The 115343-nt window shown below is 71.2% G+C and carries 77 protein-coding genes (1 of these 77 running past the window's edge); 39 read left to right on the plus strand and 38 right to left on the minus strand.

All coding sequences use genetic code 11. The annotated features are described in order from the left end of the window. A protein-coding gene (locus WME97_RS28205; RefSeq protein WP_437541845.1) for a hypothetical protein crosses the window boundary here: on the plus strand, positions 1–380 show its 3' portion. It extends 295 nt beyond the left edge of the window; the window shows 380 of its 675 coding nt (coding positions 296–675); its start codon lies off the left edge, out of view; the stop codon is at positions 378–380. A 390-nt stretch (positions 381–770) separates the two neighbouring features. Here WME97_RS28205 and WME97_RS28210 read toward each other — a convergent pair whose 3' ends face one another. The 11 genes from WME97_RS28210 to WME97_RS28260 form a co-directional block, all read right to left on the minus strand. Then, positions 771–2273: a pyruvate kinase gene (locus tag WME97_RS28210; RefSeq protein ID WP_437541847.1), complete on the minus strand. Its 1503-nt coding sequence runs from the start codon at positions 2271–2273 to the stop codon at positions 771–773. Positions 2274–2334: 61 nt separating this feature from the next. Then, the gene (locus tag WME97_RS28215) at positions 2335–4803 is read right to left on the minus strand and encodes a SpoIIE family protein phosphatase (protein ID WP_437541849.1); all 2469 of its coding nucleotides are present in this window, start codon (positions 4801–4803) and stop codon (positions 2335–2337) included. Positions 4804–4823: 20 nt separating this feature from the next. After that, positions 4824–5201 (minus strand): hypothetical protein, encoded by a 378-nt coding sequence (locus tag WME97_RS28220; protein WP_437541851.1) that lies wholly within the window; start codon positions 5199–5201, stop codon positions 4824–4826. Continuing rightward, on the minus strand, positions 5182–5637 hold the full coding sequence (locus tag WME97_RS28225; RefSeq protein WP_012237831.1) for a hypothetical protein: 456 nt from the start codon (positions 5635–5637) through the stop codon (positions 5182–5184). Before WME97_RS28225 ends, WME97_RS28220 begins: the two co-directional genes overlap by 20 nt. Before the next feature lie 241 nt (positions 5638–5878). Next, positions 5879–8368, minus strand: a complete 2490-nt coding sequence (locus tag WME97_RS28230) for a SpoIIE family protein phosphatase (protein WP_437541854.1) — start codon at positions 8366–8368, stop codon at positions 5879–5881. A gap of 17 nt (positions 8369–8385) precedes the next feature. Beyond that, positions 8386–8763, minus strand: a complete 378-nt coding sequence (locus WME97_RS28235) for a hypothetical protein (RefSeq protein ID WP_437541856.1) — start codon at positions 8761–8763, stop codon at positions 8386–8388. Next, on the minus strand, positions 8744–9199 hold the full coding sequence (locus tag WME97_RS28240) for a hypothetical protein (protein ID WP_437293108.1): 456 nt from the start codon (positions 9197–9199) through the stop codon (positions 8744–8746). Before WME97_RS28240 ends, WME97_RS28235 begins: the two co-directional genes overlap by 20 nt. Positions 9200–9376: 177 nt before the next feature. Beyond that, complete coding sequence (locus WME97_RS28245; RefSeq protein ID WP_437541859.1) at positions 9377–11860, minus strand: SpoIIE family protein phosphatase; 2484 nt, start codon at positions 11858–11860, stop codon at positions 9377–9379. A 20-nt stretch (positions 11861–11880) separates the two neighbouring features. Next, positions 11881–12258 carry a hypothetical protein gene (locus tag WME97_RS28250; protein WP_437541861.1) on the minus strand — a complete coding sequence of 126 codons (378 nt, stop codon included), beginning with the start codon at positions 12256–12258 and terminating at the stop codon, positions 11881–11883. Then, positions 12239–12772, minus strand: coding sequence for a hypothetical protein (locus WME97_RS28255; protein WP_437541863.1), 534 nt, complete (start codon positions 12770–12772; stop codon positions 12239–12241). The genes WME97_RS28250 and WME97_RS28255 overlap by 20 nt, the downstream gene beginning before the upstream one ends. 153 nt (positions 12773–12925) lie before the next feature. Further along, a complete protein-coding gene (locus tag WME97_RS28260) occupies positions 12926–17506 on the minus strand; it encodes an nSTAND1 domain-containing NTPase (RefSeq protein ID WP_437541865.1) in 4581 nt (1526 codons plus the stop codon). 455 nt (positions 17507–17961) lie between these two features. Here WME97_RS28260 and WME97_RS28265 point away from each other — a divergent pair, with 455 nt between their 5' ends. Then, a complete protein-coding gene (locus WME97_RS28265; protein WP_437541868.1) occupies positions 17962–23097 on the plus strand; it encodes an AAA family ATPase in 5136 nt (1711 codons plus the stop codon). A gap of 100 nt (positions 23098–23197) precedes the next feature. Here WME97_RS28265 and WME97_RS28270 read toward each other — a convergent pair whose 3' ends face one another. Together WME97_RS28270 and WME97_RS28275 are read right to left on the minus strand one after the other, a co-directional pair. Then, a complete protein-coding gene (locus WME97_RS28270) occupies positions 23198–24811 on the minus strand; it encodes a DUF1552 domain-containing protein (RefSeq protein WP_437541869.1) in 1614 nt (537 codons plus the stop codon). Further along, complete coding sequence (locus WME97_RS28275) at positions 24808–26577, minus strand: DUF1592 domain-containing protein (protein ID WP_437541871.1); 1770 nt, start codon at positions 26575–26577, stop codon at positions 24808–24810. The genes WME97_RS28270 and WME97_RS28275 overlap by 4 nt, the downstream gene beginning before the upstream one ends. A gap of 396 nt (positions 26578–26973) precedes the next feature. Here WME97_RS28275 and WME97_RS28280 point away from each other — a divergent pair, with 396 nt between their 5' ends. Next, positions 26974–28326: a glucuronyl esterase domain-containing protein gene (locus WME97_RS28280; protein WP_437541873.1), complete on the plus strand. Its 1353-nt coding sequence runs from the start codon at positions 26974–26976 to the stop codon at positions 28324–28326. Between the two features lie 689 nt (positions 28327–29015). On the opposite strand, the gene WME97_RS28285 is transcribed toward WME97_RS28280, so the two are convergent. Next, positions 29016–31373, minus strand: a complete 2358-nt coding sequence (locus WME97_RS28285) for a hypothetical protein (protein ID WP_437541875.1) — start codon at positions 31371–31373, stop codon at positions 29016–29018. A 340-nt stretch (positions 31374–31713) separates the two neighbouring features. Between WME97_RS28285 and WME97_RS28290 the strand changes: the two genes are divergently transcribed. Next, positions 31714–33072, plus strand: coding sequence for an SGNH/GDSL hydrolase family protein (locus WME97_RS28290; RefSeq protein ID WP_437541877.1), 1359 nt, complete (start codon positions 31714–31716; stop codon positions 33070–33072). 66 nt (positions 33073–33138) lie between these two features. Here WME97_RS28290 and WME97_RS28295 read toward each other — a convergent pair whose 3' ends face one another. Next, complete coding sequence (locus WME97_RS28295) at positions 33139–33594, minus strand: GFA family protein (RefSeq protein WP_437541880.1); 456 nt, start codon at positions 33592–33594, stop codon at positions 33139–33141. A 113-nt stretch (positions 33595–33707) separates the two neighbouring features. Then, complete coding sequence (locus WME97_RS28300) at positions 33708–34163, minus strand: GFA family protein (RefSeq protein WP_437541882.1); 456 nt, start codon at positions 34161–34163, stop codon at positions 33708–33710. Positions 34164–34300: 137 nt separating this feature from the next. On the opposite strand from WME97_RS28300, the gene WME97_RS28305 reads away from it, so the two are divergent. Beyond that, positions 34301–35359, plus strand: coding sequence for a helix-turn-helix transcriptional regulator (locus WME97_RS28305; protein WP_437541884.1), 1059 nt, complete (start codon positions 34301–34303; stop codon positions 35357–35359). Between the two features lie 40 nt (positions 35360–35399). Here the strand turns inward: WME97_RS28305 and WME97_RS28310 are convergent, their stop codons facing one another. Beyond that, complete coding sequence (locus WME97_RS28310) at positions 35400–36035, minus strand: hypothetical protein (RefSeq protein WP_437541887.1); 636 nt, start codon at positions 36033–36035, stop codon at positions 35400–35402. Between the two features lie 128 nt (positions 36036–36163). Then, on the minus strand, positions 36164–39613 hold the full coding sequence (locus WME97_RS28315; protein WP_437541888.1) for a protein kinase domain-containing protein: 3450 nt from the start codon (positions 39611–39613) through the stop codon (positions 36164–36166). Between the two features lie 519 nt (positions 39614–40132). Here WME97_RS28315 and WME97_RS28320 point away from each other — a divergent pair. The 6 genes from WME97_RS28320 to WME97_RS28345 all read left to right on the plus strand — a co-directional run bounded on the left by WME97_RS28320 (position 40133) and on the right by WME97_RS28345 (position 47128). Beyond that, complete coding sequence (locus WME97_RS28320; RefSeq protein WP_437541890.1) at positions 40133–41854, plus strand: multicopper oxidase family protein; 1722 nt, start codon at positions 40133–40135, stop codon at positions 41852–41854. A gap of 19 nt (positions 41855–41873) precedes the next feature. Then, the gene (locus WME97_RS28325) at positions 41874–42581 is read left to right on the plus strand and encodes an SCO family protein (protein WP_437541892.1); all 708 of its coding nucleotides are present in this window, start codon (positions 41874–41876) and stop codon (positions 42579–42581) included. Further along, positions 42578–42961: a hypothetical protein gene (locus tag WME97_RS28330; protein ID WP_437541894.1), complete on the plus strand. Its 384-nt coding sequence runs from the start codon at positions 42578–42580 to the stop codon at positions 42959–42961. The genes WME97_RS28325 and WME97_RS28330 overlap by 4 nt, the downstream gene beginning before the upstream one ends. Before the next feature lie 176 nt (positions 42962–43137). Next, on the plus strand, positions 43138–43452 hold the full coding sequence (locus tag WME97_RS28335; protein ID WP_437541897.1) for a hypothetical protein: 315 nt from the start codon (positions 43138–43140) through the stop codon (positions 43450–43452). 17 nt (positions 43453–43469) lie between these two features. Beyond that, positions 43470–44855: a hypothetical protein gene (locus WME97_RS28340; RefSeq protein WP_437541899.1), complete on the plus strand. Its 1386-nt coding sequence runs from the start codon at positions 43470–43472 to the stop codon at positions 44853–44855. Continuing rightward, positions 44852–47128 (plus strand): hypothetical protein, encoded by a 2277-nt coding sequence (locus WME97_RS28345; RefSeq protein ID WP_437541901.1) that lies wholly within the window; start codon positions 44852–44854, stop codon positions 47126–47128. The genes WME97_RS28340 and WME97_RS28345 overlap by 4 nt, the downstream gene beginning before the upstream one ends. Before the next feature lie 40 nt (positions 47129–47168). On the opposite strand, the gene WME97_RS28350 is transcribed toward WME97_RS28345, so the two are convergent. Further along, the gene (locus WME97_RS28350; protein WP_437541902.1) at positions 47169–48491 is read right to left on the minus strand and encodes a sigma-70 family RNA polymerase sigma factor; all 1323 of its coding nucleotides are present in this window, start codon (positions 48489–48491) and stop codon (positions 47169–47171) included. 423 nt (positions 48492–48914) lie between these two features. On the opposite strand from WME97_RS28350, the gene WME97_RS28355 reads away from it, so the two are divergent. Both WME97_RS28355 and WME97_RS28360 read left to right on the plus strand, forming a co-directional pair. Further along, a complete protein-coding gene (locus WME97_RS28355) occupies positions 48915–49427 on the plus strand; it encodes a hotdog fold domain-containing protein (protein WP_437541905.1) in 513 nt (170 codons plus the stop codon). A gap of 344 nt (positions 49428–49771) precedes the next feature. Next, positions 49772–51271 carry a hypothetical protein gene (locus WME97_RS28360; RefSeq protein ID WP_437541907.1) on the plus strand — a complete coding sequence of 500 codons (1500 nt, stop codon included), beginning with the start codon at positions 49772–49774 and terminating at the stop codon, positions 51269–51271. Positions 51272–51357: 86 nt separating this feature from the next. Here WME97_RS28360 and WME97_RS28365 read toward each other — a convergent pair whose 3' ends face one another. Further along, complete coding sequence (locus WME97_RS28365; protein WP_437541909.1) at positions 51358–52677, minus strand: DUF5690 family protein; 1320 nt, start codon at positions 52675–52677, stop codon at positions 51358–51360. 322 nt (positions 52678–52999) lie between these two features. Beyond that, complete coding sequence (locus WME97_RS28370) at positions 53000–54718, minus strand: hypothetical protein (RefSeq protein WP_437555685.1); 1719 nt, start codon at positions 54716–54718, stop codon at positions 53000–53002. Positions 54719–54889: 171 nt separating this feature from the next. Between WME97_RS28370 and WME97_RS28375 the strand changes: the two genes are divergently transcribed. Next, positions 54890–55243: a BON domain-containing protein gene (locus WME97_RS28375; protein WP_437555519.1), complete on the plus strand. Its 354-nt coding sequence runs from the start codon at positions 54890–54892 to the stop codon at positions 55241–55243. Positions 55244–55488: 245 nt separating this feature from the next. Here the strand turns inward: WME97_RS28375 and WME97_RS28380 are convergent, their stop codons facing one another. Further along, positions 55489–56055, minus strand: a complete 567-nt coding sequence (locus WME97_RS28380) for a hypothetical protein (RefSeq protein WP_437541912.1) — start codon at positions 56053–56055, stop codon at positions 55489–55491. Positions 56056–56353: 298 nt separating this feature from the next. On the opposite strand from WME97_RS28380, the gene WME97_RS28385 reads away from it, so the two are divergent. The 4 genes from WME97_RS28385 (at position 56354) to WME97_RS28400 (ending at position 65953) form a co-directional block, all read left to right on the plus strand. Beyond that, positions 56354–60001, plus strand: coding sequence for a Kelch repeat-containing protein (locus tag WME97_RS28385; RefSeq protein ID WP_437541914.1), 3648 nt, complete (start codon positions 56354–56356; stop codon positions 59999–60001). A 48-nt stretch (positions 60002–60049) separates the two neighbouring features. Continuing rightward, a complete protein-coding gene (locus WME97_RS28390; protein ID WP_437541917.1) occupies positions 60050–63532 on the plus strand; it encodes a Kelch repeat-containing protein in 3483 nt (1160 codons plus the stop codon). A gap of 178 nt (positions 63533–63710) precedes the next feature. Beyond that, positions 63711–64991, plus strand: a complete 1281-nt coding sequence (locus WME97_RS28395) for a radical SAM protein (protein WP_437541919.1) — start codon at positions 63711–63713, stop codon at positions 64989–64991. Next, entirely contained in the window at positions 64988–65953 is a 966-nt protein-coding gene (locus WME97_RS28400; RefSeq protein WP_437541920.1) for a hypothetical protein, read from the plus strand. The genes WME97_RS28395 and WME97_RS28400 overlap by 4 nt, the downstream gene beginning before the upstream one ends. A 47-nt stretch (positions 65954–66000) precedes the next feature. On the opposite strand, the gene WME97_RS28405 is transcribed toward WME97_RS28400, so the two are convergent. Continuing rightward, a complete protein-coding gene (locus tag WME97_RS28405; protein WP_437541922.1) occupies positions 66001–66183 on the minus strand; it encodes a hypothetical protein in 183 nt (60 codons plus the stop codon). Positions 66184–66596: 413 nt separating this feature from the next. Between WME97_RS28405 and WME97_RS28410 the strand changes: the two genes are divergently transcribed. Together WME97_RS28410 and WME97_RS28415 are read left to right on the plus strand one after the other, a co-directional pair. Beyond that, the gene (locus WME97_RS28410) at positions 66597–66848 is read left to right on the plus strand and encodes a hypothetical protein (protein ID WP_437541924.1); all 252 of its coding nucleotides are present in this window, start codon (positions 66597–66599) and stop codon (positions 66846–66848) included. A gap of 94 nt (positions 66849–66942) precedes the next feature. After that, positions 66943–68160 (plus strand): radical SAM protein, encoded by a 1218-nt coding sequence (locus WME97_RS28415; protein ID WP_437541927.1) that lies wholly within the window; start codon positions 66943–66945, stop codon positions 68158–68160. 111 nt (positions 68161–68271) lie between these two features. Here WME97_RS28415 and WME97_RS28420 read toward each other — a convergent pair whose 3' ends face one another. Genes WME97_RS28420 through WME97_RS28430 form a run of 3 tightly spaced genes read right to left on the minus strand, consistent with a single transcriptional unit; the run spans position 68272 to position 70725 of the window. Further along, entirely contained in the window at positions 68272–69729 is a 1458-nt protein-coding gene (locus WME97_RS28420) for a transposase (protein WP_437541929.1), read from the minus strand. Next, positions 69726–70214, minus strand: a complete 489-nt coding sequence (locus tag WME97_RS28425) for a helix-turn-helix domain-containing protein (RefSeq protein ID WP_437541932.1) — start codon at positions 70212–70214, stop codon at positions 69726–69728. The genes WME97_RS28420 and WME97_RS28425 overlap by 4 nt, the downstream gene beginning before the upstream one ends. Positions 70215–70248: 34 nt before the next feature. Next, on the minus strand, positions 70249–70725 hold the full coding sequence (locus tag WME97_RS28430; RefSeq protein WP_437541934.1) for a hypothetical protein: 477 nt from the start codon (positions 70723–70725) through the stop codon (positions 70249–70251). 597 nt (positions 70726–71322) lie between these two features. Between WME97_RS28430 and WME97_RS28435 the strand changes: the two genes are divergently transcribed. Together WME97_RS28435 and WME97_RS28440 are read left to right on the plus strand one after the other, a co-directional pair. Then, complete coding sequence (locus WME97_RS28435) at positions 71323–72216, plus strand: glycine zipper family protein (protein ID WP_437541936.1); 894 nt, start codon at positions 71323–71325, stop codon at positions 72214–72216. A 183-nt stretch (positions 72217–72399) separates the two neighbouring features. Then, on the plus strand, positions 72400–74613 hold the full coding sequence (locus WME97_RS28440) for a hypothetical protein (RefSeq protein ID WP_437541939.1): 2214 nt from the start codon (positions 72400–72402) through the stop codon (positions 74611–74613). A gap of 76 nt (positions 74614–74689) precedes the next feature. On the opposite strand, the gene WME97_RS28445 is transcribed toward WME97_RS28440, so the two are convergent. Then, positions 74690–76081, minus strand: a complete 1392-nt coding sequence (locus WME97_RS28445) for a hypothetical protein (protein ID WP_437541941.1) — start codon at positions 76079–76081, stop codon at positions 74690–74692. Between the two features lie 111 nt (positions 76082–76192). After that, positions 76193–79120 (minus strand): DUF4215 domain-containing protein, encoded by a 2928-nt coding sequence (locus WME97_RS28450; protein ID WP_437541943.1) that lies wholly within the window; start codon positions 79118–79120, stop codon positions 76193–76195. A 461-nt stretch (positions 79121–79581) separates the two neighbouring features. On the opposite strand from WME97_RS28450, the gene WME97_RS28455 reads away from it, so the two are divergent. From WME97_RS28455 to WME97_RS28465, 3 genes are all read left to right on the plus strand, one after another. After that, positions 79582–85188: a DNA repair ATPase gene (locus tag WME97_RS28455; RefSeq protein ID WP_437541946.1), complete on the plus strand. Its 5607-nt coding sequence runs from the start codon at positions 79582–79584 to the stop codon at positions 85186–85188. 316 nt (positions 85189–85504) lie between these two features. Then, positions 85505–86707 (plus strand): FIST signal transduction protein, encoded by a 1203-nt coding sequence (locus WME97_RS28460; protein WP_437541949.1) that lies wholly within the window; start codon positions 85505–85507, stop codon positions 86705–86707. A 401-nt stretch (positions 86708–87108) separates the two neighbouring features. Next, the gene (locus tag WME97_RS28465) at positions 87109–88635 is read left to right on the plus strand and encodes a hypothetical protein (RefSeq protein ID WP_437541951.1); all 1527 of its coding nucleotides are present in this window, start codon (positions 87109–87111) and stop codon (positions 88633–88635) included. A 74-nt stretch (positions 88636–88709) separates the two neighbouring features. Here WME97_RS28465 and WME97_RS28470 read toward each other — a convergent pair whose 3' ends face one another. Together WME97_RS28470 and WME97_RS28475 are read right to left on the minus strand one after the other, a co-directional pair. Next, entirely contained in the window at positions 88710–89672 is a 963-nt protein-coding gene (locus WME97_RS28470) for an L-lactate dehydrogenase (RefSeq protein WP_437541953.1), read from the minus strand. A 110-nt stretch (positions 89673–89782) separates the two neighbouring features. Beyond that, the gene (locus WME97_RS28475) at positions 89783–90973 is read right to left on the minus strand and encodes a mechanosensitive ion channel family protein (RefSeq protein ID WP_437541955.1); all 1191 of its coding nucleotides are present in this window, start codon (positions 90971–90973) and stop codon (positions 89783–89785) included. Positions 90974–91056: 83 nt separating this feature from the next. Here WME97_RS28475 and WME97_RS28480 point away from each other — a divergent pair, with 83 nt between their 5' ends. Further along, entirely contained in the window at positions 91057–91503 is a 447-nt protein-coding gene (locus WME97_RS28480; RefSeq protein WP_437541957.1) for a CoA-binding protein, read from the plus strand. Between the two features lie 31 nt (positions 91504–91534). Here WME97_RS28480 and WME97_RS28485 read toward each other — a convergent pair whose 3' ends face one another. After that, positions 91535–91957 carry a cupin domain-containing protein gene (locus tag WME97_RS28485; RefSeq protein WP_437541959.1) on the minus strand — a complete coding sequence of 141 codons (423 nt, stop codon included), beginning with the start codon at positions 91955–91957 and terminating at the stop codon, positions 91535–91537. A 219-nt stretch (positions 91958–92176) separates the two neighbouring features. Here WME97_RS28485 and WME97_RS28490 point away from each other — a divergent pair, with 219 nt between their 5' ends. After that, on the plus strand, positions 92177–93214 hold the full coding sequence (locus WME97_RS28490) for a PA0069 family radical SAM protein (RefSeq protein WP_437293181.1): 1038 nt from the start codon (positions 92177–92179) through the stop codon (positions 93212–93214). A 79-nt stretch (positions 93215–93293) separates the two neighbouring features. Here WME97_RS28490 and WME97_RS28495 read toward each other — a convergent pair whose 3' ends face one another. Next, complete coding sequence (locus WME97_RS28495; RefSeq protein ID WP_437541960.1) at positions 93294–93668, minus strand: molecular chaperone DnaJ; 375 nt, start codon at positions 93666–93668, stop codon at positions 93294–93296. Between the two features lie 475 nt (positions 93669–94143). On the opposite strand from WME97_RS28495, the gene WME97_RS28500 reads away from it, so the two are divergent. The 3 genes from WME97_RS28500 to WME97_RS28510 all read left to right on the plus strand — a co-directional run bounded on the left by WME97_RS28500 (position 94144) and on the right by WME97_RS28510 (position 97575). Continuing rightward, on the plus strand, positions 94144–95454 hold the full coding sequence (locus WME97_RS28500; protein WP_437541962.1) for a cytochrome P450: 1311 nt from the start codon (positions 94144–94146) through the stop codon (positions 95452–95454). Between the two features lie 220 nt (positions 95455–95674). After that, the gene (locus WME97_RS28505) at positions 95675–96178 is read left to right on the plus strand and encodes a DUF1801 domain-containing protein (protein WP_437541964.1); all 504 of its coding nucleotides are present in this window, start codon (positions 95675–95677) and stop codon (positions 96176–96178) included. An 830-nt stretch (positions 96179–97008) separates the two neighbouring features. Next, positions 97009–97575, plus strand: a complete 567-nt coding sequence (locus WME97_RS28510) for a translation initiation factor IF-2 (protein ID WP_437541966.1) — start codon at positions 97009–97011, stop codon at positions 97573–97575. 37 nt (positions 97576–97612) lie between these two features. On the opposite strand, the gene WME97_RS28515 is transcribed toward WME97_RS28510, so the two are convergent. Beyond that, entirely contained in the window at positions 97613–98062 is a 450-nt protein-coding gene (locus WME97_RS28515) for a hypothetical protein (RefSeq protein WP_437541968.1), read from the minus strand. Positions 98063–98509: 447 nt separating this feature from the next. On the opposite strand from WME97_RS28515, the gene WME97_RS28520 reads away from it, so the two are divergent. The 7 genes from WME97_RS28520 (at position 98510) to WME97_RS28550 (ending at position 107743) form a co-directional block, all read left to right on the plus strand. After that, positions 98510–99766: a lamin tail domain-containing protein gene (locus WME97_RS28520; protein ID WP_437541970.1), complete on the plus strand. Its 1257-nt coding sequence runs from the start codon at positions 98510–98512 to the stop codon at positions 99764–99766. A gap of 529 nt (positions 99767–100295) precedes the next feature. Then, the gene (locus WME97_RS28525) at positions 100296–101228 is read left to right on the plus strand and encodes a LamG domain-containing protein (RefSeq protein ID WP_437541972.1); all 933 of its coding nucleotides are present in this window, start codon (positions 100296–100298) and stop codon (positions 101226–101228) included. A 99-nt stretch (positions 101229–101327) separates the two neighbouring features. Next, the gene (locus WME97_RS28530) at positions 101328–102227 is read left to right on the plus strand and encodes a LamG domain-containing protein (RefSeq protein WP_437541974.1); all 900 of its coding nucleotides are present in this window, start codon (positions 101328–101330) and stop codon (positions 102225–102227) included. 61 nt (positions 102228–102288) lie between these two features. Continuing rightward, positions 102289–103167, plus strand: a complete 879-nt coding sequence (locus WME97_RS28535) for a LamG-like jellyroll fold domain-containing protein (RefSeq protein WP_437541976.1) — start codon at positions 102289–102291, stop codon at positions 103165–103167. A gap of 268 nt (positions 103168–103435) precedes the next feature. Next, positions 103436–105772 (plus strand): glycosyltransferase, encoded by a 2337-nt coding sequence (locus WME97_RS28540; protein WP_437541978.1) that lies wholly within the window; start codon positions 103436–103438, stop codon positions 105770–105772. A gap of 707 nt (positions 105773–106479) precedes the next feature. Then, complete coding sequence (locus WME97_RS28545; protein ID WP_437541980.1) at positions 106480–107259, plus strand: sensor histidine kinase; 780 nt, start codon at positions 106480–106482, stop codon at positions 107257–107259. 25 nt (positions 107260–107284) lie between these two features. Further along, positions 107285–107743 carry a tellurite resistance TerB family protein gene (locus WME97_RS28550; RefSeq protein WP_437541982.1) on the plus strand — a complete coding sequence of 153 codons (459 nt, stop codon included), beginning with the start codon at positions 107285–107287 and terminating at the stop codon, positions 107741–107743. Between the two features lie 85 nt (positions 107744–107828). Here WME97_RS28550 and WME97_RS28555 read toward each other — a convergent pair whose 3' ends face one another. From WME97_RS28555 to WME97_RS28565, 3 genes are all read right to left on the minus strand, one after another. Next, positions 107829–108923, minus strand: coding sequence for an NFACT RNA binding domain-containing protein (locus WME97_RS28555; RefSeq protein WP_437541984.1), 1095 nt, complete (start codon positions 108921–108923; stop codon positions 107829–107831). Between the two features lie 669 nt (positions 108924–109592). After that, positions 109593–110414 (minus strand): hypothetical protein, encoded by an 822-nt coding sequence (locus tag WME97_RS28560; RefSeq protein WP_437541986.1) that lies wholly within the window; start codon positions 110412–110414, stop codon positions 109593–109595. Positions 110415–110582: 168 nt separating this feature from the next. Then, complete coding sequence (locus tag WME97_RS28565) at positions 110583–111365, minus strand: hypothetical protein (protein WP_437541987.1); 783 nt, start codon at positions 111363–111365, stop codon at positions 110583–110585. Between the two features lie 127 nt (positions 111366–111492). Here WME97_RS28565 and WME97_RS28570 point away from each other — a divergent pair, with 127 nt between their 5' ends. After that, entirely contained in the window at positions 111493–112236 is a 744-nt protein-coding gene (locus WME97_RS28570) for a formylglycine-generating enzyme family protein (protein WP_437541989.1), read from the plus strand. A gap of 165 nt (positions 112237–112401) precedes the next feature. On the opposite strand, the gene WME97_RS28575 is transcribed toward WME97_RS28570, so the two are convergent. Beyond that, positions 112402–113073 (minus strand): hypothetical protein, encoded by a 672-nt coding sequence (locus tag WME97_RS28575; protein WP_437541991.1) that lies wholly within the window; start codon positions 113071–113073, stop codon positions 112402–112404. Between the two features lie 256 nt (positions 113074–113329). Between WME97_RS28575 and WME97_RS28580 the strand changes: the two genes are divergently transcribed. Further along, positions 113330–114625 (plus strand): hypothetical protein, encoded by a 1296-nt coding sequence (locus tag WME97_RS28580; RefSeq protein ID WP_437541993.1) that lies wholly within the window; start codon positions 113330–113332, stop codon positions 114623–114625. Between the two features lie 94 nt (positions 114626–114719). Here the strand turns inward: WME97_RS28580 and WME97_RS28585 are convergent, their stop codons facing one another. Continuing rightward, positions 114720–115268 (minus strand): ester cyclase, encoded by a 549-nt coding sequence (locus WME97_RS28585; protein ID WP_437541995.1) that lies wholly within the window; start codon positions 115266–115268, stop codon positions 114720–114722. Positions 115269–115343 lie beyond the last annotated feature (75 nt).

Consider the following 115343-nt stretch of genomic DNA (forward strand, 5'->3'; position numbering starts at 1 on the left):
CGCTCCCGCCGGAGCCGGCGCCCGCCCCCACCCCTGCCCCCCGCTCGCGCGTCGAGATCGGCGCGCCCATGGTGCAGGCCAACATGTCGAGCCCGGCGATCGAGAAGGCGGCGCGGGCGCAGCTCTACTGGGACCTCGTGCAGCGCTGCCGCGGCCCGGGCGGGAGCCTGCTGCCGCCTGACGCCATCCGGGTGGAGTTCAACGTCGACGCCGAGGGCTATATCGTGGTGCCGACGATCATCGGGAGTGCGTCCGACCCCCGCTACGACGAGGCGGCCACCTGCATGCGGCGGGAGCTGTCGGGCGCAGCGTTCCGCGCGCCGGCAGGCGCGCGCGGGCTCCCAACCCGGGTCGACGCCACCGTGCCTTCGGTCGACTGAGCCGGAGCGGATCCGGCGGGCGTGCTGGCTGCCAACTCCGGGCCGCCGGCCCGCAGACAACCCGGGCTCGGGCAACCCACCCGGGTTGGGTCATCCGGGGCCGCCCACCCAGGTTGGGTCGGCCGGGCTGGGTCATCCGGGCCGCCCACCCAGGTTGAGTCATCCGGGCTGCCCACCCAGGTTGGGTCGGCCGACCGCCGGGCTGCCCACCCAGGTTAGGTCGGCCGCCGGCCGCCGCCGGCCGCCGACCGCTGACAGCGGAAAGTGAACCCGGGTCGGAGCGCCCCGCCCAACCTGGCCGCCCAACCCGGGTCGGGTTGGGGTCGGGTCGACCGACCGGGGTTGGGTCAACCGGGGTTGGGTCGACGAGGCCTGGGACGGGTCGACGCCTCAGTCGAGGCGTGAGACCCCGAGCGATCGCATGAGCGCCCGCTTCTTGTCCTGGTGCTCGTGCATCCGGCGGAGGACGTCGACCACGAACGCGACCGTCGCGACGATGTTCTCGCCCTGGTTGAGCATCACGCACTCCGCGCGCGAGCTCATCGCCGCGTCCGTCACCTCCCCGCGGGTCGGCACGCCGGTCTTGTTCAGGCTCTCGAGCACCTGCGTCGCCCAGATCGCGGGGACCAGCCCCGCCTCGCAGAGCCACAGGAGCTCCTCCTGGACCTCCGCCAGCCGCATGAACCCCATCTCGACGGCCATATCGCCGCGCGCGAGCATCACCCCCACCTGCTCGCTGCGCATCGCCGTGAGCAGGAGCCTCGGGAACCGCGCGAACGCAGGCGTCGTCTCGATCTTGAGGACGATCCCGAGCTGAGCCGCCCCGCGCGCGGCGAGCTCCGCCTGGAGGCGCTCCACATCGGAAGGAGACCGAACGAACGAGAGTCCCACCATGTCCGCGTGGCGCGCGATGAAGTCGAGATCCTCGAGGTCCTTCGGCGTGAGCGACGGGATCCCGAGCTCGGTGTCCGGAAAGTTCAGGCCCTTTCCTGGCTTCAGCTTCACGGAGCCCTGGCGCGCGAAATCCACCTCCACGAGCGCGGCGCCTCCGGTCACGAGCTTGACCGTGCCGCCGAGCCGCCCGTCGTCGTAGAACACCCGGTGCCCGGGCCGGAGGTCGTCGACGATCTCCGGGATGGTGCACCCGAGCGCGAGCACCTCCCCCGCGCCGGTGCTGCCCGCCGAGGGGCGCGCCCGCTTCACGTCCTTGCAGAGCCAGAGCCAGGGCCGCTCACCCCGCTCGGGCAGCGTGACGCGCGCCGGATCCCCGTCGATCTTGCTCACGCGCGGGTTGGGCCCCGCGATGTCGCAGAGGACCTTGCACCGCACCCCGGTCTCCCGTCCCGCCTCCCGGAGCCGCTCGATGAGCCCGGCCCACGCGCCCGCGTCCTCCTTCGCGCAGTTGATCCGCGCGACGTCCATCCCTCCCTCGAGCAGCCGCTTCAGCTCCCCCTTCCGCGCGTCCCCGGGCAGCGTCACCATCACCCGCGTCGCTCGCCCCTGGCGCCCCTCCCCGAGCAGCGCCCGCGCGTGCTCCTCGAGCAGCGCGCCCCCCGACGCGAACGTGGTGGGCGACTCGCCGGGCGGCCGCACCTCAGGGCGCCGCGCGAGCGCGTCGAGCGCCCCGCGCACGGCGTCGAGGGAGGCCAGCGCGCAGCGCTCCAGGCGCCCCAGCGAGCTCAGCCCGAGCGAGGCGAGCTGCCGTTGCAGGTCGCGGATGTCCTGCTGCCGGACAGCGAGGTAATGCAGCAGGTTCGTCGCTCCCGCCCGGTGCTTCGGGTGCACCGCATCGACCAGGTGCCGGTTTCGCAGCTCGTGCTCGATGGCGCTCGCCCGCAGCGCCTCGACGGCGGCGAGGGTGCGCTCGACAACCTGCAGGTCGGGATAAACCATGGCGCGATCTCCTCCGCGCCGCCATGCCGAGGCGGCGCGACGGCAAGGGCAGCCTCGAGCGCTACGCCGGCGCGCGGTACCGCGCCACGACGACCGTGATGTCGTCGTCCGGGCTCGGGCACCACCCCTCGACCTCCCTCAGGATCCTGTCGCGGATCGCCTCGACCGGCGCGGTCTGCACGGCCTCGATGGCGGTGCAGAGCCGCTCCAGCCCGAACTGCTCGCGGTGCGCGTTGCGCGACTCCGTCACCCCGTCGCTGTAGAGCACGAGCACGTCCCCGTCCTCCAGGACGAACTGGGCGTCCCGCGTCACCTCGTCGATGACGGGCAACACGCCGATCCAGACGCCCGAGCTCGGGATGCACACGCACCGCCGCGTGCGCGCCGAGCACACGATGATGTCGTCGTGCGCCCCGGCGAACGTCACCCGCCCGCCCCGCTCGTACCGGAGCAGGAGCAGCGTCGCGTGCTCGTCCCGCTTGAGGCGGCTGCGCACGTTCTTGTAGAGCGCCTTGTTGAGCGCCGCGAGCAGCTCGCTCGGGCTCGCGCCCGGGTCCCTGCTCGTCAGCGCCGACACCATGCTCTGGATCATCAGCATCACGAGCCCCGCAGCGAGCCCGTGCCCCGCCACGTCGCCGATCCCGAGCCACCCCCCACCGGGCGTCGCGATGACGTCGTAGTAGTCGCCGCCCACCTCGGCCGCCGGCGTCATGGCCGCGGAGAGCTCCAGCCCCTCGATGTGCAGCTGCTCCGGCACCAGCGTCGTCTGGAGGCGCGCCGCGAGCGCCGTCTCCTGCCGCTCGCTCTCCTGCTCCAGCCGCTCGCGCAGCTCCACCTGACGCACCATCTCCCGGTGCAGCGCCACCGTCTTCACCGCGGAGCCGATCTGGAGCCGCAGCGCGTCGTAGACCATCTCGTTCATGCCGCTGTTCAGCGCCATCACCCCGAAATACTCCGTGTCACCGAACGTGAGCGGCATCACGACGACGCTCGTGCGCTCGCTCGAGCTCAGGAACCCGGGAGGAGCCAGGGAGCGCGACGGGAAGCTCTCGGTCGGCGGCGTCACCGCGTGGCCGTCCTCCATCAGGAACAGCGTCTTCAGGGTGGCTCGCTGGGCGTCGTCGTAGAGCGAGACGGCGGCGCGCGTGAAGTGCAGCCTGGGCATCTCCGAGGCCAGCATGCGCTGGAAGAGGGGCAAGCTCAGGCACGTCGAGAACCACCGCCCACTCCAGCTCAGGTCGATCGATGCGACCTCCACGTCGAGGCGCTGCCGCCCCTCCACGCGCACGGACGCGCTCCCGATGAGGACGCGGCACGCATGCCACAGCCGCTCCAGGGCCTCGTTCACGGCGGCGTCGCCCCCCTCCTCGACCGGCCGCCGGAGCCGCGCGCGCAGGAGCGTCACCACGCCCTGGAACAGATCGAGGAACACCCCCTCGCGCCCGGCCGTGTCGAGGACGCGCTCCAGCACGTGCAGGAAGCACCCCTCGTGGCCCTCGAGCTCCTCTTCCAGCGCCGACAGGAGCCCGCCGGCCCAGCCGTCGAGCGACGCGGCCGGGATCCCCACGGCCTGCTCGAGCGCGCGCTCCAGCTCGTCGCGCCGGCCGCCGAGCGACATCACCCCGAGGCGCGGCGGGCTCGTGAGCGGCCGCATCGCGACCGCCTGGTACGCGCAGCCGCAGGACTCGCGCCGCGTGAGCTCGATCTGCTGCATGTTCCGATCGGGGACGGCCTCGCCGTCGAGCATGCGCACGACCGTCTCGAGCGCGATCTCCCCGAGCCGCTTGATCGGCTGGCGAACCGTCGTCAAGGACGGCTTCGCGTAGCGCGCCACGCCCACGTCGTCGAAGCCGCACACAAGGATGTCCCTCGGCACGTGGAGGCCCCGCGCCTTCAAGAGCTCGATCGCGCCGAGGGCCATGTTGTCGTTCGCCGCGACCACGGCGTCGATCTCGACCCCGCGGTCCAGGATCTCGGCCATCGCGGCGCGGCCCGTGTCGATCGTGAACTGGCCGCTCGCGACGAGGCGCTCGTCGTACGGGATCGCGCGCTGGGCGAGCGCCTTGCGGAACGCGTCGGCGCGGAGCCTCGCCTCTCCGTTGTTGACCGGCCCGCCGATGTACGCGACGCGCCGGCACGCGTGATCGTCGAGCAGGTGGCCGGCCGCCATCTCGATCCCGAGGCCGTTATCCACGAGGATGCTCGGGATGCCCTCCAGCGGGATCCCGATGCTGCACAGGGGCATCGGCGCGTAGTCCTGACAGAAGCGCTGCACCCCCTCGGCGCCGACGAAATTGCACAGCGTCGCCGACGCGACCACGATGCCGTCGACCGCCTCCGCGCTGACGAGGCGGTAGATGCTGTTCTGGGCGGCCTCGGAGGGACCGTGGGCGGAGAGCGTCTCCCCGACGGCGATCACGAGGTTGACGTCGTGCGCCTCGGCGGCGCGCTCGGCCCCGATCCGCAGCGCGGATTGGTACTCGCCGCGCACATAGTCCATCACGAGGGCGATCGTCCGGCGCTTCTTCATCTTGTCCTGCGGCTCTCCGGTCAGGTGTCCTCGATCGAGACCAGCTCCGGAGACATGCGCTCGAGCGCCACCAGGCTCCGTCTCTGCCATCCTAGCCGCGCGTCCGTGCGGAACTGCACCTTGCACTTCAGCCCCTGGCCCGCGAGCCCGCAGATGAAGCTGATGAACGCTTTCAGGCAGCTCGAGTTGAGAAAGTAAAGAGCCCTTATATCGAACTGCACCGCGCTGATGGAGAGGCGCATGACCTCTCCCTGGAGGGCCTTGAGGCAAAGGCCGAGCGGCGCCGCCGCCGCCATGTCGCCCGTGCCGGTGAGCTTGACGCCGAGGGTGTCGTCCCTCAGGGTCGGCTCGATCCCGAAGCTGTCCGTGACGACAGGCTCAACCCGTAAACCGCTCATCTCCCCTCCATCCCGCAACCGGCGCCTGCGCGATGATCGTCAGCCTGCTCCCCTCGATCGTGTAGTCCACGTCGAGCCCGCCCTCCGCGCGCACCCGCGCGAGGCCGAGCCCGGATACCCCTTCTACCATCGCCGTCTCACAGATGAGTTCGTCATAGTGCTTCACAGGATCGCTCGCCGACCTCAGCGCGGAGAGCCGCCGCTCCACCTCGCGCAGCCGCTCCGGCGACGCCTCGTTTCGCGCGCGGATCACGAGGACCCGCGCGCCCTCGCCCCCCTCCAGCGCCAGCTCGATGCTGACCTCCGGGCCGGACGAGTACTTGATGAGGTTCTCGACGAGCTCGTGCGCGGCCATGTAGAACCGCGAGCTCTCACTCTCATCGTCCAGCACCATCCCACAGAAGCTGGACACCAGCCGTAACACCGCGCTAGCCATCCGTTCACTAGGGAAAAACGTGATGCACAAGAACGGTGAAGCGTCCTGGCTCAGTCCGGAAGCTAACACGGTTCACGCAGCCTACGTAATTCTTGCACCGGATCCAATCCCCCTTGGTCGGCCGTGTGCCCATGTAGGCGAGCGAACGATCGCGAGCGCTCCAGCGCGCTGTTCACGGTGTCCCGCTCGACCGCGCGCTCACCGCTTCGACGGGCGCGCCGGCCGCGCCTCGACCGATGCGTCAGGGCTGCCGGGGGGCGCGGTACCTCGCCACGACGATCGTGATGTCGTCGTCGGGGCTCGGGCACCACCCCTCGACCTCGTTCAGGATCCTGTCACGAATGACCACGACGGATTCGGTCTGAACGGCCTCGATGGTGGTGCAGAGCCGATCGAGGCCGAACTGCTCATGGTGGGCGTCGCGCGCCTCGGTCACTCCATCGCTGTAGAGCACGAGGACGTCGCCGTCCTCCAGGACGAACTCGGCGTCTCGCGTCATGTCGTCGATGGATGGCAGCGCGCCGATCCAGACCCCCGAGCTCGGGATGCACACGCAGCGGCGCGTCCTCGCGCGGCACACGAGGATGTCGTCGTGCGCCCCGGCGAACGTCACCCGCCCGCTCCGCTCGTACCGGAGCAGGAGCAGCGTCGCGTGCTCGTCCCGCTTCAGGCGGCCGCGCACGTTCTCGTACAGCGCCGCGTTGATGGCCGAGATCACCCTGGCGGGGCTCGCCCTCGGGTCCCTGCGCGTCAGCGCCGAGACCATGCTCTGGATCATCAGCATCACGAGCCCCGCCGCGAGCCCGTGCCCCGCGACGTCGCCGATCCCGAGCCAGCCGCCGTCGGCGGTCGCGAGCACGTCGTAGTAGTCGCCGCCCACCTCGGCGGCCGGCTTCATGAGGGCGCAGAGCGAGAGCCCCGCGACCGACAGCCGCTCCGGGACCAGCGTCGTCTGGATGCGCGCCGCGACGACGCTCTCCTGGCGGACCCTCTCCTGCTCCAGCCGCTCGCGCGCCTCCACCTGACGGACCATCTCCCGGTGCAGCGCCGCGGCCTTGGTCGCGGAGCCGATCTGGAGGCGGAGCGCGTCGTAGATCAGCTCGTGCGCGCCGCTGCTGAACACCGCGACACCGAACTTCTCCTCGTCGCCGAACGCGACGGGGAGCGCGATCATGGTCGTGCGCTCCCGGCCTCCCAGGAACCCGTCGGGCGCGAGGCGCCGCGCCGGGAAGCTCGCCGCCGGCGGGTCCACCTCGCGGCCGTCCTCCATCAGGAAGAGCGACCTCATGACACCTCGTTGCGCCTCGGGAGCGTCGTCATACAGCGACACCACGGCCCGCGATATCCCGAGGGCCGGCAGCTCCGACGCGAGCACGCGCTTCAGGCTGGGCAGGCTCAGGCACGTCGAGAAGCTCCGCGCGCTCCAGCTGAGGTACGTCGCCGCGAGCTCCACGGTCAGCCGCCGCTCCCCCTCGAGCCGCATCGACGCGCTCGAAATGACCATGCGCGACACGTGCCATAGCCGCTCGAGGGCATCGTAGAGAGCGACCCCCCCGCCGCCCGACGGCGGCCGGCCGAGCCGCTCCCGGAGCACATCGATCATGGCCTGGAAGTGATCGAGGATCGCGCCCGCGCGCCCCGCCGCGTCGAGGAGCGCCTCGAGCGCGTGCCGGAAGCGGCCCTCCCGCCCCGCGAGCTCGTCCTCCAGCGCCGACAGGAGCTCGCCTGGCCAGCCATCGAGAGAGCCAGTCGGGATGGCCACGCTCCGCCTGAGCGCGGTCTCCAGCGACTCCCGCCGCGCCGCGACCAGGGACGCGCCGTCGCGCGGCGCCGAGGCCGACGGCGCGAGCGAGGCGCTCGCCTGGACCCGGCAGCCGCACGACTCACGGCACGTGAGCTCGACGTCGAGGAGCGCCACGTCCTCCACGACCTCGCCGTCGAGTATGCGCATCATCGTGTCCATCGCCTGGGCCCCGAGCCGCTTCATGGGCTGACGAACGGTGGTGAGCGACGGCTTCGAGAAGCGCGCGATGAAGGCGTCGTCGAAGCCGGACACGAGGATGTCCTGCGGGACGCGGAGCCCCCGCTCCGCGAGCAGCTCGATCACGCCGAGGGCCATCTTGTCGTTGGCGGCGACCACGGCGTCGACCTCGACCCCGCGGTCCAGGATGTCGCGTATCGCCACGCGGCCGCTGTCGATCGTGAACGCGCCCGCCGCGAAGAGGCGCTCGTCGAGCGGGAGGCCGCGCGCCGCGAGCGCCCCCCAGTAGGCGTCGGCGCGCGCCTTGGCCTCCTCGTTGTTGGCCGGTCCGCCGACGTACGCGATGCTCCGGCGCCCGTGGACGTCGAGCATGTGCCCGACCGAGAGCTCGATCCCGAGGCCGTTGTTCACGATGAGGCTCGGGATACCGTCGATCGCCATCCCGATGCTGAAGACGGGCAGCGGCGCGTAAGCCCGGAAGAACTCGCGCATCCCCTCGATGCCGATGTGATGGCAGAGGGTCGCCGACGCGACGATGATGCCGTCGACCGTCTCCGGGCCGATGAGCTGATACACGCTGTTCTGGGCCGCCCCCCCCTCGCCGGGCAGCGCGAGCGTCTCTCCGAAGGCGATCACGAGATTGACGTCGTGGGCCTCCGCGGCGCGCTCGATGCCGAAGCGCACCTCGGACTGGTAGTCTCCCCCGACGAAGTCCATCAGGAAGGCGATCGTCCGGCGCTTCTCGCTCATCTCCCGCGGCTCTCGCGTCAGGTATCGGCGATGGAGACGAGCTCCGGACACATGCGCTCGATGGCCGTCAGGCTCCGCCGTTGCCAGCCCAGCCTCGCGTCGGTGAGGAACTCCACCTTGCACTTCGGCCCCTGGCTCGCGAGGCCGGCGATGAAGCTGATGAACGCCTTCAGGCAGCTCGAGTTCAGGAAGTAAAGGGCCCTGACGTCGAACTCGATGGCGCTCACGCGGAGGCGCGCCGCCTCGGCGTGCAGGTCCTTGAGCAGCAGACCGAGCGGCGCGACAGCCGCCATGTCACCGGTGCCGGTGAGCTTGACGCTGAGGGTGTCCTCCCTCAAGGCCGGCTCGATCCCGAAGCTGTCCGTGACGACGGGCTCAACCCTTAAGCTGCTCATCGACCCTCCACCTCCCCACCGGCGCGTGCGCGATGATCGTCAGCTCGTTGCCCTGGATCGTATAGTCCACGTCGAGCCCGCCCTCCGCGCGCACCCGCGCGAGGCCGAGCCCCGACACCCCTTCTACCATCGCCGTCTCACAGATGAGTTCGTCATAGTGCTTCACAGGATCGCTCGCCGCCTTCAGCTCGAAGAGCCGCCTCTCCACCTCGCGCAGCCGCTCCGGCGACGCCTCGTTCCGCGCGGAGATCTTCATGACGCAGGAGCTCTCGCGCTCCTCCAGCGCGAGCTCGAGGCTGACCTTGGGGCCCGAGGAGTACTTGATGATGTTCTCGGCGAGCTCGTGCGCGGCCATGTAGAACCGCGAGCTCACGTTGGCGTCGTCCAGCACCATGCTGCAGAAGCTGGACACCAGCCGAAGCACGCTGTTGGCCATACGCTCGCTCGGATGGAACGAGATGCATAGAAACAGTGACCCGTTCGGACTCGGTTCGGACACTGACACGATTGGCGCAGCGTACGTGGTTCTCAACCCGGATCCAATCCCTTCTGCTGACACAGGCGATAGCGCTCATGTAGGAAAGCGGGCGGCCTCGGGCCACAGTTGCCACAGTCACAGTGTTCGAGGCGCGCTGTACCTCGCCACGACCACCGTGATGTCGTCATCGGGGCTCGGGCACCAGCCCTCGACCTCTCCGAGGATCCGGTCCCGGATCGCCTCGGCGGGCGCGCTCTGGGAGGACTCGATGGTGGAGCACAGCCGCTCGAGGCCGAACTGCTCATGGTGCGCGTTGCGCGCCTCCGTCACGCCGTCGCTGTAGAGCACGAGGACATCCCCGTCCTCCAGGACGAACTCGGCGTCTCGCGTCATCGCGTCAATGGCGGGCAGCGCGCCGATCCAGACGCCCGAGCTCGGGATGCACACGCAGCGGCGGGTGCGCGCGCGGCACACGATGATGTCGTCGTGCGCCCCCGCGAACGTCACCCGCCCGCTCCGCTCGTACCGCAAGAGGAGCAGCGTCGCGTGCTCGTCCCGCTTCAGCCGACCGCGGACGTTCTCGTACACCGCCCCATTCACCGCAGAGAGGATGTCCCCTGGGCTGGCGCGCGGGTCGTTGCGTGTCAGGGCCGAGATCATGCTCTGGATCATCAGCATCACGAGCCCCGCCGCGAGCCCGTGCCCCGCCACGTCGCCGATCCCGAGCCAGCCGCCCTCGTCCGTCGCGAGCACGTCGTAGTAATCGCCGCCGACCTCCGCGGCCGGCTTCATGACGGCGGAGAGCTCGAGGCCCTCGACCGAGAGCTGCGCCGGCACCAGCGTCGTCTGGATGCGCGCCGCGACGACGCTCTCCTGGCGGACCTTCTCCTGCTCCAGCCGCTCGCGCAGCTCCACCTGCCGCACGACCTCCCAGTGCAGCGCCGCGGCCTTGACCGCCGAGCCGATCTGGAGGCGGAGGGCGTCATAGACCATCTCGTTCGCGCCGCTGTTGAGCACCGCGACACCGAACTTCTCCTCGTCGCCGAACGCGACGGGGAGCGCGATCATGCTCGTGCGCTCCCGGCCTCCCAGGAACCCTTCGGGCGCGAGGCGGCGCGCCGGGAAGCTCTCCGCCGGGGGCTCCAGCTCGCGGCCGTCCTCCATCAGGAAGAGCGCCTTCATGGTGGTGCGCTGCGGGTCGTGCGCTGTGTCATAGAGCGACACCGCGACCCGCGAGAACTGCATCCGCGGCAGCTCCGACGCCATCATGCGCCGCAGGATGGGCAGGCTCAGGCAGGTCGAGAAGCTCCGCGCGCTCCAGCTCAGGTAGAGCGACGCGAGCTCCACGTTGAGCCGCTGCTGCCCCTCGGCGCGCACGGACGCGCTCCCGATGACGATGCGCGAGGCGTGCCAGATCCGCTCGAGCGCCTCGTCGAGGACCGCGTCCCGGAGGGCCCCGTGGCCCCGGCGGAACTGCTCGCGGAGCAGCGTGATCATGCCCTGGAAGTGCTCGAGGATCGCGCCCTCACGCCCCGCCGCGTCGAGGAGCGACTCGACAGCGCGCAGGAAGCGGCCCTCGGTCCCCTCGAGCTCCTCCTGCAGCGCCGACAGGAGCAGGCCGGCCCAGCCGTCGAGCGATCCGGCGGGGATCGCGACGCTCTTCTCGAGCAGGCGCTCCAGATCGTCCCGCTGGCGAGCGGACGGGAGCGGCGCGCTCCACGCCTTGCTCGAAGGCGCGCCCGCGGGCTCCACCTGGTACCCGCAGCCGCAGGACTCGCGCAGCGTGAGCTCGACCGGGAACAGGTTGTACTCGGGGACCGGCTCGCCCTCGATCATGCGCACGATCAAGTCCACGGCGCGCGCGCCGATGCGCTTGATGGGCTGGCGGATGGTGGACAGCGACGGCTTCGCGAAGCGCGCGATCACGGCGTCGTCGAAGCCGCACACGGGGAGGTCCCTCGGGACGCTCAGGCCGTGCGCCTTGAGCTCCTCGATGGCCCCGAGCGCCATGTTGTCGTTGGCGGCGACCACGGCGTCGAACGCGGCCCCGCGCCCGATGATCTCCCGCATCGCGGCGCGCCCGGTCTCGATCGTGAAGCTGCCGAACGCGACGAGGCGCTCGTCGAAGCGGAGCGTGCGGTCCGCGAGCGCCCGCCGGTAGGCGTCGGCGCGGACCTCCGCCTCCTCGTTGCTCGGCGGCCCGCCGATGTACGCGACGCGCTGGCACCCGTGGTCGTCGACGAGGTGTCCGACCGAAAGATCGAGCCCGAGGCCGTTGTCGACCACGAGGCTCGGGATGCCGTCGATCGCCATCCCGAGGCTGCAGATCGGCAGCGGCGCGTAGGACCGGCAGAACCGCTTCATCCCCTCGATGCCGACGTGGTGGCAGAGCGTCGTCGAGGCGACGAGGATGCCGTCGACCGTCTCCGCGCCGATGAGGTGATACATGCTGTTCTGGGCCGTGCTGGCGGCCCCGGGGCAGGCGAGCGTCTCGCCGAAGGCGATGATGAGATTGACGTCGTGCGCCTCGGCGGCGCGCTCGACCCCGAAGCGCACCTCGGACTGGTACTCGCCTCGTACGTAGTCCATCAGGAGGGCGATCGTCCGGCGCTTCTTCATCGTGTCCCGCGCTCCTCGCTTCAGGCGTCCGCGATGGAGACCAGCTCGGGAGACATGCGCTCGAGCGCCGTCAGGCTCCGCCGCTGCCAGCCCAGCCTCGCGTCCGTGAGGAACTGCACCTTGCACTTCAGCCCCAGGCCCGCGAGCCCGCAGATGAAGCTGATGAACGCCTTCAGGCAGCTCGAGTTCAGAAAGTAAAGAGACCTTACGTCGAACTCCACGGCGCTCACGGAGAGGCGCACCACCTCCGCCTGGAGGGCCTTGCAACAGGAGCCGAGCGGCGCGGCCGCCGCCATGTCGCCCGTGCCGGTGAGCTTGACGCTGAGGGTGTCCTCCCTCAGGGCCGGCTCGATCCCGAAGCTGTCCGTGACGACGGACTCAACCCTCAAGCTGCTCATCTCCCCTCCATCTCCCAACCGGCGCGTGCGCGATGATCGTCAGCTCGTTGCCCTCGATCTTGTAGTCCACGTCGAGCCCGCCCTCCGCGCGCACCCGCGCGAGGCCGAGCCCCGACACCCCTTCTACCATCGCCGTCTCATGGATAAGCTCGTCGTAGTGCTTCACCGGATCGCTCGTCGTCTTCAGCTCGAGCAGCCGCCTCTCCACCTCGCGTAGGCGATCGATGGAGGCCTCGTTCCGCGCGCGGATCTTCAGGATACAGGAGCTCTCGGCCTCCTCCAGCGCGAGCTCCAGGCTGACCTTGGGGCCCGTCGAATACTTGGTGATGTTCTCGGCGAGCTCGTGCGCGGCCATGTAGAACCGCGAGCTCACATTCGCGTCGTCCAGGATCATCCCGCAGAAACTGGACACGAGCCGCAGCACCGCGCTCGCCATGCGGTCGCTCGGGAAGAACGTGATGCACAGGAACAGCGATGCATTCAGGTTCGGTTCGGACGCGGGCACGATTGCCACCAGCCTACGTCGTTCCCGCAGCGGAGCCAACGCCTTCTGCTCTCGCGCGAGCGCGCGGGTGAGGGCAGACCCTACAATACCGCGCGACGGCGGGCTTTGACCTGCCGCGTCGACCGCGACCTCACTGGCGCGCTCCTTCACTGGCGCGCGGCCTCACGGCCGCGCGACGAGCCTCTTCCCCTGGGCCCTCAGGTTCGACACCGCCTCTCCCACGCGCTGGGCGAGCGGCAGCCCCCGGGGCACCACGAGGCCGGCCGCCCCGCCCACGCGGCCGAAGGACCATGAGAGCACCGAGCCGTCGGCGTCCCACGGCGCGAGCCGCTCGCGGCCCTCGGACGGCATGGCGCCGACGATCTCGTGCCGCTCCAGGTCGAGCGCCGCGATCCGGTCCGCCGACGAGAGCAGCAACGTCTTGCCGTCGGGCGCGGCGGCGATGTCCTCCCACTCCGCCCCGCTCACGCCCTCGAGCACCCGCTCCGTGAGGCCGGCGCGGCGGATCACGACGACGCCCGTCGCGTCCGCGAAGGCCGCGTCCCCCGGCAGGGGGCCGTCCGCGATCGCCGTCGCGCGCGGCGTGGCGTACCCGAGGACCCGCACCTCGCCCCGCGCCTCGTCGATGCGCGCGAGCGCGCCCGAGCTGAACGCCAGCCATAGCCCGGGGCCGACGTCGCCGCGCGCGGCGCTCGGGCGCGCCTCGTAGACATAGCCGTCGGTCACCGCGATCGTGCGGGACGACAGGTCGCGGAGCGACGTCGCGACGACGTTTCCGTCGAGCTCCTGCGTGAACAGCGTCCGGCAGGCGGCGTCGACGCCGAGCACCAGCGCCGGCGCCCTCGGCACCACCTCCACCGTCGCGCCGGTCGTCGCGTCGAACAGCGTCCACACCCCCTCGTCCCGCCGGTACGCCATGAGCCGGCCGTCGTCGCAGGCGCGCAGCAGGTGGCCCCGCCGCGCGGCCGTGCGGCGCCGCGAGCCCTCGTCGTACAGGCGCACCTCGCCGCCGATCTCGAAGGCGACGACGCCCCCGCGCCGCAGCGCGGCCGCGGCCGAGGCGGCCGCGCCGCGCACCTCGGGGCTCCCCTCCGGGTCGAGCCCCTCGAACCCGAGGAGGCGCTCCACGGCGGGCGCGCCCGGGCTGAACAGGACGAGGTCGCGCGTGAGCACGCGCCGGTCCGGCAGCCGCCACCCGCCGAGCAGCGCGTGCGGGCCCACGTCGCGCTCGGCGATGTCGGCCATCTCGCCGCGCGCGCGCAGCGGCCGCGGCGCGCCCTTGCCCGGGGACGCCTCGCACGGCGAGCCCTCGGGCGGCGGATCGCCCGCGGCGCGGCCGCCCTTCCGGAGGTAGTGCCAGACGCTGCCGCCGCTGCCGCACACGCCCAGATCGAGCCCGCCCGCGTCCCAGCGCGCCGACGCGGGCGCCGGATCCGTGTCGAGCTCGAAGAGCGGCGCCGCGGGCCGGTCGAGGGCGTAGATCGACGTCCGGCTCTGCTGCACGAGCGCGATCACGGGATCGCGCGGGCTGAAGCGGCCGAGCACGGCGGGCGCGCCCAGGGTGATCTCGGCGCCCGCGCCGCCGCCGGGCCCCCAGAGCAGCGCCCTGCGCCCGAGCACCGCCGCCACGTGCGCGCCGTCAGGCGAGACGCCGAGCACGTTGCCGCGGAACGGGTGCCGATCGACCGCCTCGGCGCCGCCGCCGCGCCGCATGTCCCAGCGCGCGATCCCGCCCTCGGTCGAGCAAGCGAGGACGGGCGCCGCCTCGGCCGCGTGGACGGCGCTGCTGCAGCGCACCGGCGCGACCGCGGCCAGCGCGACGGTGCCGCCCTCCCGCAGCCGGAAGACGCGGACCTCGCCGGTGACCGAGCGCGTCGCGAGCGCCGTGTCGAACGCGAACGGCACGCGCTCCACGTGCGGGGCGTCGTGCGGCCGCAGCGCGAGGACGCGCGGCGATTTGGCGCGCTCGATGCTCTCCGGGTCGGCGTCGAGCGCCACGTCGTCGATGACCTCCGGGTCGGGCGGGCGCAGGTCGGCGACGAGCAGCGAGCCCCCGGGGCCGCCGGCGATGACCCACCGATCGTCCCACGGCAGCGCCGGCCCCACCACGCCGTCGACGGTCAGGAAGCGCGCGCGCGGCAGGCCCACCGCGGCCGACGCGAGATCGAGCGGCAGCGCCGCGTCGTCCGCGCGCCGCGCGAGGGCCGCGGCGATCCACGCGGCGCGGTGGTACGGGTCCTCCGTGCGGCGCGCCTTGCCGATGAGCTCGGCGAGCTCGGCGCGCTCCTCGGCCTCGCGCGCCTTGGCCTCGGCCTGCGCCTGGCGCGCCGCGACCCACCGCTCGGCCACGAACCCCGAGGCGACGGTGAGCCCGAGCGCCAGCGCCGCGCCGATCTTCTTCGCGCGCTGGGCGCGGGCGCGCCGGAGGCTCTCCCGCACGAGCGCCTGCTCGCGCCGCGGCAGCCGCGAAGCGAAGGCCGCGCGCTTGCTCACCTGCTCGAGCAGGTCGCGGCGCAGGAGGAGATCGGGGCTCTCGCCGGAGCGATCCCACACGTCGGCGGCCTCGCGGAGGCGCTCCAGCAGGATGAGCCGCTCCATGTGCAGCGCGCGGGTGGCGGCGGCGTGCGGCCAGCTCGAGACGAGCGACTCGTGGGCGAGCTCCACGGACCTGTCGCGGCGGACGAGGAGGCGCGCGCGCTCGAGGGCGCCGAGGACGCGGTCGACGTCCGCGGGCGGCGCGGCGACGGCCTCGGCGAGCTCCGCCTCGGCCCAGCGGACGCGCGACCCGTCCATCGCGCCGAGCCGGAGCAGCGCCTCGTCGGCGATCGCGCGGTCCTCCGGGGCGAGGGCGGCTAGGGCGGCGTCGGCGTGCCGCGCGAGGGCGCCGCGCACGCCGCCGAGCTCCTGCCAGGCCTCGCCGCTCAGCGCGCCGCGAAGGGCGCGCGCGCGCTCCCACCACGCCGCGAGGGCGAGCGCGATGAACGAGAGCGCCGCGCCGCCGCTCCGGAGCTCGCGCTGCGCCTCGGCCGCGACCTGGGCGAGCCCGCGCACCTCGGCGCCGGCGAGCCTCGCCGGGCCTGCGACGAGGTCCTTCACGGCGGCGGCGGCGGGCAGCCCCACGTAGCGCAGCGCGGCCCGGAGGCCCTCGCCGGCCGGGGTGGCGAGGAGGGCCGCGGTGCGGTCGTCGGCCTCGTCGAGCACGCCGATGAGCCGGAGGCCTCGCCGCGGCTCGCCGGTCGCGAGCGCGCCCACGAGGGCGGCGAGGCGCCCGTCGCCGAGGGGCGCGATCGGGTCGACGATCAGCGCGACGCCGACGGCGGACGCCATGCAGAACCTGGTGAGGGCGTCGAGGTCCGCGGCCTCGAGCTCCGGCGAGACGGCGGCGAGCGCGCGGGCGAGGGCGCCGTCGGGGTCGTCGCCCGGGGTGAGGCGCGCCTCGATCCAGTCGTCCTTCTGGTCGACGTGGCGGCGCGCGAGGTGGGGCACGAGCCCCGCGGAGGCGAGCGAGCTCTTGCCCGATCCGCGCGGCCCCTGGAGCACGACGCACGGCTCGAACTCGAGCTCGCGCCCGAGGCGTGCGGTGTCGTCGTCGCGCCCGAACAGGAGCCCCTCGTCGGTGGACGAGAGCGCCGCGAGGCCCCTGTAGGGACGATCGGGGACGCCGTGGGGCCGCTCCCAGACCTCGTCGATCAGCTGCGTCAGCTTCCCGGGCGCGACGCGCCGGTGCGCTGGATCGACGGACAGGAGCCGATGGAGGAGCGCGACGAGGCCGCGCGGCAGCCGCGCGGGGTCGCGCTCGAGGTCGCGCATCGTGCCGCGCAGGGTCGCGGCGCGGAGCTCGGTCCACCAGGCGGAGACGCTCGCGGGGTCGGAGCAGTCGTCCGGCTCGTCGGGCACGGCGTGCGGGAGGCGCCCGGTGGCGAGCTGCGCGATGCAGACGGCGAGCGCGTAGGCGTCGGTGGCGGCGGTCGGCTCGGCCATCTCGAGCACCTCCGGCGCCATGAAGCCCGGCGTTCCGATGACGTTGCGCGCGACGGCGGGGCTGTCCGCGCCGGCGAAGGCGCGGCGCGTGGAGGCGTAGACGTCGCGCTCGGCGAGGAAGGCCGCCGTGCCGAGGTCGCCGCCGCTGTCATGGCCGCCGCCCACGGCGACGGCGGGGGCGCGGGAGACGGGGGCGCCCGCGCGCCGCGAGATGCCGAAGTCGAGGACCTTGAGGGCGCCGTCCTGGGTGAGGAACAGGTTGGCGGGCTTGAGGTCGAGGTGGACGACGCCGCGCGCGTGGATGACGTCGAGCGCGCCGGCGACGTCGCGGGCCCAGGCGACGACGCGGCGCCAGGGGATGCGGCGGCGGAAGCGGATCAGGTCGGCGAGGTTCCGGCCCTCGAGGAGCTCCATCGAGACGAACGGGGTCTTCGGCGCGCCGTGGAGGATGCCGGCGGCGTAGATGGTGACGAGCGACGGGTGGCGGAACGAGGCGAGGAGCTTGGCCTCGTCGGCCCAGTCCGCGGCGTCGGCGAAGTCCGAGACGAGCAGCTTGAGGGCGACCTCGCGGAACGGCGCGCCGTCGGGCAGGAGCTCCTCGGCGCGCCACACGTCGCCGAAGCCGCCGCGGCCGAGGCGGACGCGGAGCCGGTAGCGGCGGTCGAGCACGTCGCCGGGAGCGTGCGCGAGCCCGCCCGCGGGCATGGGCACCGGGCCCGGATCGCGGGAGGAGCTCCCCTCGTCGACGAGCGTGCGGTCCATCGCGGGACGACGGTATCACCGGCGCGGCGAGAGGTGTCGAGCGGCGCGACACCCGCCTGAACCCGGCCCTCGTGATCGCGACGTGTACCGGGGTGGTTCGTCGCTCGACGGCCTTCCTTTCAATCTGTGGTTTCAGCGACACCGCATCGAACCGATCCACCATCGCTGTAGCGGGAGTCGCCCAGGTTCACGACGAAAACCGTAGTGGCGCCAAGTTCGCCACTTCGCTCCATTCCCGCACGAAATGCCCGTGGAGACGCCCCGAGGACGCCCCGCGAGGTCGCGAGGAGCGCTGAGCGTGCTGAGCGCCGCCAGGCTGGACTTCCGTGCCTTGCCGCGTATTCTGCCGGCGGGCGGGTCTCTGTCCGACGGGGGGACGGCGGATGCTCGAGCTGATGTGTGGGGGGCGTCACGCTCCTTTGGATGGCTGACGCGGAACACGGGGTCTTGCTGCAATGATCGATCTGTCAGGTCATACGCTGTTCGAGAGGGTATACGAAGGCTCCGAGACCGTGCTGTACCGCGGCCGCCGGAACGAGGACGGCGCGCCGGTCGCGGTCAAGATGCCTCGGTCCGAGTTCCCGACGGCCAGGGATCTCGCGCGGCTGCGGCGCGAGTTCGCCATCCTGCGGGACGCGGGCGAGGTGGCCGGCGTCGTCAAGGCGCACGCCATCGAGAAGTGCGGCAGGGGCCTCGCGCTCATCATGGAGGACCTCGGCCCCTCCTCGCTGCACGCCGTCCTGAAGGCGCGCAGGCTCGACGTGGGCACGGCGCTCCGCACAGCCATCGCGATCGCGGGCACCCTCGACACGCTCCACGGACTCCGGATCATTCACAAGGACATCAAGCCGCACAACATCCTGATCGACGAGAAGACGCAGAGCCCGCGGCTCGTCGACTTCGGCATCGCGGCGCGCCTCTCGAGGGAGACCCCCGAGACGGTCCCGCCGGACGCGCTCGAGGGCACCTTGTCATATATCGCCCCTGAGCAGACTGGCCGCATGAACCGGAGCGTGGATCTGCGCGCTGATCTCTACTCGTTCGGCGTCACGCTCTACGAGATGCTGACAGGGGCCCTCCCGTTCCAGGAGGGCGATCCCACCGCGCTCATCCACAGCCACATGGCGCGCGTGCCGACGCCGCCGCACGAGCGCGCGCCGGGGGTGCCCCGCGCGCTGTCGGACGTGATCGTGAAGCTCCTGGCCAAGATGCCGGAGGACCGGTACCAGAGCGCCCGCGGGGTCAAGCTCGACCTGGAGGAGTGCCTCCGGCGGTGGGAGGCGACGGGCCGCGCCGATCCGTTCCCGCTGGGCCAGCACGACCGGCCGCTGGATCTGCGCGTTCCCCAGCGGCTCTATGGCCGGGATCACGAGGTGAACGTGCTCCTGTCCGCCTTTCAGCGGGCTCGCCGGGGCGCGGCCGGGCTGGTGCTCATCTCGGGCTACTCCGGCGTCGGCAAGACCACGCTGGTGAACGAGATCCACAAGCCCATCGCCCGTCATGGAGGGTATTTCGCGAAGGGGAAGTTCGATCCGATCAACCGGGACGTCTCGCTCGCATCGGTGGCGCAGGCCTTCCGCGAGCTCATCCGGCAGGTGCTGACGGAGCCGGCGGCGGCCGTCGAGGAGTGGAGGCGCAAGCTGCTCGCCGCGGTCGGCGCGAACGGGCAGCTCCTCATCGAGCTGATCCCGGAGCTCGAGCTGATCCTCGGGCCTCAGCCGGCCGTGCCGGAGCTCGGGCCGACCGAGGCCCGGAACCGCTTCGATCTGCTGGTGCAGCGCTTCCTGCGGGTCTTCGCTGCGCCGACCCACCCGCTGACCCTCTTCCTCGACGATCTGCAGTGGGCCGATCCGGCCTCGCTCAGGATCCTCGAGCGCCTCCTCACGGACGTGGAGGGCAACCATCTCCTGATCATCGGCGCCTATCGGGACAACGAGGTGGACGCCGCCCACCCGCTGCACGCGACGCTCGGTGAGCTCCGCAAGTCGGGCGTGGCGATCGCCGAGCTCACGCTCAAGCCCCTCGACATGCCGACGGTCACGCAGATCGTCGCCGACACGCTGAGCGCGCGGCCGCATGCGGTCGCGCCGCTCGCGACGCTGGTCTTCGAGAAGACCGAGGGCAACCCGTTCTTCCTGGGCCAGCTCCTCGGCGAGCTCCACGACGCGGGGGCGCTGTGGTTCGACGCGCCCTCAGAGGCCTGGGCATGGGACGTGGCGCGCGTCCGGGAGGCGGTCGCCGCGGACAACGTGGTCGACCTCATGCTCGACAGGCTGCACCGGCTCCCGCCGGCGACGCAGCGCGCGCTGAAGCTCGCCGCGTGCCTGGGCCACACGTTCGATCTCACCACGCTGGCGGCCGTCCACGAGAAATCGCCCGCCGCGACGGCCGCCGACCTGTGGGACGCGCTGCGCGGGGGCCTGATCGTGCCGCGTGACAGCGATTATCGCTTCTTCGACGAGAGCGCGGATACCGAGCCCTCGGCCCCCCAGGAGATCAAGGTATCGTACCGGTTCCTGCACGACCGGGTGCGCCACGCGGCCTACTCGCTGGTCGAGCCCTCGCGCAGGGAAGCGCTGCACCTGGCGATAGGCCGGCTGCTCTGGGCGCGGGCCGGCGAGACGCCGCCGGACGAGGACCTGATCGAGCTCGTCCGCCACATGAACCTGGGCGCGCGGGGCATCCCCGACGAGGCCGGGCGGCTGGCCCTGGCCCGGCTCAACCAGCGGGCGGGCAGGGCGGCCAAGATCAGGACAGCCTATCAGGCGGCCGCAGACCACTTCAGCGCGGGGATCGAGCTCCTCGGGGACGCGCGCTGGGAGCGCCACGAGGCGCTCTGCTTCGCGCTCAGCCGCGAGAACGCGGAGTGCGTGTACCTGAGCGGCGCGCCCGAGCGGGCCGAGGAGCTCTTCACGTCCCTCATGCCCAGGGCGCGGTCGAACGTGGAGCGGGCGCAGATCTACAGCCTCCGCGTGCTGCTTCACGTGACGCTGGGGAACCTCGCGGACGCGGTGCGCCTGGGCGGCGAGGGCACCGGCATTCTCGGCTTCCCGCTGCCGAGCAGCGAGGCGGAGCTGCAGGCGCGCGTCGGGGCCGAGCTTGCAGATGTGGGCGCGAACCTGGCGGGCCGGCGCATAGACGACCTGATCGACGCGCCGGTGATGGACAACCCGGAGCAAAGGGCGCTCGTCCAGCTCATCAGCGATATGATGGGGCCGGTCTTCTGCCTGAGGCCGGAGCTTTATCCGCTGTTCGTCCTCAAGCAGGTCAACATCTCCCTGCGGTACGGCCACGCGGACGTGTCCGCCCTCGCGTACACCTCGTACGGCTTCCTGCTCGCGGTCTTGCAGGGGCGGCCCGCGGACGGCCACGCGTTCGGCCGCCTCGCCATCACCTTGAGCGACAAGTTCTCGAACGCCGCTCTGGCCGCCAGGGTGAACTACGTCTTTGCCACGTACTCGCACCTGTTCCACGACGTGCGCGACGGGATTTCTCGCTTCCTGCAGGCGCGGCAAGGGCTGCTGGAATCGGGCGACTTCGCCCATCTCAGCAACGTATGGAACTGCGTGACCAGCAACATGTTCACCGCGGGCTATCCGCTCGAGGAGCTGCGCGAGGAGGTGGAGCGAGGCCTCGTCGTGTTACGGCGAACCGGGGACGTCAGCGGCACAGCCGTGATGACGCTCATGAGGCAGGCGATCGCGAGCCTGCAGGGGCGGACGCGGGCCCCCGACAGCCTGAGCGACGACCAGTTCGACGAGGGCGAGTTCGTCGCGCGCCTCAAAGAGAGGGGCTTGATCGCGGGCCTCTTCTTTTACGCGCTGCTCAAGCTGCAGCTTCCCTATCTGTACGGCGACTGCGAGAGGGCCGCGGCGAACGCCGCGGACGCCGAGGCCTACGGCGCGGGCATGCTCGGTTTGTATCAACCGACGAAGCTGCATTTCTACGCTTGCATGGCGTTCCTCGGGCTGCCCGCCGCGGCGTCGCCCGAAGAGGCGGAGCGCCGCGCGCAGACCATCACCCGCCACAAGGAGCGGATCGCGGGCCTCGCCGCGAGCGCACCCATGAACTTCCAGCACCTGCTGCTGCTCATCCAGGCGGAGGAGGCGCGCGTCGCCGGCGACCAGCTCGAGGCCATGGGCCTTTACGACCGGGCGATCTCCCTGTCCCGGGAGAACGAGTTTCCTCACGACGAGGCGCTCGCGAACGAGCTGTGCGCGAAGCTGCACCTCCACGAGGGCAGGACGAAGGTGGCGCGCGCGTACATGGCGGACGCGTACCTCGGCTACCGGCACTGGGGAGCGACGGCCAAGGCGGACGCGCTCGCGCGCGATCACGCCGCGCTGCTGCCCTCTTCGAGCGACAGCGTGCCGATCTCGTCCATCCCCTCGGCGACGTCGGGCCCGGCGCACGCGGGGACCATCCTCGGCAGGACGACGGTCGGCAACCTGCGGGACGCCGCGCTGATCGTGCGCGCCGTGCAGGGCATCGCCGGCGAGACGGAGCTCGAGCGGGTGATCGAGCGCCTTGTGACGCTCGTGCTCGGGAACTCCGGCGCCCAGCGGGGGGCGCTCGTCCTGGAGCGGGATGGGCGGCTCTTCGTCGAGGCGACCTTCGGGGTCGAGCCCGGGACGCTCGCGCTCGGGCCGAGCGAGCCGCTGGATGCGCGCCCCGACCTGCCGCACAAGGTGGCGCTGTTCGTCGCCCGCACCCGCGAGCCGCTGGTCCTCGACGACGCCAGCGCCGACGCCCGGTTCTCCGACGATCCCTGCATCGTCGGGCAGCGCACGCGATCCGTCCTGTGCCTCCCGCTGCTCCACCAGGGCCGCATGAACGGCGTTCTTTACCTGGAAAACAACGCCGCGAGCAGGGCGTTCAACGCGAGCCGCGTCGAGCTGCTCGGCCTCCTGTCGTCCCAGGCCGCGATATCCATCGAGAACGCGCTGCTCCTCTCGGGCATGCGGGAGGTGAAGGAGCAGGTCCAGAACGCCAACCGGCGGCTCGAGGCCGAGGTCGCGCAGCGCACCGAGGAGCTCCAGCGCTCCAACGCGCAGCTCAGCGCGAGCAACGAGCGCCTGAAGATCGAGCTCACGCAGCGCGAGCAGGCGGAGCGGGAGCGGGCCGCGCTGCAGCGCCAGATGTTCGAGGCGCAGCAGACGAGGCTGGCGGAGCTCTCGACGCCGCTCATCCCGATCACCGACCAGATCATGGTGATGCCGCTCATCGGCACCATGGACGCCGCGCGGGCAGCCCAGGTGCTGGAGGTCGCGCTCGACGGCGCCCAGCGCCACCAGGCGCGCGTCGTGATCCTGGACATCACCGGGATGAAACACATCGATACCCAGATCGCGCAGACGCTCGTGGGCACCGCCAACGCGCTGCGGCTGCTCGGCACGGAGGCCGTGCTCACCGGCACGCGCGCCGAGGTCGCCCAGGCGATGGTGGGCCTGGACATCGAGCTGAAGTCCATCGTCACCATGGGCACCCTTCAGAGCGGCATCGCCTATGCGCTCCGCCGCGCCGGGCAGTCGACCGGGATCGGCGCGCCGCTGTCCTCGGGGCCAGCCCGCGCACGCCCGCCGGCGAGGTGAGGTCGGGCGGTCACGCTAAAACCGATCGTGGACGTCAGAGAGCGCCGACGGCGCTCTCGTGCACGTGCTGGCCCGGGCCTGCGGCGTACCTTCGGTCGCCTCACGCCTTGATGGCGTCGAGCTCCCCCGGCTTGCTGATGCCGGGCCCGTCGGTGACCTTGCCTGCGCCGTCGGTGGTGAACGACGGCCCGCTGCCGCCGAAGCCAACCGCGACAGCATCCGAGACGCCGAAGCGATCGACAGGAACCCACTCGGGCATCCCGGCGCCGAGCGCGTTGATCAACGTCGTGTAGAGCTTGTTCAGCGGGACGGTTCCGCCCGAAGAGCCGGTGTTGCCGCTGTTGTTCTCGCCCTCCGTGCCGCTCGAGCAGGTGGCTTCGCTGTTGCCTGCCTCGAGCTTCCCGCCCGCGACGTTCACCGAGACGCCCTGCTTGAGGTAACCGCCGGCGCTGCCGGCGATCACGATGGGCAGGTTGTTGTTGTTGTGCGCGTTGCCGTCGGCGAGCTCCGGCAGCCACATGACCGCGGAGTTGTCGAGCATGGTGCCGCCCCCCTCCTCGATGCTGTCGATGGTCTTGACCAGCTTGGCGAACCGACCCGCATACCAGCGGTCGATCTCGTGGATCTGCTCGATGACGCCGCTCACGCACTGGCCGCCGACGGCGGCGCTCCCGTTCCGGTGCGAGAGACCGTGATGATCGTGGGTGTGCGCGATGCCGTCCCACTTGAACGTCACGAAGCCCGGCCACTGGAGCACGATGGAACGGTTATTGTCGCACATCATCGTGAGGGCGATGAGGCGAATCATCATCTCGCTGCCCAGGGTGTACACCTTCTCGTTGTTGGGGAAGCCGCCGCCGCGAGCGGGGTATCCCGCCTCGGTGAGGGCAGCGTCCGTGACGCCGAGAGCGGTCGCCGATTCCGCGGTGCAAGCAGAGGGGATGACGCGCTGCTCCGTCTCGCGAAGAAGGGAGAGCCAGTCGTCGATCTTCTTCCGATCGGCGCCGCTCATCTTGCGGGCCTTGTAGGCGTTCAGGTCACGGCTCACCAGATCGATGATGCTCTCGCCGCGAGCCACGCGATAATCCGCTTCGGTCGCCGGGCCGCTCACGAAGAGCCCGGTCAGGCTGCTGTATACCGTACGCGCGTTGGTCACGGGCGCGTACGGCGTCTTCGGCGCCGAGTACGACACGATGCCCTTGACGTTCGTGAAGGCATTGCCGACGGAGAGCACCAGCGGGACCTTGTTGGTGCCCGGGTTGAAGCGCTGCGCGATCTCGTGATCGAGCGAGTGCGACAGCGCCCAGTGATCTCCGCCGGGATCGAGGGGCGCGCAGGTCAGCTTGCTGCCCATGCCCTGATCGTGGGGATCGAAATACTCCGTGCCGTCCACCTTGTTGTTGAAGCCGTTCAGCGGCATCGCGAGCCCGCGCGGGAAGAGCAGCTTCGCCGCGAAGGGCGCGAGCGGGGCGAGGGTCCGGGGCTTCCCGTCCGCCTGCGTCGTCTCCAGGGACGCCGCGGTGACGCTCCCGGCCCCGTTCTCGATCCCCGTCGGGAACCAGCGGTTCGTCAGGCAACCGTTGTTGGTGTAGAAGATCACCAGGCGGCGCGGCGACGGCGCTTCCTGCGCTCGCGCGGAGCGGCCGAGCGAATTCAAGAACGGGACGGCGAGCGCCGCGCCACCAATTCCACGCAGGAACAGTCTTCGGTTCACGGCTCCACCTCCGCCTGCAGGGCACGAACTCGGAACGATTGACTCTGAGTGAGGTCTGCGATGAGGTCGAGCACCGTGTAGCCGCCCTGTGTGAGCTTGGCGGTCAGCTCGTCCACGGTGCAGGAGTCCTCGTTGTTCAGCTCGCGCTGGTAGGCGAACGAGACCCACTTTCGCACGTAGCACGTGTGCGCTGCCGGGGAGCTCGCGATGGCCTCGGAGAGCGCCACCGGGCCGTCGACCTCCACGACGTCCTCGCCGACGCCGACGTTCACCCGTGTGTCGATGGGCGCGCCCGAGAACGATTCGGTCTGCTGGAAGGCGCCCACGGCGTCGTACGCCTCGAACGCGAAGCCCGCAGGGTTGATGTACGTGTGATGGCAGAACGCGCAGGAGTCTCCCGACGTCTGCGCGTCGACCCGAGCACGGTTGGTCGTGAGGCTCGCGTCCGTGGGCAGCGGCGTGCCCTCCACCATCGGAGGCGGCGGCGGGATGTTCGCGCAGAGGACCTCCTTCTGCAAGAACGCCCCGCGCAGGATGGGCGACGTCCGGTCATACCCCGAGTGCGACACCAGGAAGCCCAGGCGGGTGAAGAGGCCAGAGCGCTGCGTCGGGTCGAGCTCGGCCGGCACGAGCTCCGCGCCGTTGAACTCCGCAGGATCCAGGTCATAGAGCGGCGCCAGGGAGGCGTTGACGAAGCCCACCGGCGTGGTGACCAGATCCTGGAACGTCCCGGCCTGGTCGAAGACAACGTGCTCGATGAAGCGATCGGTCTCCTCCGACAGGAGCGGGATCATCGACGCTTTGAAGTCCGGGAAGGCGGCCGGATCACGCTGGATGTCCGACCAGCGCGTGCCGGGGCCCATGTGGAGGTAGAGCTCGTGGAAGGCCTTGACCATCCCGCGGCTCTTGGGATCCGCCAGCATTCGCTGCGCCTGCGCGAGGATCTGCTCCGGCGTCTGCAGCGCGTCGGCGTCTGCCGCGGCGAACAGCGCGTCGTCCGGCATGGTTCCCCAGATCAGGTACGAGAGGCGCGACGCCACCTCGTGGCTGTTCAGCACGAAGTACTCGCCCTCGGGCTTCTCGCTGATCTCTGCGCGCATCAGGAAGGAGGGCGAGAGCAAGAACCCTTCGATGATCAGCTGGGCGCCGTCCTCGAAGGAGCCGGTCGGCGTGAGCGCCTGGCGGCGAGCGTAGAGGGCCTGGAAGAGCCCTCTCTCCTCGTCGGTGAGCGGGCGCCGGAAGGCGCGCCGTCCCAGCGTATCGATGAGCTGGTTCGCGCACGCGGCGCCGTCGCCTGCCGGCGTGCACGGGATGGTCTTCGCGCGCGCCCTGGCGTCTGCCATCACCGCCGCCGCCACCGTCGCTGCGGCGGTCTTGTACCCGTCCCACGCGCGCTGATCGACGCTCCCGACCCCGTCCGGCGCGAGCATCGACGACGGCTGGGTGTCGATGCCGACCAGATCGCGAATCGTGTTGTCGTATTGCGCCCTCGTCAGACGCGGCAGCGCCGACGTTCGCGGGACGCCCGGCACGCACACCGTCGGCTCGACGCCGGGGCCGCCCCCCGCCGAGCCGTCCCCTCCGGCGCCGCTCCCGCTGCCAGACCCGCTCCCGGGCCCGTCGCCAGACCCGCTCCCGGGCCCATCGCCAGAGCCGCTGTTCGCCCCCGGGTCATCGCCGCCGATCATCGCGGTGCAACCGCCCATGGCTGCGTAACTCGCCGTGAGCAGCGCAGGAACGATGAACCGTCTCGCCCACGTGTCCATAGAACTCACCTCATCCGAGGGGCTCTCACATCGAGCATCGCCCAGACATCATGATGCCTTGTCGTGGGTCGCAGATCACGAGTTTTCTCGTATTTTCGTCTTGGCGCAAGTTTGCTTTCGCCCGGCAAATCCGCTGGTTTGCAAGGCGTCGGGGCGAGGCGCGTGAGTAGAATTTCGACTTCTCTTGTGATACAGAAATTATTGCGTGAGAGTGGCACGATGTTGTGAGCGTTCACATGGACATCGACGTACAGCGGAAAGCGCCACGCGACCCAATGCGCTCTTCGCGCCAACCGGACCACGCCTGCGGAGGAGCGGCCGGACACGCTCTCGGCGCTGCTCCGCTGAGCAATTCGAGCGGTCGTGAACCAAACCAACTTTCGGGCATCGAGGACAATGAGAAAAACTCTTCTGGCTCTGCTGTTCGTGTCGATCCCCGGCTGCGGTGATGACCCCTCCGACACCACGACGTCGAGCACCACGACGTCGAGCGGCGGGGACAACAGCGGCGGAGCGGGCTCTTCCGGCAGCTCGTCGGTCTCGGGAGGGGGCGGGAGTGGATCCACCGGCACGGGTGATCCCGGCGGCGCCGAGGACAGCGGCGTGAGCTGCCCCGCGCCGACGTTGCCCGACGCGGCGTCTCTCCCTGTCTACGAAGCTCATCAAGATCCGTTCACGATGCTGGATGGATCACGCATCACGAAGACGTCGGAATGGGCATGTCGGCGCGCAGAGATCAAGGCGCAGGTCGAGGAGTACGAATCCGGACCGAAGCCCGCGGTGTCCAAGGATGACGTGACGGGGGAATTTTCGGGGAACAAGCTGACGGTCGGCGTCAACGAGGGCTCGAAGAGCGTCTCCTTCTCCGTCGACATCAACCGGCCTGCCGGGGCGCCCTCCGCTCCGATTCCGCTCCTCATCAGTCTCTATGGCTTTGGCAGCGTGACCCTGGACGCGAGCGTGTTCAGCCAGAACGGCGTCGCGACGGCCATCTTCAACAACAACGACATGGGCGCCCAGGGCGGCGGCGGCACGCGTGGTACGGGGATCTTCTATGACCTCTACGGCAAGGACCACCCGGCCAGCTCGATGATCGCGTGGGCCTGGGGCATCAGCCGGATCATCGACGCGCTGGAGAAGACCCCTTCGGCCAACATCGATCCGAAGCGCATCGCCGTGACGGGTTGTTCGCGGGATGGAAAGGGGGCTCTCACGGCCGGAGCGTTCGACGAGCGCATCGTGCTGACGATCCCGCAGGAGTCGGGCGCCGGCGGCTCGGCGAGCTGGCGCGTCTCACAGGCGGGGAAGGACGCCGGGGAGAACGTGCAGACCCTCTCCCATGCGGCCGGTGAGCAGCCGTGGTTCCGGGAGAGCTTCGGCGCGAACTTCGGCAGCAAGGTGACGACGCTCCCGTTCGATCATCACATGGTCATGGGCCTCGTCGCTCCGCGCGCGCTGCTCGTCGTCGACAATCGCATCGATTGGCTCGGCATCGACAGCACCTTCACGGCCGGGTCGATCGCCCACGCGATCTGGGAGGGGCTGGGCGTGCCCGACAGGATGGCTTACTCGCAGCTCGGCGGCCATGAGCACTGCCAGTTCCCCGCGCAGCAGAGGGCGATCCTCGAGGCGTACGTGAAGAAGTTCCTCGTCGGGGGCGGCACCGACGACACCAACCTGCTCGAGAGCGACGGGGCGAAGGCCGACCTCGGCCGGTGGATGACGTGGACGCCTCCGCACCTCCAGTGACCGCAGGGCTCACCCGTCGCGGAAGCGCAGCCTGACGGCCACCTCCGGCGCGGTGCGGACGGCGAGCTGGAACGTGGTCCGGCGCTTCCGGCGAAGTCCGCGGAGCTTCCTAGATGGTCCTGGACGCCCCCCGGCCGAGCGTGCGCCTCATCCCGGGGAGCGTCGCCGCGTCTTCCGCTTCCCTTGGGCTTGCGCCAGCTCTGCCCGCAGCGCCTGCACCTCGGCCTGCAGCTTGTCGTTCGCCTCGCGCGCCTTGCTCTCGGCCTCGCGCGCCTTGCTCTCGGCCTCGCGCGCCTTGCTCTCCGCACGAAGGCGTTGGGGGCCAGGCGCTTCTTCGATGTCGTCGGGTCCCAGTAGACGAACTGGTCGGAGCCGAGGGTCGCCGTGTGCGCGAGCTCGCGCTTGAGGATGAGGTACAGCGCGGTGCGGAGCTCCAGGTGGCGGTTCGTCTCGGGCACTTCCTCGGCCTCGGGGAAGTACACCGGCTCGGGCGGGCGGCTGTAGACATGGGCTCCCATCCGGCGGCTGGGTGCGGCGGCCGGACGAGGTGCAGCGGACGGGCGGGCCGTGGATTCGACAGCTGACATGGCCTGCTTCGGAGGATACCATGACCGCAACCTCTGCGACATCGACAGGCCGAGACAGCAGCGGCCGGCAGCAAAGCGCGCTGCGCGACCGCGCTCAACCCCTCAGCCGCCCGCGGCGTCCAGCATCGCCCGCAGGAGCGGCGGCGTGCGCCGCGGATCGCAGGGCGCCTTCACCGCCCGGCCCGCGACGACCGCGCTCATATGGCATGTCCCCGGCCGCGGCAGGTGATCCATCCAGTAGAGATCGAACCGGTCGTCCGGCGCGAGCCGCCGCACCATCGGCTCGAGCGGCAGCATCAGCCCCTCGCGGAAGCGGGCCAGATAGACCACGTTCGAGAGGCGAACAGGGGAGTTCAGCCCGATGCGCCGCCGCGTCCCGGACGCGTAAGGGCCCGTGTGATCGATGAACTCCACCGTCTGGAGATCGCCGTAGAGGTCCGGCTCCGTCTTCTCGACCGTCACCAGCGTCCACGCGCAGAGCGGCCGCTGCGCCCGCAGGAGCGCGCGCGTCATCTGCTCGAAGTCGGGCAGATCCGCGGCCGCCCGCGCCTCGGTGTAGTGGCCGTGCGCGAACTGGTTGCGCTCGGCCTGCATCAGGTTCGACAGCGTCTCGAACGTCTGGTTGTGCGACAGCTTGACGTCGAGCACCTCCCTCGCCATCGAGCCGATCGGATCGTCACGATCGCCGAACGCCCGCGCGGCCGTGCGCGCGAGCTCGCGCCACGCGCCGAGCGCCAGGCCGTCGCGCGTGCGCGTGCGGCCGTGGAAGTCGAGGAGCGCGCCCCACCCGGGAGGCGCCCCGCCCGCGCCCGGACCGCCCCCGCCCGCGCTCCCCCCGCCCGCGCCCGGACCGCTCGGGACGCCGCCGCGCGCCGAGGTCGGGGGCGCGCTGCCGCCGCTGAAGAAGGCCGAGACGAGCACCGTCGCGATGAAGCGCCACGTGCCCTCGAGCACGTCGAACAGCATCTTCACCCGCTCGATCGCGCTCGACGCCCCGATCGCCGCCCGCACCCGCCCCGCGATGGGATAGGGCAGGCCGCCGCTCAGCGCCGAGAGCACCCCGTGCGGATCGCCGCACTCGCGCGAGATCTCCGCCGCCCGCGCGCCCGCGTCGGCGTCGTGCAGGAGCTCCCACGACAGGGTCCGCGCGTGCTCGACCCTCCCGTCCAGGATGGGCGGCCGGCCGTGCCAGTCGCACTGCACCGCGCTCGCCATCACCGCCGGATCCGCCTTGCGGGGCACACACGCGGCGACCACGCCGGGCGCGAGCGGCGCGATCAGCGCGCCGGCGCCCGCGTGGGTCGCGACGACCGCCGCGAGCTCCTGCGCGAGCGCCCCGATGACGTGCGGCCCGACGCCGCCGAGCGCGCTCTGCTCCTCGATGCCGAACAGGACCGTCGCCCTGCGCCCGCTGCGCGACGCCTCGAGCACCTCGAACGGCGGGGCGAAGCGCGCGCTGGCCGCCCCATCGCGGAGCTCCGCCACGGGGGTGGACGCCCCCGGCGCGCCCCGCTCGCGCTCCGCCGCGAGCGGCGCGCCCCGCTCGCGCTCCGCCGCGAGCGACGCGATCGCGTGCAAGCCGAGCTCGACCTCGCGGCCGGCGACGTCCGCCTCGCCGGCGATCGTGAAATAGCCGCACGCGAACGCCCCGAGCCCCGCCGCCTCGGCGGCCTCCAGGGCCTGCCGGGCCGCGGCGGCCGCCTCCGCGGCGCCGCCCCGCACGAGCACCACCGCGGTGCCGTCCGCGTCGCCGACCGGCCGATCCGGCCACAGCCGGTGCACCGCGACCAGCGCGGCCGCCGCGCGCGAGGGCGCGCCAGCCTCGATCGGCCGCAGCAGGACGAGCGCGCCCTGGCCCTTCCGCGCGAGGAGCGACGCGCACTCCTGCTCCAGCCCGGCGCGCGCTAGCAGGCCCGTCGCCGGGTCCACCGCCCCGGCGGGGACCGACAGCGCGGCGTAGCGGCGGTCGAAGAACGTCGCGCGCATGCCGCCGACGCAGACGAAGGTGCCGTGCACGAGCGGCGACTCCTCCCCGCGCGCGAGGTGCCGCGCGCCGACCTGTACGGGCACGCTGCACTCCTCGCGGCGGCGCAGCCACCAGCGCACGCCGTCGTGCCGCAGCGAGGCCGCGAGCCGCGACGCCACGTCGGGGTAGACGAGCTCGTTGCGCTCGTCGCCCACGCGCTCCACGCGGCCGAGCCGCAGCGCGCCGACCGGCTCGAGCCGGAGCTCGTGGAGGTAGCCGTCGCGCCCCTCGATCCGCAGCCGATCCGGCGCGGCCACCTCGCCGCGCCACAGCGAGAACCCGGGCGCCTGCGTGAGCCAGAGCGTGGCGCCGCCCGCCGCGACCGACCGCAGCTCGGCCCCCGGCGCGCCCTCGAGGCCGCTCGCCTCGACGGGCGCGGGCGGGACGCTCTCGCCCGCCGGAAGGTCCCCCCCGCTGTCTTGTCCGCCCGTCACGCGTCCCTGTCCATGGTGATCCCGCGAGCCGCGTCCCCCGAGAGCATCCGGGGGCTCCTCGGGCGATTACCGCACCGCGCCACGGCAAATTCAACGCAAATGCGCTGGGGCGCATTCCTCGGCGGCCTCTCTGCACGGCCGTCCGCCGCGCGCCGCCCGCCGCGGCTTGACGCCTCCGAAGCGTTTGCATTTCCTTCCTCCGCGCCGGCAGCCCGCCCCCTGGGCGCGCTGATGGCGAGACCGACGACAAAGTCCGAGCGGATCCAGGCGAAGCGAGCGCGTTGCGACCGACGAGCCAGGGGGTCTTCCGCGCTCCACGCCAACAACCGGGAGAGAGCCGATGGCAGATAGACAGAGACATCACAGGATCACCTCCGCGCGCCGCGACGCCCGGCGCTCCTCGCTCGAGCTGCTGGCGAAGGTCGGACGCTCATCGCGGGTCTCCGTCGTCGCCGCGGTGGTCGCGCTGATCACCGGCGCGCCGGGGCGCCCCGCGCTGGCCGCCGACAAGGCGCCTGAGGGGCGATGGGTCGCTGGATGGCACAGCAGCCCGACGCCCGGCGGCACCTTCAACTCGCAGGATTGTCCCTCGGACGTCGGCCTCGCCGACCAGACGGTCCGGAACATCGTCCGCGTGAGCGCCGGCGGGAGCTCGGCGCGCGTGCGCATCTCCAACGCCGGCGGCAGCGAGCCGCTCAAGGTGGGCTCGGCGTCGGTCGCGCTCTCGGCGGGTGGAGCCGCCACGGTCGCGGGGAGCTCACTGCCGCTGCGCTTCGCAGGCCAGACCTCGATCGTCATCGCCGCGGGCGGCGAGGCGGTGAGCGACCCCGTGGCGCTGAAGGTCCAGCCGCTGCAGGCGCTGGCGGTGAACGTCTACCTTCCGGGCAAGACCGGGCCGATCACGCAACACTACTTCGCGGCACAGGACAACTTCCTCGCTTCGGGCAACCAGACAGGGAACGGCGCCGACAAGCAGTTCACACGGAAGATCTCGTGCTGGATGGCGGTGTCGGGCGTCGACGTCAAGGCCTCGCCGGACGTCGTCGGCACCCTGATCACGCTCGGCGATTCGATCACGGATGGATATCTGTCGACAAAGAACGACAACCATCGCTACCCCGATTACCTCGCGCAGCGCCTCGCCAGCCGGAAGGGGCCGACCCTCGCCGTCGCCAACGCCGGGATCATCGGGAACGAGCTGCTCACCGTCCGTCCCCAGCTCCAGTTCGGGTACCCCGTCCCTGCCCGCCTCGCGCGCGACGTGCTGACCCAGCCCGGAGCGCGCGCGATCATCTTGCTCGCAGGCATCAACGACATCGGCGACCGCTCCGCCAAGGCCGCGGATCTGATCCCGGCGATCCAGCAGATCATCCAGTCTGCCCGCGGCGCGGGGCTCAAGATCTACGGTGGAACCCTGGTGCCGTTCGCCGGCTCGAACGGCACCTACAAAGGTGACTACGGGACCGCCAAGGGCGAGCAGGAGCGGCAGAAGCTGAACACCTGGATCCGCACGAGCGGCGCCTTCGACGGGGTGATCGACTTCGACAAGGCCCTGCGCGATCCGGCCGACCCGAGCCGCCTGCTCCCGGCCTACGACGCGGACAAGCTGCACCCGAACGACGCCGGGTACCAGGCGATGGCGAACGCCGTGGACCTGGACGCGATCATCAACGCCGTCGTCAAGGGCGCCTCTCCGTAAACATCGAGTCCCCGGCGCCGCCGGCCCGGGGCGCTCGGCAAGCGCCCGTCAGCGGCGCGCTCCGGCTCAAGCCCTCTTCGCGGCGGAGAACGGATCCACGTAGGTCGTGGCGCCGATCTGTTCCCAGGTGTCGTGGCGCCCGTCGAGGTACACCACCGGGACGCCCGTGAGGTCCGCGTCGTCGAGGCAATTCAGGTTGACGGAGCAGAACTCCCCGCCGAGCTCCGGGATGTTTCCGTGCCCGAAGACACGGATACCGCAGGTCTTGCAGAACCGGGCATGGCCGGCCTCGTGCCGCGAGTAGTCGCCGAGGACCTCCTCGCCGGCGACCAGGCGGAAGGCGCTCGGCTTCACGATGATGCCCCACCACCTCGTCTTCGTGCAGATCGTGCAGTTGCACTGCGTCGTCCCGGCGCTCGGGTCGAAGTCGGCCTCGAAGCGGACGGCGTGGCAAGCGCAGCTGCCCTTGTAGGTCCGGGGGCCGGCGTTGGTCGTTGTGTGCTCGGAAGCGGCGTTGCTCATGGGCGGTGGCTCCAGGGATGGGGGGCGCGGCGCCTTCGGGCGCCTCGCCCCCGGGATGAGAGGAAGCTAGACTGGATTGCGGACAGATTCGGTCCGCAAGGAGAGAGGCGGTATCAAGCTCCTTTTGCGGCGCGGAACGGGTCCACGTACGTCGTGGAGCCGATCGGCGCCCACGTGTTGTGGAGCCCGTCGACGTACAGCACCGGAACGCCGGTGAGGTCCGCGTCGTCGAGGCAGTTCAGGTTCACGGAGCAGTAATCGCCGCCGAGCATCGGGAGGTGCCCGTGCGCGAACACGCGGATACCGCAGGTCTTGCAGAACCGGGCATGGCCGGCCTCCGATCGCGAGTGGTCGCCGAGGACCTCCTCGCCGGCGAGGAGGCGGAAGGCGCTCGGCTTCACGATGATGCCCCACCACTTCGTCTTCGCGCAGATCGTGCAGTTGCACTGCCCCGTCCCGGCGCTCGGGTCGAGGTCGGCCTCGAAGCGGACGGCGCGGCAAGCGCAGCTGCCCTTGTAGGTCCGGGGGCCGGGGGTCGTCGTTGTGTGCTCGGAAGCGGCGTTGCTCATGGGCGGTGGCTCCAGGGATCTGTGGGGCGGGGGCCGTAGGGCTCGTCGAGACGCGCCTTCGGGCGCCTCGCCCCCGGGATGAGAGGAAGCTAGACTGGATTGCGGACAGTTTCGGTCCGCAAGGAGACAGGCGGCACATGGTCCAGACGTCCGCGCGGCTGCTGAAGCTCTTGTCGCTGCTGCAATCCCGGCGCTTCTGGACGGGGGGCGAGCTGGCCCGCGAGCTCGCGATCACCGAGCGCAGCGTCCGGCGCGACGTGGATCGGCTCCGGAGCCTCGGGTACCCCGTCCACGCGGCCACCGGCATCGGCGGCGGATACCAGCTCGGCGCCGGGAAGGAGCTGCCGCCGCTGCCGCTCGAGGACGACGAGGCGGTCGCCGTCGCCGTGGGGCTGCGCGCGGCGGCGACCGGACCCGTGAGGGGGCTGGAGGAGGCGTCGGTCCGCGCGCTCGGGAAGCTCGAGCAGGTGCTCCCCAAGCGGCTCCGGCGCAAGGTGACCGCGCTGGGCGCCGTGAGCGTGCAGCTGGTCGACGGCAGCCCCACCGTCGACGCGGACGCGCTCGCCGCCATGGCGAACGCGTGCCGCGACGCCGAGGCGCTGCGCTTCGACTACAGCAGCCACAGCGGCGCCGCGAGCACGCGCGCCGTCGAGCCGTACCGGCTCGTGCACACGAGCCGCCGCTGGTACCTGCTCGCGTACGATCTCCAGCGAAACGCCTGGCGGACGTTCCGCGTCGATCGCATCCAGGGCAGGCCGAAGGCCGCGGGCCGCTTCAAGCCGCGCCCGCTGCCCGCCGAGGACGTGGCCGCCTACGTGTCGAAGTCGGTCTCCACGGACGCCTACCCGATCCGCGCGCGCGTGACCGTGCACGCCCCCGCGCAGGCCGTCTCGGAGCGCCTCTCGGGCGTGGCGGGGCGCATCGAGGCGCTGGCGCCGGACCGCTGCGTTGTCCACACCGGCGGCGGGAGCCTCGACGCGCTCGCGTTCCACCTCGGGTTCATGGGGTTCGAGTTCGAGGTGCACGAGCCGGAGGAGCTCATCGACCAGCTCCGCCGCCTGGCCGAGCGCCTCGGCCGGGCGGCGGGGCGGAGCGAGGCGGGGCGGGGCGGGGCGGGGCGGGGCGGCGAGAGAATTGAACAGGGAGGCGGGGAGACAGGGAGTATTTTGAAGATTTCCCTCCCCGTCTCCCCGTGAATTTTCCGAAGAATTTAAGTGGATGCCTCAGGGCGCGACGTCAGGTCCAGTTGCAGAACTCGAGCGAATCCGGGTCGGATGCGACCTGGACTTCCACTTCAGAGCAGTCGACAGGCTCGTAGGAGTCGAACCCCTCGCCTGGCGGCGCCGTGACGCACTTGCCGCAGCCGAACCCGGCCGGGAAGCTCTCGGACCAGTCGAACCCCTGGCCGGAGCCGTCACGCCAGACGATGACGTGCCGCGAGCTCACCCCGAGGAGCGCTGTATCGAGCACGTCGGCGTCGATCTCGCCCACGGGCACCTGGGTGCCCGGCGCGAGGAGCATGACGAAGCCCATGCCGACACCGTTGCTGTTGAGCGCCCCGCGCGGCGGCGCCGACCCGAAGCCGACGGTGAACGTCGCGCCGGAGAGGCTCCCCTCGCCGAAGTTGAAGCCGTAGTCGGGGCTCGACGAGCTCACCACCCAGACGACGGCCACCACGGCGCCCTCTGGAGCCGTATCCCCCGTGATCGGTCCGGTGACCGTGAATCCCCCCGCCCCGCCGCCCTCTCCCGTGCTGCCGCCGCCGCCCTCTCCCGCGCTGCCGCCCGGGCCTCCCTGCGTGTCATCGGAGCATGCGGGCAAGGCCAACATCATCCCCATCAACCCTGCGAACAACCATCGTGCGCTCTTCATATCCACCATCGAGCACAGCGCGCTCGATAACGGAAGCGAACCGCACTGCTTCCAGGGCGCAAAATCCTGCTCGATCCGCGCCGTTCACTCCTGTTGAAGAGCTGTTCCCTCACGCGACGCGGACGGGCTCACTCCGAGAGCGCCGCCGCGATCGTCGCGTCGAGCCCGGCGCCCCGGCCCTCGAGGAAGCGCGCATCGTCGACCGCCTCCCCCAGCGCCGCGCGCGCGGCCTCGACGCACGCCGCGAGCGCCGGCCGCTCGATGGGCGGCACCGGCGTGCCGATGGCCTCACGGAGCGCCGCGGCGCCGCCGAGCAGGCGCGCGCCGCGCTCCGCCTTCCCCGCCCGCACCGCCGCGCACGCCAGCGCCTCCAGGACGCTCGCGGAGCGCCAGAGATCGCCGAGCTCCCGGTGCAGCCGCAGGCTCGCCCGCAGGCGCCGCTCCGCGAGGGCGAGATCGCCGCGCTCGATGGCGATGAGGCCCAGGATGTTGCTCGTCCAGGCGATCCCCTCCTTGAATTTGACCTGCCGCGACAGGCCCTCGCTCTCCTCGCAGAAGCGGACCGCCTCGCCGAGCTCCCCGCGGTAGAACGCCGCGCAGCCGAGATAGAGCAGCGCCGTCGCGGTCCCCTCGCGATCGCCCGCGCGGCGGAGCTCCGGCAGGGCGAGGCGGCACGCGCCCTCCGCGCGCGCGGTGTCGCCCGAGAGCCACGCCGCGAAGCCCGAGTAGCCGAGCGCGCGCGCCGCCTCGAGCGTGTCGCCGCGGCGCGTGGCCAGCGCGAGGCTCTCGCCGTGCAGCGTGAGCGCGCGCTCGTAGTCGCCCTGCTCGCGGGCGACGCTCCCGAGGATCTGGATCACCGACGCGAGCCCGCCCTCGTCCCCGAGCTCGCGGTAGAGCGTCGCGCCCCGCTCGAGCAGCGCGCGCGCCTCGCGGTAGTCGCACTGGAGGAGCGCGAGCCTGCCCGCGCCCCGGAGCGCCGACGCCACGTGCTCGGGCGCGACGCCCCCGGCGCCCGCGAGCGCCCGGCCGAGCCACGCGCGGCCCTCCTGGTAGTGCCCGTGGATGTACCAGAACCGCGAGAGCGCCGCGGCGAGGCGCACCGCGGCGCCCGCGTCGGCGCCCGCGAGCGCGAGCTCCAGGGCGAGGCGGAGGTTGTCGTGCTCGAGATCGAGCGCCGCGAGCCACGCGGCCTGCTCGGTCCCGCCGAGCGCCTCGGCGGCGCGATCGGCGAGCTCCAGCGACAGCTCGACGAAGCGCCGGTTGCACGCCTCGGCGGCGCCCTCCTCGACGAGCCGATCGAGGCCGTACTCGCGGAGGATCGTGAGCATCTGGAAGCGCGGCTCCTCGCCCGCGACCTGGAGCACGAGGCTCTTGTCGATCAGCGACTCGAGGATCCCGAGCGCGTCGAGCGCCGGATCGCGGAAGGCGCACATCTGGTCCGCCATGGCCAGGGAGAAGCCGCCCGCGAACACGGCGAGCGTGCGGAAGGCGAGCTGCTCCTCCGGATCGAGGAGGCCGTAGCTCCAGTCGATGGCGGCGCGCATGGTCTGCTGGCGCTCGGGCAGATCGCGCGCGCCGCCCGTGAGCAGGCGGAACGAGCCCGCGGGCGCGGAGGCGCGCCCGGCCGCCCCGCGGTCGCCGAAGCGCGAGAGCAGCGCCGCGGGGGTGAGGACCCGGAGGCGGGACGCGGCGAGCTCGATCGCGAGCGGCAGGCCGTCGAGGCGCGCGCAGATCTCCACGATCTCCGCGGCGTTGTCGGGGCCGAGCTGGAAGCCGGGCTTGATCGCGGCGGCCCGGCGGCAGAACAGGCTCACCGCCGAGCTCGCCAGCGCGGCGTCGACCGTGACGTCGCGCGGCTCCGGCACCTCCAGCGGCGGCACGACGTAGCGCCGCTCGCCCGAGAGGTTCAGCGCGGCGCGGCTCGTCACGAGGAGCGAGAGGTGCGGGCAGCTCGCGGCGAGGTGCGCGATCGCCGGCGCCGCGGCCGTCAGGTGCTCGAGGTTGTCGAGCAGGAGCAGCAGGCGGCGGTCGCGGAGGAACTGGACAACGCGCTCGAGATCCGGCCGCGCGCCGCCCTCGCCGAGGCAGAGCGCCTGCGCGATCGCCGAGGGCACCAGTGCCGCCTCGCGCAGCGACGCGAGGGGCACGAAGCAGACGCCGCCGGGGAACACGGAGACGAGCTCCTCGGCGACCTGGAGCGCGAGCCGGGTCTTGCCGGTGCCGCCGACGCCGGTGAGCGTGAGCAGGCCGGCCTCGGGGTCGAGCAGGAGCGCGGCGATCTCGGCGCGCTCGCGGGCGCGGCCCACGAACGGCGTGCGCTGGACCGGCAGGTTGTGGCGCGGCCGCTCGGCCTCCGGCGAGCCGAACAGGCCGAGCGGCGGCGTGCCGGAGGAGCCGGGCGGCGGCGGCGAGGTGCCGAGCGGCGGCGTGCTGTGGGAGCCGAGCGGCAGCGAGGCGCCGGGCGGCAGGGTGCCATGGGGGCCGAGCGGCGGAGCGCCGTGGAAGCCGGGCGGCGAGGTGCCGTGGAGGCCGGGCGGCGCCAAGAAGCGGTCCGAGTCGCGGTGCGCGCCGCCGGGGAGCGCCTGGGGCGGGGCCTCGACCGTGCCCGCGAGCTCGATGGTGTCGGTGCTGAGCATGTCCGCGGGCACGCCGCCCCGGCGCGACGCCGGCCCGCCGGCGCCGGGCGGCTCGGCGGCCGCCGAGGAGCCCTCGAGCGCGGCGCGCAGCGCGAGGCTCTGCTGGCGGACCGAAGGGAAACGCCCGGCCGGGTCGCGGTCGCACGACCGCAAGAACCACGCGTCGAACGCGGGCGGGAGCCACCGCCAGCGCGTCGACGGCGGGTAGAGCCGCATCACGAGGAGCGCCGCCATCAGCTCGGCCATGCTGTTGGCGGTCCAGTAGATGTCGCCGGTCAGGAGGCGGACGGCGATGAGGCCGATCGCCCACACGTCCGCCGCGGGGCCGATCTGGTCCGAGCGCCCGCGCGCCTGCTCGGGGGCCATGTAGATGGGCGTGCCGATCGCCGTGCCCGTGGCGGTGATCCCGCCCGACGCGCCGAGCGCGCCCGGGTCGACCGCCTTGACCAGGCCGAGATCGAGGATCTTCACGCGCTCCCGCCCGTCGTCGCCGATCGCGAGGAAGAGGTTCGCGGGCTTGAGATCGCGGTGGGAGAGGCCCCGCGCGTGGGCGAGCTCGAGGGTCTCGGCGACCTCGCAGAGCCAGCGCTGCACCTCGCCGGGCGAGCGCCTGCCCTGGGTGGTGACGAGCTGCTCCAGGTCGTGGCCCCGGAGCAGCTCCATCACCAGGAAGGGGGCACCGTCGAGCTCGCGGGCGAAGCCGGCGTCGAGCATGCGCACGAACCCGGGCGCGTCGAGGAGCCGCATGGCCCGGATCTCGCGCTCGAACCGGGAGGCCGCCGCCGTGCCTGCCGCGTGCGTCCGGAGCAGGACCTTCACCGCGACCTGACCCCCTCCGTCCAGGTCGTCGGCCATGTACACAACGCCCGCGCCGCCGCGGCCGATCTCGCTCAGGAGACGGTAGCGGCCACCAAGGACGAGCGGGCAATCCGGCGAGAGCATGAGGCGGCCGCGACCGGGACGAGCTCGGGAGAGGCCACGGCGACGGCAGCTTACCACAGGGGGCGCCGACGCCCCGCCATCGGCGGCTTCCGTCCCACCGTGAGGTGTCCTCGGGAGAGAGAGCGGCGCCCGAGCTCCCGCTCGGCATGTTCGCCCGGGACTCTCACGTGCTCTCCGCGGCGGAGCCCGGGTTGGGCGAAGCCGCTCCTTCGGATCGGCGCAAGTCCCACGACAACGCATCGCGTCATTCACGAGCGCCGCACGGCTGTGTCACTTGGATGTTATTTGCAATTATATTGCGAATAACACTTCTCCAGGAGCATCGATTGGCGGTATAGGGAGCGTGCGCTTCAAGGCGTCGAATCACGAGGAGGCGGGGCGATCGCATTCGCACGCTGGCGAGCCCGCGCTCGGCCGCCGGGCGCGCGTCGCCGGGCGCTCTGGCCGGTCATCGCCGCGCCTTGGCCGGGATCTGCGGCAGCGCGTGGATCGCTCGTGTCATGCGCTCAGGAGAAATGGATGCGACTGCTGAAATACAAACCTAGCAAGCTGGCCGTCACCGCCCGGAGGAACCGACAGGAGCTCATCCAGGCCGGGCTCACCCGGCGCGATCTCGTCAAGATGGGGCTCATGGCGGGCAGCGGGTACCTGGTCACCAAGAGCGGGCTGAGCGCGCGCGCCAGCGACGAGCCCGAGAGCCCGCCCACGACGCCGTGGTCTCAGCCGCTGGTCGTTCCGCCCGTCGCCTCCAACGTCACCTTGACGCCGGCGCCGGCGGAGCTCGCCGTGACAGGGGAAGCGCCGCGGGCGGCGCACCCGTTCTGGACCCGCTTCTTGCCCCAGAAGAAGTACGAGCTCCGGGCCCAGGTGTTCCAGCACAGCTATCACCCTGAGCTGCCATCGAACACGGCGTGGGGCTGGGGCGGCACGCTGCCGGGCACGACGATCATGGCGCGTTATGGCGAGCCGATCTCCGTGCGCTTTCGCAACGAATTGCCGGCGCTCTCGGCGCACGCGGGCTTCGGCCGGCCCGAGGTCTCGACCCACCTGCACAACCTGCACACGGCGCCGCCGAGCGACGGCTTCCCCAACGATTTCTACGCCACAGGCGTGTTCAAGGACCACCATTACATCAACGCTTACGCCGGCTTCGACACGCCCGCGTACTTCCCGCTCGGCGACCCGCGCGAGGCGCTCGGCACGCTCTGGTATCACGACCACCGCGCCGATTTCACGTCGCAGAACGTCTACCGTGGCCTCGCCGGCTTCTATCTGCTCTTCGACGACGTCGACTCGGGCGACGAGGGAGACACGAGCCCGACGGCGCTCCGGCTCCCGAGCGGCGAGTACGACGTGCCGCTCCTGTTCACCGATCGGGTCTTCGACGAGGACGGCCAGATCTACTTCGACATGTTCAACTTCGACGGCATCCTGGGAGACAAGTTCCTCGTCAACGGCAAGATTCAGCCGTTCTTCAAGGTCGCCCGGCGCAAGTACCGATTCCGCCTGCTCAACGGCGGGCCGTCACGCTACTACCGGTTCTACCTGAGCAACGGGGCCAACTTCACGATCATCTCGAGCGACGGCAACCTGCTGCCGGCGCCCATCACCGCGCAGAGCGTGCGGCTCGCCGTGGCCGAGCGGGTCGACGTCGTCATCGATTTCACGAACGCGCCTATCGGCAGCAACATCATCCTCGAGAACCGCCAGGCGCAGGACGACGGCCGCGGGCCGGATGAAGACATCCTGCCCGCAGGGCAGGGCAATGCCGTCCTGCGCTTCGAGGTCGACCGCAACGCCCCTGACCCGAGCCAGGTCCCCGCCACGCTCCGCCAGCTGCCGCCTGTCAACCTGAGCGAGGTCGCCGCGACGCGGACGTGGGAGCTGGAGCGAACGAACGGCGCGTGGGCCATCAACGGCCAGTTTTACGACCCGAATGTCGTCCGGGCGAACCCGACCCGAGGCACCGCCGAGATCTGGACCCTGAGAAACTCGTCGGGCGGATGGTCGCACCCGCTCCACATTCACCACGAGGAGTTCCGGATCCTCAGCATCGACGGCGCGCCGCCGCCGCCGCGCCTCGCCGGGCGGAAGGACGTCATCGACGTGGGTCGACTCACGGGCTCGGAGATCCAGATCTTCCTGCGGTTCCGCGATTATGTCGGGCGCTACGTGATGCACTGTCACAACACGCTCCACGAGGACCACGCCATGATGCTCCGCTGGGACATCATCCCCTGACCGGAGCTGGAGACGCCGTATGTCGAACCGTGTCCGGATGCTCCGCTGGGGCCTGTACGCGCTGTGCGCGCTCGCCCCGGCGGCCTACGTCATGGCGAGCGAGGGGCCCCCGGCGAAGCCGCGGGCGGCGGCGCGCTTCGCGCCGAGCCGTGGCGGCTTCGGCGCCAACTACTTTCCCGACGTGACGCTGCGCACCCACGAGGGAAAGGAGGTCCGCCTCTATGACGACCTCCTCAAGGACAAGGTCGTCGTCATCAACTTCATGTATGCGCGCTGCGAGGGGATCTGCCCGGGCACCACCGCCAACCTGCGCAGGGTGCAAAACAGGCTCGGGGACGCGGTCGGCCGCGACGTCTTCATGTACTCGTTCACCCTCAAGCCCGAAGAAGACACGCCCGACGTGCTGCGCACGTACGCGGCGGCCCACGGCGTCAAGCCGGGCTGGCTCTTCCTGACAGGGAGCGCCGGCGATCTCGATCTCGTGCGGCGCAAGCTCGGCTTCGTCGACCCCGATCCGGAGATCGACGGGAGCGCATCGTCGCATATCGGCGTGGTCCTGTACGGGAACGTGGCCCACCAGCAGTGGGCCGCGTGCCCCTGCCTGACGAACCCCGACGTCATGCTGGAGCAGATCCTCTGGATGCTCCCGCAAGAAAAGCGCCCCGGCATCGGCGTCGCGCCCCGCGCGCCCGCCGAGGTCAGCCAGCTGCCGCCGGTCCACCCGTGACGCCGCGCCGACTCGCCCTCGCGAGGCTCGCGCTCGCCCCGCTGATGACCGTCCTCGCCTGCCGCGGCGAAGGCGAGGACGGCGCCCGCTATCACAGCCGGGGCGTGCTCCGCAACATCGCGTATCCGGACGGTCAGCGGGTCTTGCTCATCCATCACGAGCCGATCCCCGACTTCGTGAGCCGCGACGGCCGCAAGAAGGGCATGGCCTCGATGGCGATGCCGTTCGGCGTCGCCCGAGAGGTGTCGCTCGATGGCCTGGCGCTCGACGACACCATCGAGTTCACGTTCGTCGTCGACTGGGAGCGGTACCCGACGTCGCTCGTCACCGACCTCAAGGAGCTGCCGCCCGGCACGCCGCTGCAGACAACGCCTCCCTGACATACGCCACGCGAAGCGCTCCCTCGCGTTGCGGGAAGCAGGTATGCTCGGCGCCGCGTTGGAGGGATGGCGCCGAGCACCAGCGAGAGCCCGCGCTCCGGCGCGACCCGCGGCCACGGAGCCGGCGCTCCGCGGCCCGGAACGCCGCCCCCCGCTGCTCGCCACGAGAGAGCTCCATGACCAGCACCGATGACAAGAGCGACGTGTTCCTCATCCCGATGCCCGGCAAGCGCGTGGCGCGCATCCCCGTCGCGGTCCTCGAGCGCTACCTCGACGAGGCCACGCGCGTCGTGCACGACCCCACCGAGCCGGAGAGCGACGTGACCGCCCACGGGATGTCCGTCGACCCCGCGACGGGCGCGAGCGTCTGGCACACCGAGTGGGAGCTCGGCCCTTGCGACTACACCGACGAGAGCGGGTTCCCGCAGAGCGCCTACGCCTGGCACCGCCACCCGCTCGGGACCGAGTACACCGAGATCTACCAGAAGTGAGCGCGCCCCGGCCGGCCGTGCCCCGCTCCTTCCCGCGCGCGCCTCGCGCGCCTCGCTCTCCACGCGCGCTCCACGCGAAAGCTCGCCCGCGCCGCCTGCGCCGACCGGGCGCGCCGCTCCTCGCGGCGGCCGCCGGCGCGCTCCTCCTCGCCTCGCTCGCCCCGGCCTGCATCGAGCGCGGCTACCCCCTCGCCGGGAGCGGGCAGGTCGAGCTCCGCGCCGACGTCGCCGGTCCGCTGTTCGCCGCCGACACGCTCGACGAGGCGGGCAAGCCGGTGCTGCCCCGCCAGAGCCCCTGGCGGACCGCGGTCTCGCTCAAGCTCACCGAGGCGAACGAGCCGGCGTACGGCGGCTACGTCGAGGTCCGCGCCGTCCCGAGCGAGGCGCTCGCGCTGCACCCCGTGGAACGCGACCAGGAAGCCGGGGCCTCGTGCGCCGTGAAGGACGGCGCGTTCCGCTGCACCGCAGGAACCCAGGGCTACGCCCGCTTCACCGCCGCCTCGGAGGGCGACTGGTCCGGCGAGGCGCGGCTCGTCGTCTCGTGGGCCGACCGCACCGAGGAGCTCCCGATCACGATCCTCCCCGCGGGCTTGCCGGAGGACGCCACCAACTTCGCGCTCATCGCGGGGGGCCTCGGCGACAGCGACCGGGTGCTCGCGACCTACGTCCCCCTCATGTGCACGATCGGCCCCCTGCCGGACGATCTCGGCGCCACCTGGCGGCCGGGCGCGATCCGGGCGCGCGAGGCGCGCGTCCGCGCGTCGCCTCCCCTGAACGCGCCGGGCGTCGTGGAGCACGCGCCCGTGATCATCGAGTCGCTGCACAGCGAGGCCGCCCTCTCGCTCACCCCCGATTGCCGCGAGCGCACCTCGCGCCTGCGCGTGCTGCTCGGCGCGACCGGGGAGAGCCCGCCCTTCATCCTGTGCTTCAGCGACCTCGGCGGCGAGGTGAAGATCGCCGTGAGCTCGGGGCAGAAGGCGCTCGACCCGATCCCCACGCTCACCGTCGACCCCGAGCCGCGCCTGCTCCGCGTGCGCGCCCTCCGGAGCGTCGTCGCCGCGGGGACGCCCGGCGATCTGTTCGAGGTGAGCGCCTACAACGCCGAGCGCGTGCGCATCGCCGTCCCCGTCGACCTGACCGTCGGCGACGACCAGGTGATCGCGCTCGGCGAGGCGTCCGTGACCCTGCGCGGCGAGGACAGCGAGGCGACGATCATCCAGGGCGTCGCCGTCGCGCCGGGGACGACGACGCTCCGTGTGACGCCCCGCCTGCTCGCGACCCCGGAGTGCTCCTCCGAGCCCATCACCGTCACGCCGGAGCCGGAGCCGGAAGAGGAAACCGAAACGGAGACTGAGCCGGAGCCCGAGCCGGGCGCCGGAGGGGGAGGGGGAGGCTCGCCGTGAGCGCACGCAGATCCGCCATGTTCCTGTCGGCCGTGGCGCTCGCGCTCGCGATCGCCGCGCCCGCCGCCGCGCCGGCGCAGGACGATCCCGAGACGGACACCGGGGAGACCGGCGACGAGGAGACGCCGGAGCCGGCCGCCATCCTGAGGCGCCCGACCGACGCGACGCCGATGGCCGTCCCCGCCGACTTCGGCGGCAGCCTGCAGGTCGTGCGCGCGCCGGCGGGCACGGCCAGCGCCGCGTCGTCGGCCGGCGGGCCGGAGATCTTCCCGGACGCGCGCCGCGTCTGGATGAGCGTCCGCGACACCGATCCGGTCCCGATCGAGGCCGCGCGCCGCGGCGGCCGCTGGCTGTGCAGCGGCGGCGGCTGCGCCGCGCAGACCGGCGATCCCGGGCAGAGCCCGATCGGCGACCAGATGCTGCGCTCGATCAAGCTCCAGACCCCGACGCTGCCCCTGCCGCTCACGGTGTGGGGGCGGCTCACCGAGGACGGCCAGCGCCTGCTCGATTTCGACCCGGTGCTGCTCGGCCGCCGCTCGTACCGGCACGTCTGCGCCTACCGCCCGGTCGCCGACGCCCCGCGGTCTCCCGTGGGCGCGCCGTCCGCACCCGTCGCGCCGGGCGCGCCGCTGTCGCCGCTATCGCCCGACCGAGTGGACGTCTGCCGCGACGGCCGGCCCGAGCCGCCGCCGGCCGACGCGGGTGAGCTCACGCTGGGCATGCAGTGGCCGAAGCAGTCGGAGATGGCCGATTTCCACTACCTCGCCATCGTCGACAGCTGCGGCAACGCCCGGGTGCAGCCGTTCCAGCGCACGTTCACCGTGCCGGTCCTCGAGGTCGCCTCGGGCGGCTGCGGGCGCCCCGATGGCAAGGTCCTCCGCGTCTTCCCGGGCGGCGGCTGGCTCCGGGTCACCGCCTTCAACCTCCACGCGCCCGCGGCGGCCAACGTCGTCAACGCGACGTACCGGGTCACCGTCCCGCCGCTCGAGAACCTCGTCGAGTCGAACCCCGCGCGGCTCCTCTTCCCCGATCCGCTCGCCGACGACCTGAAGGTCGACTGCGGCCCCACGCCGATCGCCCCCCGCACGGACGCCGGGAGCCTCCCGCCGCCCGGGAGCGCCCGTCCGCCCGGGCCGCGGGGGGCGTCCCCTGCCCCGCCGCGGGATCGGGGACCTGCCGGCGCGAATGGACGGCTCCAGGGCGGCGCAGGCGCCGGCCGGCGGCCCTCGACGGCGGCGCAGGCCGGTCCGACGGCGCAGCCCGGCGCGGCGGCGCAGGCCCCCCCTCCGGCGCAGGCGCAGCCCCCGGCCGGGCTGCCGCCGCCTCGCCGGGCGCCCGACGTGGATCCATCGCGCCCCGGGCCGCAGCCGCTCGCGCACGGCGCGGTCGTCATCTCGCCGGCGCCGCTCCGGCTGGGCAACTGCCGGATCCGGCTGACGGGCCAGGCCAAGAACCGGCTCGTGGCGCCGCTCGCGCTCCATGTCTCGCTGACGCGCACCGATCAGATGCGGGGCGGCACGCCGATCGAGCTCCTCCAGAACGGCACGTGGATCGTCACGCCGAGCAGCGCGGAGTTCCCGATCCCGCCGCTCGCGGAGGACTTCGACGGGGACGCGCGGCTCCGGCTGGCCGTCTACAGCGATCCGCTGAGCCCGCAGGGCAAGGTGGTGCTCGTCTCCGACGCGGGCCGCGTCGCGAGCTCGCTGCGCTCGAACGAGCCCGGCGAGCCGGAGCGCGCCCGGCGCCTCGTGGGATCGGTGGCGATCCACTCGGTCCCGCTGTGCGGCGAGGACAACTTCCAGACGCTCGAGGCCGCGGGGACCTGCTTCCGCGCGTACCTCACCGTCCCGGCGATGCTGGCGACGCTGCAGGTCACCCGCGCGCCGTGGGTGGAGAAGCCCCTCGTCACGCGGAGCGTGCTCAGCGCCGTCGGCGTCGCGCTCGCGATCGACCGCTACGACCCGGTGGAGCGCCGGGCCTTCCCGATCGCGGCGCAGCTCGGCGGCTTCGTGCAGACGCTCGGCGAGGGGCGGGTCGGCCTCCTCGGCTACGTCGGCGTCGCGCCGACGATCCCCATCCTCGGCTCGGGCGGCAACACAACGTCGTTCGGCTTCCTGGCGGGGCTCGGGCTGGAGTACATCACCAACGAGGCCGGGCCCGACGAGGGGCTCAAGCCCGCCGCGTTCGTGTCCGCGGTCGTGCAGGTGGGCCAGGCCGCCCCGCAGGTCTCCACGAGCGGCCGGGCGAGCTTCGGCACCTACGCCGGCGACTGAGCCGCCGCGGCGCGGGGCGCGAGGCGGCCAGGTCGCCCGCTCACCGGGGGTTCAGGATCACGTCCAGCTCCTCGATCGCCTGCCGCTGGATCGCGGTATCGGGCCGCACCTCCTCGAGCAGGGCGCGCGCCTCCGGGTAACGCTTCGCGATCACGAACGCCCGGATCCAGAGCACCTTGCGCTCGGACGCGAAGAGGGTGTTAGGCATCTCGCGCTCGTAGCGCTGGAGCGCCGCGATCGCCCGGTCCGCATCGCGCGCCTGCAGCGCCTCGGTGACCGCATCGAACAGGGCGATGTCGTGATTGCTGCCGGGCCCGTCGATCTCGATCTTGAGCTTCTCGATCGTCTCGGCGGCGACCGGCGCCGGCGCGCGCTCCCCCCGGTCGCGCGGCGGCACGCGCGCGCGCCGCTGGGCCGGGGCGCTCTGCCGCGGCGCCTCGACGGGCGCCGGGGCCGCCGGCGGCGCGACGGGCGGCGCCGGCGGCTCGGCGGGCGGCGCCGGCGGCGCCGGCGGCTCGGCGGGCCGGCGCGGCGGCATGGCGGCGACGAGCGCGGGCACGAGGTGCCTCACCTCCTGCGGAGGCGGCGGCTCCGGGGCCCGGAGCGCGAGCCAGGCCGCCCCCGTGGCCGCCGCCGCCGTGGCCGCGACGGGCGCGGCGACGCCCAGGGTCGGCAGCTGGACGAGCTTCGCGAGGCCCTTGAGCCACGTCGCGGCGTCGCTCAGCGCCTGGCCGACGCCCCCGGCGGCCTTCCCGGCGCTGCCCGCCTCGAGCGCCCCCACCGACTCCTGCACGCCGCGGAGGATCGAGACCCGGACGTCGTCGGGCACGCGCGGCGAGATCCGCGCCGTGGCGAGGAGCGCCGCCAGATCCAGGGGCAGCACGAGGCGAAAGCCCTCCCTCTTCCGGTCCTCGCGCCGGCGCTTCACGACGATGTCGTGGAACAGGCGGATGGCGCGCGCGCGCCACTTGTACGCGGTGGACAGCGGGATGCCGCGCTGCTGCGCGAGATCCGCCATCGGGGTGCTGTGGAGATCGTGCCCGACCAGGATCCAGTGCGCGTCGGCGTCGAGCTGCTGCATGAGCTCCAGCACGACGAGCCGCTCCTGATCCGAGATCAGAAGCTCTTCCGAGGTCTTGGCGGGGTCGACGAGGGGAGGGAGCTCCTCGTCGGGCACGAGCTCTTCGTAGCGGTGCTGGGCCCGCTGCAGGTAGTGCGAGGCCGTGTGGACCGTGATCCTGTTCAGCCAGCGCTCGGGCCGGGAGATCTCGGGGTTGTATTTGTTGAAGCTGAGGTACGCCGCGAACAGGACCTCCTGCGCGAGGTCCTTGCGATCGCGCAGCGGGACCCCCAGGCCCGTCAACCAGCGCCCTACGAGCGCGGAGGTTTGCTCACGAAAGAGAAGCTCGAAAGCGCGCTCTTTCTCGGGTGGGCCACCTTGGCCCGGACGTCGAGGTCTTGTCATACACAAGTCCAGTTCCGGGCACGGACGGGAGATTGCCGCCCGAAGCAGGCCACGCGGGACGGACGGGGGGCCGGACGGCTGCTCACGGGCGTCCGGAGGCCGGAAATGCGGCAGAATCCTCGCGACAACGGGGCGCCTGGGCGCTCCGAATCCATCCGATTATCGAATAGCATTCTGAAGTACAATTCATGCCGAGAATGAGTCGTGCTGCGCCCAGGTTGCGGCGCGAGAGGCGCCGGGACGCACCGCTGGCCGGGGATTCCGGGTGCGCCCGCGCGCGATTCGAGGCAGGCTGCCGCCCCCGCCCCGCGGATCCAGCGCATGAAGCTCACCGACTTCTCTCTCGCATCGATCGCGGCGAGCTCGCGCCGCAACACCATCCGCGACGTCTGGGACAAGCTGAGCCCCCTGCCAGGGGGCAAGCGCCTGTTCAGCCGGCTCATCGGCGCGATGGCCCCGTACACGGGGACGATCCGTGCCGAGGTCGAGGTCCTCGAGCGCGGCCGCGCGGAGGTGTCGATGCGCGACCGGCCGGGGCTGCGCAACCACCTCCGCTCGGTGCACGCCGTCGCGCTCGTCAACCTCGCCGAGCTCACCGGCAACACGGCGCTGTCCTACGCGCTGCCCGATGACGCCCGGTTCATCGTCGCGGGCCTCTCGATCGAGTACGTGAAGAAGGCGCGCGGGACGATCCGCGCCGTCTGCGAGTGCCCTCTCCCGGAGAGCAGCGAGCGCAGGGAGTACGATATCCCGGTGAGCCTGCGCGACGCGACGGGGACCGAGGTCGCCCGCGCCGTCCTCCGCAGCCTCGTCGGTCCGAAGAAGCACCCCTGAGCTCGGCGCCGCGCCGCCCTACGGAGCCCCCCGGCGCTCCCGACCCCTGCATTCCGGCAAAGCGCCACGCGCCGGAGCTCCCTCTGTACTCGAAAGCACCCTGCGCTCCGGCGGAGCCCTAAGCTCCGGAGCAGACGTGTGCTCCAAAGCACCTTGTGCGCCGGGAGCAATCCTGTGCTTCGGAGCAATCCTGTGCCCGTGAGCACACGGTGAGCTCAGCTATCGCCTGGCCTCCCCTGAAGTCTCTCACCCCGTCGCACACCGAGCCAGAGCGCGGACAGGAGGACAGAGGGTTCGAGTCAACGCGCTCGACAAAGCGCTTCCAGGGTGTTTCGATTCTTCTCATGAGGAACCGGTCAACGAGGGTGGCGCTCGCCGCGACGGGGATCAGCGTGATCTTCGCGGCGTGCGGGGGGTCCGATGGCTCGGTCTCCGCCGGCGGAGCCGGCGGGGCGGGTGCCGGGGCCAGCGCGGGGACAGGCCCGGGGAATGGTTCCGGGAATGGCTCGGGGAATGGCTCTGGAACAGGCGGAGCAACGAGCACCGGATATGGCACCGACGGGCCTGGCGAGATCACCACCGGGCCCAGCAGCGGGGCCGGCGAGGGCGCCGGCGGCGAGGCGTCGTGCGCCGGGGAGACGAAGACGGCGGAGCTCGTGCCGCTCGACCTCTACATCATGCTCGACTCGTCGGGGTCGATGAGAGATCGGCTCGCGACGGGCGGCACCAAGTGGACCGCCGTGACCGACGCGCTCGAGGCCTTCTTCACCGACCCCAAGTCGGAGGGGCTCGGCGTCGGGCTCCAGTACTTCCCTCTGCTGAACGCCGGCCAGCCCATGAGCTGCAGGACCAACCAGGAATGCGGCGTCAGCGGGCCGTGCGCGCTCCGGGCCTGTCGCAGCTCGTTCGACAGCCGCACGGGCCTCCAGATCTGCGTCGCCGACTCGGACTGCCCGGACGGCGACGTGTGCATCGACATCGGCGTGTGCTCCCAGAACACGGACATCATTTGCGGTGACATCGGCGCGCGCTGTCCCAACCGCGCGGGCACGTGCAACAAGGTGTCCCGGAGCACCTGCGCGCACCCGTACTCGTGCGTCACCGAGGACTACGCGACGCCCGCCGTCTCGATCGCGCCGCTCGACGCCGCCTGGGCCGACGAGCTCATCGGGTCGATCGGCCGGACATTTCCCGACGGGGGCACGCCCACCGCCGGCGCCCTGTCCGGCGCGATCGCCCAGGCCCGGGCCCACGCCCAGGCGAACCCGACCCACAGGGTCGTCACCGTGCTCGCCACCGACGGGATGCCCACCGAGTGCAATCCCACGTCCGCAGACGGCATCGCGGCGATCGCGGCCGAGGGGCTGGGCGGTTCGCCGAGCATCTCGACCTTCGTCATCGGTGTCTTCGGCAGGGACGACGACGGCGCCCAGGACACGATGAACCGCATCGCCGAGGGCGGCGGGACCACGTCGGCGTACTTCATCGACACGAACTCCGACGTGACGCAGGCGTTCCTCGACGCGCTCAGCGAGATCCGCGGGACGAGCCTCGCGTGCGAGTACCAGGTCCCGGCGCCGTCCGCCGGGCAGACGCTCGATTACGGCACGCTCAACGTCCAGCACACGCCGCCGGAGGGCAACGACCCGTCGACCATCTTCTACGTGGCCAGCGAGGCGCGCTGCGACGCGACCGCCGGCGGCTGGTACTACGACGTCGACCCCACGACCGGCGGCACGCCGACCAAGATCGTGATGTGCCCCGCGACCTGCACCCACTTCCAGGCGGGCGGGCAGGTCCAGCTCCAGGTCGGCTGCAAGACCGAGATCCCGCCAATCAACTGAGCCCTTCCCTCACCTCGCCGGCGCCGCGCGCCCGCTATAGCTCGCCCGCGCGGCCGGCAGCTGGTAGCGCGTGGCGCGCGGCGCGCTCAGGCGTCGAGCGCCGCGGGCCGCACCGTGGCGGACGGGCCGCGGGTGCGCAGCCAGAAGTACGCCGCGGACGCGGCGAAGAGGGCCCCGCAGAGGAACGCGGTCGCGTAGCTGAAGCCGAGGAAGAACTCGAGCCACGAGCGCTTCGCCTGGCCAAAGCTCTTGTAGAGCAGGAGCGCCACGCTCCCGAGGTAGCCGAAGGCGTCGGCCGCGGTGATCAGGAATCCCGCCGTCGCCACCGAGCCCACGGCCGCGATGAGCCGGTCGAAGAGGACGCAGTTGTACGGGACGTACCCCACGTAGAGCCCGAGCCCGACGCTGATCATCCAGGCGACGGGGCCGATGACGCCCGCCTGGTAGAGCGCGGTGCTCAGCCCCGCGAGCGCCGCCCCCGCGACCATGACGCCATGGATCGCGACGAGCGCCGCGCGGTTGTTGCGGATGCCGATCATCAAAGCGACCGAGAGGAGCGCGCCGATCGCCACGGGGATCTCGGCCGTCGTCAGGATGGCCGGCTGGTCGGTGTAGCCGAGGGCGTCCCAGATCTCGCGGGCGAAGTTGTCCCGGAAATCGCGGTAGGCGGTGAGGACGACGTAGCCGAGGACGAGGGTCGCGAGCCCGCCCCCGTTCGCGAGGACGAACGCGCGGCGCGCGGCGCGGTCCATCGGCGCGCGCCGGGTCCGGAGCGCCTCGTCGTCCACCGAGGGCGGCGGGATCTGCGCGAGCATCCACACCGAGAGGAGCAGCGGCGGGAAGAAGAGGGCGCCCGTCACCGCGGGCATCCACACCTCCGGGACCCCCCAGCCGAGCGTGATTTTGCCGACGGTCTTCACGAAGCCGCTCGCGACGATGAAGCTGGCGCAGAGGCCGGCGCCGAGCAGATCGCTCACGCGGCGCCCCTCGAGGAAGCCGAAGACGAGCCCCCAGACCATGCCGAGGGGCAGGCCGTTCAGCACCAGGAAGACGGCGGCGTACGGGGCCGGCGCGAGCCCGAACAGGACGAGCGCGACCTCGCTCACCCCGATGCACGCGAGGATGGCGAGCGCGCGCCGCTCGGGCGGCATCTCGGAGACGACCTTGATGCCAAGGAACTTGGAGGCGCAGTACCCGAGCACCTGGGCGATGATGTAGAGGCTCTTCAGATCGAGCGCGGGGAGCAGCGGCAGCGCGACCATCCCCTTGTACGAGCCGACCGCGAACGGCTTGCGGAAGGCGTACATGCAGAAGTAGGTCGCGAACGCGGCGATCACGGCGAAGGCCGTGAACACCGGCGCAGGGGCTCGCTCGAGCCATTTCGTCACGCTTCGCTGGGCCGGCATGGGAGCTCCGAGGGAGGCGCGAGGGTAATCGCGGCCGCGCGGCGCGCGCATGGATTTTCGGCGAGGAGCGGGCCGGGCTCCCGCCCGCACACGAACACGCGAACCGCGGATCTCGCCGCCGCCTGCCGAGCGTCCGGCCGGTATACCGCGATGGTCACATTTCTCGCCTTCCGCGTTGCTCTTTCTTCTCCCGGCTCGTGTCGCGGCTCGCCCCTCGTCGCATCGCTTTTTCGATCCTCGCGCTCTGTCTCTCGCGCCTTCCGTGGAGCGCCCGCGAGCGTGCGGCGTTCGAGGAAGCTCATCGGCGATCGATGAGGCGGGCTCATCGGCTGGACTGTAAGGCGGCCTCATCCGCATAGCCATGGCCGAGCTCGGATGCCCGAGAATCAACATCTCGGTGAGAAACGCCGCGACGTGACACGGAAAACCGTGTGACATCGTCCGTCGGCTCCCGAGCCACGCTCAGGGGAGGCCCTAATTCATGATGTCGTGACTGTGGCACAACGTCTCTGTGAGACGCTTTGGTCGCTCCGGCATGGGGCGCATCGCACCTCGCAGGGGGCCTCACGGGGCGAAATCTCCCTGAAAACGGAGCGAAATACCGCCCTCGCCGTCCTGGAACACCCCTTGCGATGTCGGATCGCGCCGGGGCGTCGGGGCCCTGGATCTTCAGCCCACGCGGCGCCGGACAGGCACGCACGACAGGCGGCCCGATACGGCTGTCCTCCCGCACGCTCGTGCGTGGTTCGAACGTGGCCCGGATGTGGCCCGGATGTGGCCCGGATGTGGATCGAGCGTCGGCTGGATCACGGGAGAGGAGCGGCCCAGTTTCGCTGCCGTGTCGCTCTCCTCGCAAGAAAGGCGGAGAGTCATGCCGAATCGTCAGGGATGGATCGACGAGGAACATAACGATGGGCCGGGGCGCGACGACGAGCGATTCGGGCCAACCCAGGGTCAGCGAGGCGATGAGCGATATCGTGGCGAGCGCGGAGCGAGCGGGGATGCTAGTTACGGGCATCGTGGCAACTACGAGCAAGTCCTCCAGCAGGACGATCGGCGCCCTTCCCGCGGAGGTCACGATGATTTCCGCGGTCGCGCCGATCAGCGAGAGTCTGTCGGACGCGGCCACGAGGGCGAGCGCGGCGGCGAGGGCGACCCGCGCTGGCGCGGCCACGGCGAACGCGGCTACGAGGGCCGACAGGATCGCGCCTGGGGGCAGCGCGAGGAGGCCCAGCGTGAGGCCTGGGGCGGCCAGCGTGATGACTTCCAGCGAGGAGGTCGAGACGATCTTGGCGCCAGGCGCGGCTTCGGCGGCGGCCAGGGCGGCTTCGGCGGCGGCCAGGGCAGCTTCGGTGGCGGCCAGGGCGGTCACGGCGGCCAAGGTCACTTCGGCGGCGGCCAGGGCGGCTACGGCGGCCAAGGCGGCTTCGGCGGCGGCCAAGGCGGTTACGGCGGCGGCCAGGGCGGAGTCGGCGGCGGTCAGGGCGGCTTCGGTGGCGGCCAGGGCGGCTTCGGTGGACAGGGCCACTTCGGCGGCTACGGCGGAGAGGGATCCGGCCGCGGCCAGGGCGGATTCGCCGGTGGCCAGGGCGTCTATGGCGATGAGGGCGGACAGGGCCGCTTCGGCGGACAGGGCCATCTCGGCGGACAGGGTGGCTTCGGTGGCAGCCAGGGCGGTCATGGCGCCGGTCAGGGCCACTTCGGCGGACAGGGTGGCTTCGGTGGCAGCCAGGGCGGTCATGGCGCCGGACAGGGCTACTTCGCTGGCCAGGGTGGATTCGGCGGCCAGGTTGGCCAGGGCGGCTTCGGCGGACAGGGCCACTTCGGCGGCGGCCAGGGCAGTGAGGGCGGCCTCGGAGGCCAGGGTGGATTCGGTGGCCAGGGTGGATCTGGTGGCGGCCAGGGCGGCTTCGGTCGCCAGGGAGGCCTGGGCGGAGTCCAGCACGAAGGATACGGAGCCCGCGGCGGCCTCCGGCAGTGGGCCGACGACGAGCGTGGCTGGAACGAGCGGCCAGGACAGCAACGCGGGTACGAAGGCCACGAGTCGTCCTTCGGCGGCGATCAGGGCCGTTCCCCTCAGCCCTACGGCGGACAGGGATCCGGCGGACAGGCCGCAGGCGGCCGCAGCTTCCTCGAGACCGTTCGACAGGGCGGCGGGCTCAGCGGCTCGCGTGGTCGCCCGCCCAAGGGGTACAAGCGTTCGGACGAGCGGATCCGCGAGGATATCTGCGACCAGATCTCCGATCAGCCGGACCTCGACGCGAGCGACGTCGAGGTGAAGGTGCAGAGCGGCGAGGTCATCCTCTCCGGGACCGTCCGCGAGCGTCGCTTCAAGCACCAGCTGGAGGCGCTCGCCGAGCGGATCTCGGGCGTGGTCGACGTGCGGAACGAGATCCGGCTCCACCGCGAGCAGCAGCAGGGCGAGGCGAGGACGAGCGCGGGGTCGTCGTCGAGCGAGCGCGCCGCCGCGAGCACGAGCGGCGTCACTGCGGGCTCCGCGACCTCCATCGGCGCGACGTCATCCCCGGAGACGAAGAACAACGAGTCGCGCCGAAACGCCTCCTGAGCTCCGGCGCGAATGGCCCAGGTGGGCGGGCCGCCGCGCGACGGTCGATCGCGGGCCGAGCGCGCGGCACACGTGGCGGCGGCGACAAACGGGTTGAAGCCGCACGCAAACAGCGAGAGATTGGGACGCCAGAAGACGCCAGGATGCCAGAAGACGCCAGAATTTTATTGTTCTCTTGGCGTCTTTTGGCGTCTTCTGGCGTCTTCTGGCGTCTCATTCTCGTGGTTGCCAGTCCGTTCGGCGTTCTAGCCGCCGCAGCCGCCGTGGGTGTCCTCTCCGCCGCCGCCTGCATTGCCCCCACCGCCTTCGTTGTCCCCACCGCTCCCGTCGCTCTGATCACTGCAGCTGACCACCCACAACCCGGTCGGCCCGTCGCAAGTGGCACTCACTGTGCCACACGCGCTCTTATAACTGCACGGCCCCACGCTGTAATAGGCACTGCAGTCCGTTCCATTCTCAGGCTCTAGACTGGGACACGCTGTGCAGTGCTCGACCCACACGCCGTCGGTGCAGGTGACGCTGCAGGGGGAGCAGGCGTAGTCGCAAAGCTCGCCCTCGTTTGAGCAGCGCGCCCCCGGCGGAGCGCCCCCTCCTGAGAAATCACACGCGACGGGGGTGTCGCCACCGGTCGAGGCGCTGGACGACGTGGTGTCCTCGGGCGTGCCGCCGGCGCCGCTCGATACGCTGGAGGACTGGGTCTCGTCGGGCGTGCCGCCCCCCGAACCGCCGCCGGCAGGCTGCTCGACCGCGTCGGAGCAAGCAAACACAGGAAGCAGCGCGAGGGGAATGAGCCATCGGAGAAAGGTCTTCATGCCACCCCCTCAGCAACGGATGTGCCACTGAGAATCGCGGATTTCTCAGCGTGAAACGATGAGACCGCGCCAAAATGAGCCGCTTGCTGCCGTGTCGATGGCACATCGGGCGGCGTGCCTGGCGGCGTCGGGCCGTGTCACGGCGGCGGCGGCTCCGGCGGCAGCGGCTCCACCTCCTCGGGCGCTGGCGGCGACGGTGCTGGCTCGCCGCCCGCCATTCCGCTCCAGGAGCGCATCCTCCACGCCCTGAATTTTCCTGCCACCGCGAGCAACAGAAGGCGCCGGAGGCCATCGGGACATGAGATCGATCGGAAGGCTCGGGAGCGCCGCTGCCTGGGGGTTCGTCATGCTGTGCGCGGGCGTCGCGTCGGCGGCCAGCGCGCCGTCCTGGGAGAGCGCGCCGCCGATGATCACCCCCCGGGGCGAGCATACGGCCACGGTGCTGAAGGACGGCAGGGTGCTCGTCGCGGGTGGATACCCGGAGCTGGACGGACCGCCCTACACGACGAGAGAGGCGATGAGCCTCAAGGCGGTCGAGATCTATGACCCGGCGACCGGGACATGGTCGCCCGCGGCGCCGCTCCTCCAGGCCCGCAGCGGACACGCGGCCATCCTGCTGCCAGACGGCCATGTCCTCGTGGCCGGCGGCAGGATGATGAACGCACAGGCCCAGGGAACCTCCCTGTCTTCGGCCGAGATCTACGACCCGATGAGCGACACCTGGACGCCTGCAGGGCCGCTGTCGATAGCCCACCCCGCGCCCTCGATGATGCTCGCCGGCGGCAGGCCGGTGCTCGTCGGGCTGGCCTGGCAAGACGTCTACGACGAGTTCGATGGCCAGTTCGTGCTGCACTATTACCAGAACGCAGCCATCTACGACCCGGAGTCGCGCGGCTGGACGGACCTTCCGCACTGCGACGCCGTGGACCGGTGGGTGAGGCTGCCTTACAGGCCCCAGCCTGTGAGCGCGACCCTGCTCCAGGACGGCCGCGTGATGGTGGCCGGAGGCGGCTGCAGCCTCTATGACCTGGAGACCCAGCTCTGGACCTGGGAGCTGGGCGCCGTGAAGCCGACGACCGAGCTTGCGTATCCCGGCGCGACGACGCTCCCGGGCGGCGGGGTCCTGGTCGTGGGAGGCACCCTCCCCGCCGGCTCGGCCCCGGAGATTCACGCCTTCTCGCAGCTCTACCTGCCGCAGGACGACCGCTGGGAGCCGACCCCGGGACCGTATGCTCCGGCATCGAGCCCGTGCGGGCAGGACTCCTCGGGTATCCAGGGGATGCGCACCTCGCTGCTCCCGAGCGGAAAGGTGCTGTTGACCGGAGGCGTGGAGCCCTGCAGGTCCGCGGGCTCGACAGCGTCCGTCGTTCCTTTCTATGCGACCCAGGCGCTCTTCGATGAGGCGACCCTCTCCTGGTCGAGCCTCGACCTGGCGCCGCCCGTGACCATGGCGCGCGCCTACCATTCCTCGACGCGGCTCAACGACGGCAGCGTGCTGATCGCCGGCGGCTACGTCGATGCCGCGACCGCCACGGCGTCTGCCGTGGTCTTCCGCGAGCGCTCGCCGCTCGGCGAGGGCTGCGACGCCGACAGCGACTGCGGGAGCGGCTTCTGCGCGGACTCGGTCTGCTGCGACGCGGCCTGCGCCGGGCCCTGCGACGCCTGCACGGCGGCCTCGGGCGCGTCGCAGGATGGCGTCTGCACCCCCCTCACCGGCGTCGCCTGCGACGACACGGAGGCGTGCGTCGTCGGGGGTGTTTGCGAGGCGGGCGCGTGCGTCGACGGCGCGGCCGCGCCGGACGGGACCCCGTGCAGCGACGGCGACGTGTGCTCCGCGGCCAGCGCTTGCGTGGGCGGGGCCTGCGTGGAGTCGAGCCTCGCGGTGTGCCTGCCCGTCGATGACTGCCATGAAGCGCCGGTGTGCGACCCCGCGGCGGGGTGCGCGGCGCCCGCGTCCGCGAAGCCGGACGGTGCGCTCTGCGATTTCCCGGGCTCCGCCGAGGGCTGGCAGGCGACGGGGCGGATGGGCGTCCTCCTCAACCTGCCTGCGGCCACGCTGCTCCAGGATGGGACGCTGCTCATGATCGGGTACGGCGAGACAGGCAATCCGCCGCGGTGGAACGATGTCTGGCTGTGCTACGACCCGAGCACGGGCTCGTGGCAGCCCCCCGAAAAGATGAACGTGTCGAGGCGCCCGTCGAGGCTCGTAACGCTTCCGGACGGGACGGTCCTGGGGATCGCCAATAGCGTGCTCCGGCGCCCCTCGCAGACGGTGCGATTCGACCCTGCGACGGGCGTCTGGGCGCCGGCCGCGCCCACCCTCGTATCGCGCCAGATGACCGACGCGACGGTCACGCCGCTTGCGGACGGCCGGGTGCTCGTCGCCAGCGGCGACGGCAACGTCGACGGCGGCGGAGAAAAGGTCGAGATCTACGACTCCGTCACGGACACGTGGACCCTGGCAGCGCCCATGAACGTTCCGCGAAGCCGCGCCAGGGCGACGTTGCTACAGGACGGCAGGGTCCTCGTCACCGGCGGTGACAGGCAGTCCCAGAGGATGAGCGCGGAGATCTACGACGCGGCGACCAACACGTGGACACGCGTCGCCTCGATGCGCTGGAGTCGCAGCTCACACGAGGCGACGCTGCTCCTGGACGGCCGGGTGCTCGTCCTCGGGGGACGAGGAAGCGGCGGAGACAACATGAAGACGGGCGAGATCTACGATCCGGCGAGCGACACCTGGACCTCGACCGGAGAGATGGTCGAGCAACGGGGGTACCCCAGCGCGGCGCTCCTCGCCGATGGCAGGGTCCTGGTGATGGGCCTCCCGTCCGCATCCGGAGCCAACGACGGTGCCTTCGCCGCCGAGCTCTACGACCCAGCGAGCGACACCTGGACGCCCGCGCCGGCGCTTGACGTGATGCATCAGAGTGCCGTGATGGAGCGGCTCCACGACGGCCGCATCCTGATCGCCGGCGGCGGTACGACGTATCAACGTCTCGACCATGCGTGGCTCTATGTCCCAGCGCAGCCGGCGTCGCCCGGGATGTGCCAGAGCGGCGCCTGCGTGCCCGGCGGAGGCGGGGGCGAGAGCGCTGGCGCGGGGGGCGGCAGCGACGGCGCAGGTGGCGGCACCACGGGCGAAGGCGGCGGGGCCGTGAGCGGCAGCGGCGGTGCAGGCGGCACGGCCGCGGGCGGCCACGGCGGAGGCGGCGACGCCAGCGGCGGCGGTGGCGGCGCCGGCAACGGCGTAGGCGGCGGCGACACCAGCGGTGGTATCGGCGGTAGCGCCAGCAGCGGTGTCGGTGGTCATCCGGACGGCAGCGGAGGTGATGCCAGCAGTGGCGTGGGTGGCAATCCAGGCGCTGGCGGCGGCGACGTTGGCAGTGGCATCGGTGGCGATCCAAGCGGCGGAACCAGCGGCGGGGGCGACGGGGGCGCTGGCGGCGACGACGGCGCTGGCTCGGCCACCTCCTCCTCGGGCGCCGGCGGCGACGACGCAGCTGCCTCGGCCACCTCCTCCTCGGGCGCCGGCGGCGGCGACGCCGCTGCCTCGGCCACCTCCTCCTCGGGCGCCGGCGGCGCCGGCGGCGACGCCGCGTCGAGCACCTCCGCTTCGTCCGCCAGTGCCGGCGGCGGAGGCGGAGGCTCGTCCAGCGCTACCGCCGCGAGTTCTTCCTCCGGCGCTGGCAGCTCAGGCGACACCGGTGTCACCACCACCGGCAGCGCCTCCTCTTCCGGCGGCGACGCCGGCAGCCCCGACAGCAGCAGCGGGTGCAGCATGAGCGGCGACCCGACGCCGGCGGGCACGGCGGCCGGCTCCGCGTGGCTCGGCGCCCTCGGCCTGCTCTGCTGGTCGCGGCGCCGGACCCTGAAGGGGAAAAAACATCCTCCGAGTCCACGCCGCCCGCCGTTCCGCTCCAGGAGCGCGTCCTCCACGCCCTGAATCTTCGCGCCACCGCGCGCAACAGAAGGCGCCGGAGGCCATCGGGGCATGAGATCGATCGGAAGGCTCGGGAGCGCCGCTGCCTGCGGGTTCGTGGCACTGTGCGCGAGCGTCGCGTCGGCGGCCACCGCGCCTTCCTGGGAGAGCGTGCCGCCGATGATCACCCCGCGGGGCGAGCATACGGCCACGGTGCTGAAGGACGGCAGGGTGCTCGTCGCGGGTGGATACCCGGAGCTGGACGACCCGCCCTACACGACGAGAGAGGCGATGAGCCTCCGGGCCGTCGAGATCTGCGACCCGGCGACCAGGACATGGTCGCCCGCGGCGCCGCTCCTCCAGGCCCGCAGCGGACACGCGGCCGTCCTGCTGCCAGACGGCCATGTCCTCGTGGCCGGCGGCAGGACGAGGAACGCAGCGGCGCTGGGAACGTCCCTGCCTTCGGCCGAGATCTACGATCCGATGACCGACACCTGGACGCCCGCAGGGCCGCTGTCGATACCCCACCCCGCGCCCTCGATGATGCTCGCCGGCGGCAGGCCGGTGCTCGTCGGCCTGGGCTGGGACAAGGCGGATCGCAACATGGACGGCGTGGCCGACCTGCGTTATTACATGAATTCGGCCATCTACGACCCGGAGTCGCGCGGCTGGACAGAATTGCCGTTCTGCAAATCCGTGGACCGGTATGGGGACTACGGGCCCAGTCCCGTGAGCGCAACGCTGCTCCAGGACGGCCGGGTCATGGTGACAGGAGCCGGCTGCAGCCTCTATGATCTGGAGACCCGGATCTGGACCTGGGAGAACGGGGCCGTAAGGCCGACGACCGAGCACGAGGCCCCCAGCGCGACGACGCTTCCGGGCGGCGGGGTCCTGGTCCTGGGAGGCATCGGCGCCGGTCCGGGCCCGGCTGATCCCGCCTTCTCGCAGGTCTATTTCCCGCAGGACGATCGATGGGCGCCGACTTCCGGGTCGTATGCTCCGGCCTCGACGCCGTGCGCTGTGCGCGGCTCGGGCATCGAGGGAATGCGCACATCGCTGCTCCCGAGCGGAAAGGTGCTGCTCACGGGAGGTGTGGAGCTCTGTTTTGCGCAGGGGGCGAGGGACCCCATCCATCCCTTCTACGCGACCCGCGCGATCTTCGACGAGGCGACCCTCTCCTGGTCGAGCCTCGATCTGGAGCCGCCCGAAACCATGGCGCGCGCCCGCCATTCCTCGACGCGGCTCAACGACGGCAGCGTGCTGATCGCCGGCGGCTACGTCGACGCCGCGACCGCCACGGCGTCTGCCGTGCTCTTCCGCGAGCGCTCGCCGCTCGGCGAGGGCTGCGACGCCGACAGCGACTGCGGGAGCGGCTTCTGCGCGGACTCGGTCTGCTGCGACGCGGCCTGCGCCGGGCCCTGCGACGCCTGCACGGCGGCCTCGGGCGCGTCGCAGGACGGCGTCTGCACCCCGCTCACCGGCGTCGCCTGCGACGACACGGACGCGTGCGTCGTCGGGGGTGTTTGCGAGGCGGGCGCGTGCGTCGACGGCGCGGCTGCGCCGGACGGGACCCCATGCAGCGACGGCGACGTGTGCTCCGAGGCGAGCGCTTGCGTGGGCGGGGCCTGCGTGGGGTCGAGCCTCGCGGTGTGCCTGCCCGTCGACGACTGTCATGAAGCGCCGGTGTGCGACCCCGCGGCGGGGTGCGCGGCGCCCGCGTCCGTGAAGCCGGACGGCGCGCCCTGCGACTTCGCCGGTTCCGCCGAGGGTTGGGAGGTGACGGGGCGGATGGGCGTCCTCCTCAGCCTGCCTGCGGCCACGCTGCTCCAGGATGGAACGCTGCTCATGATCGGGTTCGGCGAGACAGGCAATCCGCCGCAGCCGGGCAATGTCTGGCTCCGCTACGACCCGAGCACGGGCTCGTGGCAGCCGCCGGCGAAGTTGGACGGGCTGAAGCTGCCGTCGAGGCTCGTATCGCTTCCTGACGGGACGGCCCTGGGGCTCCCCGATCGCCCGCTCCGGCGCCCCTCGCCGACGATGCGATTCGACCCTGAGACGGGCGTGTGGACGCCGGCCGCGGCCAGCACCGGGCCGCGCCTTATCACCCGCGCGACGGTCACGCCGCTCGCGGACGGCCGGGTGCTCGTCGCCGGCGGCGACAACAACGTCGACGCTGGCGCAGAAAAGGTCGAGATCTACGACTCCGTGACGGACACGTGGACCCTGGCGGCGCCCATGAATGTCCCGCGGAGCCTCGCCACGGCGACGTTGCTGCAGGACGGCAGGGTCCTCGTCGCGGGCGGAGACGAGGACTCCCCGACGGTGAGCGCGGAGATCTACGACGCGGCGGCCAACACGTGGACGCGCGTCGCCTCGATGAACTGGAGCCGCCAACAGCACGCGGCAACGCTGCTTCTGGACGGCCGGGTGCTCGTCGTCGGGGGACGCGGAGGAAGCAGCAGAAGCAACCTGGAGATGGCCGAGATCTACGATCCGGCGAGCGACACCTGGACCTCGACGGGAGCGACGGTCGAGCCACGGTACTCCCCCACCAGCGCGGCGCTCCTCCCCGACGGCAGGATCCTGGTGACGGGCCTCCCGTCCGCATCCAGAGCCAATGACGGTGCCTTCACGGCCGAGATCTACGACCCGGCCAGCGACACCTGGACGCTCGCGCCGGCGCTGGACGTGAGGGATCAGAGCGCCGTGGTGGAGCGGCTCCACGACGGCCGTATCCTGATCGCCGGCGGCGGTACGAGCTATCAACGCCTCGACAACGCGTGGCTCTATGTCACAGCGCGGCCGGCGTCGCCCGGGATGTGCCAGAGCGGCGCCTGCGTGCCGGGCGGCGGCGGAGGCGAGAGCGCGGGCGCGGGGGGCGGCAGCGACGGCGCCGGCGGCGGCACCACGGGCGAAGGCGGCGGGGCCGTGAGCGGCAGCGGCGGTGCAGGCGGCACGGCCGCGGGTGGCCACGGCGGAGGCGACGCCAGCAGCGGCGGCGGCGGCGCCAGCAACGGCGTAGGCGGCGGCGACACCAGCAGTGGCATCGGCGGCGGCGCCAGCAGCGGTGTCGGTGGCCATCCGGACGGCGGCGGCGGCGATGCCAGCAGCGGCGTCGGCGGCAGCGCCAGCAGCGGCATCGGCGGCGACGTCAGCGCCGGCGTCGGTGGCAATCAAGGCGCCGGCGGCGGCGACGGTGGCAATGGCACCGGTGGCAACCCAGGCGGCGGAACCAGCGGCGGGGGCGATGGGGGCGCTGGCGGCGAAGGGGGCGCTGGCGGCACGGCCACAGGCGGCCAAGGCGGTGACACCAGCCATCAAGGAGGCGCCACATCCACAACGACCAGCGCGGGCGGCGATGACTCCACGACCACCGGCGCTGGCGCGACGGGCACGCAGAGCAGCGGCGGAGGTGAGCTCCCGAGCGCAGCAGCGGGCTGCGCCTGCCGCACGGCGACTGGCCCTCAGGAGACACCGGCCTGGCTGCTCGCCCTCGGGGCGCTCGCCGCCGCGCGGCTGCGCCGGCGCCTCATAAGGCCCCGCCGCGCCGCCTGAGCTCTCGAGAGCACGTGCGCCCATCGCACCGTGGCTCGTCCCCACTCCCCCGGATCATCTCGTCCTCGCAAGAGCCAGGCGCATGCCGATGGCCGACCTCGGGCATGCGCCCGCAGCGCCGCGAGCCTCGCGTCCGCCCCCTCGCGTCCGGTTGACTCGACTCGGTGACTCATCGACCATGTCGTCCATGGTCCCCTTCGTTGCCTTCATTCCGCTGTCGAACTGGCTGCGGGGCTTCGATCGCTACGGGATGCGTTACTCGAAGGCGTTGATCCGTGAATCGACCTTCCCCGACGCTTTCTACATGCTGAAGGAAGACGAGCCCTTTGCGCCCGGGCTCGAGAAGGCGCGGAGGCTCGTGACGAGGCTCGGGCGGCCGAAGGATCGCGTCGTGGCGCTGCGGGCGCGGCTCCCCGTCGGGCCCGACGCGATGCGCCCGAACGACGTGACGGGCACGGGCATCGGCTGGCGCTGGCCGTCGAGCGACATCCCCTTGAGCGGCGTGGCGTGGGTCGATGCGCAGGGCGCCCTCGTCCCCACCCGGCACGAGGAGATCACCGCGGAGGCCTTTCGGCTGGAGGACGCCGGCCTCGTCGACTGGGCGAAATGCCGGCCGCGGAGCATCTCGGTGCTGCCCGTCGCGAATGCTTGCCAGGCGCGTTGCGCATTCTGCTTCTCGAAGGCGAGCGTCTCGGATCTCGCGCGCCAGCAGAGCGCCACGCTGGAGCGCTACCTCGACTGGGCGAGGCGCGCGAAGGAGCGCGGCGCCGAGCGCGCCGTCATCACCGGCGGCGGCGAGCCGACGTTGCTCGATCCCGAACGGCTCCGCGCGCTCGTTCGTGGCCTGTCCGAGCTCTTCCCGAAGACCCTCCTCATCACGAACGGCGCGCGCCTCGACCTCGCGCAGGTCGAAGAGCTCCGGGACGCAGGGCTCACCACCCTCGCGGTGAGCCGGCACGGCGTGACGCGCGAAGACGACGCGCGCATCCTGGGGATCGAGGTCGACTCCGGCGCGCTGGGGGGCGCGCCGGGCCTCCGCACGCGGGCCATCTGCGTGCTCCAGCGCGGCGGCGTCGACGAGGCCGCGAAGGTGCGCGCCTACCTCGAACGGAGCGCCGGAGAGGGGTTTCAGGAGGTGTGCTTCAAGGAGCTCTACATCTCGAGCCTCTCGGAGAACCCGTGGGCGCCGAGCGCGGCCAACCGGTATTGCGAGGCAAACCAGGTGCCTCTCTCGCTCGTCCTCCACACGCTCACGGAGCTCGGCTTCGAGCGATGCGCGGAGCTCCCGTGGGGGAGCCCGGTCTTCGAAGGAACCATGAGAGGCCGCGTGCTCCGCGTGGCGGCCTACACCGAGCCATCGGTCGGCTGGGAACGGACACATGGCATTGTCCGCTCGTGGAACGTGATGGCTGACGGGTCCTGCCTCGCCTCCCTGGAAGATCCGAGCTCCACATTATGAAGCACGAAGCGTTCCTCGCGCGCCGCGCCGAGCTCAAGGCCACGCGTCCTTCGCTCGTCGATCTCTCGGAGCTCAACGTTTACCGGAGCCTCGCGCGTCTCTTCCCGGCCATCGCGCCCTCGACCCACCCGGAGGCGCCGTATCGCTGTCACCTCGCGGAGCGGTTCCTCGCGCACATCGAGCTCCCGCTGGCGCTCAAGCCACGCACGCAGGTCAGCCACGGTATCCGTCGCTCGCTTCGCGCGTTGTTCGAGCTCCTCGCGAAGCGGGAAGGGCGCGTCGGCGTCCCCGCCGACGTCTACCCCGTCTACCAGCAGCTCGCGGCCGAGGCGGGAGCGACCCTCGTCCCGTGGAATGCGCGCCTCGGGTTACCTGTCCTCGACGGGCTCGACGCGGTGTTGATCTGCGAGCCCCTGAAGCCGTGGGGCTCGCACCTGTCGCCGCTCGAAGCGGCCCAGCTCCGGCGCTGGGCGCGCGCGGACGAGCGGCGCATGTTGATCCTCGATTCGGCCTATGCGACGCCGCCGACGGAGCAGGCACGGGCGCTGCTCGACGACGAGAGCGCGATCCTCCTTGCCTCGCTGTCGAAGGGCTGGCTCATCCCGGATCACGCGGGGCTCTGCATCGTGCCCGAGCGTTTTCGGAAGGAGGCGCGGGACGCCTTCGCGAAGCTGCCGAAGGACGAGCCGCGGGTCCGCATCGGGTACGCGGCGCTCACCGAACATTCCTCGCGTCCGCGGGAGGTCGGCGCGCTCCTGAGCGAGCGCGCGCGCAGGCTCGACGCGCTGACGAGCGGGAGGCCCGATCTGAAAGCTTCCCGGTGCACCGGCTACTTCGCGATCTCGGCGAGGTCGTTCGGGGAACTGCTCGAGCTCGGGATCCTCGGCGTGCCAGCGCCGGTCTTCGGCGGGCCCGAGGACCTCAGCGTGCTCTCGAGCCTCGAAAGCCAAGGAGCTCGCTGAGCCACGGCGCTCGAGGCACGGATAAATTGTTGATATGGCGTCGCCCTTCATGAGGGCCGCACGGGGTCGTCGCTCCCCTCGATGCGAATGGAGAGGAGCTGGCGCTCATCGACGCTTCTCCCGAACGGTCGGGCGCTCATCGCTGGCGGCAGGTACTGAACGACGACGTGGAGCAGACGCCAAAGCTTCGCGGCGACGGCATCGGCGGAGCTCTTCGCGGCGTCGGGCACGCCCGCCGCCGCGATCGACATCAATGTAGAGCTTGAGCGGCGTCGCCTGGCGCAACGCGTCCACCACGATGGGGACCCGGCTCATCGGCATCTGGAGCAGATGGACGTGGTGCTCGGCACGGCGGCGCGCCAGAGGTAGTCGGATACCAGCGCCGCGTCATCCGGGGTAATAGTCGATGCCCACCGCGACGAGTCCGCCCCCGCTCGGCGGGTCGCACGAAGAGCCATACACCCGCGCGGAGTTGGGCTTGTCGGAGCCTCGCGTCAGCGTCGCCAGGAGGACCCGATACACCTCGGAATCCAGACCTGCTCCCCGCTGGCACCCCATTGCGAGTGGCTGCAAGTAGCACAAGCTTACCACGAGGTGCTCCCGCCCGATGGGCGTACTGGGTGTACGAGATCTGGAGTTGACGATGAATAAGGACATGGATGAATCTTTGCACGCCGCGGCGGAGCCGTGCGGCGACGAATTCAACGAGATCGACCTTGCTGCTCTGAACCCTGATCAGGAACACATCCGGAAGATCGGGAAAGAGGCGGTAAAGTCCGCGATGCTGTCGGTCGCAGACCTGCGCGAGGGACGGAGGCGCCACGACTCGCTCACCCTCAGCGAGTGGACTGACTTTAACGCCGCGCCGAGGCCCGGCGTACTGCCGGAGGGCTAGCGACAGCGCCGTTCCGAGGAAATATGCCCTCTCTGAGGTTGGGATGGGCGCGCGCTGCTGTCCGGAGCCCCCCTTCCTCGCAACCACACTCATCATGGAGAACGCCTGGATGGCCCCCGTCGTAAGACTGCCCATCGCAACCGACCGATCTCACGCCGTCCCCATATCGACATATGTGGTGAAGGTAGTGAGTCGCTGTAATCTCAATTGCAGCTATTGCTACATGTACAACCTGGCGGATCGGACCTACGTGTCCCAACCTGCGCTGATTCGCGAGGACGTCACGGGGGCGTTGTCGAGGCGCATCATAGCGCACGCGGCCCGGCACGACGTTCCGACCGTTCACATCATTCTGCACGGCGGGGAGCCGCTCTTGCTCGGCAAACGCCGCTTCCGCGGGTGGGTGGAGCAAGTCAGGGGCGCGCTGGAGGAGGCCGACGTTCGCTCACACTTCAGCGTCCAGACCAACGGTGTGCTGATCGATGACGAGTGGATCGATCTCCTCGCGGATCTGTCCATCAACGTAGGCCTCAGCATCGACGGCCCGAAGCGCTTTCATGACCGCCACCGAGTGGACCACCAGGGCGCCGGGTCGTTCGACGACGTCGTGGCGGCGATCCGGCGCCTCCAGGCGCACCCGAGGGGGCCCAGGATCTTCGCGAACGTGCTCGCTGTGATCAACACGGACATCCCACCTCGGGAGATGTTCGAGCTGTGGCAGTTCCTCGACGTCCCGGGCATGGAGATCAACCTTCCGCACGCGAACCATGAGAATCGGCCGCCGACGGGAGCGATGCCGTACGGGGACTGGATGATCGAGCTCTTCGACCTCTGGTTCGAGCAGAATCGGCCCGATCGACACGTGCGGTATTTCGAGAACATCCTGCGCCTCTTGTTCGGGCATCCGATGAGCACCGACAACATCGGCGGAAGACCTGCCGGAGCGATCATCGTCGAGACCGACGGAAGCATCGAGCCGACCGACGCGTTCAAGTGCTGCGAGCACGGGCTCACGAAGCTGGGCATCAACGTGCTGCGCAACGAGTTCGATGACGCGCGTCGGTCGCCGATCGTCCGTGCGCTGCAGGGCGGCGTCACGGCGCTCTGCGCGACATGCCACGCCTGCGATCTGCGGGACGTGTGCGGAGGCGGATACATGCCGCATCGCTTCAGCCGGGAGCGGCGGTTCGACAACCCCTCCGTCTACTGCGAGGACCTGCAGAAGCTCATTCGCCATATCCGTCAGCGCGTCATCGAGTCGCTGCCCCCCGAGATGATCGCAGCGGTCCGTCCGAGCGCGGTCCGTCCCTGAGGGGACAGATCCACGCCGGCCGCAGAGTCCAGCCGCGTCCAGATCTGGTGTGCAAGGCAGGCCAGAGCCCGCTCGACCACGATCACAGAGAGCCCTGACGAAAACGCTCGCTCACAAGAACTCGCTGCCAGGGACGACGGCTCGCGAGGCGCGCAGATAGTTGAGTGGCATGTGATCGGCCAACGAATAGCGAAACGGGAGGGGCTTCAACAGGAACGGGGGCACGACCTGCTTCGCGAAGCATTCCACGGGTCCCAGGTCGGGGAGCAGGGCGCGAGGGGAGAACTGCTCACCGAGCCAGGCAAAAGCGCTGAAGAGCATGGCGAGCCCCCCAACGCGCACCTGGCCCACGCTCGGCCCTCCATGGCTGATCCAGCCCGTAGGCGAAGACCTGTACTCTTGACCAAAGTGCTCGAAGATCCCTGCCGTGCGCGGCGGCAAGTGCGGTATGATGTCTCGGCGATAAACGTGCCGGAAGAGTTTGTCCCCGAACTCTCTCTGGAACTTCGTGGCAAACGCCCGGTCGCCGACCATCGGCTGGCCGAATGTGTAGATCCCGCGCAGCAGGGGCCGCAACTCGCGGAGGTCCTCGTCCGAGTAGATCAGCGCCGCCGCGAGGACAGCGAGCGCGCCGCCCAGGCTGTGGCCAGTAATATAGAGAGCCTCCATCTTGAACCGGAGCGCGTCCTCGAGCGCCCCCACCACGGACCGTAGTCTCGCCTTCTGACGATGCTGGGCATCGTGCCTCGACAAAGGCGACGCCCCGTCACAGGGTGCACAGACATCCTCCTTGGAGAACTCCGGAGCGCAGTGCTTTCTCAGCGCATCGCGCTCCCATGCGTGACAGATGGATTCGCCATTCCTGGCGGCAAAAAGGTAGTGCTTCACGCGCTCCCATACCGACAGGACGCCGCTATAGAGCGATTCGCGATTGGGTTTGGTACAGACCGTGCCCCTCGAGCTGGGCGTTGGCGGATCCCGAGCGCGACTTTTGCGAGGCGTGCGAGCCCGCGGCGCACGGCTCCGAGGCGTGCCCCTGCGCTGCGGTCTGGGACGAGGAGGTCGGTCGAGGTAACCCGCATGGCGGAACCAGCCTTCGGCGTCCTTCGGCGTCACCTGGTGGAGGGCCCTGTCCATCGCGTCGAGCACGCCCACCACGGTCCGCTGCCCAGCGGTGCGGAGGGTCTGCTTGATCTTGCTGCCACACTCTTCCACCGGCGAGAAATCCGGCGAGTAAGGCGGCAGCGGGTGGTAGTCGGCACCCGTCGCCTCGATGGCCGCGCGGACCTCGGGGTATAGATGTGGCTTGAGTCGATCCACGAGCACGATGTCGCCAGGCCGCAGCACCGGAGCCAGATATTCCTGGGCGTACGTCTCAAATCGAGGACGATTCATGGCGCCTTCGAAGACCACCGGCGCCACCACCCCCTGCAGCCCCAGCCCGAGCACCAGCGTCAGGTTCGGGTCCGCGTTCGCCGGCGCCTTGCCGTAGGCCCGCTGCCCGCTCAGGGCGTAGCCATAGAGCCGGGTCATGCCCAGGTTGGCGCCGAACTCGTCGACGAAGATCAAGCGGCGCGCATCTGTGGTCCCCGCCCAATTTTGAAAACTCGCGCGGGCCTGTTGAACGTCCGGGCGGTCTTGCTCGCTGGCACCCAACGTCCTTTTTTTCGGGTGATCCCCATCCGGTGCAGCGTACGGCTCATCGTCGAGACGCTGACGTGCACATGGTGACGCTGCTCCATCTGCTCGATCAGTTCCGCCAATGTCCGGTCGTTCTTCTCTTCCAGCAGCTTAATCAGTGCCCGCTCGTCCGTCTCGTCGAACTTCCGTGGCGTGCCGCCGCCGTGCGGACTCGGCGCGAGGTCGCCCGTGGCGCGCAGCTGCGTGAGATAGTTCTGCACCGTGTTCGGGGCGACCTCGAACCGCTCGGCCAGCTCCCGGATACTTCCTTCACGGTTCTGGTAGGCGTCGATGATCCGCTGCCGCAGATGGATGCTGTACGGGCCCATGCGGTAGGCAGCAGCATCAGCGATGCCACCGTCCCGCCCGACCATGCTCAGCTTGTACCAAGCTCAACTGCAAATCGCTCTAGAAGCCGCCGTGGACACGCCCCGCAGCATAGAACGAATCCGGCTTGATATTGATATTAGCCAGCCAATTAATCACGGGATGCAGCTGCGATCCACGAAAAACGAGAATCCCCACTCGCCCATCCCTGCTCTGGATGAAGTGCATGCGCGAATCCATGAGAAAACCCTGATTATTAAAATCAATTGTAACGCACACATTCGGCAATCCGCGTCGATCCAGCATCCGGAGAATTTCCTCGCCGTCCGAGTACCCCCAAGCCGACGCGGCAGCGAGGAGGGATGCAGCAGCGTGGTCGTATGAACCCGGGCTCACGCCCACGAGATCGTCGACGAGGTCAACGGTTTTCACGCGTGCCGCTGCAGCCGCCCACTCCTCCGGAAGAAGTGCAATTGCACGCTGAAGCGTATCAATGACGCGGGTGTCGTCGACGCTGCTCGACGCGCCATGATTTGGCCCACAATGCTTGTCTTTCATCGCTCACCTCGCCCCTCGTCCAGGTTCGGCCGGCGTTCGTTATGGAAGCTGCGACGAGCACGCGCCGCCGCCCGGAGACGCGCGTGTCGTCGCTCGGGCTCCCGTCGGCGTGAGCCGCACCTCCCATCACCAGCGCTCATCGTGCGCTGGTTCGATTCGCACAGCAGCCTTCGCGCCGACGACGCGCCCCGCGCCCACCGGCGCCGTCAACCCCACACCTCAAACTACCATCGCCTCCCCCCTCTGCAACCACCTGAGCGCGGCGGCGCGCCTGCGGAGAACCTGCCATGCCTTCCGACGGCAGGACGTGAGTACCCGGACCAGAAGATCACGCGCGCCCGCAAGAGTTGGAGGAAAGAAGGACCAGGGCGATTCGAGAATACCGAAGGTGTTGTGCGATTCCGGTAGGCTCCCGGGGAGAGAGCTCGTCGCGCGGGACGGGGCCGGGCGGCTCGCGAGAGGCACCTGTCCAGGCATGTCAAGTCTTTTCGGCGACACCCCGGGCGACCGAATTTGGCCCCATCCCTCCCCTCCTTGTGATCCTATCGGAGACGCCGGTCGCGGGCGCCGCATCCTGCGCCCTGCCCGCGTCTGCCTATGGCCGAGGTGCTCGCCGCATCGCTCGCGTTCCCTGCCGTGATCTTCACGGTCGCGCTCGCGCTCGCGCTCATCTACTGGCTGTTCGTCCTCCTGGGCGCGGTCGACCTCGACCTGCTCGGCGGCGCCCACGGCCACGCTGCCCCCGACCTCGGCGGGCTCGAAGGCGCCGCCAAGGGCGCGCTCGAGGGTGCCGCCAAGGGCGCGCTCGAAGGCGCCGTCAAGGGCTCGCTCGAAGGCGCCGCCAAGGGCTCGCTCGAGGGCGCCGCGACGGGCACGGCGGACGGGGCCGGCGGCGCGCATGACGCCGGCTCGCTCCTCGCCGCGCTCCAGCTGCACCGCGTGCCGGCGACCGTGTCGCTCACGCTGATCGCGGCGTTCGGCTGGTTCACGAGCGCCCTGTCGACGGTGCTCGTCGAGCCGCTCTGGCTCGGCTGGGGGCTGCCTCGCTGGACGCTCGGCCTCGCGGTGCTCGCCGGCTCGCTCGTCGCGGCCGTGCTCTCGACCTCGCTCGCGGTGCGGCCGCTCGGCCCGCTGTTCGTGACCCGGCACGGCCAGTCGAAGAAGGACCTCGTGGGCCGCGTGTGCGTCATCTCCACCGGGCGCGTCGACGAGCGCTTCGGCCAGGCGACGATCGACGAGGGCGGGGCGAGCCACATCCTCGACGTCCGGTGCGACACGCCCGGCGCGCTCCGCCGGGGCGACCGCGCGCTGCTCGTGAGCTGGGACCCGGACCGGGAGATCTTCAGCGTCGAGCCGCTCGACGCCCTCCTCGGCCCTCCCCCTCCCCTGGCCGAGCGGGGTGCGTCCCGCGTGGAAGCACGCCCGGCCGGCGTCGAGGAGGACGACGCGCCCGCGGCGCGCGCAGCGGACGAGCGGCAGCGCCGCGGCTGAACGCCGGCGCGGGCGCCGCCGCTGAACGCCGCTGTCGGGCGGGCGGTTTCGTGTACGCTCGTCCCCTAGGGGGCGTCATTCGGCCCCCGACCCGGCTCTGAGCGGGCCTGGCCGTCCGACCCTCACCGACGTGAACGCGGGGGCCGGCGCCCTCCCCTCCACCGAAACGCGAAGGAGCTCCGCGTGCCCCCTGTGACCGTCCCCTTAATCATCGTCCTCGTCGGCGTCCTCGCCTTCGTCGCCCTCGGGATGCTGGTGATGTACGCCAAGTTCTACCGCCAGGTGGATCAGGGCAAGGCGCTGATCATCAACACGAGAGGCCAGGACCCCATCGTCACCTTCACCGGGACGCTGGTGCTGCCGATCATCCACCGCGCCGAGTACATGGATATCTCGGTCAAGACGATCGAGATCGACCGGCGCGGCAAGGAAGGCCTCATCTGCAAGGACAACATCCGCGCGGACATCAAGGTCACCTTCTTCGTGCAGGTGAACAAGACGCAGGACGACGTGCGCACGGTCGCGCGGACCATCGGCTGCGTCCGCGCGTCGAACCCGGAGACGCTCGAGCAGCTCTTCGCCGCGAAGTTCTCCGAGGCGCTCAAGACGGTCGGCAAGCGCCTGAACTTCGAGGACCTCTACAAGGAGCGGCAGAAGTTCAAGGACGACATCATCGACGTCATCGGCAAGGACCTGAGCGGGTTCGTGCTGGCCGACGCGGCGATCGACTACCTGGAGCAGACGCCCATCGAGCTGCTCGACAAGGACAACATCATGGATGCCGAGGGCATCCGGAAGATCACCGAGCTCACGGTCGCGCAGAACGTTCTGACGAACGAGCTCCGCCAGAAGGAGCGGATGGAGATCGGCAGCCAGAACCTGAACTCCGACGAGGCCATCTTCCGCTTCGAGCAGCGCCGGGCCGAGGCCGAGGCGAAGAAGGCGAAGGAGATCGCGGTGGCGCAGGCGCGCGAGCAGAACGAGGCCGCGCGCATCGTGAGCGACGAGCGCAAGAAGACGGTGCTCCTCCAGGAGAAGAACGACGAGGAGGCCTTCGTCGCCCGCGAGGCGAAGGAGCGCGGCGTCTCGGTCGCCCAGAAGAACAAGGAGCGGGAGGTCGCGGTCGAGACCGAGCGCGTCGAGAAGGCGCGGCAGCTCGAGATCGTGAGCCGCGAGCGCGACGTGACGCTCCAGCAGATCGCGCGCGAGAAGGAGCTCGAGGTCCAGAGGAAGGACATCGCCGACGTGGTCCGGGCGAGGATCGCGGTCGAGAAGACGGTGGCCGAGGAGGAGGAGCGCATCAAGGACGTGCGCGCGGTGGCCGAGGCGACGCGCCTCAAGGACGTGACGCGCATCAACGCGGAGGCCGAGGCGCAGGAGCAGCTCGTCAAGCAGCTCAAGGGCGCCGAGGCGAGCGAGGAGGCGGCGAAGTTCCGGGCGCGCGAGAAGCTCATCACGGCCGACGCCGAGCTCGAGGCGAGCGACAAGGCCGCGCGCGCGAAGATCCGCCTCGCCGAGGGCCATCAGGCCGAGGCCGCGGCCGACGGGCTGGCGCGCATCCGGGTGAAGGAGGCCGACGCGCAGGCGATCGAGAAGCAGGGGTTCGCCGAGGCGCGCGTGGCGCTCGAGAAGATGAACGCCGCCGCCGCCGGCGAGGAGAAGCAGGGCCTCGCGCGGGTGATGGTCAAGGAGGCCGAGGCGATGGCGATCGAGAAGCAGGGGCGCGCCGAGGCGACGGTCGCGAAGGAGCGGCTGCTCGCCGAGGCGGCGGGCATCGAGCAGAAGGGGCTCGCGGCCGCGCGGACGCGCGAGGCCGAGGCGCTCGCCCTGGAGAAGACGGGCCTCGCCGAGGCGACCGCGATCAAGCAGCGGCTCCTGGCCGAGGCGGCCGGCACGGCGGAGAAGGCGGCGGCGATGAAGGCGCTCGACGGCGTCGGCCGCGAGCACGAGGAGTTCCGCCTCCGGCTCGAGAAGGAGCGGGCGGTGGAGCTCGAGTCGCTGCGCATCCGGGCCGAGATCGCCAAGGCGCAGGCCGAGATCCTGCACGGGGCGTTCGAGCACGCGAAGATCAACATCGTCGGCGGCGACGGGGCGTTCTTCGATCGCTTCGTCAAGGCGGTCACCCTGGGCCAGTCGGTCGACGGGCTTGTCGACCAGAGCGCGACGGTCCGCGCCCTGGCCGGCGACTACCTGAACGGCAACGCGAGCGTCACGGAGGACCTGAAGCAGCTCGTCGCGCCCGGGGCAAAGCCCTCGGACGGCACGCTGTCGGGGCTCCTGACGTCGCTCTTGCCGACCGCCGACGCCGACGGGAAGAAGAAGATCGAGGCGCTCGCCCAGAAGGCGCGTGAGCTCGGCATCGACGAGCTCGTGAAGCCGCGCACCCCGCGCGCCTGAGCGTCGCGGGTGGGAGAGCGGTGATCGGCAGTCGTCGATCGCTACCGACCTCCCACCCCCATCAAGACACGGATCGCTACCGCTTCCTCGTCACGTGGATCACGGCGGCGAGGCACATCTCGTCGAGGGTGCTCTCGCCGAGGTGCACGTCCACCGGGGCGGGGAGGTGCTCCTCCTTGAGCGCCTTCGCGAGGAATGGATTGCTGTTCGAGTTGTCGTACGTGCAGCGCATCGTCAGCAGGTCGCCGCCGCGGAGGCGCGGGAGCTGCTCGATGGGAGCGTCGTAGTAGAACCCGCGCTGCCACGAGAAGTCCCACATCGGCGTCTGCACGAGGCACTGCTCCGCAGGCGCGTCGGCTGCGCCCTCCTCGCGCTCGAGGGTGACCTTCATGTCCGTGCCGACGTAGTGCATGTGCGTGCCGGCGCCATAGAGGTACATCTCCGAGAGAGATACCGCAGCGGGCAGCCTGAACTGCATGGTCTCGACATGGTCCTTCGCGCCGGCGGGGATCAGGAACTCGGCGCCATCCGCGTCGTTCGGCCCGGGGAGGAGGCCGCGCCCCTGCGCGAAGGGAGACTCGAAGTTGCCGATCAGCGCGATGCCCATGAGCCACTCCGGCACGTCCTGGGTGAAGCGCAGCTGGAGGCGTGTCGCGTCGGACTCGGCGGTCGTCCCGGCCGGGTGATAGTGGACCTGCATCACCAGCCGCGCGCCCGCCGGGAGCTCAGCGCCGATGTTCGGCTCGAGCTCGATGGGCACGCCCCCCGGCGCCCACGCGGCGACGAGCTCGCCCGAGAACCCGGGGCCGCCAAAGCAGTCGTATCCGCCGTGCTCATCCACGAGCGCGTCGGTCGCGCCCTCCTTGTCGAGGAACACGAGCGCGTGGTGCACGACCTTGCTGTTGCCCGGCATGAGGTGCACGCCGTTGATGTACCGCGTCTCCGTGAGCCCAGGATCCATCACGAAACACCGGAACTGGTCGGCATCGCCGCTCGCGACGAACGGCTCCTGCGGCGCGACCTCCAGCTCGACGCCCGGCAGCCCCGGCGCCTCGGCCACGAACGGGGGCGGCGCGTCCGCCGGATCCCCCTCGGGAGCGCCCGAGGCGGCCCACGCCTCGAGGACCGCTATCTCCTCCTCCGTCAACCGGAGATCGTCCTTCCAGCCGTGAGGAGGCTGGCACTCGTCCGTCTCCATCGCACCCCACGGCGGCATCGTGCGGTCCCGCGCCGAGCGCGCGAGCAGGCTGGCCACGCTGTGCGCGGAGTCGTACGCCGTCAGGCTGAACGGGGCGATGTTGCCGGGAGAATGGCAGCTCATGCAGTGCTTCTGCAGCAGCGGCTCGACGTCTCGATGGAACGTCGGAGACGCCGCCGTGGAGCCCGGCGCTTCCTCGCCGGAGCACCCGAGAAAGAACCCCGGAAGGAGCGCGAGCAACGTGAGCGCGCCAGATGTCGAATTTCGCATGGTCCCCCTCTTCGATAGCCCGCGTGTTACGTGTGCTGCGCCGTCGAGAGGGCAGCGCGACGGCCCCAGGCGAGCCGCCGCGCTCCCGTCGCCGTCAGGGCGCGCGCTGGATCAGTGGATCTCGTTGTGACACGTGGCGCTGCAGTCGTCGCCGCTCGCGGTGTTGCCGTCGTCGCACTCCTCGAACGCCGTCTGCCGCACGCCGTCGCCGCAGTGCGGGCCGAACACGCAGCCCGGAGCGCACTCGCCGTAGCCGCCGTCGTTCTGTCCGTCGTCGCACTGCTCGGGCGGCGCCTGGGTCACGCCGTCGCCGCAGCGCGGGCCGTACACGCAGCCCGGAGCGCACTCGCCGTAGCCGCCGTCGTTCTGTCCGTCGTCGCACTCCTCGCCGAGCTCCCGCTGCACGCTCCCGTCGCCGCAGACGGCGCCGATCCGGCAACCGAGGCAGCCCATGCTGCCGTCGTTCACGCCGTCGTCGCACTCCTCGCCCCACGCGTCCTGGGTGACCCCGTCGCCGCACTTCGCCGCGTCGCCGCACTCCGGCGTGCACCCGCCGTAGCGGCCGTCGTTCACGCCGTCGTCGCACGTCTCGTTGGGCTCCTGGACGACCGCGTCGCCGCACCGCGGCCCGATCAGGCACTCCGACGTGCACCCGCCGTAGCGGCCGTCGTTCACGCCGTCGTCGCACTCCTCGCCGAACTGGCTGTCGATCTCCTCGTCCCCGCAGCGTGGAGCCGCCACGCAGCCCGGCGCGCAGGCCTCGGAGCCATAGCCGCCCAGGTTGATGCCGTCGTCGCAGATCTCGTACGGCGCGGTCGGCACCCCGTCGCCGCAGTAGAGCCCCAGCGTGCAGCTCGTCGAGCAGTTCCCGTACCCCGGGCCGTTCTCGTCCTCGTCGTCGCACTGCTCGTCGGGCGTGACGATGCCGTCGCCGCACACGGGCTCACACACGGACGAGGCCGCGTTGAAGCCGCCGAGCGTCAGCTTGTAGCTCGACGCCGTGGTGTGGCGCTCCGCCTGGAACACGACGACCTCGTAGACGCGCCCCGCCGTGAGGCCGAGGTCATCCATGAGCACCGTCCCGCGATCGTCCTCGACGCCTGCGACCTCGCCGGTCCCCATCGGGGTGTGAATGCCGCCGAGGTCGATGCGGAGCCGGTTGTTGATGAACACCCAGACGTCGTCGTCCCCGTAGAAATCGAGCCGCTCCCCGCCGTGGTACTCGAACCAGGTGCGGACCTCGCTCGTGAAGTAGAAGTTGTGGTTGCCCGCCGTGGCCCAGTCGTTGAACGGATCGCGGGCCTCGCGGCTCGCCTCGCGCTCCGCCGCCGGCACCGACGTGGCCTGCCAGCCCTTGCCGTCGAGCGGGAAGAACAGGTGATCCTCGAAGAGGAACACGTCCGACGTCCCGACCCGCGCGAGCGGGAGCCAGTCCACGACCGTCTTCGAGAGGGACGAGTTGTTGTACCAGCGATTGAAATCCGTGGCGTTCGTGAGGAAGGCGTTCGGCCGCGCCGCGGCGAACTGGGGCTTGTTGTCGGCGCCCAGGAGGGGCTGCACGATGCCCGTGACGATGGCGTCCGGCGGGTTGGAGTCAGGCTCGAAGTTCGGCGCGTCGTGCTTGAAGTCGCGGTACACGATCGGCACGCGGAGCTCGTCGCCCAGGGTCGAGTCGTTCCTGCAGCTGTACCCCGGCTCGACCGTGCACCCGATCGAGCAGCCGTCGCCGCTCCTCGTGTTGCCGTCGTCGCACGCCTCGTCGCCGAGGCGCAGCCCGTCGCCGCAGGCCGACGAGCACCCGCTTTCGCCGCAATCCGGCTCGACCTGGCAGAACGGCGTGCAGCCGTCGCCGAGGTTGGCATTGCCGTCGTCGCACGGCTCCGAGCCCTCCCTCTTCCCGTCGTTGCAGACGGTAGCGCGGCAGGTGTAGCCGCCGGTCGCCGGCTGGCACACGAGGCCAGGCTCCCACTTGCAGGTGGCGTCGCACCCGTCGCCATCCCTCGTATCGCCGTCGTCGCAGTCCTCGCCCCCGACGACGCGCCCGTCGCCGCAGACCGCCGTGCAGCGGCTCCCCGCGCGCGCGCAGTCGAACCCGGCCTCGAGGCCGCAGGTCGACGAGCAGCCGTCGCCCGAGAGCGTGTTGCGGTCGTCGCACGCCTCGCCCACGCCGATCTGGCCGTCGCCGCACACGACCGTGAACGTGCAGTGCACGCCGTCCGGGCACTTCCACCCGGCCTCCACCAGGCAGCTCGGCGAGCAGCCGTCGCCCGGCTCGGTGTTGCCGTCGTCGCACCGCTCGGTCGGCCGCAGGCGGCCGTCGCCGCAGCGCTCGACCGGCTTGCAAGGCTGCCCGGGGACAGGGCACGTGACGCTGCCGGGGTCCTCCAGCGCGCAGACCTCGGAGCAGCCGTCTCCGGACACCGCGTTCCCGTCGTCGCAGCTCTCCCCGCCCGAGACGCGCGCGTCGCCGCACGAGTGGAGCCGGTAACACGGCTCCCCCGGCGTCCGGCAGACCCAGTCGCCCGGCTCCCTCTGGCAGCGATCGTCGCAGCCGTCGCCCGAGGCGGTGTTCCCGTCCTCGCAGCTCTCGCCGGGCTCCACCGCCCCGTTGCCGCACGCGATCGTCGTGTGACAGAGCTCCCCGGGCTCGCAGACGCAGTACGGCTCCACCTTGCAGGCGCCAGAGCAGCAGTCTCCGGGGAGGCTGTTCCCGTCGTCGCACGCCTCGCTCCCCTGGTTGATCTCGCCGTCGCCGCACGCCGGCTCGACCGCGTCGCACTCCGGCGGAGGATCCGGCGATTCGCAGGGATCGCCCCCGGCGCCCCCGCTCCCGCCCGATCCGACCGTCATGAACCCGCCGAAGCTTCCGCTGCTGTCCTCGCCGCCGGTGCCAGCAGCCCCGCCGCCCGCCCCGCCCTCGCCGCCCACGCCGCTGCCCGCGCCGCCCTCGCCGCCGCCGCCATCATCGCCGCCGCAGGCGACGAGCGGACCGGCGAGCATGACGAGGAGCACGGAAGTAAGTCTCTTTCCCAAGCCCATCGACGCCACCATCCCAACTTGCTTCAGAAGGTCGTCACGCTGTCCAAGCCACGCCGCGAGGCACCTCGAGCGACGAGGTGCACCGCTGGAGACGGGGTGAGCGCGTGTCCCACAGGCGCGCGCTCACATCGACATGTGGGTCGCCCTCGTTCCCGCTCCATCGCAACGCAACCACCCCCGTGGATCAAGCGGATTTCACGGCATAGCGGGTTCCCGACGCGCCGCGCGTCGAGGCGCGACGAATCTGTGGGCGGCGCGGCGGCGCGGCGGCGCACGAAGGTGGCGGCGGCGATCGGGCTTGACATCCCGGCCCTGACAAGTGCGCCCCGCGCCGCTTCGCCGCGCGGTCGCCATCTCGCCCCCCGGACGCGGCGAACGGCTGTAACCTGGCCGCGGGCAGGCCGAGGCCCGCGCGGAATCGACGCGGGGGCGGGCCTTTCGGCTGACCACACGGAGCATGCATGGTGTCGACAGGGGCCTTGGACGGCGCGGCCCGAGCGGCGGGGGCGTCCCCGCCGCAGGCGGCGGAGGCGCTGGATGGGGGCAATTACGAGGTCATCCGGCGACGGCTCGTCGAGCGCGCCGAGGAGCTCGCCCGCCGCGCCGAGGCGCTCAACGCGCGGCGAAAAGAGGTGTTCGGCGGCACGGACCTCGCGCTCCTCGAGAACGCCCGCGTCAGGACCGAGAACAACTGCGTGCCGCGCGACATCGTGAGCATCCGGGGCAAGCTGCTCGTCGGCTACCTCGTGTTCATGGGGCTGAAGGAGGTCAACGTCGGCGACGTCTTCAGCCTCCACCGCTTCGCGAAGGACGGCGGCGCGTTCGACCTGACCCACGTGCCGCTCGACGAGGGCGACGCGTTCCTCGGCGACCCGAGCTTCGTCAAGGAGTTCAAGGACCTCCACCGCTACGTCAAGGAGCCCCGGCTGCTCCAGCTGCGCCGCAGCGGCGACACGCGGCTGCTCGCCATCTTCCAGGTCGGCGCGACCGAGCGCGACACCAAGGTGTTCCGGTGGAGCCTCGACGCGACCGGGCGCATCCGGTACCTCGACGCGCGCGGCGACGAGGACAACGTCCGGCCGCGCGCCCACGACTTCGCCTGGACCCAGGCCACCCGCGACGACCACGTGCAGGGCAAGCACCCGCACGTCGCGATCCTCGGCGAGATCTTCGTCGAGACGGTCGGCGGCGATCTCACGGTCAAGGTCGAGAACAACACGACAACGGGGCTCGGCATCTACCGAGAGCCGGTCGACGACGCGGGCCAGGCGCTCGACGACGCCGACATCCAGTACGCCCGGCTCGGGCCGCTCATCCTGCTCAAGATCAAGCCGTTCCGGGAGCCCGCGTACCGCTACCTCGTCTACAACGGCCGCACCCGGAAGGTCACGCGCATCGACGCGATCGGCCTCGCCTGCCTGAGCCTCCCCGAGGACCAGGGCATCGTCTTCCCGAACGGCTACTACCTCATCACCGGGGAGACGAAGCGCTTCGAGGGCAGCACCGAGAGCCTCGTCTTCGAGCGGGTCATCCGCTCTCCGAACGGGGAAGACGTGCTCTACGTCTTCCACCAGGTCGTGGACGGGCGGTACGTGCTCTTCCCGTACAACCTGATCCGCAAGGAGATCGCGACGCCGATCCAGTGCCACGGGTACAGCCTCTTCGACGACGGCAAGATGGTGATCTTCCGGGCGTCGAGCGACGAGGCGACCCGCGTCCACCCGATGCAGATCTGGCAGACGCCGTTCATGACCGCGGAGTTCGCGGCGTCGGCGCCGACCGACGGCTCGTACCTCGCGAAGGTGGGCAACGCCGACCTCGTCCGGGGGATCTCCGACGCGCTCAGCATGCGGCGCGCGGCGCTGGACGGGTCGCCGACCCGGCAGACGTACGAGGATCTCATCAGGACCGCCGAGCGGATGGCCGACGCCTACTACTGGCTCGGCCACGCCGAGGCGGGCGATCTGCTATCCGTCGTGAACGAGCTCCGGGGCGTCTCCGAGAGCATCGTCGACGAGTTCGAGAAGGTCGAGGGCATCAAGGCGCGCGCCGCGGCCGCGCTCGCCGAGGCCGAGGCGGCGCAGCGGCAGCTGCTCTCCGGGGTGCGGCCCGAGGACGCGGCGAGCGTCGACGCGTTCCTGAAGGCCCTGACCGCGCTGCGACGGCAGCGGGGGCACCTCATCACGCTCCGCGAGCTCAAGTACATGGACCTCGGCCGCGTCGACGCGCTCGAGGCCGAGATCGTCGCGCGCGCCGACGAGGTGAGCCAGGCGTGCGTGACGTTCCTGCTGGGCGAGCAGGCGTTCCGCCCGCTGGCCGACCGGCTCGCGGGCCTCATCGCGAAGATCGAGGCCGTCGCGAAGTCGCCCGAGCTCGCGCCGTTCGCCGCGGATCTCGACGCCGTGAACGAGGGGCTCTCCGTCCTCGCCGAGATCGTGGCGAGCCTCAAGGTCGACGACCCCACGGCGCGGACCCGGATCCTGGAGGGGATCAGCGAGGTCTACGCGCAGCTGAACCGCGCGCGGGCGACGCTGAGCGCCCGCGGCAAGGACCTGCGGGGCGCCGAGGGGCGCGCCGAGTTCGGCGCGCAGTTCAAGGTGTTCGGCCAGAGCGTCTCGAGCGCGATCGCTGTGTGCGACACGCCCGAGCGCTGCGACGCCGAGCTGTCGAAGCTGCTCGTCCAGCTCGAGGAGCTCGAGGGGAAGTTCGGCGAGTTCGACGAGTTTCTGGGCGAGCTCGCGGCCAAGCGCGAGGAGGTGAACGACGCGATCGCGGCGCGCAGACAGGCGCTGCTCGACGAGCGGCAGCGGCGCGTCTCGAACCTCGTCGCCGCGGCGGACCGGATCGTCCAGGGGGTGGCGCGGCGGGCGCGCACCTTCGCGGGCGTGGACGAGCTGAACACCTACTTCGCGTCCGACGCCATGGTCGCGAAGCTCCGCGATCTCGCGGCCGATCTCCACGCGCTCGGCGACAGCGTGAAGGGGGACGAGGTCGAGGCGCGGCTCAAGTCGGCGCGGCAGGACGCGCTCCGGGCGCTGCGCGACCGCGAGGACCTGTTCGAGGGCGGCGGCGACGTCATCAAGCTGGGCCGCCACCGCTTCAACGTGAGCACGCAGTCCCTGGAGCTCACGCTGGTCCCGCGCGGCGGGGGGCTCGCGCTGCACCTCACCGGGACCGACTTCTTCGAGCCGATCGAGGACCCGGCGCTCGAGAGCGCGCGCGATCTCTGGGGCCAGGAGCTCGCGAGCGAGACCCCCGAGGTCTACAGGGGCGAGTTCCTCGCGGGCTCGATACTCGCGGACGCGGAGGCGGGGCGGGGCGGGCTCTCGATCGAGCGGCTGCGCGAGGCGTCGCTCGGCCCGGGCGGGCTGCTCGGCGCGGTGCGCGCGTACGCGGAGGGCCGGCACGACGAGGGCTACGAGCGCGGCGTCCACGACGCGGACGCGGCGCTGATCCTGGAGAAGCTGCTCGCGCTGCGGTCCACGGCGGGGCTCCTGCGCTTCGGGAGCGCGCCGCGGGCCCTCGCCTGCCTGACGTGGGCGGGGCTCGACGCGCGCGCCCGGGACCTCGCGCACCGGCGGTCGCGGAGCCTCGGCCGGCTCGCGGCGCAGCTCGGCGAGAGCGAGGCGCGGGCGGCGCTCGCGGCCGAGCTCGCGCAGGGCGTGGCCGCGGCGGCGGCGGCGCACAGGCTCGAGGCGAGCGCGGCGGACGTGCGCGTGGCGGCGCGGTACCTCGTCGAGGAGCTGGCGGCGGAGCGCCCCCGGTTCGTGACGAGCGACGCGGCGCTCGAGCTGCGCGACGCGCTGCTCGCGCGCCTCGACCTCACGGGGGGCCGCGCGGCGTTCGAGGAGGACCTGCGGCAGCTCGAGAAGCACCCGGCCGAGCGGCTGGAGCTGGCGCTCGCGTGGCTGAGGGGGTTCGCCGCGAGCACCCCTGCGCTCAAGCACCTGGCGCTCGAGGCGGCGGTCGTCGTCGTGACGGAGCGGCACATCGAGCGGGAGCCGAGCGGGGCCGTCACCGAGGCCCGCGTCGAGGGGCTGCTCGGGCAGCACCCGCGCATCAAGGAGCGCGCGATCGCGCTCCGGCTCGACGAATTCCTGAGCAGGATCGAGAACTTCCTGCACGAGAGGGCGCCGCGCTACCGCGCTTACAGGAAGGTGCGGAGCGAGATCGCGGAGCGGGAGCGGAAGCGGCTGCGCCTCGAGGAGTTCGCGCCGCGGGTGCTCACGTCGTTCGTGCGCAACCGGCTCATCGACGAGGTGTACCTCCACCTCGTCGGCGCGAACCTGGCGAAGCAGCTCGGCGCCGCGGGCGACGTGAAGCGCACCGACCTGATGGGCATGCTGCTGCTCATCTCGCCGCCGGGCTACGGCAAGACGACGCTGATGGAGTACGTCGCGAGCAAGCTCGGCCTCGTGTTCATGAAGGTGAACGGGCCGTCGCTCGGCCACGAGGTGACGTCGCTCGACCCGGCCGAGTCCCCGAACGCGACGGCGCGCCAGGAGGTCGAGAAGATCAACCTGGCGTTCGAGATGGGCAACAACGTGATGCTGTACCTGGACGACATCCAGCACACGAACACGGAGCTGCTCCAGAAGTTCATCTCGCTCTGCGACGGGCAGCGCCGGATCGAGGGCGTGTGGCGGGGCCGGACGAGGACGTACGACCTGCGCGGCAAGAAGTTCTGCGTGGTGATGGCGGGCAACCCGTACACGGAGTCGGGCGCGCGGTTCCAGATCCCCGACATGCTGTCGAACCGGGCCGACACGTACAACCTCGGCGACGTCCTCGACGGCAAGGAGGCGCTGTTCGCGCTGAGCTACCTGGAGAACGCGCTCACGTCGAACCCGACGCTCGCGCCGCTCTCCGGGCGCGCGCCGGGCGACACGCACAAGCTCATCCGGATGGCGCAGGGCGAGGCCATCGCCGCGACGGAGCTCGAGCACGCCTACTCCGCCGCGGAGGTCTCGGAGATGGTCGCCGTGTTCGAGCGGCTCTTCCGGGTGCAGAAGGTGCTCCTGTCCGTGAACCTCGAGTACATCCGGAGCGCGTCGCAGGACGACGCCTTCCGGACGGAGCCGCCGTTCAAGCTGCAGGGCAGCTACCGGAACATGAACAAGCTGGCCGAGAAGGTCGTGGCGGCGCACACGCCCGAGGAGGTCGACCGGCTCATCGACGATCACTACGTGAGCGAGTCGCAGACGCTGACGACGGGCGCCGAGCAGAACCTCCTCAAGCTCGCCGAGCTGCGCGGCCGGATGACGCCGGAGCAGGCGGCGCGGTGGGACGAGATCAAGAAGGGCTTCATGCGCATCAAGCGCATGGGCGGCAAGGAGGACGACCCGGTCGTGCGCGTGACCGGCACGCTGTCGATGCTGGGCGAGCAGCTGGAGGGCATCCGCGGGGCGATCGGGAAGGCGGCCGCGGTGGCGCAGGCGGGGGACGCGCGGGCGCGGGAGATGAAGCAGTGGCTCGCGCCCGAGATGGAGCGGCTCTCCGCGGCGCTCAAGGGGGTGGCGCAGCCGCGGGTCGACGTGAAGGTCGAGACGGATCGCTCGGTGTCGGAGTTCGTTGGGCACCACCTGTCGCTGGTGGAGCGGATCGTGGCGCCGCTCGCGAAGGCGACGACGCAGAGCGCGTTCGGCATCCGGGCGATCGAGGCGCAGGTCTCGGAGCTCGCGCAGGGGCTCCGGTCGCTCGAGGAGAAGGTCCGCGCGGCGGCGCGCCCGCAGAGCCAGCCGCCGCCGCCGCGCTTCGAGGCGCGGGTTGGGGCGGCGTCGCCGGCGAACTTCTACCGGACGGCGCCCGCGGCCGACGTCGTCGACAACGGCGGCATCTTCGTGCCGACCTTCCGGCCGCCGCCGGCGCGCGGGACGACGGTGGCGCTCAAGATCCCGTTCGCGGAGGGCGGCGAGATCGACGCGGTGGGGGTGGTCGAATGGACGCGCGAGGCAGAGGAGGAGGGCCCGCCTGGGTTCGGGGCGCGCTTCGTGCGGCTCTCGGGCGAGCAGCGGGAGCTCGTCGAGGGGTTCGTGCGGCAGCGGGAGCCGATGCTGCTCGGCATGTGAGCGCGCTCGCAGAGCGGGCGCTCACGTGCTCGCCCGGTGACGCCGACGCCACGCCAACGCCGCGCTCGCGCGCCCAGGGCAGAGCAGGGCGCGGTGCTGCGGCGCGGAGGTATGCGGCCCGAGCACAGCATCCGAGCTGAGCCGATGCTGCGCGCTGTTCGTCGCCCGAGCGAGCGGCCGCGCGCGGCGGGCGCCCCTCCATGAGGAGTGGAGCGGCCTCCCTCGTGCGTGATATCACCGTCATGACGCGGTTCGTCGGCGATGGCCTGGATCCGAAGCCCGCGCTCCGGCGCCGGGCACTCAGGAGCTTCAGCGCATGAAGATGATGACCCTCGGACCCTTTGACGGGAACGCGTGGCTGCTCGGCCGGAAGATCGAGCGGACGGTCGCGGAGTGGAAGGAGCCGGCGCGGCTCGCGATCGTGGCCATGCCGAGCGGGACGAAGCACGAGGAGTACCTCGCCGCGGTCGAGGACGCGACGGGCGTTCCGGTGGTCGGAGCCACCACCGGCGGGGTGTCGTTCACGGAGCGCGGCTTCAGCAGGAGCGGGGTGACGTGCGCCTTCCTCGGGGGAGCGAACGTCGAGGTGGCGTGCACCGCGGCGCGCGAGCTGCGCTCGGATCACGGCAAGAGCATCAGGGCGGCGCTGAGCGACATGGACGAGGCCGTCTCGAGCGGCAGCGGGCGGAGCGGGGCGACGAGCTCGATCCTGGTGCTGGCGGACGCGTTCGCGTGCGACGGCGACGATCTGGTGGCCGCGCTCCGCCAGGGCGTGCCGCCGCACACGCGCGTCTTCGGCGGGACGGCGGGCGACGGGTGGACGTTCGAGGGGGCGCGGGTGTTCCTCGGCCGCAAGGTGCTGACGGACGCGGCGGTCCTCGTGCGACTGACGCACCGGCAGCGGGTGAACATCGACGTGGTGCACGGGTTCCGCGCCGCCGAGGGCGGGCGGGATTTCACGATCACGGACATCGAGCGGAACGTGCTCAGGACGCTGGACGGCCAGCCGGCGGCGCGTGTGTACGAGGAGGAGCTCTCGCGGCTCGGCTTCCGCTCGAGCGGCGAGGGGCTGCTCCAGACGATGGCGAAGCACGCGCTCGGGGCGAAGACGCCGTTCGGCGAGGCGCTGAAGATCAGGTCGCCGATCGCGATCCGCGGGGACGGCGCGGTGGTGCTGACCGGCGGGCTGGCGCGCGGGCAGGTGGTGCGCGTCGTGAACGCGGCGACCGACACGGTGCTCCAGGCGGCGAAGAGCCTGTCGACGAAGGTGCTGGGGCCGCTGCCCGGGGTGGCCGGTTCGCTGGTGTTCGACTGCGCGGCGCGGTTCCGGATGCTGGGCGAGCGGTACCGGGAGGAAGTGCGGGCGTTCCTCTCGCCGAACGCGGCGTCGAACCCGATGTTCGGGATGGCCTGCTACGGGCAGATCGCGAAGTTCGGGGGGAGCGTCGAGGGCTTCTACAACACGAGCGCGGTCATGGTGGCGTGGGGAGAGTCGGACCAGGCGACGGCTGGCGGGTGAGCTTTGCTGAGCTGCCTGGGCTGACGAAGACGCGGGGCGGACCGTTGCGCGGCGTGTGGGGGCTTTGCTGAGCTGACCGGCCCGAGGAGAGGCACGAGCCGGGTCTGGCCGGCAGACGGACGATAGACGCCCTCGACGTTCACGAAGGTGCGATGTCGATGCACGGCGTTCGTGGCACGCGCCATGTTTGCACCGCGGCGAGCGTGGCACCGGACCACCATCGATCGCGAGACACCTGCAGGGGAGCAACACCTCTGGACGTCGAGCTGCGTCCGGCGCGGCCTACCCGATGCGGTCCGTTCACGGCGCGCTGGCTCCGCCGCGAGAGGGGCGCATGTCGAGGCTGACGAGGACGGGTGGGTCGTCAAGGTGCTCGACCAGTGACACGGAGGAGTGACTTCATGCGATGCAATCCGTTGGAGAAGACGCATCGATTCCGGTGCGCCGCGGTGCTCGCCGCGGCATTGTGCGCGACCGCGTGCCAGCGGGCACGAATGTACGAGGAGCCTGAAGGACCGACGCCGGTCGTCGGGTGCGACGTGTTCGCGAGCGCGAGCGCTGCGCCTGGGGGCGCCGGGACGCGCGACGCTCCCTACGCGCGCCTGCAAGAGGCGATCGACAACGCGAAGGGCGGGACGGTGTGCGCATGCGCCGGCCATCCTTTCGCCGAGGCCGTGACGCTTCCCGCGGGGATCGAGGTGCGCGGGGACTTCACGTGCGATGGAGAGTGGAAGCAGAGCCCGGATGCGAAGAGCACGATCGCGGGGCCGGCGGGACAGGTCGCGCTGACCCTGACGAGCGACGCGGACGGGGCGAAGGTGCATGGATTCGTGATCTCCGCGGCGAGCGCGACGGAGCCTGGCGGGTCGTCCATCGCGGTTGCCGTGGCGGACATCGCGGCCGAGCTGAGCCACCTCGAGGTGCGGGCCGGCGACGGCATGCCCGGATCCGATGGTGAGCCGCAGGCAACCGCGGCAGACGCTGGGGGGGACGCTCCGGCCGAGGGCGCGCGCGCACCGACGAATGCCTGCGTGGTTCCCGCGCGCGGTGGTGAGTCCGGACGGATGACGTGCGGTGACGTGGTCACCGATGGTGGCGCGGGCGGGACCGGGGAGACGTCGCCCCTTGCCGTGAGTCTGCCCTCCACGCCTGCGCAACCCGGTGAGGGCGGCAAGCCGCTCGCGAGCACACCCCCGGACGGGTTTGGAGGCACGGTCGACGCCTCGGGAACCCGCCAGGCTGGCATCGCCGGTGCCACTGGCGCCAGCGGGACGCCTGGCGAAGGCGGCCATGACGGGAGGCTGACCCTCGCCGGCATCACGGACGGCGACGGAGCCCCCGGCCAGCCCGGCAAGCCGGGCCAGGGAGGCGGAGGGGGCGCTGGCGCACGCGTGCTGGGCGTCGTTTGTACCTTCATCGACGGGCGTCCGGCAGACGGCGCTGCCCCGGGCGGTGGGGGTGGAGGCGCAGGGGGATGCGGCGGCAAGGGCGGCGCAGGCGGGAGAGCCGGCGGGTCCAGCATCGGGATCGTGAGCATCGGGGCGAAGCTGACTCTGGCCGACGTGACCGTCACGGTGGGTCATGGCGGCAAAGGAGGAATCGGCGCCGCAGGACAGAGCGGCGGAGAAGGGGGGCGAGGTGCACCGGGCGGCACGACCCGGAACGATGCGAATGCGCCCGATAACGGGGCTGGGGGGATGGGCGGGCGCGGCGGCGATGGCGGCCCCGGAGGCGGCGGGCGCGGCGGACATGCGATCGGCATCGCCTACGACGCCGCCCCTGCTGCCGTGCCGTCGTTGAAGGAGTTCATCCCTGGAGAGCCGGGTGAAGGCGGTCCGGGAGGACTCGAGTCTTCCTCCAGCGCAGGCCACGCCGGCGTCAGCGCCGCCTGCTGGAGCTTCAAGACAGGGACGCGCTGCGCGCCGTGAGCCGCGGCCGCCGCCACGCAGCACACATCGAGGAAGACCCATTTGAAGATGGGCAACGGCCGCGCGGGGTCGCCTCAGAATCCGAGCGTTCGGATCGCCTTGCGGATCGTGTCCGCGCTGGCCCGGACGCCGGCCTCCTCCTCGGGGCTCATCGGTATGGGCAGCTGTGACTCGACGCCGGACCGGTTCACGATGCACGGCACGCTCAGGCAGACATCGTCGATCCCGCGATAGCCGCTCAGCAGGCTGCTGACGGGCAGCACGCGGCTCTCGTCGCGGAGCAGGGCTTCCAGGATCTTGGCGGTCGCGAGGCCGATAGCGTAGTTCGTCGCGCCCTTGCCGGAGATCACCTGGGCGGCGGCGTTCTTCACGTTGGAGAAGATCTCCGCCCGCTCGGTCGCGCCGAGGTGGCCGTGGCCGGGCACGGACCACGCGTCGAGCGGGATGTTCGCCACGTTCGCGCTGCTCCACAGCGGCACCTCGCTGTCCCCGTGCTCTCCCGCGATGTACGCGTGGACGTTCTGCACGGCCACGTCGAGCCGCCTTGCGATGAGGAACCTGAACCGGCTGCTGTCGAGCACCGTGCCGCTGCCGATCACGCGGGCGGGCGGGAGGCCTGTCAGCTTGAGCGTGACGTACGTGATCACGTCGACCGGGTTGGTGACGAGCAGGTAGAGCGCGTCCGGCGCGACGGCCTGGAGCCTCGGCAGGAGCTCGCGGCATATCGCGACGTTCGCGGTGGCGAGGTCCATCCTGCTCTGTCCGGGCTTCTGCTTCGCACCGGCGGTGATCACGACAACGTCCGCCCCGCGGCAGACCTCGACGTCATCGCTGCCGTCGAGCGTGGCCACCGGGACGAACTGCAGCCCATGGTTGAGGTCGAGCACCTCGGCGTCGACCTTGGCCCGGTTCGTGTCGAACAGGGCGATCTGCTTCGCCACGCCGCGGAGCAGGCTCGCATAGGCGATCGTCGCGCCGACGCTGCCAGCACCCACGATCGCGACCTTGCTGGAAGAGATGGTCTGGTGATCAGGCATACCGCCGGGTACCGCGGCGGGACGGCTGCACCAAGGCAAATCGGGCCGCTGAGCCCGCGCGGGCTCGGCGGTGATCGCCCGCCGGCGCCACGACCTGAGCCGGCGCAGGCTCAGCCGTGAGCGTCCGGCGCCGGGGCGGCCGGCGCCACGACGATCGCCGGCACGACCGCCGGCGCTGCCCTCGGGTCGGCGGCGTGTACTGCGGCGCCGGCGGGCCCTGCGGCGCCCTCGGCGAGCCCCGGAGCGCCGGCCGGGGGCCGTGTCTCGATGGCGAGGGCCGGCTGCGCCGCGGCGGGGCTGAGCGCCACGCCCTCGTCGCGGCACGCGCGGAAGAACGCCTTCATGACCTCGGACTCCAGCAGATCGTGGCGCTCGAAGTCGGCGATCCAGAACTTGATGACGTAGCGCTGGAAGAGCGGCGTGACGGCGGCGAGCCAGAGCCTGGGCGCGGGCTCGCGCAGCACCTCGGGCACCTCGCTGCAGGCGCGCTGGGCGGCGCGCTCCACGGCCTCGGTCGGGGCGGCGAGCGCGACGAGCATCTCGATGTTGCGCGCGCAGTTCCGGTCCGGCGCGCAGAAGTTCTGGACGCGCGCCTTGGCGATGATCGAGTTCGGCAGGATCACCACGTCTCCGGAGAACGTCCGGAGGCGCGTGGACCGCCACCCCACGTAGATCACCTGCCCCTCGACCCCGTCGACGAGGATCCAGTCCCCGACGCCGAACGAGCGCTCGGAGTGCAGGGCGAGCCCGGCGAACAGGTTGCCCAGGGTGTCCTGCAGCGCCAGGCCGAGGACCACCGTGATGACGGTCGAGGTCGCGAGCAGCGGCACGAGGTCGACCCCGGTGACCGCGCCGACGATCGAGAGGCCGGCGACCAGGTAGAGGATCGTGAGCAGGAGGTGCCGCACCAGCGCCGGGAGCAGCACCTTCCTGCGCTCGGCGAGCCAGTAGTCGATGATCAGGGTCTCGGCGATCTCGATGGCGAGGTACGCGGCGAGGGTGAGCTCCAGGAGGAGCACGGCCTTGTGGAGCGTGGGCAGCTCTCCCCCGCGGAGGGAGATGAACGCGTGCAGCGCGAGCAGCGCGACGAGCATGCGCGCCGGCAGCCGCATGCGGCGGACCAGGAGGTCGTCCAGCGACGTCTGCGTGGCGCCCGCGAGGCGCGAGAGCGAGGCGAAGACCAGGCGGTAGACGACGAAGCCGAGCGCGAGGACGGAGGCCGAGATCGCCAGCGCGACGGGCAGCGAGGCGGGAGAGCGGATGAGGTCGGCCCAGAGCGCGGGGAGCCGGTCGAGGTTCACGCGGCCGAGTCTGCCACAACTCTGCCACGGCCCGAGCGCGGGGATCCGTCGCCGAGCCGCGCCCGGGGGCGTAGACTCCTTCCATGGACGACATTCGCGATATAAGCGACGACGAGGCCCGGGTGGCGGAGCTGGTGCGCTCGGCGCGGCGGGTCGCCGTGCTCGGCATCAAGACCGAGGCGCAGTCGGATCAGCCAGCGTTCTACGTGGCCAGCTATCTGCAGGGCGCGGGTGTGGAGGTGATCCCGGTCCCTGTCTACTACCCTGACGTGAAGACCATCCTCGGCAAGCAGGTCTATCGCCGGGTGGCCGACGTCCCGGGCCCCATCGACATCGTCGATGTCTTCCGGCGGGGCCAGGACGTCACCGGGCACCTCGAGGACCTGCTCGCCGCCCGGCCGCGCGCCGTCTGGCTGCAGAGCGGCATCCGGAACGACCAGGTGGCCGAGCGGCTGGTCGAGGCAGGCATCCTGGTCGTGCAGGACCGCTGCCTGATGGTGGAGCACCGCCGCCACGCAGGGCGGGGCTGAGGCGTCGGACGGCGGGCTCGCCGTGGGGCGACTACACCGCTCGGTGCTGCGTCCCCTTGCCGAACGTGATCGCCAAGAAATCCCCCGGCTCGTGGACGATCATCCGGTGCCACACCCCTTGCGGCACCGTGCACGCCGTCCCTGCGCGCAGCGCGACGACCCGCTCGCCGCCCTCGTCCTGCAGCACCACGTCGATCGCGCCCGAGAGGAGGTACAGGATCTCGTCCCCGGCCGGGTGCATCTCCCACCGGGGCGTGTCCTCGGCCATGTGAAACCGCGTCACGAGCCAGCCATCCACGCGCTTGACCCGCCGGATCTCGGCGCCCGCCGGCTCGTCGGACATGAGCTCTTGCCAGAACGTCGGCTTCACATCGATCTGCAGCGCATCCCCCGCGTCCGCGAGGTGCAGGTAGGTGCTGCGGAGATCGAACCCAGGCTGTCTCGGCTCGGCCATCTTTCCCTCCCCCGTCTCGACTGAGGGCGTCCATGCCAGCAGGGCGCCCCTACCGCGTCAATCCGCTCTTCCCGCCGCGGCCTCCCCGCCGGCACGACCGGTGCGTCCCAGGCGCTCCGACGGGGCCCGCCGGGCTCTACTGAACAAACGCTCCCATCCTGACCGGGACGCGCTAGACTGCGCTCGCTGCGCTCGCCTTCGCCCGGAGCATTCCGCACCATGCCGCGCCCCGTGAACAACCCTCCGAACCCGTGGTCGTCGACGCAGGTCGAGTACCTCGAAGAGGCGCCCCCGGCGACGCTGCAGATCTTCGAGGAGCAGGCCCGCTCCATCGTGACCGCGAACGACAGCCCCGATCTTCCATTCCGGTACAGCGTCAATCCGTACCGGGGCTGCCTTCACGCGTGCGCCTACTGCTATGCCCGGCCGTCGCACCAGTACCTCGGGTGGGGCGCCGGGACGGATTTCGACCGCAAGATCGTCGTCAAGTCGAATGCGCCCGAGCTGCTCGAAAAGGAGCTCAACAAGCCGAGCTGGCAGGGAGACACGATCGTGTTCTCGGGCAACGTCGATTGCTACCAGCCGCTCGAGGCGAGCTACGAGCTCACCCGTCGCTGCCTCGAGGTATGCCTCGCGTTCAGGAATCCGGTCGGGCTCATCACGAAGGGCGCGCTCGTGCGGCGGGACGCCGCGTTGCTCGGCGAGCTTTCGCGCCGGGCCCGCGCTCGGGTCCACTTCAGCATCCCGTTCGCCGACGACGCGGTGGCGCGCAAGATGGAGCCGTATGCGAGCCGCTCGTCGCTGCGCTTCGAGGCGATGCGGGCGCTCTCCGACGCGGGGGTGCCGACGGGGATCTCGCTGTCGCCGATGATCCCCGGCCTGAACGACAGCGATGTCCCGGAGCTCCTGGAGCGCGCCCGGGCCGCCGGCGCGGAGAGCGCGTTCATGATGCCGCTGCGCCTGCCGCGCGAGGTGCTCCCGGTCTTCGACGAGCGCCTCGAGGAGGCCTTCCCGGACCGCGCCGCCAAGGTCCGCCGCGGCATCCAGGAGATGCGCGGCGGCAAGATGAACGAGGCCGCCTTCGGGGCGCGCTTCCAGGGCGCGGGCCCGCGCTGGGCGGCCATCCAGCGGCTCTTCGAGGTCCACTGCCAGCGGCTCGGGCTCAACGTGGCGCGCGGCAGCGGCGAGTACATCGAGCGAGAGGGCGAGTCGACGTTCAGGCGGCCGAGCCGGCAGGGGACGTTGTTCGACCTCTGAGCGTAGCCTGCGGAAAATTCCTACCGAATGATCGCGGCACCAGATGCATCACATGGCGCTCGCGGCTGCCCTTCGCCGATCACGATCCAGGCGGACGGAGCTGCTTGCGGACCTTCTTGATGAAGGTCTGGGTGCACTTTCCGTGAGTGCCCTCATGCTCCATGATCTCTAGCGTGAGCTTGGCCTTCGTCGCGCTGGAGAGATGTGCTGCCGCGCTCACCTCCCTGGCGAGCTGGACGCCTTCCAGCGACGCAGGTCCCTGCTGCTTCTCGACGACCGCCGCCTTGTTCGGCTGCCGGAAGTGGGAAGGCTTTGTCTTGGTGACGTCGCGGAAGCCGGTGTCGTCCGAGCGCCGGCCGGTGCCGTGGCAGCCCGGACAGGTGGCGGTGGTGCCGGAGAACGAGTTGGCGATGCGGCCGTCGCCGCCGCAGATGCCGCAGGATTCACCAGCCATGAGCCTGGCCCTCGGGTCGGGGCAGGTGCTTCGGGTCCTTCATGCCCGAGAGCATACAGCCGATCGTGGCTCGTGGAAGCTTCGCCTGGGGCGGCCCTGCATTTTGTGCGTCGCGGCTGTGCTCCGCGTCGCGCGGCGCGAGCGTGATCCGCGTCGTCTGGCTCGTGGACGGGGCGGACGATCGGTTCGTGTTCGACGACGCGCACCGACGTCACCACGTGGGTGCCCTCCCCCTGATCCATGAGCGTCGCTGTCTCCGTCACAGCCTGCCGCAAGCCGCCGCGCGCGACCTCGACGCTGCCGTCCACGCCCGGATCGGCCACCTGCGCCTGCGTGGCGCGCCGATCACGCCAACTCGCAGGGGACGAGGCACAAAAGACTTGACAGCTGCGAAGCCGTTTGGATGTCCTATCCCCACACAACCATGCCAGTTCAGAGAGCCTGAGCTGGCAGAACAATCGAGGGAACGCGCCCCATGACCACTTTGCCCCAAGGCCCCACCAACACCATCCTGGTGAACATGCAGGGGCTCATGGACCCGATCGGCTACACGCTGCGCATGCGGGAGCGCTACGGCGATCCGATGTCGCTCCCGAAGATGGACGGCAAACCGGTGCTGGCCACCGGCAGCGTGGAGGGTCTGCGCGCCGTGTTCGCGGTGCCGCCGGAGGCCTTGGACCAGATGCTGAGCAAGAGCTTCACCGCGGCGATGGGAGAGTCGTCGCTGTTCGCGCTCTCGGGCGCGCGGCACACGGCCATGCGCAAGCTGCTCATGCCGCCGTTTCACGGGCAGCGCATGCGCCTGTATGGGAAGCAGATCTGCGACCTGACCCTGCAGCACTCCCGGGACCTCAAGCCGGGTCTGGAGCTGGTGGCGCAGGACCTCATGCACACGATCTCGCTGCAGACGATCATCCACCTCGTGTTCGGGGTCACTGCGCCTGCGGAAGTGGCGCGCCTCGAGAAGCTGCTCGAGGATCTGCGCAAGAGCTTCTCCCTCGGCCTGACCGTCACCCTCATGATTCCGTGGCTGCGCCAGGAGTTCCGGGGCTTCGGCCCGTGGGCGCGCAGGCAGCGCGCGACCCGGAACCTGCGCAGCTTCCTCGATCCGGAGCTCGCCCGCCGCCGCGCCGACCCCGCCGGGCGCACCGATATCCTGAGTCTGCTCCAGGAAGCCCGCCAGGAAGACGGGACGGCGCTGAGCGACCAGGAGATCTTCGAGCAGCTGCACACGCTGCTCTTCGCGGGGCACACAACGACCGCGGGCGCGCTCACCTGGGTGCTCTATTTTCTCGGAAACGCGCCAGCCGCGTTGCGCCGGCTGCAGGACGAGCTGACGGCGCTGGGCGCGGATCCGGACCCCGAGGCGCTGGCCAAGGCGCCGTATCTGGAAGCCGTAATCAACGAGACGCTGCGCCTGCGCCCGCCCAGCCCGGGGGTGGGGCGCAAGCTGAATGCGCCGATGAAGATCGCAGGCTGCGAGTTGCCGGCCGGAGCAGGCGTGTTCGCGCAAATCATCTGGGCCCACCACGATCCAGCGGTATTTCCGGAGTCGGCGGTGTTTCGTCCCGAGCGATTCCTGGAGCGAACCTATTCCCCCTTCGAATTCCTGCCGTTCGGCGGCGGGAATCGGCGCTGCATCGGGGCCGCCTTCGCGCTGTACGAGATGAAGCTGATCCTGGGCACGCTGCTGCGGCGCTACAGCTTCGAGCTCGTGTCCAAGAAGCCGGTGCGGGTGGGGCTGCAGGGCATGCCCGGCGCTCCGGTGCGCGTGATCGTCCGTTGATTCCTCCCGCAGACGTACGAGGTCTTCTCCGGCGCGAAGTGAGGCCGTCTCCGCGCGGCCACGCCGCTCCCCTCTCCGAGGCCGACCTCACCACCTTGACATCCTCGCGTCGGTTCGTCTTTTCTAACCCTGAGCGCGTCCGATCCCGACGGTCGGGTCACGCGAGATCCCCTGAAAGGGCGCAGGAGCTCGGGCCATCGAGTCAGGCGTACAACACATCATGAAGCGCACAACCGAGAAGCCGAGCAAGCCGCGCGCGAAGGCGCAGAAGGGGTCGCCCGAAAGGCGCGAGCCTCGGGAGGCCGCCGGAGCGCCCGCGGCGCCCGCCACGCCCGCCGGCGCGCAGGAGAGCCCGGCCGTCGTCGCGTTCCTGCGCGAGCTGGAACATCCGCGGAAGGAGGCGTTCGTGGCCCTCCGGCAGATCATCCTCGGCGTCAGCCCGGCGATCCGCGAGGAGATCAAGTGGAACGCGCCGAGCTTCCGGACAACCGAGCATTTCGCCACGTTCAACTTGCGCGCAAAGGACCGCGTCCGGCTCATCCTTCACCTCGGAGCCAAGGTGAAGGACACAGCGGCGAAGGGGCTCGAGATCGCGGACCCGGCTGGCCTCCTGGAGTGGCTTGCCAAGGATCGCTGCCTCGTGACGTTCACCGACGGAGAGGACGTCCAGGCGAAGCGGGCGGCGCTGGAGTCCGTGCTGCGCGCGTGGCTCCGATGGCTCTGACCCCTGCGCTGGTAGCGGGCGAGCGGGGTAAAGCGAATCCGTCCGCGACGGCACAGCGCGAGAGCATCCTGGATGACCGGCGAGCGGCCTCGGCCGTCGCTATTGCCCCTGCGACGGTGCGCAAACCAGGGTGGGTCGCGACAGATCGTCGACAATGCTGCTTGCGTTCGACGATTTGTCTACCATAACGCAGCACGAACCGTGTGCAGTACCTCGAATCACGTGAATCTACACGGCGCAATGATTGCCATCACCGCACCGTGACACGTGCTCGCCGCCTCGCGCTCGGCCTTGGATGCACCATGGTCATCGCGGTGATCGCGTGGGCCTCAGGTATCGTGAGCACCCCCACCCCGCAGCCGCCGCGACCGCCGGTGGTCCGAACTGGCGCCTCCGCCCCCGAGCCACCCTCCCCTCCCGCGCTGCGGCCCAGCGCCGTCTCCGTCCCGGTCCGGCCGGCGCCCGGCAAGCCTCCCACCGAGCCGATACCGGTGCAGGCGCCGGCGCGCGGTCCAGAAGACCAAGCCCCCCAGGAGCCCCCGTCTCCCCCCATCGATGAGGAGCCGATCGAGCGTCCGATCCACGATGCCCCCACGACGCCAGCCGCCGCGCCGCGCCACGCGCGCCGGCGGGAGCAGTCCGCGTTCCGGCGGAGGTTACAGCCCGGGCTGTGCACGGACCCCAGCGAGGCAGCCGGCGCGCAAGAGACGTTGATCTCCCACTTCCGCCACGAGACGTGGGGAGGTGCCGGGCGCCTGTACGTCGACCCCAGGCTGCCGGACGACGCACACCTGCCCCTCCTCGAAGACCTCGAGCACGCGGAACGGGAGGTGTTCTACCAGCTGGAGCTCAAAGCCGAGCGCCCTGACGTCTTCGCGTACCTTGATACGGACCTGCTCACGGCTGCTGCCTGCACCAACCGCGGCGTGGTCGCCTTTTACGACGGCGCGCTGCACGTGGTCACGACGCGCGCGGACACTCGGACCAGCGTCGTGCACGAGTACACGCATCACGTGCTGATGAGCCACGGCATGCTGGGGCCGGCCTGGGCGCAAGAGGGCATTGCCATGGTTATCGCGCAAGAGGCATGGTGGCTCGCCCCGGCCAGGCTCGAGCAGGTGAGGGACGCTCCGCTGCCCCTTCAGCTGATGGAGCAGGCCGTCCCCTACACGCTCCGCACGGACGATGCCCTGATGTTCTATGTGCAAGCGGCCAGCATGGTCCGCTGCTTCGTTCGCGGCGACGGCGCCAGAATGCGGCGGCTCATGGATGCGATGGGCACGGGTGAAGAAGCGGCGCTCGGCGGCTCATCCGACGAGCTGGCGCAGCTCCTCGAGCCCTCCACCTGGAAGTCCTGCATCGACTATCTGACGCAGGACATGGCCCCGCTGCGCTGATCCCTCGTCGCCCTGGCATTACACAGCCGTCTGAGCGCTACCAGTCGCTTCCGGCTTCGAACTGGGGGACGCAGGCGCGGGCGAAGGTGCCGGGGTCGCCGGCGCGGCAGGGGTCGGCGCGGCGGAAGCCGGTGAAGGTGATGTCGGCGGTGGCAATGTCGTGGGCGTCGCCGCTCGCGGAGTCGAAGCAGTAGAGATCGCCGTCGCGGCTGAGGTAAGCGCCGGCGACGAGGGTTTCGGTGGTGTTCTGCTGGGCGAGCTTGGCGATGAGGACGCTCCAGCCGACGTGCAGGTAGAGCGTGTCGCCGACTCGAGAGCGACCGCCGGTCACCTCGACGACGGACTCGCCTTCGAGCGTGCCGGTGATGGCGTAACTGCCCTGACGGCAATCGTGGCAGTAGCGGAGCTCGCCCGGTACGACCTCGCCGCTGCAGGTGAGCGCGCCCAAACCGCCAAGCTCGACGGCGGCATAACTTCCGTTTCGCACGGCACGCGCCTCGCCGGCTGCGCAGAGCAGCCGACCCCGGCTCGCGATGAGGGCATTCTCGGCAAGGGTAGGCCCACGGCCGGAGCCGTGGTCGGCGCGGCATCGGGAGCTCGAAATTCGTGAACCATGGGCTCCATGCCATTCGCTTGCGACCGACGATGCCGTCAGGGTCCTGGAGAGGATCGCCCGCGCAAAGCCATTCCGACCTGCCAAGAATTTCCCGTTAACGACCAGCAGTCGACATAACCCACAAAGGACGATCCCCTGAGCCGCCCATAAAACCCAGCAGATCGAACGAGCTCACTCGACTGTGCAATATTACACCACGCTGACGCTCGCGCGGAGGATCTCGAACATCAGCCGTTGTGACGTGGCGCGCTCGAGTGCTATCGTTGCTTGGTGCCGGCGACCGGTTGGCGAGAGTTCAAGGCCGAGGGTAAGAGGACGATGAACCGTCGGTCTTACGCGACTGTCGTCGCGATGGCATGGCTTGCCGCGTGCAGCAGCGGGTCGAGCGAGTCGCCTCTGCCAGCGCCGTCGGGCGGAGCAGGCGGTACGTCGGCGACCGGGGCCTCGTCCGCGGCAGGAGGCTCGAGCGGGAGCGCAGCACAAGCAGGCGGCGCGGGAGGGAGCGGCGGCGCTGCGGCTGTCGCGGGCTCGACCGGCGTGGCCGGCAGCCCGAACGCTGGCGGAGCCGCCGGCAGCGCCGGCGCCGGCGGGGCGGGCCCGGGGGCGGGCGGTGCCGAGGCGTGCCCGGCGGGCTCGACGCAGCTGTCGCCGTGGCCTGGCAAGGCCGAGGTCCACACGCTCGACAGCGAGGACGCGTTCGAGAGCGATCTGAGCGGGCTGACCTACGAGGCGCCCGGCGTGCTGTGGGCGACCGACAACCTCTCCGCCAGGCTGTTTCGGTTGTTGAAGAGCGGAGCGAGCTATGCGCCGGACACGTCCAATGGCTGGGCCTCCGGCAAACGGCTACGTTACCCGAACGGCAAGGGCACGCCCGACGCGGAGGGAGTGACGCTCGCCGCCACGAGCGCCGCGGGCGTCTACGTGTGCGCCGAGCGCGACACGGACGATCCGTCCGTGAGCCGGCTGTCCGTATTGCGCTACGACGTGATGGCCGCCGGAGCGACGCTGACCGCGACTCACGAGTGGAACCTCACCGCGCTCTTGCCCGAGGTCGACGCGAACGCGGGTCTGGAAGCGGTCACCTGGGCGGCTGACAGCTTGCTCACGGCGCACCACTTCTTCGACGAGAGCAAGTCCCGAGCTTACACCCCGAGCGACTACGGCGAGCACGGCGGCGGCCTGTTTCTGGTGGGCGCGGAGGAGACCGGCAAGGTGTACGCTTTCGCGCTGAATCACGGGAGCGGCGCGGCCACCTTGGTGGCCAGCATCTCGACGCCGCTCGAGGGCGTGATGGCGCTCGAGCTCGATCGTGACACCGGGAGCTTGTGGGCTCACTGCGATGACACGTGCGACAACCAATCCGCCGTGTTCGGTATCGACGACGCGCTCGGGCGCTTCGTGCTGGAGCGGCGTTTCAGGCCGCCCAGCGGGCTGCCGGACTCCAACAACGAAGGCATCGCGCTCGCGCCGGACGCGGAGTGCAGCGGCGGCGTCAAGCCGTTCTTCTGGACCGACGACGCCGACCACGACGGCTTTTCGCTGCGCGAAGGCGCGATCGCCTGCGGTTGCCTCTAGTACTTCAGCCGCACGCCGGTGAGCGCCGAACGAGCTCGGCTCCACCCGTGTGCGGGCAAGCCAAGCGTCACGATCGCCCGCCCGCCCATCGAAATCCGCGGAGATCCCGCGATGTGCGGCTGTAGTACCAGGGCCCCGTTCACGCCACGGCCTCCGGGGCGCGCCCCCAACGGCGACGCTCCTGCGCTGCAATGAAGGTCCTCAGCGCGTGATGCGGATGGCCCTCCGCAGATGGCCATCCGGTGAACACGGATCGCGAGGCGCGCATGGCGTCACAGCGGGACACCACGCGTCCCGCCCGGACGCACGTCCGAGATCGCTCCAGGATCCATCCGGCTCTCGCGGCCTCGTGCCGCGTCTCTGTTGGTCCCGCGGCGACAGGATTGCCTGGCATACGTCCTGCATGGAAGCCCGCGACGAAGCGCCGACGATCGTGTGAGCGCCGCGGAGCGGCCCACGAGGTCGCGAACTCGCGAGCCGCCGCGCGGCGCGCCGCGCCGCGCGGACGTCCATTTCAAGGAGCCTCCCCATGACCCTCCCCGCACCCAAGCACTACTGGAAGTTCGACGAGACCAGCGGCACCACCGCCGCGGACTCGGCCGGCAACGCGACGGTCACGCTCGATCGCGGTAATTGCTGGGTCCCCGGCAAGTCGGGCAACGCCGTCCGGTTCGACCCCAATGGCGGCGTGCGCCTGGCGACGACGACCGTGTCCGATATCCCTCCGCCCTGGACCGCCGCCTGCTGGGTGAAGCCCGACGCCGCCCCCGCCGGATCGGCCGCGCTGTTGAGCTCGAATTATTACGCGTTCAAGCTGCAGCAATCCAATACGCCGGGTGAGGTGGGCATCACCCAATTCGGCGACAAGGACTGGTCCTTCGGCATTGCGGTGCCCCTCGACGAATGGACCTACCTGACCCTGGTCGGGACGGCCACCGATACCACGCTGTATCTGAACGGCGTACCCAAGGGGACCCTGCCTGTGTCGATCAACCTGGGGCTGGACTGGCTCGGCTCAACGCAGGGTTATGAGGAGTTTGCCAAGATGCTCCTCGACGAGGTCGAGATCTTCGACGTGGCCCTGACGGGGGACCAGGTGGGACAGCTCGTGAACGGCCCCCCGAAGTCGTCGCCGCCGCCCCCGCCGCCGCCGTGGCCGCCCACGCTGATCTTCCCCTTGCAAGGCAGGTGGCTCATGACCTGCGATCCGGGGATCACCACCGATCGATATTACTATGATGTCACGGACACGGGCGACGGCCACTTTACCTCGACCGGGACCAACATCAGGACCGGCAACAGCGCCGGTTGTCCTGCCATCAACGGATACTACGTGAGCGCGACCGAGATCAACGGAGCCACGTGGAACGGGTATCTGTTCGCCGAGAACCCGGACACGATCAAGTGGGTTTTTGCTCCCTGGACCCTGGAGCGGCCGTACGCGGTCTGGACCAGAGCGTAGAGCCCGTCCCCGGAGCTCGTCCCGGCTCCTTGGCTCGACGATGCGGGGTCGCCGCCCGCGCTCACGATGATGTCTGTTGGTTACTTCAAGGAGAGACTCATGACTGTTCCCACGCCCGCTCACTACTGGAAATTCGATGAGGACAGCGGCACCACGGCCCGAGACTCCGTCGGCGGTGCGACGATCTCGCTCGACCGCGCGAGCTGGGTCGTCGGCCGTTCTGGCAGCGCCGTCCGGTTCGATCCGGACGACGGCGTGCGCCTGGCGACGACGGACCTGGGCGAGATCGGTCCGAGCTGGACCGCCGCCTTCTGGGTGTATCGGTGGTCGGCATCCGGCTCGGCCTCGCTCTTCAGCTCGCTCGATCACGCGCTGAAGCTGCAGCAGTGGAAAACGCCAGAGGAGGTGGGCATTACCACCTTCGGCGTCGAAGACCGGTCCTTCGGCGTGGTGGTCCCCCTGAGCGAATGGACCCACCTGACCCTGGTCGGGACGGCCACCGAGACAAGGCTGTATCTGAACGGCGTGCGCAAGGGGAGCCTGCCGGTGTCGATCCCCCTCGGGCTGTACTGGCTCGGCTCGACGCAGGGTTATGAGGAGTTCGCCAAGGCGCTCTTCGACGAGGTCAAGGTCTGGGACCAGGCCCTGACGGACGACCAGGTGGGAGAGGTCGCGAACGGAGGCCCCCCGTCGCCGCCACCGCCGCCGCCTCCCATCACCACGATCTTCCCCCTGGCCGGCACGTACAACTACGTGTGGGGGTACCAGGGGCAATCATTCACTGTCGTCATCTCGCCCAAGGGCGAGAACACGTTTCGCGTCGATCTCACCAGCTACAGTCCAGCTTTCATCTGGTCCGCGGTCGTCGTGAGCCAGAGCCAGCTCCGCCTCACCACCAACTTTGGAACGAGCGTGCTGGCGACGCTGGTCGCGCCGAACACGATCAACGTGGAGTCCGGCAATCAGCTCCCGGCCATGGTCTGGACCAAGATCGGCTGAGATGCCGTCGGCGGCGCGCGCCCACGCTGACGTCCGTTTTCTTTCAACAAGGAGTGAAGTCATGACCATCCCCGCACCCAAGCACTACTGGAACTTCGACAAGACCAGCGGCACCGTCGCCGCGGAGCCCTACAGCGGCGCGCGGATCGCGCTCGACCGCGCGAGCTGGGTCCCCGGCAGGCTGGGCCAGGCCATCCGGTTCAACCCGAAGAACGGCGCGCGCCTGGCGACGACGAACGTGCGCGAGGCGCCGCCGCCCTGGACCATCGCCGCCTGGGTGATGCGCGAAGAGGACTCGGAGGTGGCCACGCTGTTCAGCTCGAACAAGCACATCATCAGGCTGGAGCAGTGGCCCAACCAGCGTCAGGTGGGCCTCACCCAGGCCGGGGCGTTCGACGCGACGTTCGGGCAGTCGGCTCCCCTCCATCAATGGGTTCACCTGACCGTGGTGGCGACGGCCACCGAGACCACGCTGTACGTGAACGGCAAGCGTCAGGGCAGCGTCGCCGCGCCGGCCAACCTGGGGCTGCGGTGGCTCGGCTCGTCCGGGGGCTGGACGGAGTACGCCTCGGTGATCATCGACGATCTCGCGATCTTCGACCAGGCCCTGACGGACGCGCAGGTGGACGAGCTCGCGAATCAAAACCTCAAGCTGCCGCCCCCTTCCACGATCATCCCCCTGGAGGGCGCGTGGCGCTGCACGTGGAACGGCACCAAGCAGTGGACCTTCGGTATCAAGGTCTCCGGCCACACGCTGACGATCGACTACAGCGACTACTGGCCGGGCAAGATCCTGTCCGGAGCCATCCTGAGCCCGGAGCGGATCTGCAGCCTCAACCCTTCATCGCCGGCCGATTACGGAGGGTTGAGCGCGGACCCGGACACCATCCATTGGACGTCGCACGACGGTACGCCGACGATGGTCTGGACGAGGGCGTGATAGAGGGTCGCCGGCGCCGCGGCGCGCGCCGCGCGACCGACCTTCTGGCGAAATCATAACGCGGCGGAGCCGCCCCCAGGCCGGCGCGCACCGCCGCTCGATCCCACACGAGCGAGACGACGACGAGGAGGGGCGGCGCGGCGGGTCCGCTGCGCCGCCAGCCACCATGGACATCTCTGAGCTCCTCACCCTGATACCAGCGGAGAGTCCATACGAGCCGACCTATGACTATTTCCGATGGGCGCGAGGCGAGACGATGGATGACGAGGTGAAGCGAATCCTGCCGGACAACGCCGATGAGGCCGGGAAGCTGCGCGTGCTGATGGTCACGCCGTTCTACGGCGACGGCGGCGGCGTCGGCAACTGCGCGCTCGATCTCTCCGGCGCACTGCGGCGCCTTGGCGTCGTGATCGACGTGCTTCACTGGTGGCCGAACCTGGGCGACCCGGCGTTCATCACGTCGGACGGCGCGCGCACGAAGCTCTCGTCGCTGGGCGAGCTCTTCGAGTCCAGGCGCGAGTACGATCTCCTCCACTTCCAGAGCGCCGCCTACAGCGATCGCGTGAATGGGAAGCTCACGCGGATCCTCGAGCGCTTCGACGTCCCGGTGGTCTACACGATCCACTCGCTCGCCGCCTACCACGCCGCCGTGATGAAGAACCCGGAGGAGATGCGCAACAACATCGCCGACCAGACAGAGCAGATGGGGCGGTCGAGGCGGGTGGTGCTGCTCACCGAGGACATCCTCGACATCGCGCGCCGGCACCACCCCGAGCACGGCGGGAGGTTCGCGGTGATCGAGAACGGGACGCACGCGCCCGCCGAGACGCCGGACTTCCTCGCGGCGCGGGCGGCGCTCTCGGCGCGGCTCAGGCCGCGCGGGGACGAGCGGATCATCCTCTACGTGGGCCGGATCTCGCGCGAGAAGGGCATCTACGAGCTGGCAGCGGCGCTGCCCGGCATCGTGGAGGCGGTGCCGGGCGCGAAGCTCGTCATCGCCGGGAACAAGAAGGGCGATCCCAACGTCGCGAGGATCGAGGCGGCCTGGGCCGAGCGGGGGCTCGTGGCGGGCGTCCATTACGAGCTCGCAGGATGGGTGGAGGGCGCGGAGAAGGCGGCGCTGTACGCGCTCTGCGACTGCGTGGTCATCCCGAGCCATTACGAGCACATGCCGCTCACCGCGCTGGAGGCGATGGCGCACGGCAAGCTGGTGGTCATCAACGACATCGAGAGCCTGCGGGGCACGTTCCACGCGCTCGATCCGGAGCGGCGCTGCGTGCTGCCGGTCCTCGGCATCGCGGATCCGCGGCGCATCGTGGAGGCGCTCCGGTCGGCGCTCGATCGCCCGGAGGAGACCGCGGAGATCGTCGCCCGCGGGCGCGCCCTCGTGAGCTCGCGCTTCACCTGGGAGAAGATCGCCGAGCGCACGCTCGCCATGTACCGGGAGGTGCTGAGGGAGCGCGACGCGGAGGAGGCGGCGCGCTTCCACGCCGCGTTCGAGGCGCGCTTCCAGGAGCTCTTCAAGCTGAGCTTCGAGGGAACGGTGGCGGTGAACATGGGCGATCACCGGCGCGGCGCGGAGCTCCTGTGCGCGGCGTTCGCGATGAACCCGGACAACCGCGAGATCTACGGGCACCTCGAGCGGGCGCTGCGCCCGCGCATCGTCGAGCTGCGCGAACAGCTCCTGGGCAGCGCCGACGACCCGGCGCTCCTCGACGAGCTGCAGAGCTGCTCCGAGGTGCTGCGCCGGATCCTCTACGATGTGCCCGGCGCAGAGCGGCCGCCGGCGCAGATCGCCGCGGTGATGCCCGTGTTCCTCAAGGAGGCGCACAAGGGGCCGGGGCTCTCGTTCCTCGTGGAGGCGATCGACAGCGTCATCGCGCAGGATCACGCTGCCCCGATCGAGCTCATCCTCGTGAATGACGCCTCGGAGGTGGACGTGCCGCGCTTCCTGCTGGACCACTACGGCAAGCTCGTGTGCTCGATCGTCGACGAGGAGGGCGCGGCGGTCCACGAGGGGCCGGGGGGCGAGGGGCGGCGCATCCGGCTCATCCAGAAGAAGACGAACTCCGGCAATGACGTCGCGCCGCGCAATCTGGCGATCTTCGCCGCGCTGCGAGGGGGGATCCGTTATGTCGGGCACATCGACTCGGACGACAGGTGGCCGCCCGATCGGGTCTCCGCGTCGCTCGGGTATCTGGAGCGAGCGGAGCGCACCGACCTGCTGCACGGGCGGCACCGCTGCATCGACGAGCGCGGGCAGGTGCTGACCGGCACCAAGATCGACGGCTGGTACAACTTCGCGCGCAAGTTCACGTTCGGCATGGACCAGCACGACCCGCAGAACGCCGGGCGCAGCAAGCGGCACAGCCGCTCGGAGATCGAGATCCTGATGAAGGACAACTGGATCCACGGCGGGACGGTGCTGTACCAGAGCAACGTGGTGCTCCGCGTGGGGCGCGAGAACATGGCCCCCACGCGGCGCTACGGCGCCGACCATGATTACTGGAAGAAGCTGAGCCGCGTCGCGACGATCGATTATCTGTCGAAGATCCTGGCGGAGCACCGCGTCCATGAGGGGTCCATGACCCTGGGAGGGCGGTGAGCCGGCATGCCCGCCACCTCGCTGCGCTCGAGTTGCTGTCAGCGTACCCACGCCTGCCGCGGCGCCTCCCTCGCCTGTGTCGTCACCGTGTCCGTCGTCATGATGCCCTCCCACGACGAGCATCCCACAGCGACCAAAGCCTGCAGCAGCGAGGCTCAGGCGACGATCATGCGTTGAGGCGGAAGTCGTCGGAGAACGCTCCGATGGGATCGATGGCGTTTGGTGCTAGCGACGGAAGGCCGTGGGGTCACGCGGCAGCGCCTCGGGTGCCGGAAAGAACACCCCCTTTGAGCCGCCGTTGTTCTCATCGCTCATGACGATGAGATCGAGAGTCACCGGGCGCCCGTGCCGCTGCTCTCCCTGAGCTCGGCAAATCCGAACGACGCCTCGCGCGACGCCGACGACCTCCTGTGCCCCGACTGGGCCCGACAGGCGCGCACACGATGCCCCAGCCGCGTGCGCCGCCATCACGCGCGCCGCTGCGGCGGTGCCGCGCCGGTCCCGGACGACCAGCGCCGCGGCCTCATGGCCCTCACGAGCCGCAAACCGCGCCGGAGCCCCGCCCGCGGATTGGGCCTTGCGACCGGCGCACGGAATGCTGTACCACGGAGACCGCAGTGCGTTTTCGTGGGGGGTCGCACCGGCGCGGCCCGCTCCTGGTCTATCCTGGACACGCGGCGATGCCGCGCGCCCGCTGACGAGCCCTCATGACCTCACCTGCCCAGGATCGCGCCACGGCCCGCCCGGCATCCCGCCGCAAGCTGCTCCTGAACCCGCGATTCCAGCTCAAATACACCGGGCTCCTGGTCTCGGTGGTGCTCGCCGTCATGGTGGCGCTCGGACTCGTCATCTGGCAGACCGCGAGCGTCGCGAACGAACAGGCGCGTTACGCGGCGACCCAGGCGGAGCTCGCGCTCAAAGAGGCGGCGAACAGCGCCAAGATCCTCAAGATGAGCACCGCCGCCCTGGGCGGCGACGGCGCCGACCTCGGCAGCACCCTCGACGAGGAGCTCGAGAAGACGAACCGTGAGTACGAGCGCAACCTGGCAGAGGTCGCCAGGCGGCGCGCCGACGTCGAGGCGCTGCAAGGTCGCCTCCTCGGCGTCCTCGTCGGCGGCGGCGCGTTCCTCCTCGCCGTCCTCGGCGTGCTCGGGGTCTTCATCACCCAGCGCATCGTGGGGCCGGTCCACCAGCTGAAGCGCCTCTGCCGCCAGGTCGGCACGACGCGGCTCACCATCGGAGAGGGGCTGCGAAAGGGCGATGAGCTCGGGGACCTGTTCGACACGTTCGTGCAGATGACCTACTCGCTCAAGGCGCTCCAGACAGGCAGGCTCGCGACGCTCGACGCGACCATCGAGCGGGCCGAGGCCGAGTCGGCCTCGGCCGAGGTGCTCGCGCGGCTGCGCGCGCTCCGGGCGCAGCTCTGCCTCGGCCTCAGCGAATCCGAGACGGTGCGGCGCCGCGGCCCGAAAGGTGGTGAGTCATGAGGCGAATCGCCGGGGCGGTGGAGACATGAAGCCTCCCGAGCTGGTCCAGCAGGCGGCCGGATTGCTCCGCGCCCGCTTCGATCTCAACGAGTACAACCCGACCCCGATCGTCGACCTCGGCGCGCTCGTGGCGAACGCCGACGGCACCGTCGACGCCGAGGAGATCGACGCCCTGCGCCAGCTCATCGAGCCGATGCTCGGCGCCCAGCTCAACGCCGAGCTCGTCCGCTACCTCATCGAGGCGAGCCTGAAGGTGATCGCCGCGGCGGGCGTCGAGCCGCGGGTGCGCCTGCTCGCGGAGATCCTCATGGACTGCGACGCGGTGGAGGAGGGCATCATCATCGCGCTGGCGGTCGCCCACGCGAGCGAGGGCATCTCCGACGCGGAGCGCGCGGTCATCGAGTCGCTCGCCCGCGCGGCCGAGCTCCCCGGGCGCCGGCTCGATCAGCTGAACGAGCAGGTCCGGGCGGCGTTCGCGACCTGACGGCGGCCTCCACCGGCGGCGCGGGCTCCGGCGGCGGGCGAAGAGCTGCGCCGCCGGGCGTGGCCGCCGCCGGCCGTGCGCGGCGTCAGCCCTCTTCCTTGGTCGCGAGCAGCCGCGAGAGGCGATCGCCCTCGATGCGGACGGCGATGACCTTCTCCCGGTCGAAGACCACCGCGCCCGGGGCCGCGCCGCGCGGCTTGCGCACGTAGCGGCGCTGGACGTAGCTCACCTCGCACACCGCCTCGCCGCGCGCGTCGCTGAAGTGCGCCGCCAGGGTCGCGGCGTCCACCAGCACGTCCGCGGGGCAGCTCGCCCCCTTCGCGAGCGGCACGACGACGTGCGAGCCCGTGACGCCCTTCGCATGAAGCCAGAGGTCGTGCGGCCGCGCGTGCTTCGTCGTGAGCGCGTCGTTGTCCTCGGCGCTTCGGCCGACGAGGATCGCCGCGCCGGACGCGCTGCGGTAGGCGTGGAACGGCCGCCGCGGCGCGGGCCGCCCGGCCCGGAGGGCGCGGGCGCCGGACGTCCCGGGCTCGCCGGCGAGCTCCGCGCGCGAGACGCCGAGGGAGCGGGCGCGCTGCGCGAGCGGCTCGAGCGACTCGGGCCGCGCCTCCGCCGCGGCGACGTCCGCCTCGAGCGCGGCGATCGCCGAGAGGGCGCGCTCGGTCTCGGCGAGGCGCGCGCGCATCACCGCCTCGCCGCGCTGGTAGCGCCGCGCCCTGGCGAAGAAGGCCTCGGCCTGCGCCTTGGCGGGGCGCGACGGGTCGAGCGCGACCTCGATCGTGCCGCCGGTCTCCCAGTCGTCGAGGAGCGCCTTCGCGGCGCCTCGCGGCACACGGGCGCCCTGCGCGAGCAGGAGCTGCCCCGTCTTCTGCAGGCGCGCGACGCTGCCCAGCCGCCCGAGATCGCCGCGCACCGCCTCGGCCCTGCGCTCGAGCGCCGCGCGCCGCGCCTTCACGGCGCGCGCGAGCGCCGCCTTCTCCTGCCCGGCGGCGGCGTCGTCGCTCGCCTCGACGAGCGCCGCGCCGGCGGCCAGCGGATCCGCCGGGTAAGCGACCGCCGCCTGCGGGGCGCCCCCCTGGGGCGGCCAGCGGAGGATCAGGTGGCCGGCGGCGTCGAGCAGCCGCGCCTCGCCGCGGCGTCCCGGCGTGAGCTCCAGCCGCGCCCCCGGGGACGATCCCAACCTGGGTGGAGGCGCCGCCGGCCCCAACCCGGGTTCGGGTGCAGCCGCCGGCCCCAACCCGGGTTCGGGCGCGGCCAACCCCAACCTGGGTGGGGGCACCGCCGGCCCCAACCCGGGTTCGGGAACTGCCGCCGGCCTCAACCCGGGTTCGGCCAACCCCAACCTCGGTGCCGCCGCCGCCCCCAACCCGGGTTGGGGAACTGCCGCCGGCCTCAACCCGGGTTGGGGAACTGCCGCCGGCCTCAACCCGGGTTCGGGCGCGGCCAACCCCAACCTGGGTGCGTCCTCTGCACCCTCTCGGTCATTTTCCACCATGACCGCATCATCATCCCCCGCGACGATCACGATGCCGTCGCCCCGCACCTCGATCGCCAGCACGCGGCGGCCGACCAGGTGCGCCCTCATGGCGGCGACGAGCGGGTGCGACGTGCCGGCGCGGAGCCGGGGCAGCCTCGGCAGGATCCCTACCCCTGAAACGCGCGGCCCGATGCCGGCGCCGAGCGCGCGCCGCGTCCCGTCGTAGACGGCGAGCGCGACGAGCCCCGTCGCCGGGTTCGCGTGCGCCGCGTCGATCCGCGCCCCCACGCAGCGCGCGAGCGCCTCGGCGAGCGCCCCACCCTGCGCCGCGCCCCCCGTGTGGTCCTCCATGGCGAACCCCGCTCGTGCCCCTCAGCGCAACGCTTCGAAGTACGGCCCGCAGCAACGACGCCCGAGCTCGCACGTCCCGCCGCGGTCCTCGCACGAGGCCACCTCTTCACCGTTGACGAAGCAGGAGCAGAGCGTCCTGCCGGAGCTCTGGGTGCGGCACTCGGCCGCGACGACCACGCCCCGGCACGCGCCCTTGCAACTGCAGGCCCCGCCGGGATCGCCTGCGCACTCGATCCGCGGGCAGCCGCCGCCGTTCGCGCACCTGTCGTACTCGTCCAGGGACCGCTGGCACCGGGGCCCGACGAGATCGCAGTCGGACCTGCCGTTCGTCAGGCAGTCGAAGTACGGGATGAGCAGATCGTTGCACTGGGGCGCCTGGGCCAGGTCGTAGTCACACATCGTCCCGCAGCCGCCCGGCGCCAACACCCCGCACGCCTCCTCGTAGCGCTCGCAGAAGCGCACGCACGCCGACCAGGCCTCGCCGCCGCCCGCCCCGGTGGAGGCGCTCGCGGTCCCCGACGTGGCCATCCAGGTCGCGCTGGAGCTGACCGCGCTGGAGCCGTTCCCGCCGGTGCCACCCACGCCGGCGCCGACCGCGCTGGAGCCGCCTCCGCCGACGGTCACCCCGGTGGAACCGCCCACGCCGGAGCCGCCCACGCTGGTGCCCCCGACGCCGACGCTCACCGCGCTTACGACGACCGTACCCGTGCTGATCGCGCTGGAGCCGATCGCGCTGGAGCTCGTCACCCCGGCGCCTCCTGACCCGTCGGGCATCCCATCGACGACGACGTTGCCACCGCACGCGCTCCCCCACGCCAGGGCGGCGAGCGCAGCGGTACGCATCCTGAGCATCGTCATTCGCATGGACCGCAAGAGTACCCCAGGAGCGCGCCCGGGCGCGAGCGCAGCGTCGATCCGCGCCCCCGCGCAGCGCGCGCTCGTCTCGGCGAGCGCTCCGCCCTGCGCCGCGCTCCCTGGCTGGCCCTCCGCGGCGAACGCCGCGGGCGCCCCTCAGCGAAACCCGTCGAAGATCGGCTCGCAACAGCCGTGGGCGAGGTCGCACGCCGGGCCGACATCCTGGCACGTGGCCACCTCCTCGCCGTTGACGAAGCAGGAGCAGAGGATCCCGTTGCGCATGTCGGGGCGGCACTCGACCGCGAACCCCGCGTTCGGGCACGAGCCCTTGCAGGAGCAGGTCCGGTTGCGATCGGCGAAGCACTCGAGCGGCGTGCAGCCGCTGCTGTCCCGGCACGCGTCGTACTCGACCAGGAACGGCCGGCACCGTTGCGGAACGAAGTCGCAGTCGATGCTGGCGTTCGTCGCGCACTCGAAGAACAGGGCGAGCGGCTCGTTGCACTGGGGCGCCTCGTTCACATACCCCTTACAGAACCCCTCGCACTGCCCCGGCTCCACCTGCTCGCAGGCATCCGAATAGGTCTCGCAGAACTTCATGCACGACGACCAGGCATCGCCGCCGCCCGCCCCGGTGGAGGCGCTCGCTGTCCCCGACGTGGCCATCCAGGTCGCGCTGCTGCTGACCGCGGTGAAGCCGCCTCCGCCGACGGTCACCGAGGTGGAACCGCCCACGCCCGTGCTGATCGCGCTGGAACCGCCCACGCCCGTGCTGATCGCGCTGGAGCCGAACGCGCCCGTGCTGACCGCGCTGGAGCTCGTCGCCCCGGCGCCTCCTGACCCGTCCGGCATCCCGTCGACCACCACGTTGCCACCGCAAGCGCTCCCCCACGCCAGGGCGGCGAGCGCAGCGGCGCGCATCCTGAGCAGCGCCATTCGCATAGACCGCGAGAGTACCCCAGGTGGGCGCCCGAGCGCGAGCGCGGCACGGGCGCGACGGGCGCGAATCGAGGCGAGCCGCCGCGCGGCCTCTCGTCCGCCGCGCGGCTTTGCGATAGAGACCCGCCGCGTGCTCCTCGACCTCCTGCTCGCCCCGCTGCTCGCCCAGGCCGACGCGCCGCCCCGGCCCGGACCCACGGCGTCCTGCCCGTCCGACATGGTGCTCGTCGAGGGCACCCACGCCGAGAACGTGCAGCGGATCTGCACGAGCTACCGCGGCGGCCACTGCTTCGGCTTCTTCCCCGGCCTGTTCGCCGCCGAGCCGCGCTTCACGCCGGTGCGCACGTGCATGGACCGCCACGAGTGGCCGAACCGGGCCGGCGCGCTGCCGGTCGTGATGCTCCGCTTCATCGAGGCCGAGCGGGAGTGCGCCGCCGTCGGCAAGCGCCTCTGCACCGAGTTCGAGTGGGAGCTCGCCTGCGAGGGGCCGTCCGCGCTCCCCTTCCCCTACGGTCACGCGCACGATCCGGCCGCCTGCAACGTCAGCAAGCCGTACCGAGGGATCAGCGAGCGGCGGCTGGCGTCCGACGACCCGGCGGTGCGGGCCGCCGAGACGCAGCGGCTCTGGCAGGGGGAGCCGTCGGGCTCGTATCCAGCGTGCGTGAGCCCGTACGGCGTGGTCGACCTGGTCGGCAACGTCGAAGAGTGGGTGTCGACCTCGCGCCCCGAGTGGCCACACCGCTCGTCGCTGAAGGGCGGCTACTGGTCCAAGCCGTGGGCGGGGTGCCGGGGGACCAACGACTCGCATGGACCGATGTTCCGGTTCTACGAAATCGGGTTTCGCTGCTGCAAGGATCCGCGGCCAGGGCCGTAACACAGGGTCCGCCGAGGGCGAATCGGCGAGAGAATCGGTTGCCCGAGGGCACAGAGCGGAGATACCACCACCGCCGAGCAACTCACCTCATCGCAGTGCCGGTTTGCCAGCGATCGGCGTGTGCCGGCAGGCGCGGTCGCATCGACGATCTTGACGAGGCAGCGCTCAGCGGGCGGGAGCGCCGGCGCAGATCCAGTCGTTGATCTTCTTGATATCGGCCTCGGGCAGCGGCCCGCCGGGCGGCATCCTGCTCTCGTCAGGGTCGCACAGGTCGACATCCTTCAGCTTGTTCATGAGATAGCTGCTGCTCGGCTTGAACGGCACGACGAGCGCCTGCTCGCGGGAGCAGGACGCGCTGTCCCGATCGACGAGCTTGCCGGCGGCCGCGCTCGCGCGGAGGTCGAGCCCGCCGGACGGCGCGCCGGCGCTGCCGTGGCAGTACTGGTTCGCGCAGCTCCTCGTCAGGATGGGCTCCACGTCGGCGAACGCCGCGGTGTCCGCGCTGCAGGCGGGATCGCTCGGAGGCGCGCCGCCGCCCTCGCCCCCGGTGCCGGCCGCGCCGCCGCCGCCCTCTCCTCCGGTGCCGGCCGCGCCGCCGCCGCCGCCCTCGCCCCCGGTGCCAGCCGGCGCACCGCCGCCGCCCTCTCCCCCCGCGCCGGCCGCACTGCCGCCCTCGCCAGCGCCGCCGCCGCCCTGGCTGGAGCCGCCGCCGCTGCCGGTCGTGCTGGAGGCGGCACCGCCGCCGGTGCCCGAGGAATCGTCATCGGAGCACGCCGCCGCCGAGAGCCCGAGAGCCAGGCAAAGAACCCATCGAAGCGAGTTGTTGTGATAAAGCAAGGTACCTCTTCAGGATGGTGTTGGTCACGCGGCGCTCGCCGCGCGAGCGATTCACGAAGAGACTAGAAAGCATGCGGCCGCACGCGACGCAATCGCGCGATGGTGGACGAGGTGGTCACCAAATTCCAACCGTGGCAGCGGGGCTGTCGCATTGAGCGTCTGCCCGCCGACGGGAGTCGACGCGTGTCGATCAGAAACCGACATCGCGCGCGCGTCCGGCTTCTCCACCGAAAGCACGCGGCGCTAGAGTACCGCGATGCGACAAACCCATTGGACCGGCCTGGCGGCGTGCGCCGCCCTGAGCACGGCGCTCGGCTGCAACGCGATCTGGGGGATCCCCGACGGAGAAGCCAGCGGTGATCCCGCGGCAGGCGGCGCGGGGAGCTCGGGCAGCTCAGGGGGCGCAGGGGCCACCGCAAGCGCAGGCTCGGGGGCCGGCGGGGGCGGGAGCGGCGCGGCCGGCGGGCCCTCCGCGGAGTGCCCGATCGAGCCGTTCACAGGGCGCGCGCCGGGCGCGTGCCAGGCCGCCGACGGCGACAACGATTACCTCTCCGATCCGGAGAACTGCTGTGTGCCCGGCAGGAGCTGCCTCGGCGGCGCCTGCGAGGAGGGCAGGTGTCTGCCGGTCGTCCTCGCCACGGCCAACGACGAGGAGCACGAGGCGATCGGCCTCGTTGTGGATGGGGACGGGGACGATGGGCGCGTGCTCTGGGCGAGCGGCTACGGCAGCACGATCTTCGCGACCGAGAAGGCGGCTTCCGGCTCGACCGAGCCGCTGATGGTCCTCGACTCGCTCGCGACCCTGCTCGCGCGCTCGGAGAGCTCGCTGCTCATCACCGATGAGACCGAGCCGGACGTGTACCGGATGCCGCTCACGGGGAACGTCACCGTCTCGACGGTCGCCAGCGCTCAGGGAGCGGCGGGCTACCGGCGGCCCGTGGCCGGCGGCGGCTGGGTCTACTGGATCACCGGCGTGATCGAGGACCCGGAGCAGGACCCCGACGCGCGCGATGTGCCGAAGCGCATCTGGGCGGCGCGGGTCGACGCGACCGATCAGACAGGCCTCTCCGTCTTCGACCGGGACACGTACGTCGGAGGCCTCGCGCTCGACGCCACCCATCTCTACTGGACCGAGCTTGAGCCCGGCGGGACACACAGCACCGTTCGGCGGATGGCCCTCGGGGAGCCCGGCCAGACCGAGATCGTCGCGTCGATCCCCATCCACGACGGCGATCTCCCCGGAGACATCGCGGTCGGCGAGCGGATCTTCTGGATCAGCGGCTACGCCATCTACGCCGCGAACAAGGACGGTACCGACGCAGGTGCGCTCGTGGCGACGGACTTCCCCACGCGCCTGCTGGCAGACTCCACCTTTGTTTACTGGTACAGCCGCGAGGGGCAGCTCCAGCGGGTGCGCGCCTCGGGCGGCGCGCCGGAGCCGCTCGCCGACAGCGCGGACATCCGAGATCTCGCTCAGGACTGCGGCGCTCTCTACTGGACGACCTGGGCCACCGACGAGCGGCCAGCGTCGGTGATCAAGCTGGCCAAGTGAGCCGCGCGCCGATCGCGCTCCCGGCGAAGCTGCAACGATGGTCGTGCCACGATGTGACGAGATTCCCCTGGCCCGCTCCGCCCCCCGTCGGCGGTCACTGCGCCACGACGCCGAGCTGCTGGAACAGCGTCAGGTTGTCCTCGATGTGCCAGTTGTCGGTGATGCGACCGTCCTGCACGCGCAGGATGTCCGTGGCGATGAAGTCCACGGCCTGCCCGGCGCCCTTCCTTTCGCCGAAGGCGCCGGTGAAGTGGCCTCGAAAGCGCAGGTGCGCCACCACGCGATCGCCGGCGACGATCAGCTGCTCCACCTCGCAGCTCAGGTCCGGCACCGCGGCGCGGAAGCTCTTCGACGCGAACGCCGGGCCCTCGGGGCCCTGCGGGCGCCCCTCGGGCAAGGTGCGATCGGTGAACGTCGGCGCGATCGCCGCGTCGAGGTAGCGCGTGTCGCCGGTGCCCCAGAACGCGTAAAAGCGGCGCGCCGCGAGGATCTCCGCGTCCGCCTGCGCCCTGGGCAGGCTCGCGTCGACGACCATCGACCGCGGCGAGGGCAGGTCCTCCGCGCCGGCGCCCTGCACATGGCAGGCGCTCGCGGCGGCGAAGAGCGAGAGGGAGAGGGCGCTGATCAACAAGGGCTTTCTCATGACGTGTCTCCTTCGAACGGCGATCTCGGGCAGCCGGTCAGCGCGCACGCGCCGACCGGAGGCGCCGCCGGCACG

Source organism: Sorangium sp. So ce367 (assembly GCF_051520455.1).
Lineage (GTDB): Bacteria > Myxococcota_A > Polyangia > Polyangiales > Polyangiaceae > Sorangium > Sorangium cellulosum_B.

Coding starts and splice junctions, on each gene's coding strand:
- WME97_RS28265 (WP_437541868.1), top strand. CDS start 17,962: ATGATCGATCTGTCAGGTCATACGCTGTTCGAGAGGGTATACGAAGGC.
- WME97_RS28470 (WP_437541953.1), bottom strand. CDS start 89,672: ATGCCTGATCACCAGACCATCTCTTCCAGCAAGGTCGCGATCGTGGGT.
- WME97_RS28245 (WP_437541859.1), bottom strand. CDS start 11,860: ATGAAGAAGCGCCGGACGATCGCCCTCCTGATGGACTACGTACGAGGC.
- WME97_RS28290 (WP_437541877.1), top strand. CDS start 31,714: ATGGCAGATAGACAGAGACATCACAGGATCACCTCCGCGCGCCGCGAC.
- WME97_RS28295 (WP_437541880.1), bottom strand. CDS start 33,594: ATGAGCAACGCCGCTTCCGAGCACACAACGACCAACGCCGGCCCCCGG.
- WME97_RS28235 (WP_437541856.1), bottom strand. CDS start 8,763: ATGAGCAGCTTAAGGGTTGAGCCCGTCGTCACGGACAGCTTCGGGATC.
- WME97_RS28500 (WP_437541962.1), top strand. CDS start 94,144: ATGACCACTTTGCCCCAAGGCCCCACCAACACCATCCTGGTGAACATG.
- WME97_RS28390 (WP_437541917.1), top strand. CDS start 60,050: ATGAGATCGATCGGAAGGCTCGGGAGCGCCGCTGCCTGCGGGTTCGTG.
- WME97_RS28550 (WP_437541982.1), top strand. CDS start 107,285: ATGAAGCCTCCCGAGCTGGTCCAGCAGGCGGCCGGATTGCTCCGCGCC.
- WME97_RS28250 (WP_437541861.1), bottom strand. CDS start 12,258: ATGAGCAGCTTGAGGGTTGAGTCCGTCGTCACGGACAGCTTCGGGATC.
- WME97_RS28495 (WP_437541960.1), bottom strand. CDS start 93,668: ATGGCTGGTGAATCCTGCGGCATCTGCGGCGGCGACGGCCGCATCGCC.
- WME97_RS28445 (WP_437541941.1), bottom strand. CDS start 76,081: ATGCGAAATTCGACATCTGGCGCGCTCACGTTGCTCGCGCTCCTTCCG.
- WME97_RS28380 (WP_437541912.1), bottom strand. CDS start 56,055: ATGAAGACCTTTCTCCGATGGCTCATTCCCCTCGCGCTGCTTCCTGTG.
- WME97_RS28545 (WP_437541980.1), top strand. CDS start 106,480: ATGACCTCACCTGCCCAGGATCGCGCCACGGCCCGCCCGGCATCCCGC.
- WME97_RS28425 (WP_437541932.1), bottom strand. CDS start 70,214: ATGGTCGGGCGGGACGGTGGCATCGCTGATGCTGCTGCCTACCGCATG.
- WME97_RS28355 (WP_437541905.1), top strand. CDS start 48,915: ATGAAGCTCACCGACTTCTCTCTCGCATCGATCGCGGCGAGCTCGCGC.
- WME97_RS28480 (WP_437541957.1), top strand. CDS start 91,057: ATGGACGACATTCGCGATATAAGCGACGACGAGGCCCGGGTGGCGGAG.
- WME97_RS28435 (WP_437541936.1), top strand. CDS start 71,323: ATGGCCGAGGTGCTCGCCGCATCGCTCGCGTTCCCTGCCGTGATCTTC.
- WME97_RS28315 (WP_437541888.1), bottom strand. CDS start 39,613: ATGCTCTCGCCGGATTGCCCGCTCGTCCTTGGTGGCCGCTACCGTCTC.
- WME97_RS28305 (WP_437541884.1), top strand. CDS start 34,301: ATGGTCCAGACGTCCGCGCGGCTGCTGAAGCTCTTGTCGCTGCTGCAA.
- WME97_RS28520 (WP_437541970.1), top strand. CDS start 98,510: ATGAACCGTCGGTCTTACGCGACTGTCGTCGCGATGGCATGGCTTGCC.
- WME97_RS28505 (WP_437541964.1), top strand. CDS start 95,675: ATGAAGCGCACAACCGAGAAGCCGAGCAAGCCGCGCGCGAAGGCGCAG.
- WME97_RS28430 (WP_437541934.1), bottom strand. CDS start 70,725: ATGAAAGACAAGCATTGTGGGCCAAATCATGGCGCGTCGAGCAGCGTC.
- WME97_RS28535 (WP_437541976.1), top strand. CDS start 102,289: ATGACCATCCCCGCACCCAAGCACTACTGGAACTTCGACAAGACCAGC.
- WME97_RS28560 (WP_437541986.1), bottom strand. CDS start 110,414: ATGCGTACCGCTGCGCTCGCCGCCCTGGCGTGGGGGAGCGCGTGCGGT.
- WME97_RS28525 (WP_437541972.1), top strand. CDS start 100,296: ATGACCCTCCCCGCACCCAAGCACTACTGGAAGTTCGACGAGACCAGC.
- WME97_RS28395 (WP_437541919.1), top strand. CDS start 63,711: ATGTCGTCCATGGTCCCCTTCGTTGCCTTCATTCCGCTGTCGAACTGG.
- WME97_RS28300 (WP_437541882.1), bottom strand. CDS start 34,163: ATGAGCAACGCCGCTTCCGAGCACACAACGACGACCCCCGGCCCCCGG.
- WME97_RS28585 (WP_437541995.1), bottom strand. CDS start 115,268: ATGAGAAAGCCCTTGTTGATCAGCGCCCTCTCCCTCTCGCTCTTCGCC.
- WME97_RS28565 (WP_437541987.1), bottom strand. CDS start 111,365: ATGCGAATGGCGCTGCTCAGGATGCGCGCCGCTGCGCTCGCCGCCCTG.
- WME97_RS28400 (WP_437541920.1), top strand. CDS start 64,988: ATGAAGCACGAAGCGTTCCTCGCGCGCCGCGCCGAGCTCAAGGCCACG.
- WME97_RS28455 (WP_437541946.1), top strand. CDS start 79,582: ATGGTGTCGACAGGGGCCTTGGACGGCGCGGCCCGAGCGGCGGGGGCG.
- WME97_RS28225 (WP_012237831.1), bottom strand. CDS start 5,637: ATGGCTAGCGCGGTGTTACGGCTGGTGTCCAGCTTCTGTGGGATGGTG.
- WME97_RS28460 (WP_437541949.1), top strand. CDS start 85,505: ATGAAGATGATGACCCTCGGACCCTTTGACGGGAACGCGTGGCTGCTC.
- WME97_RS28415 (WP_437541927.1), top strand. CDS start 66,943: ATGGAGAACGCCTGGATGGCCCCCGTCGTAAGACTGCCCATCGCAACC.
- WME97_RS28210 (WP_437541847.1), bottom strand. CDS start 2,273: ATGGTTTATCCCGACCTGCAGGTTGTCGAGCGCACCCTCGCCGCCGTC.
- WME97_RS28280 (WP_437541873.1), top strand. CDS start 26,974: ATGAGAAAAACTCTTCTGGCTCTGCTGTTCGTGTCGATCCCCGGCTGC.
- WME97_RS28310 (WP_437541887.1), bottom strand. CDS start 36,035: ATGAAGAGCGCACGATGGTTGTTCGCAGGGTTGATGGGGATGATGTTG.
- WME97_RS28450 (WP_437541943.1), bottom strand. CDS start 79,120: ATGGGCTTGGGAAAGAGACTTACTTCCGTGCTCCTCGTCATGCTCGCC.
- WME97_RS28465 (WP_437541951.1), top strand. CDS start 87,109: ATGCGATGCAATCCGTTGGAGAAGACGCATCGATTCCGGTGCGCCGCG.
- WME97_RS28325 (WP_437541892.1), top strand. CDS start 41,874: ATGTCGAACCGTGTCCGGATGCTCCGCTGGGGCCTGTACGCGCTGTGC.
- WME97_RS28530 (WP_437541974.1), top strand. CDS start 101,328: ATGACTGTTCCCACGCCCGCTCACTACTGGAAATTCGATGAGGACAGC.
- WME97_RS28240 (WP_437293108.1), bottom strand. CDS start 9,199: ATGGCCAACAGCGTGCTTCGGCTGGTGTCCAGCTTCTGCAGCATGGTG.
- WME97_RS28490 (WP_437293181.1), top strand. CDS start 92,177: ATGCCGCGCCCCGTGAACAACCCTCCGAACCCGTGGTCGTCGACGCAG.
- WME97_RS28485 (WP_437541959.1), bottom strand. CDS start 91,957: ATGGCCGAGCCGAGACAGCCTGGGTTCGATCTCCGCAGCACCTACCTG.
- WME97_RS28220 (WP_437541851.1), bottom strand. CDS start 5,201: ATGAGCGGTTTACGGGTTGAGCCTGTCGTCACGGACAGCTTCGGGATC.
- WME97_RS28230 (WP_437541854.1), bottom strand. CDS start 8,368: ATGAGCGAGAAGCGCCGGACGATCGCCTTCCTGATGGACTTCGTCGGG.
- WME97_RS28365 (WP_437541909.1), bottom strand. CDS start 52,677: ATGCCGGCCCAGCGAAGCGTGACGAAATGGCTCGAGCGAGCCCCTGCG.
- WME97_RS28320 (WP_437541890.1), top strand. CDS start 40,133: ATGCGACTGCTGAAATACAAACCTAGCAAGCTGGCCGTCACCGCCCGG.
- WME97_RS28260 (WP_437541865.1), bottom strand. CDS start 17,506: ATGGACCGCACGCTCGTCGACGAGGGGAGCTCCTCCCGCGATCCGGGC.
- WME97_RS28580 (WP_437541993.1), top strand. CDS start 113,330: ATGCGACAAACCCATTGGACCGGCCTGGCGGCGTGCGCCGCCCTGAGC.
- WME97_RS28360 (WP_437541907.1), top strand. CDS start 49,772: ATGAGGAACCGGTCAACGAGGGTGGCGCTCGCCGCGACGGGGATCAGC.
- WME97_RS28410 (WP_437541924.1), top strand. CDS start 66,597: ATGAATAAGGACATGGATGAATCTTTGCACGCCGCGGCGGAGCCGTGC.
- WME97_RS28335 (WP_437541897.1), top strand. CDS start 43,138: ATGACCAGCACCGATGACAAGAGCGACGTGTTCCTCATCCCGATGCCC.
- WME97_RS28385 (WP_437541914.1), top strand. CDS start 56,354: ATGAGATCGATCGGAAGGCTCGGGAGCGCCGCTGCCTGGGGGTTCGTC.
- WME97_RS28275 (WP_437541871.1), bottom strand. CDS start 26,577: ATGGACACGTGGGCGAGACGGTTCATCGTTCCTGCGCTGCTCACGGCG.
- WME97_RS28215 (WP_437541849.1), bottom strand. CDS start 4,803: ATGAAGAAGCGCCGGACGATCGCCCTCGTGATGGACTATGTGCGCGGC.